Raw genomic sequence first — 114,279 nt, forward strand, 5'->3', positions numbered from 1 at the left:
CCCGTGGAGCTTCACCGCAGCCTGGCGCTGCTCCTCGGGCGCCTATGCGTAGAGTAGGTGGGAGGGGTCGAACCCATCCTTTCGGGGATGGGGGACCCGAAGGTGAAACACCACCCATGGGTGCTCGAGGAGCTTACCTACCCGTAGGGGTGGGGACAGCGTCAGGTGGGCGGTTCGGCTGGGGCGGCACTCCCGCGAAAAGATAACACGGGAGCCCAAAGGTCGGCTCAGGCGGTACAGAACGCCGCCGTGGAGTGCAAGGGCAAAAGCCGGCTTGACGAGACCCTCCAAAGTACGGGGTCTCGACGCGAAAGCGCGGCCTAGCGAACGCTCGTGTCCCCCCACGTGGGGGCCGGGCATGACAGAAAAGTTACCCCGGGGATAACAGGGTCGTCGCGGGCGAGAGCTCCCATCGACCCCGCGGTTTGCTACATCGATGTCGGCTCTTCCCACCCTGGGGGTGCAGCTGCCCCCAAGGGTAGGGCTGCCCGCCCGTTAAAGGGGAACGTGAGCTGGGTTTAGACCGTCGCGAGACAGGTCGGACTCTAAGGGTGGGGAGTGTGGGCTGCCTGAGGGGAAGGTACCCCAAGTACGAGAGGAACAGGGTACCGGGGCCTCTAGTTTACCGGTTGTCCGGTAGGGCAGTGCCGGGCAGCCACGCCCTGTGGGGTAACCGCTGAAAGCATCTAAGCGGGAACCCCTCCCCGAAAAGAGGCAGCCATGCGGGGTAACCCGCGAGAGCCCACCCCTAGAAGAGGGGATTGATGGGGGCGGGGTGTAAGTCCCGAGGGCGAAAGTCCGAGGGATTTAGCCCGCGCCTCCCAATCGGGCAAGCCCTCTTGTCGTTAACGATTCTAGGCGGTCCGGTAAATCCTAAGTCAGCTGAGGGTCGTATTACGTTTGTTTTTATGTAAAGGAATATTTATAATTTTTGTTTTTTAAAAGGTTTTATGCCAGTTTTTCCAATATATGATCTGTACTACATCTGCTAAATTCGTACCGTCATATACTAAACCTATTAACCCAGCGTTTTTACACCCACTTGGAGAATATAATGAGGGAATATTGGTGTGCCAATTAAAGCCTCAGTATAAGAGTTAACTAGACTCAGTCATTTACAATATTTACTTGCCTTTCCCCATCCAATTGGGAACAATTCATAAAGTGCTTGCATCACTTAGTGTTCGAGATTGTTTTAAAGATTCCTCCTTCTATCTGTATTCTTGGAATTAGTGAGGAAAATTGCCTCACCCTTTGTGGTTACTCTATTTTCTTTATCCTGTAAATCATTCCAGACCCAATCCAAGTTATGGCAAAGGTTAGTATTACATAATATCCTATTGTTTCCCAGTAAACGTTGTTTAACGCAGCTATTTGATCCCAGAATAATCCAGTTAGGTTGAACTCAGCTTGTAATAGTCCTAACAACTCTATTGTACCTATTCCAAACGCTATTAAAATTGATATTAGTGTTATCGTTAAGTTGTACCATATTTTTCTGAGTGGTGATAGGAATGCCCAGCCATAGGCGAACCTCATGAATAGACCATCAGTAGTGTCAACTAGTGACATTCCTAGTGAAAATAGGATTGGGTATAGTAAGATTATGTAGATTGGTATGTGTATGTACGTTGATGATAGTATTGCCGATATTGATAGTATTGCCACTTCTGTCGCGGTGTCAAATCCTAGTCCAAAGAGGAATCCTACAATGTACATTTGCCATTGGTTTGTTATTATTTTGAACAACTTGTTAAAGTATTTATTCATGAAACCTCTTTTCTGTAATATTTCCTCTAGTTTTTGTTTGTCATATTTTCCTTCTTTATAAAACGAGTATAATTCGTAGAATACTATTGTGTTTAGTAGGCCTAAAAGATAAAGAAATCCTCCACTTATTAGTGTCTCGATCAAATTTCCGGTGTTCTCGAGGGACGGTAATGAGTTAGTTACCAGCCTTGAAGCCATCATTACTGCAAGGGATAGTAAAATTACTACTGTTGAATGACCAAATGAGAAGAAAGTGCCAACGAAGACTGGATTCTTTCCTTCTTGTAACATTTTCCTAGTTACGTTATCTATTGCTGCCAAGTGATCAGCGTCTACTGCGTGTCTTAAGCCAAAGGTGTATGATAAAACTCCTAGTGTTATGAAGGTTCCTATTAGCTCACCGCTATCTGTGTTTAATGTTAGTGGTTTTTGCGGTAATGTGTATAGGAAGAGAAAAAGTAATGCTGTTAGTAATACGTTGAGTACGTAGAAAAGTGATAAGGTGACTAAATTTTTGTAACTAATTGTTTGTGTTAACGTATTGAGAATGGATCTCATCGCATATATGGATTGTCTATCCATCATATAAATTTTTCTACTATTCTGAAGCAATCCACAAGGCAGTTATTTCATGGTCTTGTGTAAGTTATAGTACAAGTTTTACTGGTTTCAATAACCTAAAATGCTGTAAATTGTAGAATATTTGATTAAAAGCTTATTAACCTAAATTGTTCTTTCATATTATGCTTGTAAGTGTTGAATGGCTTAACAACAACTTAAAGGACGTTAAGGTTGTAGAGATTGGTTATAATCCGCAGATAAATTATTATGAGGGGCATATTCCGGGGGCAGTATTAATAAATTGGAGAGATTTTCTTGACGATAATTCTAGAGATTTCGCTAGTCCGGGGAAGTTGAGTAAGGTTTTAGGAAACGCGGGGATAAACAACGATGATCTCATTGTGTTATATAGCGAAATGAATAATAGGTACGCATTTTACGTTTATTGGATTTTAAAGGCTTATGGACATTCAAATTTGGCTATATTAAATGGGGGAATTTATAAGTGGTTAAAAGAGGGTTATCCTATAGAAAGCGATGGTATAGTAGTTAATAAGAAGAGTGAATACAAGGCTAGGAAGCCTGATTGGTCCTCAAGGATTTTAGTATGGGAGTTATTGTCTAAACTTAAAGAGTTTGTTTTAATCGACTCTAGGAGTAAGGAGGAGTATGATGGTCTGACTACTGCACCTCCAGAGCACAAGTGTGAACAAACCCAAATGAGTGGTCACATTCCGGGTGCTAAGAACATTCCATGGACAATTTTGCTTAATGAAGATGAGACTATGAAATCTAGGGATGAGTTGGAGAGAATATTTTCTTGGTTAAGTAAAGAGGATAAGATAGTGGTGTACTGTAGGACTGGTGCTAGGGCTTCTGTTGCTTGGTATGCTTTAAAAGAGGTTTTGGGATTTAAGTTGGTCAGACTTTATGATGGTTCATGGGTTGAATATGGCAATATGGTTGGTGTCCCAGTAGAGAAATCAGTTAGTGATCGTTTCTGATCTTCATTTTCTCTCAAGGTATTTACAAAATAAAATGTCTAACTCTTTATACAGTTCTTCTGCTAATGCCTTGTCGTAGTATTTGCAATTGGCTATTAGCCCTGCTAAGCGTAATGTTTCAACTTTTGCTTCTTCTGATAGCTGAAACAGCTCGAAAGTTAACGCTGATTCTCGTGACGATAGATTAAGCAATTGCCTTAGTAGTTCTGAGCATTCTTCCTCGTACACTCTATTGTGATCAATTGTAGTTGATATATCTTCTCTAGGTCTCTTCTCGTTTCCTCTATTCTCCTCTTCAGTTCCTCTATTCTCCTTATCTTCTCCTCTATTTTCTCCTTTAGTTCTTTTTCTTTTGAACATGTAATAGTTTCACCCCATTACAACTACTATTATTACTACAATGAGCGTCAAAATAATGTATATAATGTACCATGAGATTGAGCTGTTGATAAGTGTTTTAGCGAAAATCTTCCCAAATCTTCTTATTGAATTTGCTAGTTTGTAGAGGTATTCCCAGAATACATCTAAACCGTATGTAGGTAAGAATTTCTCTTCTTCTGGCCTTAAGATTTTCTTTAGCATTTGTCTTATGTTATTTGCCATTGCAAATGCTGTGTATTCTTCTTTCTCGTTTACCCCATTGTTCCACGTTTCTGCTTTTCTTATTTTAGGCTTTCCAAAGGCGAGATAGCTTACAATAGAGAAGGCTACTAATAGTAAAATTATGTAGAGTGGCGATATTCCTCCGAATGTGGTGTTATAGTATTGTGTTAGAATCACGCTATTGGTTAGCATTCCTAGAATTGTTGTAGAGTTTTTATAAGGGTATATCAAATAAGGTAACGTGAATCCCAGTATGAGTACTATAAGTGCAGATAATAAGATGGGATATTTCTTTATTTTACTTAATTGTTCTCTTGTATTCTGAAATATTGATGTATACGTTATGTATCTAATTAATAAGGCTGTTGCTAGACCTTCTCCCATTGCGATAATTGCTCCAGTCATTATGAAGAGGATAGATATCATGTTATGAAGTACGTATGAGAACATGAATAGGTTTTCAAGTAATAGCCAAGATGCTACTCCCCCTATATTCGGCAATAGTCCAGACATGGAGGAAGCCAATAGGGTTAGTCCTATTTCAATGTTTCTTATCTTTTTTGAATAAGTTATGCTCTGTTTTTCTTGTAAGCCAGAAGAGAGGAATAGTCCAGTTTTGGCTACTGAGTGTGCGAATGAGTATAAAATTACAGTGATTAAGGAAATGTGCTCTATTGAGGTAATGTTTAGTTGCTTTGAGATCATGTATAGACTTAAGGCTACTAGTATTGCCCCGTTATTTTCTATTGTACTAAAGGCTAAAATTCCCTTAGTGTTCTCATTTACGTATCCGTAAAGTGCTCCAAAGAATATGCTAAATGCACCTATGGCCATTATTGTAAGTGAAAATCCAATCGGAATAGTTTGTGTTAAAATTGTAATTTTTAGTATTCCGTAAACCCCCATTAGCGTCATTGTGGCACTTAGTATTGCAGAAAAGTTTGATGGTGCTGTTCCATGTGCTATAGGTAGCCATTCCGATACAAGGAAAGGCATCATTCCCATTTTTATTATGAATCCAAAAGTAGCGACAATCAAGGGAACTGGAGATGGCAAGTAATTGAAGTTTGTAGTGTTTGCTATTATAAATCCCGCTAAAATGAGAACTGTACTCAGCTCTCCAAATGCCATGAAAACGAATGGTGGTCTATTATTCTTTGCTGTTAGACCTATTGCTACATATGCTGGGATTGTCATTATTTCCCATCCTGCGAGGAATAACAGATAACCATCAGAGTTTAAGACAATGGTCATGCCTAAGATTGTTAGTATGTATAAGGGGGAGAGCCATTTCCCGTAATGATCGTACTCTATTGAGAAAATTGAGGCAAGAATCCACACTGAGGTAGAAATTATGGAGAAGAATGAGAGAACTCCATTATATTCGTAAATCGAGGTGATAAGTAGTATTATTGATGATATCATTGTCAAGATATATCCCGCTTTTTTATTAAAGATTGAGAATATAATAGAAATTAGAAATGGGGGTAATGTATAGAGTAGCGTGTTCATTTTCCCTTCACCTTCATCAAGGCTTCGAGTATTGTAAAGGGATTTGGTGGACAACCGGGGATTTCCACTACTGCTTCTAATGGTACTCCTTCGCCTATTATTCCTCCTGAGATAGCGCAAGCACCTAATAATATAACTACTTTGGGTTCTGGCATTGCTTCATAAGCTTTTTTTAACACTTCTTTCATTTTCTCTGTCATTACCCCCATTACTACTAATGCGTCTGCATGTCTTGGAGTATTGGTGAAGAATATGCTAAATCTTGTCATATCGTATTCTGGTGATGAGATCAGCTTCAGTTCCATGTTACATCCTCCGCATGTGCCGGAGTCTATTGGGTAAAGGTAAAATGACCTTTTGAAGAGGGGTTGTGTTTTGTTTATTGTATATATTCTTGGATTGAGATTTGGTCTATAGTTGGGATAGCATCTTCTGCAAAATACGCATCTTTCCTTTATCCACTTTCCATCCTTTATGGCGTTTGTTGGACAGTTTACAGTTCCCTCTCCTTGTATTTCAGTGCTCCATTCCGCTATTTCCTTCGGGTATTTCTCTGTCATTACTCCTTTTCTTAAACCTCTAATAAACCACCAATTCTTCACTTTAACATCACTCCTATTTCACTTACCCAAATTCCAAAACTTTCCCAATTGAATTGAAAATCGGTAAATATTGTGTTTATCACGCTTTTCAAAAATAGGTTGAGATTGACTTGTGAAGGAGTGAGAAGTGATACTGAGTCGATAATCCCGTTATTTAACTTGACGTAATAGGCTAGATCACCAGATGGACTCTCGACTCTGGCTAGTCCCTCTCCCCCTCCTTGTTTGTGATTTTTCCCTCTCTCGTTATTGCTGTTCTTTATTTCATCGTGTAACTCTACTAAAATTTTGGCCGACTCGATTATCTCCATTCCCCTAACTAGGAACCTTCCGAATGAGTCTGCCTCTTGTGTGATAACTGTTCTAAAACCTAAGTCTTCATAAGGTAAGGCTTTAAAGTCCTTTCTCGCATCGTAAGCGAGTCCAGCAGCTCTTGCAGCTGGTCCTATACTGTTTTCATCTATTATTTTTCCGTTTTCTTGGAGTCTATCTATGAAGATTCTACTTTCAAGTAGCCCATCGAAGATTTGTTTAAATTCCTTGGTAATATCTATTATTCTTAATAAATTTCCGAAATCGCAGTTAACCCCGTTAATTGCATTAACGCCAAAGAAATACCTGTGACCACACATTTTGCCTATTAATCTGTTGACTTTTTCAACGAGGTGCAAGAGATGGTATGTAGGTACGTTTAGTGATGTGGTTTCAGTTAATCTCGATATTACGAATAAGTGATTTCTTATTCTTTCCAATTCTATTTCGGCTATTCTCTTTAGTTGGGTTGGATAGTCTTGTTCTAATTCTAACGAATCTTCTACAGCGAGTAAAAAGGATATTGTGTGGGAAGCACTAAATGGAGCGTTTATTCTCTCTACTCTGAGTAAGGCATCGTCCACAGTTAAACCGCTTATTACTATTTCTCTGTTCTTGTATACCTCAGCGTCTATTCCTAGAATTTTTTCACCATTAGTTGTAATAATGAATTTTATTGTTTCGAGTAGTCCTCCAGCTGAGGGTCCGTAAATGAACTTGAATGATCCATACGTTTGTGTTATATTTGGTTTGTTTTCCTCACATTTCTCTTCTGTTATCGTTTTTTCGTAGAGACAATAATCCCCTATTTTGCCTATTTTCCTTCCCTCGCCTTTTTGAGTCCATTTATAGTATTTCATGAAAGGATCACCAGTAAAAGTATACCGAGAACGAGTGGAATTATAGATGATACAAGAGAAATGAACGTGATTAGCTTGGGTTCTTCTGAGACTGTCAGCTCTCTTTGAGTGAATATCATTTTGGTAACGTTATAGTTTATTGAGATGAAAGCTGTTGCCAGAGAAATTACTATTAATATAAACTCTATAATATAACCTTTTTGAATTAATGTTTGTAATATGAAGAATTCTCCTATGAAAGTTGCAAAGGGTGGCGTACCAGTTACAGCTAGAGAGGACAATAATAGCGATACTGAGGTGAGTTTTAGTTTTGTATGTAAACCGCCTATGTTTTCAATTCTCTTTTCTCCAAGGACTTTCAATACAATTCCGCTAGAGTAAAAGGCACCCGCTTTGCCAAATGCGTGTGCAAGAAGGAGGATTATTGCTCCGAGGGGTTGGCCTATTGTAAGTCCAAGCAAGGCTAGGTTCATGTTTTCTATGGTTGAGTATGCAAACATTCTCTTTATATGCCATTGATAGGTTAGGATAATCGATGCGGTTATTATCGATAAAGTTGTGAATATTACAAAGATATTGGTTAATGGATTTACTTGATATACCATGTACACCACGTAAGTTGCGGCTGGAAGTAGTACTCCAGAAAATAATGCGCTTATTGGAGATGGCGCTTCGCTATGAGCATCTGGTAACCACGTGTACATGGGGAAAACTCCTGCTTTTGTTCCAAATCCTATTAAAGCTAGAGCTACCGCAAGTTTAGTTATTATGTTGTTTTCAGGTTTTGTAAGTATTTCCGTTACAGTTAATGTATGGTAATTATAGTAGATGAAAATTATTGAGAATAGGGCTAAGGTTACTCCAGCGGATACTATGATTATATACCTCCACGTGGCTTCCAGTGAGGTTTCAGATGCTTCCGCTATTATTAGAAGAGCTGAGGTCACAGTTGTGAGTTCTACCCCAACCCACATTAGACCGTAATTGTTCATAATAACGGTAAAAAGCATTGATGATGCGAAGGAATTTAGTAGAATGTAGTATAATCTTTCACTTACTATTTTGCTTGGTTTTATATAATTCATGGAGTAAAGGGTAGATAGGAGATAAATTGATGCAATCACCAATAGGAAAAACGTTGTGAACTTAGTGATGAAGAAGAAAGAGTTTTTGATTGGTGCTAAGAAGTAAAGGAAGATGCTGATGATTGATGTTAGTACTGCTGATAGTACGGATAGGGTCTTAATTAGCTTGAGTTTGAAAAAGCCTACGTTACTTATTATAGGAATTAATAGTAAGAGTATGGGTTCAATATTCATTTAGATCACCCTTTTAGTTCATCTAACCTAGAATGTTCTGCTTTTTCTAACGTCAAAATTGAGGAAATTATAACTAGCCCTAATACATCAAGGAATACACTCACTTCTATTAAGAAGGGAATGGGTAGTAATAAAATACCAAAAAGAATTGTGGAGTTTTCTTCTTCTATGAAACCGATGAATTGAAATATTGTACTTTTTCTAGAAATAATAAGGAATAGACCCTGGAAGAGTAAGACAAAGGCGAACAATAGCATTAGCGTGTTGTTGATTTCCGTACTTATGGGTATTTTCTCCAATACGAAATAATATACTACTAGAGATGCTATAATGGAAAATGCGAGATTCAATATTAGTTCAGATGCTACTCCCTTAGAGCTTTCTCTAGCTCCTGGTTTCTCTTTAACTAGACCTCTAAATAAAAATATTGTGATTAGTACAGTCCTCAGTAGTATTACTGTTATTCCTAAAATTATATAGTCGATGGAAAAAAGTGAGATTCCTAGATGGAAGGCTAGAATTGCGATTAAGGTAGATTGAATGGCTTGTGCATATATTGCTGGTTTAAAGTAAGCTTGTCCTTGAATGTAAAAGGCTGAAATTAATATGAACGTTGAGAGTAGTTCTAGGATCTCTGAGTTAATCACTATACCTTCACCCCAACAAGACAGTAAGCGTTAATGAAAGTAGGGAAAGGAGGAACGCCACTGCGAGATAATCCTGAACTTTAAATAGCCTTAATTTAGCTAGGGTGGTGTTTATTATAACGCTAATAAGGATTAGGAGTAACCATTTGCCGAACATCACCGCAATGTCTATTAAAGAGCCTATAATTCCAACTTGCAAAAACCAAGGGAATATAAATACGTTTAGGAGTACTGAGCCTAATAGATATTGTTTGATGTAAGAACCCCACTTTAGTATTGCAAGTAATTTTCCGCTATATTCGTAGAGAACTCCATCGTCTATCATACCCATTTCGCTTAGTCCAGGACTCTCTACGGGTAATTTACCGGTTTCGAATAACCATAACATGAAGAATGAGATCGATACGAAGATGTGGTCTAGTTGAAAGTAATGAGAGAGGCTTTGGGAAACGTAATCTAATGTTACGTAAGGGTTGTTTGTACCAGTTATTAGTGCAACGCCGAAGAAAACCGTTATCAGTGTAGCTTCAGATAAGAAAGTGAAAGAGAGAATTCTACTTACTCCTAATGCTACGAAATTACTTCCACTTTCTAGGGAGGCAATTATTTTTATGAACGCAGCTAAGGAGAAGAGTAATGCTCCCCCTAAGAAATCCACCGTAGGGGTGAGTAAGATGGGCACTGGATAAACTACTGGGATGACGAAGGAAATAAGGAGATAAATCCCAAAAACTATGTAAGGAGCATAAACAAATAGAGATAATGAGTTATTTGAAATAACGGTTTCTTTTCTTAGTAGTTTAATTATATCATAGTAAGGTTGCAGAACACTGGGGCCTTTACGCCCTTCTATTATGGCTTTTCCCCTATCGTAAATTCCTTGATATAATGGGGATAGTAGAATAACTACAATAACTTGAGTTATGGTTAAAACTACTATCTGAGCTTCATTTGGCGCCATACTTCCCACCCTTTTGTGGTGAAGTAGGCGTCATCAGCCCCTATCATTAATCAAGAGGCGGTTCGGGGTTATCCCCAGGGGGACGCCATCCCCTACTTCATTGAGTAAACTCCGCATGTTAATATCGAAGCAAACTATTTTAAAGCTATCGCTACACCATAAGGATGAAGTAAACTCGAACTATATTATTGTAAATGCTACTTAGGCTGGAAATAGAATCGAATACTAATTTATTGTATCAAGTATATTTAATAGCCTAAAATCAAACTATTAAAATTAATAAATATATAACAATAGATCGAATTTATAGAGCCTTTCTTTTATCAAGGAACGAAGTAGATAAACGAAGATAAACATAAAATATTTTTAACACAACTCGTACGTCATGTTCTGGGTTTTTATATCCTCTTCAAAAATAAGAGTTAAGTAAAGAAATCAGAGAGGAAATGTTGTTCCTCCTTCTTCAAACAAACTAGATCTTTCAAAATGTTAAACCTGGAAGTCACATGACCTACCTAAATCTGTCAAGTATCTGATAACTTTATTATCACTATTGTACGAGCTCACATTAGACAAAAATACTACAAAGCTAAAATGTGATCTCAGACTAGCCGTACTTCCTCTCAAACGAGAGATGTAATTCCGAATCAATGAGAAGAACCAACCTAACTCATCTTTTAGATTAATGTAAATAATGGTCGAATTATCGTATTTTTCTCCTTTTAAGCTTTATCCATTTAAGTATTGATTATCATGATAGGCAAGGTAATTGTTGTACTAGCAATCATTCTAGTAGGAGTATTTCTCTTAACTCATACTAACCTATTCTATCATCCACAGACTCCAGTTTCTAAAGGGCAAGAGTACTATACGACTACAAATGTTCAAAACATAACTTATCAATTTGGTATAATATCAAATGTGTCAACAAATTACACTGTTCCCTTGAAGTTAAGTTATGGCAATGTTACAATTAAAGTAATGGGACATAACGCGTTTAACTTAACCGTGGTAAATAACTCCACTGTAATTTACTCTGGTATAGTTGATAGATATTTTAGTAAGACATTTATCATTGGTGGCGATGTTAAGTTAGTGTTTTCATCAAGGCAAGGGTTAGAAGTTAATGTAACGATTTTTGATGTGTTAAGTTAGTTTTTTCTTTTTATCTTCCATTTCTTTTTGTATGTATAAGTACTTTGACGCTCATTGCCATTATTCCTATTTAAAGAAGAAGTATGAAGGTTATCTTATAGCTGCGGTTTCAATGGATTACCAATCCGCTATGGATACTTTCTCCTTAAAGAGTGACAACGTATTAGTAGGAGTTGGTATTCATCCTTGGCGTGTTCATGAGGAGGATCTGACTAGAATTTTATCGTTGATTATTAAAGCTGATTTCGTTGGAGAAGTTGGTTTGGATTACAGATTCGCTAAGGCTCCTAAAGAATTGCAGATTAAATATTTTGAGGAGCAGATAAAAGCGGGAGAAGGTAAGTTGATAAACGTCCACGCTTTAGACGCTTGGAAAGACGCTTTCAACATTTTAGTTAAAAACGACGTGAAGAGTGCTATCTTTCACTGGTATACTGGTCCCATTAATCTGTTGAAGGATATTGAGAGTGCTGGGTATTTTATTTCTATAAATCCTTCCGTTTCTTTCCAGAAGAAGCATCAAGAAGTGTTGAAAAATGTCGACCTAAAAAACGTTCTTACAGAGAGTGATGGTGGGTATGAATATAGGGGTAAGCTATTAGAACCTAGTGATATACCTAACGCTATCTCATTTATGAGCAATTTTTTAGGTATAGAAGAGTATAAGCTAGTGAGAATAATAAGCAATAATTTTTTCAAAGCTTATGGAGTAAACCCAGTTAATAATTGATATTAATACGGATAGTAAGATCGTTTTAAATTTTCTAGATCAGTATACTATTGTATGGAAGTTAGGAAAACCATATGCCCTTTCTGTGGTGTAGGTTGTGGTCTAGATTTTTATGTAGAGAATAACTTTATATTTAGGGTATCTCCATCACAAGAGCACATTGTTAGCAGAGGACACGTTTGCGGTAAGGGCGCTGTTGCTTCAGAAGTAATTTACGCCTGGGACCGTTTAACTTATCCTTTAAAGAGAGTTAAGGACACTTTCGTTAGGACTACTTGGGATGAAGCAATTAGCGATATTGCTAGCAAGTTAAAGGAAATTAGGAGTAAGTATGGCTCAGAGGCTATTGCCTTTTACGGGGGTTGTCAGAATACGTTGGAGGAAGGATATTCGTTCATGAAGTTGGCTAGAGCTTTGGGTACTAATAATGTTGACTCGTGTGCTAGGGTTTGTCATGAGCCCTCTGCAATGGCTTTAAAGGAGTTAGTCGGTATTGGAGCTTCTTCTGTTACCGTTTCTGAAATTTTGAATGCTAGAAATATTGTAATTTCTGGAGAATCTGTGACTGATAGCCATCCCGTTTTGTCTCAATATTTAGTTGAGGCTAAGAGAAAGGGTGTGAAAATTGTAGTTATTGATCCTAGGATGACTGGTACTGCTAGGATTGCTGATTTGTTTTTACAGATTAGTAGTGGTACTGATATTTATCTATATAACGCTGTTGCGAATTATTTGATAAGTAACGGATTATATGATAGTAAGTTCGTTAAGGAACGTGTTGAGAACTTTGATGAGTTTAGGGAGATTGTAAAGTCTTATACTATTGAGGAAGCCGAGAGGATTACTAGTGTTAGTAAGGATAAGATTATTGAGTTCGCTAGGATTATTGCAAATAAGCCTACAATACTCTCATGGGGTTTGGGTTTAACTCAGTCAAGTGGCGTTAATGCCGTAAAGGCTTACATTAACCTAGCATTGCTTACTGGGAATGTTGGTATTAATGGTGGGGGACTATTAGTTTATAGGGGTCAAACAAATGTTCAAGGTTCTGGTGATTTAATAAAGCCAGATGTTTTCCCAAATGGTCCAATGAATGAGGAAAACGCTAAGGAGTTGAGTAAGATTTGGGGTTTTGTTCCTCCAATCAAGAAGGGTTTGAGCATAACTGAGGCTTTTCTAAGGGATAGTAATGTTAAGGCACTTTTTCTAATGAATTACAATCCAGCTTTTAGTTTGCCAAATAGATACAAGGTTATTAAGTTCTTGAAGTCGTTGGAATTGTTAGTAGTAATGGATCCGTTTATGACTGAGACTGCTAAATATGCACATTACGTTTTGCCTACTCCTTTATGGGCTGAAAAGGAGGGTTCAGTTACTAATTTAGATCGTACTGTTAAGTGGAGGTTTAAGGTTGTTGATCCTCCTGGGGAGGTTAGGAGTGAGTTGTGGATAATTAAGAGGATTGCTGAGAAGTTAGGTCTTACTGGTTTTCATGACGATCCTAAATTGGTGTTTAAAGAGATAAAGGAGGTTGCAAAGTTGTACTCTAATTTGACCCTTGATGAATTGATGGATTACTCTGTAGACTCCAGGTATCCTGATCACGAGTCTAGTCTGTACAAGGATAGGTTTATGACTCCTAGCGGTAAGGCTAAGTTTGGATTAGTTAGGTATAACGAAATATCTGGTGATAGTTACATTTTAATTACTGGTAGAGTTGTGACTAGGTATAATTCTGATGAGTTGATCAAGAGAGTCCCAGGATATAGGAATTTCAGTTCTGATTTGTTGATAAACCCAGAGGATGCTACAAAGCTGAATATCAAAGACGGGGATATGGTTAAGGTTGTTTCTAAATGCGGCATGGCTGTGATGAAAGCCAAGCTAACTAACGAGGTTAAGGTTGGTCATACGTTTGCTTATATGCATGATTACTATGTAAACAACGTTGTCTGTGACGATTTAGATGATATTTCTAAGACTCCAAGATATAAGATAACCTTTGTCAAGATTGAAAAATTGGGATAAATTATTTTTAAAAAGGAAGGTGTTTCTCTATATATGTCTGAAGTTGCTATTGTAACCGGAGCATCAAAAGGTATAGGGAGAGCTGTTGTTAAGTTACTTAAGGAGAATAATTATACTGTTGTTTCGATTTCTAGGAGTAAATCGGATATTGGTGATGTAATTTATGATGCTGATGTCAGTGATAGGAGCACTGTATTTAGGATTGTAAATGAGGTACTGGAGAAGTTTGGCAAGATTGACGTCTTGGTTAATAATGCAGGTTTTGGAGTTTATGGATCTTTTTTAGAGACTGATTTAAACGAGGAGGAGTACATGATTAGGACTAATCTTCTAGCCCCACTATACTTCATGAAGGCCGTGCTTCCACATATGGTTTCTAGGAGGAAGGGAAGTGTTGTTAACATCGTTTCGGAAGCTGCTTACGTATCTACACCCAAGCTTTTAGTTTACTCGGCAACTAAGGCTGGTTTAGCCAGTTTAACTAATGGCTTGTGGGCTGAAATGAGGAAATATAATGTTAGGGTAAGTGGTGTTTACCCTGGCCCTGTCAGGACTAATTTTACCTCTCATCCTTCATTTAAAAAGAATAATGGCGATCCTTTTGCTAATTATAGCGTTGAGCCAGAGGCTGTAGCTAAAGCCGTTCTAAAAGCAATAAGGACTGGTAAGAGGGAGATTTATGTACCTTCAAGGTTGAAATTGGACCCCTATTTCCTTAAGCTTGCTAACCTTTTCCAGAGTTTCACTTATACTATAGTAAGTAATTATTTTAGCTAACACATACGGGAGAAAAATTATAAAATGTTAAGGTTATTTTGTTAGAGAAAAATTTATTACCGGAAATATTACTGGCTATACATATGCCGTTAAATAAAGGGTTAACTAGGGTTAAAGCTATCGTGATAATAATTGTTGTTATAATCGCAGTGATAGCTGGGGTTGTAGGATATTATTTAATTAATCATCCTTCTAATTCTGTAACTACTTCATCTTCATCTACTACAACTAGTTCTTCCCTATCTAGTACTAGCATATCTTCATCTACTACTAATATTACTTCATCTCAAGGTATTACAGTCTTCGTAGCGGGTGCTTATCTTGCAATTCTCAACTACCTAGCTGACCAATTTCAGAACGCTACTGAAATTCCAGTTCATGTTGTAGGTAGTGGCTCCTTCGCATTAGCTTCACAAATAGCTTCCCAGACTCCAGTTCCAGCAAACGTTTTCATTCCAGTTGCCTATATTCAAGCTGTTGAGTTAACTGGCAGTAGGAATCCCGGTTGGGCTATAGCTTTTCTATCAGATCAGATGACAATAGTTTACTCTAACTACACTACCAAATCTCCTTATTGGTCCCAACTATACTCCAATTACACCATGGCTATGGAGACCAACAATACTAAGTATTGGTATAATTTCTTCTACTTATTGACCACCAGGTTCAGTCTGGGAATTGCTAATCCTAACACTGACCCAGAGGGATTATATGCGTATTTGATACTTCAAATGGCAAGTTATTTATATGCTAATCATAATATAAGCTACTTTGTGCATCTCGTTAAAGCGAATCCAAATGTCAAAGTAGCCCCTAGTACAGCTAACTATGTAGCGCCCTTAAAGGCGGGTACTTTAGACTTCACATTCTCTTATGTTTCCTATGCTGTATCTCAAGGATTGGAATATCTAAAACTACCTCCTTGGTTAAGTTTTGGTTATTATCCGAACGAGACGACATGGTACAGTCAATTTGCTTATAATATAAGTGTAAATGGCCAAACATTAACAATTCATGGAAATCCAGTTTACTTATACATTACCATTCCATTAAACGCTTCGAATATACAAACTGCATATCAGTTTATTGGCTTCGTACTGGGTCATGAATCTCAACTTACCAGATTTAATGTAATTCCAATACAACCAGCTTTATTGTATAATGAAACTAGTAATATTCCGCAGCCTATATTGAACTTGTTAAAATCTGGTGAGTTGAAGTATGCGGGTAATTTCTCTGAAGTTTAATACCCTACAAGCCATATCCTTTTTTCTATCTCTCCTTTTAGCTTTACCAACTCTCTATTTGCTATTTTACGGCTATGGTCCGTTTTTTGTTAAATCAGTCGCGTTCAGTAGCTCTTTACTTTCCTCAATAGGTTTATCGTTTTTTGCTTCAGCCCTTTCCATTGTAATAACTGTTCTTATCTTTACTCCCTTGGCATATTATTTATCAAGACATAGGAATCCAATTATTGAGACTTTAGTCGATGTGCCAGCATCTATACCGCATCCCCTAGTTGGCATTGCTTTAATTTTCATTGATAGTCCCACTAATCCTCTAGGTGCTTTACTTTACTCTCATGGTATTATTTTTTACTACACTTATACTGGCTTATTGTTGGCTTTGATTATTGTTTCTAGTCCTATCTATATTCGTTCGATGCAGAATTTCTTCGAGTCTCTTCCAAGGTCTTATGAAATATATGCCATGAGTTTAGGTGCTTCCGAGTTCAAAGTATTTACTTCCGTAGTTTTCCCTCTTTCAATTAGGGGGATAATATCTGCTGGGCTAACTTCTATTGCTAGAGCTATAAGTGAATTTGGATCTGTGGTAATAGTTGCACCTTATGTTACTGGCTGGTTGTTTAACAACGCGTATGTGGCTTCAGTATATATTTATAATGAATACGAAACGTATTTTAGCGCTTCAATAAGTGCCTCAGCTACGCTTCTCCTTTTCTCCCTCATACTAATAGTTACAAGTAGGATAGTTAACCATTTCTTGTATAAGACATGAAAATCCTTTTAAATTATTAAGTAATGAAGTATGGTAATATGAAAAAATGGGCGCCATTAATATTATTTCTATTTTCTCTATTATTATTACAAGGAATATCTCTTCATGCCTCTTCACCGTCATTTTCCGTGAATGCAAGTTATTTAGCATCATTGCCTTACGCAAATTCTCATGTCGCAGTAGTATACTATCAAGGTAGCTTATATATCATAGGTGGGGATTCACATTCAAACCAAGTTTGGATATACTCCAATGGCACATGGAATATCGGGCCTAGTTTGCCTTTTAGTTTAGTTTCACCTTCAGCAATCGTCTATAATAACACAATTTATGTTATGGGTGGTTATAATAGCACTGGGATAAATCCTTACGTTCTTAAACTTAATGGTAATTCTTGGGTTGTCGTAAGTGAAATGCCACTCCCAGCATACTCACCTTACATATTTGTTTATAATAATGCGATTTACGTTATTGGTGGAGAGAACACCACTAGCCCAGCTGGCCTTTATTTTCCACCTTCTAATGCAATTAGATTATTCTACCCCAATAACGATAGTTGGAGGATAATAGGTTACATGCCAGTTCCTACATATGGAGGTGGGTATGTATTTAATGGGACTTCCTTGATAATAGTTAGCGGTTACATTGGATATAGTGCCTATACCAATGACATATTGATTTATAGTCCACAAAACAATAATTGGACTATTCTTAATGGCGTTCTTCCCTACTGGATTCACGATAGTGCCTTAGCCTATTATAGGGGTGTTTTGTTTATTGTGGGTGGTTATATTTATACTGCAGGTTCTGGTGGGGTTAATAACGCAATCCTTGCCTACTATAATGGTAATTTGCAAAGAGTTGGATATCTTCCCGTCCCAGTATATTCTGCTGGTTATGTACAAGTAGGAAATATGTTGTATCTTGCTGGAGGCATTGGTAGTTCATTAAGTGATGTCTCTGCTTTACAGCTAATCACGTTTAACTTCCCACCTCTTCCCCCTAAGATAACCTCTTATTCTGCAGGAAATGAATCCGTTACCTTAGGCTGGAATCCAGTTAGACTATCTAGTGGTTATGAGATAATATATTGGAATAACATGGGATTCAACAGCTCAATTAATGTAGGTAACGTTACTAGTTACACTGTAACTGGTTTGAAAGATGGTATAACATACTACTTTGAGGTTTTAGCTTATAATTCAATTGGCTATTCTTCTCCCTCAAGTATAATCGCGTTAACTCCAGCTTCAGTTCCTAACCCTCCACAACTCGTTTCTGTGAAGTACGGTAATGATAATGTTACATTGAATTGGTTGCCTCCAACTTTTTCTGGAGGCTATCTTTTACTAGGTTATTACGTTATTGTTAAGAACGAGAATTCGATGGTTAGCTCACATTTCGTTAATAGTACTAGTTTGACAATAAGTAATCTGACACCAAACGTGACTTATAACGTTTTCATTTACGCTGTAAATAAGCTTGGTAATAGCTCTCCCCTAGTACTTACCGTTGTTCCAATTACCAAGGCTAGTGTTTTTGCATTTATAACTAAACTGGGAAATGGAATTTTAGTCAATTGGACTACTTCTTTCCCAGCTAATATAACTTTGGAACTGTATAATCCTAATGGTAACTTAATTTCTCAGATTGCAGCTATAAAGGGTAATAGTAGCTATTTGTTTAGAGTACCTCAAGGTAATTATACGCTAGTAATAATAGCTTCAAACTCAGCTGGGGTTTCTAAATACGTTTATCAAGTAGTTTACTATTTACCACCAGCCTCTCCGCAAGTCTCGCTTATCGGATTTGGAAATAATCTGTACATTAGTTGGAATAATGAAGCGAATGTAATCACATATCTCGTTTACGTTAATAATAGTCTGGTTTATGAGGGACCAAGTAATAGCATTGTGACTAATATTAGTAATGGTACTTATTTAGTAAAGGTTATCGGTGTGAATCCAGCTGGCTCTTCATCTCCTGGCATTGCTGTAATTCACTATACCGGTGATTACGTCACTGTGGTTAAGATGAAGGTTGTTAATGTTACTATTGTCAGTAAGATCGCTTCGGCAGTATCAGGTAATGGCAATAATTTAAGTTTAGGTCAAAGTATTGTTATCATATTACTGGCTGTAATGATTTTGTTGAGTATTGCTATTATTACGAGAAATAGGAGCAATGGATTTGATTGGTAAATAATAGGGTTAACAAGGTTTGAACCCGGGATCACCAGCGTTATAGAAGAATCTTTATAACATCGTAAATTAGTTGCCATCTTACGGCAATACCTTACAAGTGTAACGCAAAGGCTTTCTTTGAATTTTAGATAAATAAAAGGAAAATAAGCGAAGAGATGCTAAGAATATGTTATGGCGGTAAATAAGCCTCATCACAAGACTTCATCCAAGATGATCAGAACGGAATTCGTGGATAATATCAGTAAAAATTTTGATTGGATTAAAGCAATCTACAAAAGCATTTATCTAAATAAAGCACGCAAAAATCCTCCTCTTTAGATTCCACTCCCTATAGAGATTTTCCTTAATTAAAAGAATTATACCCAAAATTACGATACTATGAAAACCGCAACCAAACAAACCTTATTACCTCTATAATAGATTTTTTAATAACTACAATATGTTAAGTATCTGCTAACTAAAGTAACACGCTAACGTTTAATTCTGTTTGACAGAATATAATTTTATCAAAGCTAGCGTGACTTACTTTTAAATCAAAGTTTGATTTTGAATTTAAAAAACTTAACGAGCTTGGTATCTTAGAAAATTGAATGATTTAACAAATCATTAGATATAGAAAAATTTTAGCTACTTGAAGGTAATGGGAAACCTAACTGGGTAAGAATAAATTATTTCTCTCTAGATGTTTAATTTTGTAGTAAGTATTTAAATTAAGGCGATTATATATACTATAATGTAATAAATATACCAAATTCGCGTATTTTTATTAAAGGAAAAATAAATAATAAAAACTGCACTTTATAAATTATTTAATCTCAATTCGCTCTATTTTTCCTGTTCTTAAATATATTGTCTTATCACATGATTCTTTGAGCAGAAGATCATGAGAAGCAAAAATTATTGTACCGCTATACTCCCTTATCATATCCTTGACCGCTTTAGAATTTTCTATATCTAAATTAGATGTAGGCTCGTCAAGTAGTAGTAATTTGGCCTCGGCAGAGAAGGCTAAAGCTAATTTAAATAACCTTCTCTGACCAGAACTTAGTTGGTAAGATTTCTTATAAAGAGGTAGATCGAATTTATTAATTAGCTCCTCTGTTTTATTTATATTAAAATCCCTTAATGACGTTATGAACTCTAAGTTTTCCTTTAAACTAGCATTTTCTAGAAATATTAAATACTCCTCTAGCATGTACATTTCACTTTTTCTTAGCTCTACAGTTGGATTCTTATTAAATACCCTTACGTATCCAGAATCTGGATTTAACACGCCATAAATTAGATATAGTAAAGTAGTCTTACCAGAACCATTTGGACCTTGAATTAAAACTTTCTCTCCTTCATTTACACTGAAATTTACTTTTAGCTCAAAATTTTTAAATTTCTTAAAAACATCTACTTTAACTATCTCACTCAATACTCCTCACCTTTAGGAATTTGTGCTGATTACTGTAAGCAGAAAACACCGTATAGTACTCAATCAAAATAGAAGATACTAATAATCCAATTAGTCCAGCTATGAATGGATAGACGACCGATAATGGATACCAGTAGACATCGTATAAATAATAATAAGCTATATATACTATTAATGGAATTATACCTATTACCAGAAACGGTAATATTAGCAGCTTAAAACTTCTCTTCTCGTCTACTCCATTAATTATGAATAGTGCCAGAACGTTTGAAAATCTACTTCTAATTCTAAATATAAGGAGTAATGAGATCAGAATGTAAATGGTTTCGACTATTTCTGAGGTAGTCCTTAATGAGTTAAGCTGAAAATACGAAAATGTAAACGAGGAACCAAATCGAGTTATAGAATACCAGTCTGAAAGCGGTAAACCTTCGTATTTTGTATTAGATAAGAAAGCTTTGAATTCATTTAAAGCAGTATAATTATCTTTAAGAATTATAACATTATCTAATGAGTTTATAGTGTAGTTTATATTAGTTAAAGGTAAGATAGCAAATCCTTCTGCGGAAAAGAACGCGTTATATAATATTCCAACAACTCTTAAACTTATGATATTTTTTCCCATATATACACTAACGTTCTCACCTAGCTGAAGATTAAGCTGATTCATTTTACCAGCTACCAAATATACTCCATATTCTGGATATCTACCTATTGCGATCATAGAGGAAATAGGAAATATTTTCTTAGCCAAACTTAAATTATTTATTGCAATAGCCTCAACTGTAGCTCCACCAAGTCTAGCCCCTATATAAATATATCCAAAAGGTGCTAAAGAATTATTACCGAAGAGCCTTTCTAACTGATTTATTACTAAAGTATTGTTATTACCGGCTATACTTACCACAGATAGATTGCTATAACTCGTTGCTCTAACTTGATATATGGTTAGGGAACTAAATAAGGCAAAAAAGAAAAGGTGCAAGATTGGAAGAAATAATAAAAGAATTAATAAAAATATTACTAAATCTCTTATACTATTTCTTGTTAAGAATTGTTTAAAAATAGATTTAAGCATATTTAGCACCTAATATATTTAATCAGATTGAGAAAAAAGATTTAAGTTATGGATAATGTCTGATAGGAATATGAATACCCTGAACCTACTGATACTGAACGAGCCCACCATGGTGTTATATTAAGATTTATTGCTCCTGCTGCTCCATAATCCACTTGTCCTATCAGGTTTGTGTTAGATGGAATGGGTTGCGCTATGTAGTATCCGATAGTTTCAGGTGATGTAATAAACCATATTGAATAATAAGCTGCAGCCCATACTTTAACATTACCCCAGTTAGCAGCTACCACATTAACTGGCGGAATACCACCTATTTCTCCAGTTATTTGGAGTTTAGGCATAACTACCTCCGTTAATACTGTAGTTAGTAACAACAGCGAAGTTTACAGCAGTTGTAGGTACAGGTATCGGGCCTACATTATCTGGGCAAACTTCTATACTTTCCGCACCATATGCCGTAGAGCCTATAGCAACACTTCCACTAGACCATGCGAAATAAGGGTTATTCTCAAAAGCTAATGTGATTATAGAGATTATAGGTACTGTTATAGCTAATAATATTACAGCTTTTAGAACTAACTTTTTCCCCATTTTATATCACTATATTAAACCATAATTTATAACTTTTTTTACTCTCATAATACTTAGTAAGATAGGTTTAAAGTTAGAAATCTATCCTTATAAATCTAGTTTTGGATATATAGATATTATAGGTAATTTTTATTCCTTGATGTTGTCGTTAACCTATTTATTTTTCCTATTACGAGTATTTAGGACATAATCAAGTACTCCATTCCCCTATTCTTGGGAAAAACGCTGTTCCTTGAATTTAAAGGTTAATAACGACACTATGAATCTTTACTGTCTTCTTTCAACTTAACGCGTTTTGACTGCAAAAATTAACGGGTTCCCAATGCTTATAAGCCCGTTTTAGCAACCATAATACGGGGCATAAAACTGACGAAAGATAAGACGCGCTATAAATATGGCGACTATATTTTACGTGAGAGAAAAGGGCGGTATTATGTCTATAAGTTGGAAACGATAAACGGTGAGGTAAAGGAGCGTTACGTTGGTCCTTTAGCTGACGTTGTTGAATCGTATCTGAAGTTGAAAGAAAGTAATGGAATTGGGGGTGGGGGGTACCCCCCACAATGGGGCCGCCGGGATTTGAACCCGGGACCACCAGCGTTCTGGTGGTTAGGGTAGTATCCCCAGGCTGGCATCCTAGTCCAAGCTAGACTACGGCCCCTTTAATAAAGATAGAGGGAGGGTTTAAAAATTAACTCGTTTCTAATACTCACATAATACTTTTACTTTCGGTCTACTCTCTCTCCCTATTTAATACGTTTGTATAACGAGTATCACAGTAGTTTGTGCTATATTAAATGGTGTAAATAGTTGTTAATAGGTGGTCATCAATTCCGATAAAATACGTTTGCAGGAATTGTGGAACAATATTGCATAAGTTTGAAAAGGTTGGACAAGATTTCTATGGTGTGAGGACTCCCTCAGAGATTAAATCAATATTCGGAGGCAGATGCCCTAGATGTGGACATGAGTTAGGTATCCCGACTTTAAACGATATAAAGATAAATCTTAAAAAGAAGACAACAAAAGTTATGGTTTTAGAACAACTGAGATAAGAGCTGGTCAAAAGTTATTTCAGATTTAGAATACTTGACCCCCAAGTCACGCCTATTTAGATAGTTTGAAAGTAGTTTTGTGACATTTCTGGGTTTCTCTTTTATTGTCGCAGAATCGTAATCTATAATATACGTTCTGTTATACGAGACTATTACGTTTTTCCATGGTCTACTCAATTCTTTATGCTCTATGAGTTTCTCTTCAAGAATTCTAGCTCTTTCTAGTAAATCAATTATTGTTTCTCTTCTCTCATTTTTCATTAAATTTCTCCCATGTATATACTCCATTAAAATAAAATTCTTACCGTAATCGTAAACCCTTGGTGCTACTTCCTCTCCGGCTTTGATTTGTAATTTTGCTTCAATTTCTAAGGTTTCTTTAGGAGCATCTGTTCTCCTTATTTTTAGGACTTTGTATGGTTCAACTAATACTACTATTCCAGTTTTTCCTTTCCCTAATACTTTTAAACTCCCTAAGTTCTTTTGACCAAATGAGTACGCGTAATCAAATCCCGCCTTTCTTAGCTCTTCTTCAACTTCTTTAGAATAAGTAGGGTAGATAAAACAGCTTATTTTAACCAAGTTGGAGTTTTCCTCAAGAATTTCATTATTTGTTGATCTTCCGTGTTTTGTAGCCAATAACTCTCGATATTGTACTTCACCTTTAGAACTATATTCTTTTTGGCTATTGTCTCTGCATCGTATTCCTTTCTCTCTTTTATAGAGTATAATCTTCCATCTTCTCCAACCCATATATTATCATTTTTCTGAATAAAATCTTCTATAGTTCCTGAGTAGTATTGTGGTCCAATATTTAGATAATACTGTCCAATGTTCTTACTTTCCAGTTGTACTGCAATAGTGATATTATTGGTATCTCCCCATGCTTGTACATCGATTACTCTAAAACCATATTGTTTTAGTGCTCTCTCTATTTTGTTTACACTTCTCTTTATTTGACCCCATACGATATCCTCTGAACTCTTCTCGTCCAAATTTAACCTTAAAATTAGCACGTCTCCCTTAACTTTTTCCTCTACTTTTTTTGATGGAAAGAAGAACTCTATAGAGGGGTTTTTTAGATAATATTTTGCGGCAATGGAAAATGTCGCTATATTTTTTAATGACACTGCGGCGGTTACATTTCTTTTAGGGTCTACTGGGTCTGGGATAATTAATGGCTCAGAAAAAATTTTCATTGGTTTCGTTAATTCTATTTTTATTGGATGCTTCCATTTTGAGGCCTCTTCTAGAACTTTTCTAAAATTTCCATAATATATAATTAAGAGTTCTGTTGCATATCCAGAGAATCCTTGTACTTTCAATTCAGCCCCGTAAACGCCTATTCCTTTCATGAACCTTTTAAGTAATCTAACCTCATCTTTTCCTCTTTCGTCCAAGTGGGAAGTAACGTATTTCGTATGGAATGGTGTTCTATCAACTGCAGTTATTGCCTTATCTCCGCTTTCCACTCTCAAGGCTGGGACTATATCTACTTCTACGTTATTTATATTGACTATCACATACGGATGTTCAGCGTATGCTAAAGTATAATCGAGATCTTTTATTCTGTTAATAATATCGTTTAGAGCGTTTCTTTCTAGATATTCTTTTCCAACATCTTTAGGATAAAATACGAAGACGTCTATATCTGTATCTTGTCTTAGCCAAGTTCCTTTCCTAAATGATCCCTCGACCTCGAAATCTAATTTATTTAACCTTTCCCTAATGATTTCCAATACTTTTTCTATTCCTTTTTTGTCTTCTTCAGTGGGTTTTATTATCTTCAGTACTTCCTCCTCTATCAATTGAACTCACTTCAAATAGTTTATCATATATTGGACCTTTTGGAGTTAACGTGCTTTTAAAGAGAACAACATTATTAACTTCAAAGGTTCCAATATCCACGTTCATATTCTCGTTAATCGTATTTATGAGGTTGCTAATGGAGTTGTAGCTTTTTACCCTGCCTATTGTTAAATGTGGTGAGAAATCCTTATCGTCTTCTGGTCTAATTTTTCGCTTTAATAGCTCGTTAAGTATATAAGATCTAATCTGTCTAAGCTGTTGTTGGCCCTCAACGATTCCAACCCAAACTACTCTTGGTCTTGTTAAATTTGGAAATGCCCCTAAACCTTTTAGTGTAACTTTAAATTTATTGAATTTTAACCCACTCATTGAATCTTTCACTTCTTCTACTCTATCCTCTCTAACTTCGCCTAGGAATAATAGTGTAATGTGAATGTTATATGGTTCGACCAATTTTATGTCGGCTCCTGCATTTTTTACTATCTCGAATATTTCAAGCAGTTTTGGGGATTGCGGTACTTCTATGCCTATAAAGAGCCTCATAATTTTTAAACCTCTATAATGAGTTATTTGGTGGTCACAATTAAAGTCATTCTAATTACTGGAATGCCAGGATCTGGAAAAAGTGAATTTGCAAAGCTGTTGAAGGAAAGGGGAGCAAAGGTTATAGTGATGAGTGATGTAGTAAGGAAGAGATACTCCATTGAGGCTAAACCTGGAGAGAGGTTAATGGATTTTGCAAAGAGGTTAAGGGAAATTTATGGAGACGGTGTGGTTGCAAGACTTTGTGTTGAGGAATTGGGAACTAGTAACCATGATCTAGTAGTGTTTGATGGCGTGAGGAGTTTGGCAGAAGTTGAGGAGTTTAAAAGGCTTTTAGGTGACAGTGTTTACATTGTGGCAGTTCACTCTCCGCCTAAGATAAGATATAAGAGGATGATTGAGAGGTTAAGGAGTGATGACTCTAAGGAGATTTCTGAGTTGATAAGAAGGGATAGGGAGGAATTGAAATTGGGTATCGGAGAAGTAATAGCTATGGCAGATTATATTATAACTAATGATTCAAACTACGAGGAATTTAAGAGACGCTGTGAAGAAGTGACAGATAGAGTGTTAAAAAATGGTTAAAGTTATGGTAGTCGCAGAGGTTAGACCTTCAGAGGACGTAAATAAGGTTCTTTCAGCAATTTCAAACTTCTTTGATTTTGAAAAAATGAATACGAGAAAGGAAGGAATTATTGATATTTTAGTTTTAGAAGCTAGAACACTTAAAAGCTTACTAAAATTTCATAGAGTGTTAAGGAATGAACGAATTTTGGATTCTGCTAGGAAATACTTGATGAAGGGAATAGAGGGTAACACAATAGCTTTTATGATACATAAACAAGCTGCAGCAGTTGGTGTTTTAAGCTTCGTCGATAGCGATAAGGAATCTCCTCTTGGAGCAATCAAATTTTATATAGAATACCAAAATCCTAAAGAGATAGTCGATTGGTTAGCTCCAAAAACGGCTCATGGAGTACCTCTTTGGGATAACCCCGTTCCTCCAGATGTCTAACTACTTAATAGTTATGTAAGATAGGTCGTCTGGTAAAATGGATTTCGGGAAAATTCTCCTAGCCATTTTTAAATGCTCACTTACGTCCTCATATCTGGGACTTATGTGTGTTAATGCTAACAGTTTAACTGATGCTTCCAAAGCGATTTTTGCAGCATCTGTTACGTTTGAATGTCCGTACGTATAAGCTGAGGGTTCATCTAAGAATGTTGAATCGTGAATTAAGATATCGACACCTTTAACAGAGTCTACTACAGATTGACAAGGCATAGTATCTCCAGTATAGGCTACTTTCGATCCTCTCTTTATCACTAAATAGTCCTCAGGCTTTAATAACTTGCCATTATACTCCACTGTCTTTCCTTCTTTTAATTTTCTTATTACTCTCCAATCTCTTATTTTTTCTTTTTCTAATTTTTCTTCATCTATTTTTACTCTATCCTTTTCCATGATTAAATATCCTTGGGACTCTATGGTATGGCAAGTTTTAAATGTAGAAATTGTAATATTCTCGTCATTATAGTTATCTATGAACTCTATCTTGAATGAAGGATTGAATTTGGAGTATTCGAAGGATGTGTATAGGAAATCCTTAAGTTTTCTTGGGCCTAGTATATATAATGTCTCCTTTCTATCTAGAAGACCCATGCTTGCAATCACTCCTAGTAGTCCAAATACGTGATCTCCATGCATGTGAGATATTCCTATGATTTTTATTGAATTTATTCCTAACTTATAGTTCATTAACGTATATTGTGTTCCTTCTCCACAGTCTAATAAAATGTTTACTCCCTCTCTCCTTACCAAGAATGCTGGTAATTTTCTCTTCTTAGAAGGGGAACCTGCTCCCGTACCTAAAAAGAATATTTGAATCACTTTTTCTGCACCACGTAAATTGCCCTTGTTAAACTCTTATGTGAGTATAAGTAATGTAGACCTTTTATAATAAAACTATTTTCCTTTAATTTATCTATAAAATTGAATCGTGAGTCTGTTGCGAAGACCAGAAATCCACCCTTTGTTAACGTCTCTGATGCTGAGGAAAAGAATTCCTCATAGAGTTGGGTTAATTCTGCACCCTTATTTTTAGTTGATCTTCCATATGGGGGATCCGTTGCTATTGACGTTATTTGGCGAAATGGTAAATTAGTAGCAGAAGAGAATAATAAACTACAATAGTAATTGAAATAATTTAGGTTTATTTTGGTCTTTTGTAACATTGCTTTATCTAAGTCACTTCCTATACACTCATAGTTCAACCATCTTGCTTCTATTAATATTGATCCAGTACCGACGAAAGGATCAAGTACTTCTTTTTTAGGTCTAGAGAGGTTTACCAGTAATCTCGAAGTCTCAGGGTTCATTGTTCCAGACTGAGAGAATGGTTTCTTCTCGTGTTCATGGAGACTTTTAGAGTCAATTTGTCCCTTTATTTTTCCCAATATAATCACTCCGTCAGTTAGTATTATGTCAATTTTCTCGCATTCCTTCGACACTTTTACTCCTCTTTTTATCTCGTAATTTATTGCATTCAACTTATCCTTTTGAGAGCCCATTATTACGTCTTCCTTTATCCAGAAACATCCCCCTCTTAGCATCTCATTAATTTTTTTCGGATCATCTGAGATATACACAAGTTCGCCACTTCTTTTTATTCTAGCCGATCTGTTAGCTATGTCTCCTTTATTTCCTTCGAATATTGCTACCCCAGTGAAATAGTTAATCTCAGCGTTATCATCGTTAAGCAGAGCTCTCAATTCGGCCAATGACAAAAAATAGTTGTTCCCTTTTAATACGGCATAGGATGTAGTTTTCATAAGCTTAGTGCTATTGATTGTGAAACGTCTATAGTTATTATATCTTTATCATTTACATTGATGGTATTTGTTCCTATTAACGTTTTTACTCCCACCTCTCTTAATCTCTCTTTTGCACCTCCTACTAGCAATAGGTGAATTGCTGCTGCTGTAACGCTTTTAGCACCTAATGAATAGGCTAAGCGTGTAGCTTGTACTATGGTGCCCCCTGTGCTAATTATATCGTCTATTATAACTACATCTTTACCTTTTAGGTTAATATTTGGCGCCTCTTTTATTCTGACTTCACCCGTTGTTCTATCCCTTTCCTTTTCGATATAAGAGTACGGAGCATTAATTTCCTCAGCGATTTTTCTAGCTCTATCTAATGCTCCTCTATCCGGTGCCAATATGAATGGGTCTTCGATAATTTCTTTTATTTTTCTCGCAATTTGATGATAAGGATGGACTATCTTAAGTTCCCCTTTAAAGTACGATAACTCTTCTGGCTTATGTGGTTCTACTACTACTAAAGTGTTAACTCCTACTTCGCTCAGTATATGTAAGATTGTTTTTATGCTAATTGCTTCTCCATCTTTGAATCTTCTGTCTTGTCTACTATATGCTAAGTATGGTACTATAGCAGTCAGTTTTTTAGCTCCTAGATCCCTTATTGTTTCTGCAATTAGAAATAGTTCTATTAGATGTTTATCTTGTGGGTAATCTGTTGTCTGTACTAATAATACTTCTTCATCTCTTATTGAAGAGGGTACTCTTATGTAAGATTCCCCATCGGGAAATATTTTGTTTTCCACTTTTACTAAAGGTATGGATAATATTTTTGATAAGCTTTCGTCTATTCCATTAGTGGCTGATCCACCTATTATTATCATTATTATCATCTTTAAGGGGAAGTTTTTAAGATTAAAAGCTGAGTGAAAAGAGATATGTACTATGTTTTTATACTTGGAACTGCGGGATCAGGAAAGACAACCTTGACAAAAAATTTACAAGATTATTTACTTGATCAAGAGATGGATACGGCAGTAATAAACTTGGATCCAGCGGTTGAACACTTACCTTATACCCCCGATTTTGATGTTAGAGATTATGTTGACGCATATGAGGTGATGCAAAACTATCATTTAGGGCCTAATTCTAGTTTAATAGCATCTATTGATTTAATTTTGACTAAGGCGTCTGAGATCAAATCGGAAATCGATCAAATTGAAGCTAATTATGTACTAGTTGATACACCTGGACAAATAGAGCTATTTGCGTATAGGGATACTGGTAGGCTAATTTCCCAGTTAATTAGAGGAAATAATAAGGCATTGGGACTATTTCTTCTAGACTCTTTTTTAGCTAAGGAAGCTAGAAGTTTTATATCCTTATTACTTCTTTCAAGTTCCATAAAATTTAGGTTGGACTTACCGATTATCAATATACTTAATAAGATAGATCTTCTGACAGAAAAGGAGTTAGAGCAGATATTGGCGTGGGGAGATAATGCTGAGAATTTGATTGACGAGTTGGGTAGGTTAGATGAGTATTCCCTTGAGCTAGTTAATTTATTAATAGAAAGCTTGTCTTATAACCTAATTCCCATGTCATCAGAAGAGGGCAAGGGATTTAACGAACTCTACGCTGAAATTCAAAGAGTAATAGCTGGTGGTGAGGATTATTTAACTGAAGAGTCTAATCCTAAGTTATAAGCTTTATTAGTCCTATAGACTAAATTAAATAGATGATGAAAGCTAAGGTAATTGACGCTGTCTCATTCTCTTATATATTAAGAACTGTGGGTGACTTCTTGAGTGAAGCCAACTTTATTGTTACTAAGGAGGGTATAAGAGTTAGCGGAATTGATCCTTCAAGAGTAGTTTTTCTAGATATATTTCTCCCATCGAGTTACTTTGAGGGATTTGAAGTTAGTCAAGAGAAGGAAATAATAGGGTTTAAGTTAGAGGATGTAAATGATATACTAAAACGTGTTTTAAAGGACGATACGTTAATACTATCCTCGAACGAATCTAAATTAACACTTACTTTTGATGGAGAATTCACTAGATCTTTCGAGCTTCCATTAATTCAAGTTGAATCTACACAGCCGCCTTCAGTCAATTTAGAGTTTCCATTTAAGGCTCAACTACTCACTATAACTTTTGCGGATATAATTGACGAGTTATCTGATTTAGGTGAAGTTTTGAATATACACTCCAAGGAGAATAAACTTTATTTTGAAGTTATTGGAGACCTCTCCACTGCAAAAGTAGAGTTGTCAACGGATAACGGTACGTTATTAGAAGCTTCTGGCGCAGATGTCAGTAGCAGTTATGGGATGGAATACGTTGCGAATACAACTAAAATGAGAAGAGCTTCCGATTCAATGGAATTGTATTTTGGTTCTCAAATTCCTTTGAAGCTTCGATTTAAATTACCGCAGGAAGGCTATGGGGACTTTTACATTGCACCAAGGGCAGACTAATCTAATAAAGAGTTTTTTTAGGAACTACTATTTAAATGCGGAATTGGAATTGCCAAAGGATATGGAATTAAGGGAGTTTGCTCTCCAACCATTTGGCTCAGACACCTACGTAAGGCATCTTTCCTTCTCTTCTAGCGAAGAATTAAGGGACTACTTAGTTAACAGAAATTTACCACTTCATTTATTTTACTCTTCAGCTAGGTATCAGTTACCGAGCGCTAGAAATATGGAGGAGAAAGCTTGGATGGGGTCCGATTTGTTATTTGATATAGATGCTGATCACCTATGCAAATTAAGGTCAATTAGGTTTTGTCCAGTTTGTGGTAATGCCGTAGTTTCTGAGAAATGTGAGAGAGATAACGTAGAGACTTTAGAGTATGTTGAGATGACTAGCGAGTGTATAAAAAGGGGTTTAGAACAGACTAGAAACTTGGTTGAAATTCTTGAGGATGACTTCGGATTAAAACCTAAGGTTTACTTTTCTGGAAATAGAGGTTTTCACGTACAAGTCGATTGTTATGGTAATTGTGCATTATTAGATTCTGATGAAAGGAAAGAAATTGCCGAGTACGTCATGGGTATTGGTGTTCCAGGCTACCCTGGTGGTAGTGAAAATGCTCCGGGATGGGTTGGAAGGAAAAATCGCGGTATAAATGGGGTTACTATTGATGAGCAAGTCACTATTGATGTTAAGAGGCTAATTAGGATTCCAAATTCTCTACATGGGAAATCTGGATTAATTGTTAAGAGAGTACCTAATTTGGATGATTTTGAATTTAATGAGACTTTATCTCCATTTACGGGATATACGATATTTTTGCCGTATATTACTATAGAGACTGAGGTTTTAGGTAGTATCATTAAGTTAAATAGGGGTATACCAATTAAGATTAAATCTAGTATTGGGATTTATCTTCATTTGAGAAACTTGGGTGAGGTAAAGGCTTATGTTAGATGAATTGGTTAAAAAGGAATTATCAGAGGAAGAAATTACTGAAATTAAGCTAGAGGAAATAATCAAGTACATCACTCTCATTAAGAAATCTAAAACTTTTGTTAGTTCTGAAATCAGAAAGGAGGAATTGAAATTTCTTTCAGAGCTGGCTGAATCGTTATTTGAGCTAAGATTGTCAAAAGTTCTAGAGGGAAAGGTCGGCAAAGGGTTTGACGAATTTATCTTCGATATTTTTAAGATATTAAAACAATTTTACGTTGATTTATTAACTGGCAGATACATAATTTATAATGATAAAATCTATTGCATAGTACAGAAACCATTAATATATAATGATCACAGGGTTAATGAGGGAGATGTTTTGGTTTTACCTATGAGAGAAGCCTTGCCATTAATAATAGCAAGTTATTTAACTCCCTATAAGATAGATATTGAAGAACAATTATGAAAGTCCCTAAGGTCATCAGCACATATTGTCCAAAGTGTAAGACTCATACAGATCACTCTGTATCACTATACAAGAGCGGTAAGAGAAGAAATCTCGCTGAAGGACAGAGAAGATATGAGAGAAAGAATATTGGATATGGAAGTAAAAGAAAACCAGAACAGAAGAGATTTGCAAAAGTTACAAAGAAGCAAACGTTAGTTTTGAAGTGTTCTAAGTGTGGTTACACTATAGTAAAAGAGGGAATTAGAGTAAAGAAGTTAGAATTAGTAGAGGTGGCTAAGTGATGAGAAAACTAAGGGTCCTAATTCCAGAGCCAAAGAGTAGATTCCTTAGAGTAAAGTGTCCAAATTGTGGTAATGAACAAACAATATTTAGTCATGCTACATTTCCAGTTAGATGTCTAAGTTGTGGGACTGAGTTAGTATACTCTATGGGCGGTAAAGCAAAAATAGTTGGAGAAGTAGTTAGAATAATGGGTTAAAGATGATTTACAGTAGAAGCAAACTACCCTCAGAAGGAGAAATTTTAATTGCAACTGTAAAACAAGTTTTTGATTATGGTAGTTATGTTTCTTTAGACGAGTATGGGGGTTTACAGGCCTTTTTGCCTTGGAGTGAAGTAAGTAGCAAATGGGTTAAGAATATAAGGGATGTTCTCAAGGAAAATAGGAAAGTTATAGTAAAAGTAATTAGGGTTGATAGGAGAAAAGGTACTGTAGATGTGTCATTAAAGAAAGTTACCGATGACGAGAGAAGAAAGAAGAATTTACAATGGAAGAAAATCCAACGATTAGATAAGATTTTGGAACTAGTATCGCAAAAACTTAAATTAAGTGAAAAAGATGCGTGGGAACAAGTTGCGTGGAAATTAGAAGCCAAGTATGGTGACCCTATTACAGCAATAGAAAAAGCTGTTAAAGAAGGAGAGAAAATACTAATTGATGCAGGAGTCCCAGAAATTTGGGTTAAGCCATTACTAGAAGAGGCTTCAAAGCACGCTGAGGAAAGGAAAGTGAAAATGTCTGGTCTTATAACAGTTAGGACAAATGAGCCATTAGGAGTTGAAAAGATTAAAGAAGTGATCTCTAAGGCTTTAGAAAACATAGAACAAGACTATGAGAGCCTATTAAATATTAAAATATATACTATTGGTGCCCCTAGATATAGGGTTGATGTAGTAGGTACTAATCCAAAGGAGGCCTCAGAGGCACTAAATCAGATTATATCTAATTTAATTAAGATAGGAAAAGAAGAAAACGTAGATATAAGTGTGGTTAAGAAATGAAGTGGAAAATGAGGAAATGTCCTAAAGACAACATCTATACTTTTAAAGATACTTGCCAAATATGTGGCTCTAAAACTGTGATCCCTCATCCATCCAGATTTTCTCCGGAAGACAAATACGTAAAATATAGAATCGAATTAAAAAAAGGAATAACGCTTAACTGTTAACCATTACTGTAGGTTTTAATACTGTACCAGGCTGGGTAAACTGGTATACCATTACCATTATATAAACAGTGTAGTACAATCCTCCCGCACCTCCATTTCCTACTGGGAATAATGCTATATATGCAGGTTGGAAGTACATTAGTTGAACACGTGGTAATGGAGATCCCGTTATCGTATATCCAGAACTGGTAGGGACTATTTGCGTTGTAAATGGAGCAATAGGTTGTCCATATCCTATCTGATATAGACTCTCAATGAACATTTGGACTATAAGTGAGTTATAGGCCTTAGGAGTCCACGCAAATGGTTCAGCTTGTGAAACTTGTGAAGCTAAGGTCTGAGCAATAGTTGGATTAGTAGTGGCATAAGTATTAATTATTTGTGTTATCGTATTATTTATTTCAGTTAGATTTACGTATTCATCTAAAGGATATCCAGCTATCGTTGTCATCGCCCCCATAGCTTTTCCAATATCTCCTAAACTTGTTGTGTATCCAAAGAATGCTCCAGGAAAACTAGGCGGATATCCAACATACCATTGAGCTTGGCTACCAGCATACACAAACGTGACAGCATCGTAGGCCACTATATAAACTGGTATGGTATAGTTTGGACTACCGTAAGGATATAGATGGAAATCGTTTTCTAGTACATTAGCAGCGAAAGTTTCATTGTTCAAAAACATTTCAGCCATTAATCTAATTTGTGTCCCGTTAAGTGTATTATTTTCATCTATGACACTCCTATTTGTTAAAACTTCTAGCCAATATCCGTAATCCCACCAAGATAATACAAATGCGTTTTGTGGAGAATGTGTTCTTATCCAATTTGCTGCAGATACCCAAGAATAATTAGTTGTCAGGAAGCTGGTAGCTGCATTGGTTATTGCTGGAGGTTCGTTGCTTGCTAGCGTTGCTAATCCAGCATCTGCTACTAAGGATATCCCTACTAGCGCTAAAATGAAACCTACCAATATTTTGTTACCATTCCCATTTTTAACTCCCTTTAGTAGGTTATCTGAAATATAGTATACTCCTAAACCTCCTAATGTAGCTACCATATAGGCTGTATAGTTAAATAGATATGGTTGTTCTGATGTGCCAAATATACTCGCAACTCCTAACACTAATAGCCATAAACCCACTAGGTTTCCTCTTCTTATCAAGTAGTACATTCCTATGACTGATAAGAATAGTGCTATTCCGAAATCTTGGATCATTGCGGTTATTGGTTGAGGAATATATTCTGCTACTGTCTTATCTATAGGTACTGTAACCTGATAAAACGGATTTATTATAGCGTAATACCTTGAGGGTATTGGGGCTGATGTAGGTCTTAGTATTGATAACCCAGACAATCCTAAAGTAAGTATAAAAATTAGTACCGCAATTACTATTAAATTTCTTGAATCTACGATTTCTTTAGGAAGTGTTCTGGATAGATATAAGTCTAGATAAAGAACTGCGGAGATCAAAAGTAAGGAAAAGCCATGTGCTAGTCCCGACATGAAACCTATATTATTTGGGGCCAAGGAAGTTAGAAACGAAGTTACAACTACCATTATTGTGTAAAGGTTTGCAGTAATCTCGTCATTTCTATTTAAGAGAATTAGTAAGAACGCTGCTACAAGCAAACTTAAGTCAATATAGGTGTAACCTCCCCAAGAAATCTCGGCTAAAAATAGCACTATACCTGCCGGTATGCCATACCAGATGTTCTTCTTCTTTAAACCTTGATTTAGGAGGAAAATTGCAAATAGTATAAATACCGCACCCCACGATGTCTTAGGAAGTCCACCTAACAAGTTCTTATATGTTAATGCAGGAGAAACTGCTATTATTGCTGCAGCCATATAACCGGCTAATCTACTATTAGTAATTGATTCTATCGAAAGATATGATGCTATAACGCCTAGTCCAGCTAATAAAATGTCAGAAAATATCGCTACCGTATATACTGCATTTGCTCCGTAAGTTCCATAAAAGGGTAAAGAGGCTAATGCAACCAAGAATGGCAAGCCTATAGTATTCCCGAGTTCAATAAAGTACCCCCACGGGAACCAGCCCAGTACGTCTGGAGGTACTGCATACCAATTTCCATGAACTTGCGCTATCAGCAATGCGTTGTAGAAGAGATACCAAGGATCGAATTCGTTAACTGCTAAAGGCCAATTAGCGCTTAGGCTTCTAATTAATATTGACACTAATGAAAGACCCACTATTAGAGGTAAGTCTATGAATGACATTTTTCGTAAATCTCTTCTCAGTCCCTTAACTGATTGCATGGCTATAGTGTATTAGGTATTATACATTTATTAAACTTATTCCAAGTATTGCCTGGTTGATCCATTGAATATTTTCCATAAACTACTATTATCTTCATTTTAATTAGTATTTGTATGTCAATTTAGATTTGTAACATCCTTCAAATGCAGCAAAAATTCATAACTCCATAAAAGCATCTAAGCATACTTACAGTTTTAGTTCACAGAGGATCATTTTTAATTAAAGCTCTTAATTGACATGATAAAGAACAGCGCTTTCATTGCTTTAGGAATTATACTCATTGACATTCTTGTTATCTACTTCTTTCTCTATATGCCGTTTTCATTATCAACATTCTACCCCTCCTTCTTGCTTGGGCCAATCTACAATTTTAACCCTATAGAATACGCCAAAAGTTTCCCAGTAAGTATTAACTACTCTTCATTAACTTCCAATGATTCAAGGGCACTCTTCATTTACAATACATCTGGAAAGCCAATTTTACAGCAGATTATCGGTATTTTAAAACTTAATGCAAGTCGAGTAAGTCCAGAAGCTTATTGGAGTGTTGCGGATTTAGCGGGTTTCTTTTCCAATTATACTGTAACTAAAAATTATTCTGTATACTTTCTAAATCCCTACTATTACGATAATATAGCAGAACAACCTAATGTCACAGAAATATATTTAAATATTTCAGATATTTATGCTTCTCCCTTTTATACCTCCTATCCTCCAAGTGATAAGATAAACGCAACCTTCTCCTTTATTATTACGAACTCATTTTCGATCCAGAGTTACGCTAGTTGGAACTTCACTGATATTGAATGGCATTTTGGAGGAAATATATCCCAGAACGAATCCTACTATTACTATACTGCTACATTGAATTTGAATAAATATATGGTTGTCAACAATTCACACTACTATTATGAAGGGTCTTTGAGTTTTCGAATAGCAGTTAAACCTTGGGGTGTATCCCCAAGTACTATTTCAACTTACGTAGTTTATAATCAAAGCTTAAGTATTCCCTTAACGCTTTATCTATCTACGCATTCAGTAGAGCATCAGATAGGCAACAATTCTTGTGTGCTTACTCCCTCTTATCCACCTAAGGTAAACCAAGAATCTTTCGGGTATAATTTCTATAACTATTCAGCTTATCTCTCTCTAAATGTAGACGTTTATAATGGATCATCCCCTGCGACTTTAATCTTACTCAACGGCAGCAAGATATATACAACACAAGAAAGGCATTTTAATTTTACGTTAGATTTAGAGGAATTTAGCTTTTCTCCCAAAGTTTTCAACATCAGTTTACTGACTTATGATAATGTTAAAGTGGGAAATTATTATATTGATAGGTATTGGTCCCCAGGATATATAGTGATTTATCCGCAGAAACATATTATATATAATGGAAACCTTAGACTCATTGTACTGAATTTTTTTATTCAATATCATATTATCCAGACTCCACCGGACTGGGTTTTTAATCACAAGCCATATACTGAGATATATAAGAACAATTATGCTAACATTTATTTACAGCAAGTAGGTTACTACTATGGTCTTAATAGGTTACTTACCGAAATCGTGAAAAACTTTACTACAGATGAAAAATATAGTGTGTATTTAAGTTGGGAATTGCTATTACTTTCGTCTGAAATTTCTATGCAGATTAATTACTCTAGTCCAGCTCAAAATTACACAATGGCATTGTTAAGTAAAGAGGGTAGTGAATATCAAGCTTTCATGCAAATGGTTTTTATAGTATCTTGGAATCTGTGGTATACTACGTTTAACGGCTCATATTATTTTCTAGGTAAATGGATTCCTTGGACCTACGGTCTTTTCACCGGTTTTTCTATCCCAAATTTTTATAATAAAACATCCGTTCTACCTTATATAATACTAAATGGCTCTAATAGCTCCTATTTGCTTTTTAATATTGAATCGTTTAGGGTAACCTCTTGGTGGTATGAAAATGTGAATCTGGATAACGGCTCAATTCATGTAAACTATTTTAACGTTTATTCATACATTCCTAAGAAGGGAGATGTTTTAGTCCTACATAAATACTATAATTTTAGTGATCTTATATACGTAAATACCTTAGTGGCAAAATTTGTAGTAACGGAAAACATGAGTAATGGGCCCGACGGGATTTGAACCCGTGACCTCCCGGTTTCTGAGCACCCTATCAGCCGGGCGCTCCACCAAGCTAAGCTACGGGCCCTCTTAATCTATATCTTAAATTTCATAATATAAAGCTTACTTAGCATTAGTTGCTTCCTCTTAGTCTGAAGACAAGATACTAAGTTATTCTTGAATATAGACAAGACTATCTGATTTTCAAATATTGAAAAATCTAAATAATATGTAACATTTCTATTCAAGTAATATGAAAATAGTTTAGAAAGAAGCTTTAAGAGTTTGCCATATACACGAATATATTTTAAAAATATAGCCATATTAATGAAAAGTTATTATGTAGATCCATAGCAATCCTTAATAATTATTTTTTATCTGATTACCTAGATAGAGATGAAATCGTGGAAATTCAAGGCACTGTTAATTGGCCAAGTAATATTGGTAATGCTTTTATTTTCAAATATTTTAGCACATTCTCAAACTACAACAAATTCATCTGCACTTCAACAACTAAATCAATCAGTGCAATCAATTCTTAACAGAACGTCTAGCTATCCAGCTGCAGCAGTACCATCTTGGCTTGATACTGGAAGTAATGCGTGGATGTTAACTGCAGCGACTTTTGTAGGATTGCAAAGCGTTCCTGGTGTTGCGTTATATTATGCTGGATTGTCTAAAAAGAAATATGCAGTGAACTCTGCATTAATGATATTTTATGCATTTGCGGCAGTGTTAGTTATATGGATAATAGCCGGATACAGTTTTGGTTTCGGTTATCCCGCACTGGTTTCCATTCACGGTTATGGAATATTCGGATATCCTATTCCCGCATGGGGAGGGCTTTTTGAAGCTTCACAAACCACCTATGGTCCTAGTGGTGCTCACGCTAATATACCAACCGCTACCTTTATATTCTTCCAATTCGTCTTTGCTGCAATAACGCCAATATTATTAGCCGGAGGAGTATTAGAAAGAATGAACTTTAAAGCTTGGATGGTTTTTGTACCTTTCTGGTCTCTCCTAGTGTATAGTCCAGTTGCATACTGGTTATTTGCAGGAGGATGGTTAAATCAATTAGGTGCTGTAGACTTCTCTGGAGGTTATGTAATACATGTAGATGCAGGAGTAGGAGCTCTAGCTGCAGCGTTGGCTATAGGTCCTAGATTAGCTTCTGAAAGAAAATTAGAGGCGCATAGCTTACCTTTAGTTTTAGTTGGAGCTGGCTTAATTTGGTTGGGGTGGGATGGGTTCAATGGCGGTGATCCATTAGGAGCTACAGTGGATGCTGCAATCGCAGTGCTGAATACGAATATTGCTACCGCAGTTAGTGCTGTAGTATGGATGTTGATGGATATGAAATTCTTTGGAAAACCAACATTAATTGGAGCTACTAGTGGCGCTATAACTGGCCTAGTTGCAATTACTCCAGCTGCAGGTTATGTAAACGGATGGGAAGCCGCATTAATTGGAATATTTTCTGGAAGTATACCATGGATGGCATTATATTGGTTAGAGCCAAAGCTTAGAGTTGATGATACTTTAGGTGTGTTCTCTACTCACGGTATAGCTGGAATAGTAGGTGGTTTATTAACTGGAGTTTTTGCAAATCCCGCAGTCACACAGTTTGTGGCTCCGGGATTAACAGGAGCTCTCTATGGGAATTGGTATCAACTAGGAATTCAAGCACTTGCAGCAGTAATAGTATTCGTATATGACTTCGCAATAACTTTTGGCCTTCTAAAGTTTATAGGATTATTTATACCATTACAAGCGCCACCTCAAGAACTAGCAATAGGAGATTACGCTATGCACGGAGAGGTAGCATATTCAGAATTATTAGCTACAATTCCAGAAAGCGCTAAATCTAAGGAACAGTCAGTCGTTTTACCTAAGAAAGAAAAGGAGGAGAATAGTGAAGAATAAATAGAAATATATTTTTTGTTAAGTAATTTATTCTCTGCTTTTCCACGTATTGTATGAACGCTTAATAACTTGTATATTTAATTTTTTAATTAGTGGGCCGGTAGCTCAGCCTGGAAGAGTGCTCGGTTCGCACCCGAGAGGTCCCGGGTTCAAATCCCGGCCGGTCCATTATTATGATGACCGATGGGCGGCTTGAATTATGATGATCCATTGTAGCACTGATAAAAACACTGGAATAAATATGAATAAAGAGGAAGATATCACAAACTAAGGACTACGTCAGTCTAGTTATCATCGATATTATAGTTTAGTACCGATATAGAAACATTGAATGCTCAATCTTGAGTAATTTGATGGAAGTGTTTACCCGTGGCGTAACTTCTGCTTACTTTTAACCACTTCTAATTCCGCCACGGGCACCCCTCTTGAGGGCTCATACACACTCACCCTCAACTCATTGGGGCTAGTCGAGGGAAACACCACTACCCTCCCATCCGTATTTGTCGCCCCCAATACCTCGTGAGCATAGCCCGTCATCAGTATGGAGTTCATCAATTTATAATGTAGAGGAAATAATATATAAACATAATCATAATAAAGATCATATTGTGAAATGATTAAAAGTATTTAAAAGTTATGCAAATGTGTTACAGTCTTTAGAAACCTTGCAGCCTCATATTCTATAGTCACGTTTTAGAAGGAAGTTGGGATTGTGAAGAAAGGAGTGATTCCTCATAGCGATTTTAGGCTAGAAAGAGAATAAGGGAAACAAAAAAGAAATTTGAGTTAGCAGTTTCGAACGGGCTGTAAAGTTTTTATAGAAGTTCATTAGAGAAGAAAACTTAGATGAATCACCCAATGTTCATATATCACGAATAGGTAATGCCAGAAATAAGATGTATAAGGTTTTCCAAATAGTGAATGGGTGTAGTTATCCGGTAAGGGGTATAGGAGGGTGAACAAGTTTGTCCGTGACTTTGGTGTAGCTGAAGGGCAAAGGACTAATATTATATCATGAAATCTTATGAACCTAAAACTCCATGGGAAAAGTTAGTTATGGTTTTATTATATTTATCTCTTTGCATTTTGCGATACATTCTGAGATATCTACAAATTTCCATTGACTATTTAATGAGAAGCACTCACGTATGCAAGGATCTTCTACTTTTGGCATATAATCACCATTGTTAATTTGATAAATGAGATAGAAAAAAATTTTTCTGTTAGGATGTAAAGGAAAATTGATATGAAAGAAAAGGTAGGAAATATAGAGCTTGAAGTTGAGGCGATAGTTGAGATTAACGGAAAGGACTATAAGGTTGTAAATGTACCTAATGCTGATGAATATAAGGGATTTCCTCCCTCATGGGAGTTCGTGAAATCACATATGCTAACATGGAGACCTTATTTTAAGGCCAAGATGATTGAAATTAATAATCAACTTATTCCCGCAGTAGAAGATTTTTTACTTAATCTAGACGAGGATATGTATGATCTACTATTGGATATTTATTATACATTTAAAGTGAATAAACCCTCCATAGAGACTAACATTAGCACAGTGCTTACTAGGCAAATAGACAAGCTTGAGGAAAAATTTGGAAGGAGATTTAATGAAGAAGAGAAAACGAAATTATACATTAAGTATGGAATAGAGGTAGCAATATTAAGAGATATTGGTGTGATAAATTGACAGTGATAACGTTTACTGCAGAAGGTAGATTAGATGGAGATAAAGTCATTGTGGATCTGAACGGGACTGAGATAAAGGTAGGCTTATTAGGCTCTGATAACCCTACCCCAGAGGAATTCTGCCTAGCTTCTGCAATATCTTGTCTTATCTTGACTGTTTACTATATTGCGAGAGAAAAAGGTGTTACTATCAATTCTATTGAAGGTTACATTGAAGGAAAAATGGATACTAAAGGGTTTCAAGGAGTAGAAGAGGTTCCTCCAGGTTTATTGGAGGTTAGTTATGAGTTAATAGTTTATTCGAAAGATAGTAGAATTAGCGATATATTAAAAGAAGCTGAAGAACGATGTCCAATGAGGGATACGTTAACTAGAAGTGTTAAAGTAAATATTAACTGGAAAATTAAAAGTTGACTTTTTTAGTTATTAATTTATTTTTATGTGGGGATACTAATGACAGTCGAAGAGAGCATATTGGGAACTGGAGAGAGGGAGAGAAGAGAAATCGTAGGCTATATTCAGATGCTTCTAGATTCTATTAACGATTTAATGGTAAAATATAAGCAAGAATTAAAGAATATGGGTGTGATTAATAGACTAGGAATTCTAACCGAGATAATAACCATGCATAAGTATAATCCAGAAGTATACATGGGAAATTACTGGGAGGAATTATTAAGTTTAATCAATATTATTAAACAAGACCAGAAACTTGCCAATGAGGTAAAGGACATAGAGGAATTGATTGAGAAAATAAATAGTCTGAAGGAACTGGTTAAATTTTAATTAGAAATTCAGGTAAGACCTCCTTTGCCTTTTTTAAGTGTTTTTCTATTTCGCCTTTAGCTAGTTGTTTAAAGGGTCCCTTATACCACTCTTTCATTTTTATCCTACTTCCAGTACCTTCTGACATTATATAAAAGTCAAATCCGAATGAAACAACAAATAATGGGATTTTTTGTGACGCATAATATCTAGCTATGTACCTATTATCATCGAGTTTTACACTATATACAGTTAAAGGAGTATCCCAACTTATGACCCACTTAATTCTTAATAGGTATATTCTTTCTCTAATGCTAGAAACTGCTTTAATTTGCGGTATAAATAATGTCAAAATTGCTGGATTCAGAATTTTTTCATTAACACTCTTGGGCGGTAAAGGTACAAGAAAATCGGTAGCATCACTTACAGACCCTTTTACTTCAGTACTTTTCTTTATTTTTACAGAATATACTCCATCTTTTTCGTATTCTTCACACTCGTACTCCAATTCATGACATAGATCTTCTATCATATTTTTCCCATCTTTATCCACTTTGAATACAATCTCAGTATCATCAGATTGTAGATTCTGCACAACAATAAACTTCCTAACATTGGCATCTTTTTCTTCTGTCAAATCAATCTCTTTCATACATGTATTATGTTTCTTTTATAAGTAAAAAAGCTTTTCTTTTCTTTTACACTACTATATATCTATTAAATATTACTATTTGACTTTAAGTAATGTGGAATATTAAGAAAATAAAGTAAAAATTTAAATAACCTCTTGTATTTCAGGTTTACTCATAATTTCCATTATTGCGCTTATTAGATCATTTTCATTGAAACCAAATATTACTGGTTTCTTCTCGTTAAATGTATCAAGAATCGTTTTTCTTATCGCTTCCATATTAGCTGATACTCCCTTTAGTTTATCTTCCAAATATTCTATGAACCCATTTGGTGACATAATGAAGAAGTCACCAGAAATTGATATTTCATCAATTTTCTTATTTGCTATTTTAAGGGTAATTCTTAGCAACTTCCTAGCCTTATAGTCAAGGTGGCAAAGAGCTGCCGCAGACGAAATTTTAACGCATCTCTCCGTGTGAATATCACGATGCCTATTATCTTTGTAAAATATCCATTCCTCTTTAGCTTTTTCGCTTGCCAATTTCTCCCATAATTCTATTTCTTCTGGCGTTAACGTCGAATCCTCAAATTTTATACCTAATTCCTTTTCAAAAGCCTCCTTAAGTTTCTTGTTAATCTCCTCCTTAGGCGGAATATATCCTAATTCTCTCTCTAATGATGTTAACCACTCTGACATATCCTTAGCCATTTTATCCCTAAACTTTTCTGTTGGAACCCTTATACATTTACTAATTAGGTCAATATCTAGACTCAACAAAATGTTGCCGGCTATTACGATTGAATTACCGTGTGTCATCGCGCCATTTCCACTTATTTTCTTTCCATTTACTACTATATCTTGATCTCTTAAATCGGCTTTTAACCCATATGAACGTAAAACGTTTACTATGGGTGTGAGGAATTTCTTATATAATTCACTTGGATTTCTTGGTGCGTCCTCTTGTCTAACAACAATAAAATAATCATGCTCACCTGGTGTTATTACTACTGTGCCTCCTCCTAAATCACGCCTAACGACTGGGATTTTCATCTTTTTAGTAAATTCTAAATCAACTTCTAGCCATACTTCTTGGTGGATTCCCACATTTACAAAAGGCTCTTTAACTGAAAAAACCAATAATGTATTTTTTCCTCCTCTATTTACATAATCCGCTACCGATACAAATGAAGTTACCATGTGATAGCCATCTTGAGGAGGGAGAGAGACAAATCTCCAACTCATTTTATAGCCTCTTGCATGTTAATTTTTCAGAGGCTATTAATTCCTTCAATTTCTGTATAGCTGCTTGGCCACTAAATAGTTGTTTTAACTCCTCTGGATTACTCATCTTCATCTTTACTAACCATCCTTTTCCATATGGATCTTGATTTATAATGATTGGACTTTTCTCAGCCTCTGCATTAACCTCAACAACTTCTCCAGTTACTGGTGCCGGAACTGGTCCAGCCCACTTCCCACTTTCCATAGTGGCTACTGGTCTTCCCTTCTCTACCTTGGTGCCTTTTTTCTTTATCCTTACTTTAACTATCTTTCCTGCCATCGTTTGTGCAAGATCAGTTATTCCTACAACGATTGTATCTGGGCTCTCTAATTTAGCCCAAACTGTGTTTTTACCTTCTATAAAGTAATAAAGATTTTCTGGTATTTCACAGTTCGATTCAACTACCATGTTTGGTCAGTAATATAATAAGTCTAATTAACTAAAAAAGTTTGCTTTAGAAAGCAGTTATCAGAAAAATGAGAATAATGAAATCTTATTTTTCAGATAGCCAGACTTATGATTATGAACACTAAGGAAAGATCGCTGCTTGGAAGCTGGATAATATGGAGTGTTGCATACTATATGTACTATCCGTTTATATCCATCTATCTTTCTCGTTTCGTGGAAGAATCTAAATTAAGCCTATTTTTCGTAGTATTTCAAGCAGTATCCTTGCCTCTTCCGCTAATAGGGGCTAGACTAAGTAAGCGTAACAGAATTCTTCCAATAATTATTGGAATGTTAGTAGGAGGGATAGGTATGATAATGCTTCCTTTTTCTAGAAACATTTTGGAAGCTACAATATTTATGTCACTCAATTACTTCATATCCTTATCGCTTCCCTCTTACTATTCTTTGATGTCAGAAGTTGGTGAAGGTACTATAACTAGAATATGGTCACTATCGATTTTACCTTCTATAATAATGCCTTCATTGGGTGGACTTCTAGCCCAATATTTTGGTCTAAGATTACTTTTTATGATAGGTGGGATAGTCCTTGCTACATCTTTCCTACCTATGGTAAATTCTTCATATAATTCGTCGAGTCAAAGCTTATTGAACTTTAATATTACTATAAGGTCTTTCCTTCCAGCAATTTTAATATTACCTATAGCAATGGAGTTTCCCTATATCTACTTAGTAGTTTATAACTACTTTCATTTAACAAAGGAGTACGTTGGGATAATAGCTACTTCAGCTGAGATTCTTGGTATGTTGTTAACCTATCTAGCATCGAAGCTCATATTTAGAAAGAAATACCTTCTCTCACTATCTCTTTTTCTCTTCTCTTTAACGTCTTTGTACTTTTTATCACCAACTATTGCAATCTTTTTTGGTTGTTGGGAGGTTATAGTACCGCTAACCCTAGAGTATTTTTCATCTAGGAAAACAGTATATGATTTTGCCTTAATTACTACGATGCAAGGTTTAGGCTGGGTTTTAGGATACTTAATAGACTATTTCATCCCAAATATAAGCCTTTTATTATTAAGTAGTAGTCTTATAGCTTTTTTATTAGCCTTGATGATAGTATTTACCAAGGATTGATGTCAATGAACGTTAAAGAGCTAGCAATTCTAACTTTGTTGTCAGAAGGTGAATTAAGCGTTAAAGAAATACAAGAATACGTAAATATATCTAGAAGAAATCTAGTTAAAACCATAAGAAAATTAGAGAGGAAAGGTTATATTCAAGAAAAGGCATATGTAGGTGATGATGTTATAGTTGAAATTACTGAGTATGGGATGGAAATACTATATAAAAATTTTGTATATTTAAGAGGTTTAATAAACGAAATGGAAGATATTTTATGTAGTAAGTTCGACTGTTAATTATGCGAATATATTATAGAAGTCCAATACCCGTTTAAGCTTATAGAAGACTGGATGAGGCTTGTTTCTGGGGTAATATTTTAAATCTCTTAGCAAAGAATCATCAGTAACGTAAACTTTGAGTAAGTTAACCCCGTATATTCCGTACATATAATATGGTGAGACTCTTTCCGCAATTGATATAAAGTCTTCCACAAAATCGCTTATTTCAACTATATAACTGTTTTTATCAGAAACTTCGGAAATCATAGGAATTCCTTCATCCTTAGAGTAACTTTGCAAATCATATTGAGTAACGTAAGATGCATGTATTTCAAAAGCCTTATTATCTCCTTCATATTCTACTAGGAGCGCAATTGGTTTCAGACCTATTAATTTTCTTAATTCAAGTTTTAATTCTTTCTTATCAGTTATCTCTCTTTCATATATAAATACCTTACTTGGTTTCTCATATAGTTTTAGACTAGCTTTCGTTATTACTCCAAATAAACCTTGTGAACCGATTACAGCTCTCCATCTGATTTTGCCAAAAGTATTTATGAAATCTACCCACTCTGTGAAATTCCATGGCGTGCCATATGCCGTAGATATACTTGACATTTCGTTAAGTGCTAGTAGACCACCTATACTTCCATCATAAATTGATGGGAATAAAAGCCCCTTTTGTAACGCTTCTTCTCTTATTTTCTTGACATCAGCCCCACTGTCAGCTATTACCTTGTTTTCACTTATTTCGAAATTGTTAAGTTTTTCAGTTGTAATTATCATTATATCTGGTTTGATTTCCCTCTTTGTATGTGAGCCAAATCCTCTTATCCCTACTTTCTTATTGTCTTTTTTAGATTCACTAATTATCTGAAAGACCTCATTCTCATCAGCTGGGTTTACTTCTAACACAAATATTATCTTAATCAAAAAGATATTTAACCATAAAACCCACCTACCTAGTGTGCCAAAAGTAGCTGTAATTATGGGAAGTAAAAATGACTGGGAATATATGAGAGAAGCTGTAGAGATTTTGAAACAATTCGGGATAGACTATGAGGCTAGAGTGGTTTCAGCTCATAGAACACCAGAATTTATGATGCAATACGCTAAAGAAGCAGAAAAAAGAGGAATAGAAGTAATTATTGCTGGGGCTGGTGGAGCAGCTCATTTGCCAGGCATGGTTGCTTCACTTACAAGTCTTCCAGTTATTGGTGTTCCTATTCCCTCAAAGAATCTAAATGGTCTTGACTCGCTTCTTTCAATAGTGCAAATGCCCTATGGAGTCCCAGTAGCTACTGTGGCAATAGGTGGTGCCAAAAACGCTGCGCTACTGGCAATTAGGATTTTAGGAATAAAATATAAGGAATTAGCAGATAAAATTAAAAAATTCTCAGAGGATATGAGGAACGATGTTCTCAGTACTAGACTGGAAGCCTAAAATTGGAATATTAGGAGGAGGACAGCTCGGCTGGATGATAGTATTAGAGGGTAGAAAATACCCATTTACTTTTTACGTATTAGAGAACGATAAGAATGCTCCAGCTTGCAGAATTGCAGATAGGTGTTTCTCTCCTCAAGATTATAAGGAATTCGTTGATTCCTCAGACGTTATAACATTTGAGTTCGAACACGTGTATGAAAAGGCATTAGAGTATGCTGAGTATAGTGGCAAGCTATTACCTAGACTTAACTCTGTAGAGTTGAAGAGAGAGCGTTATAAGGAGAAGCTGTTCTATAGACAACATAATTTACCAACTCCTAGATTCTATGTAGCAGAGGATGGTGAGGAAGCATTAAAGATATTAAGAGAGGAATTCAATAATGTCGGAGTTATTAAGGAATCTAAAGGAGGATATGATGGTAAGGGGCAATATTTCATCTTTAATGACGTTGAGAAATATCAATTTCTAAGGGAAAAGAAAGAGAAGATGGTCGTTGAGGAGTATGTAAAATTTGATTTTGAGGCCTCCATTATTATAGCAAGGGATAAGAGAGGTGTTTTTATTAGTTACCCTCCAACTTATAATTATAATGAAAAAGGTATTTTAGTTTATAATTATGGGCCGTATAATAATCAGAATATAGTAGAGATTGCAAGAAGGTTAAGTGAGGAGTTGGATTACGTAGGAATTATGGGCGTTGAGGTATTCGTAGTTAACGGTAAAGTTTTAATTAATGAGTTTGCCCCAAGAGTTCACAATACTGGGCACTATACTCTTGACGGCGCTCTAATCTCTCAATTTGAACAACACCTAAGGGCAATAATCGGTATGGAGTTAGGTCCATCTACCATCTTATCTCCTAGCGGGATGGTTAATATTCTTGGTACAGATAAAATACCAGTTGAGGTATTAAAATACGGTAAAGTTTACTGGTACTCTAAGAGTGAAGTTAGGAAGAGGAGAAAAATGGGTCATGTAAATGTAGTAGGGAACAATCTTGAAGAAGTTAAGCAAAAAATTGATAAAATTATGCAACTAATCTATACTAATGGGTTAGATTTATGAGGTTCAGATTTAAAATTTGGATTGAAGCAGAGGACGGAAAGCCACTTATAGGTAAAGGAGGGGTAAAATTACTAAGAGCGATTGAGGAAACCGGCTCTCTTTCCAGTGCTTCCAAATCACTTGGTGTATCATATAAGTTTGCCTGGGAATATGTCAAAAGAATTAATGAAATATTAAGCGATTCTGTAGAAATGAGAAAAGGAGGAAAGAACGCAGGAGGTTCTAAGGTTAATGAAAAATTAGATAAGCTGTTAAATATTTATGAGGAGGCACAAAAGGAGATTTCAGAAATCCTTGAAAAATATAATAAAAAGATAAATGAAGTATTAAATCAAGAAGGGGAAAAAGCTTAGTAGTAATATTACTTTATACTCTTAAGTGCCTTAATTAAAGTGGACGCAAAAGCAGGTAGATCACTAGGGACTCTAGATGATATTAGATTTTCATCTACTACTACATCGTTATCAACGTAAATTCCTCCCGCTGCTATTACATCATCTTTTATTGAGTTAACTGACGTTAGTTTTCTTCCTTTTACTAGATTAGCTGAGATTAAAATTTGAGGACCGTGGCATATTGCAGCTACTGGCTTCTTTAATTCAAAGAACTTTCTCGTAATATTCTTTACTTCTTCTAATGTTCTTATATGCTCTGGGCCTCTTCCGCCTGGAATAACTAATGCTATATAATCTTCCGGCCTTACGTCCTTAAATGCTATGTCAGAAATTACAGTATATCCATGCTTTCCGATAACCTTACTATTAGCCTCTTTCCACGCTATTACAGGTTTGAAACCCTCTTCCATAACTCTATAGAAGGGATATAATAACTCTATATCTTCAAACTCTTCTCCAACTAAGAATAATACCTTTTTAGAGTCCATAATAGCATATAACTTATATTTTAATAAAAAAGCTTTCTAAAACTAAACTTTATTATACTCTAAAAACTCATTCTTGTTTTATCGTTCCTTAATCATATTTTTCCATTTCTTCAGTTCTAGATTCGGTATAAATAGCTGCGTAATAACACGTATTTCGATTTCGCTTGCAATAATTATATCCCATAAGTATGGTAAAGGCGCTAAAGAACATAATAGTCTAGCACTACCAAAGAAACTAATGATACAAATTATGAGTAGCGGTTTAGGAAAAATTCCCTTACTTACCTTATATCTTATAATAGGTAGGGTAAATTTTCTATGGCAGATATTGCGTATAATGTTAAAAGTGATTCTCAGAAAACTTATTTTTTAAGGAAAGAGAAGATTGTATAATGTAAATTAAACGTAAATTTCAAGGAAGTCGTATATGAGTGTCAAACCTACTAGCCAATGAATAACTTCTCCACACCCTATAGGATAAGATTTATTATATCTCCTCTGACTGTTATGGATAAGAGTATTTAATCTGGTTTTTGAAGAGTTAAATTTCTATTCATTTAGAATCTTCATTGGGCTTATTTTTATAACTCAAAGAAGGGTAAATTCCTACATTATATTTTACTTTGAGCTCTTTTTAAGTTTAAAACTAAATAGTCTGTTGTACTTGGTACATGAAAATTTATAAAGTATATAAGTGTATATACTTCTATGGGTGAAAGAGAAGCCAAAGGAGCAAGAGATTTAGGTATTTCTTCAGATAAACAATTAAGGAGAAGCTTAGGAAAATTTGAGCTATTATACCTCTCATTAGGAGGAATTATAGGATCTGGATGGTTATTTGCATCTTTAAGTACAGCAGCTTATGCTGGCGGTGCAGCTATATTGAGCTGGATAATTGCTGGAATTTTAGTAATGTTTGTGGGTTTAGCTTATGCTGAAATAGGTGCAGCAATTCCAAAAAGTGGTGGAATAACAAGATATCCGCATTATACTCACGGAGGGCTAGTAGGGTATATAATTACTTGGGCTTATTTCCTTTCCGCTGCATCAGTGCCAGCTATTGAGGCAGCAGCAGCAATAGAATATATAGGATCTTATTACCCTCAGCTAATAACTTCTGGAACTTTTGATGGAACTACCGTAACAATTTTGACACCATTAGGCATAGGATTAGCTGGTCTATTGTTAATTTTCTTCTTCTTTTTAAATTACTTCGGAGTTAACATTTTAGGAAAAGTGACTCATGGTGCAGGTTGGTGGAAATTATTGGTGCCAACAATAACTTTTTTAGCATTATTAGCGTTGGACCTGCACTCAGCTAACTTTACATTAGGTGGAGGTTTCTTCCCATCTGCACAATATGTAAAAGGAGGTTCCTCTGGAATTTATGGTTTTAGTGCAGTTCTCTTTGCTATTCCTTCTACCGGAGTAATTTTCGCTTATCTAGGATTTAGACAAGCAGTAGAATATGGGGGTGAAGGTAAAAATCCCAGTAAAGATATACCATTTGCGGTGTTAGGTTCATTACTTATAGCTATTGCGTTATATACGTTACTTCAAGTTAGCTTTATAGGAGGAATAGATTGGAGCAAATTATATCTTGTTAATAAGACTACTGGTATATTAATCCCCGTTGTACCAGGGAATTGGTCAGCATTAAGTACAGCAGTCACAGCATCTAACGTCTCAATATCTTCTGGCCCATTCTTAGTTCTAACTCAGATTGCCCCAGTCTCTGGTCTAGCTGCAGCGTTTTTCACGGCTTTAGCGGTTTTATTAACTATTGATGCTGTAGTTTCACCATCCGGAACTGGATGGATTTATACTGGAACTTCAACTAGAACACTATACGCATTTGCTAGTAATGGTTATTTACCAGAAATTTTCTTAAAGATTGGAAAGACTAAAATACCAACTTATTCACTAATTGCAGCATTAATAGTAGGTTTCATATTCTTACTACCATTTCCATCGTGGTATGCTTTAGTAGGTTTCATATCTTCAGCGACAGTATTAACTTACATTATGGGCGGAATTGGATTAGCAGTCTTAAGAAAACACGCTAAGGAATTAAATAGACCATTTAGAGTACCCGCATCAGTAATAATTGCACCAATAGCAACACTAGCAGCTGGTTTAATAGTTTACTGGTCAAGTTTTGCTATTCTCTTTTACGTATTTACTGGAATATTCTTAGGTCTTCCATTATTCTTTATATTCTATTCCAATAGAATATTAGGGATAAATAAGGCATATTCAATAGTTGTTGGCGTTATTAACTTAGTAATAGATCTAGTAATGGCATTCTTGTTATTTGATGAGACTAGCGGACTTGGTGCTGCTAACAATCTCTTCTTCGGAATTTATATAGTAGTTATTGCAGCTATGCTAATTGGCGATATGTTATTCTTGCTGAAAACTGTACCTCCAGATGTTAAGAGAGAAATTAATGCCGGATGGTGGTTAATTTACTTTATCTTAGCAATTTACATAATATCATATTTTGGAGGATTTGGGCTATATACTATAATACCATTTCCATATGATACTATAGTTGCTGCTATTGTAATACTCATTGGATACTTCTGGGCTATAAGAAGTGGTTTCAGAACTCAAGCAATTCAAGATATAATTCAGGCAACTAGAGAATAAAGTAGTTAGATAATCAAGCAGTATAAAATATTTTTTAAGTTATAATTCTTTATTTATTTTTAAATTATAGGGGCGTTCAGTAATAAATCTTTCGGTCGAATTTTGAGCATAGTGTAAGTTACAATTGCCACGCAAATTGAAAGAGATCCGCGTGGCGATTAGGGTGTCACTTTACCTCATAAGGTTTATTATTGTACCAAACACTCCACACTATCCTAGCCAACTTCCTAGCTAAGGCAGTGTACAACTTCTTACCCTTCAGTTTGTCCTTGTGGGTTTCGTAGAACTTAAGGAGAGTTGGGTTACGCGAATATTGAGTCTCGGCAAGGAAATAAAACAAGCTACGCAAATACTTGTTACCCCTCTTGGAGATACCCTTTCTAACCTCAATCCTACCACTCCTCTCAACCACCGGGTCTAAACCGCAATAAGCAACGAAGGATTCAGGTCTTGGGAAGCGCCTAATATCACCCACAATCCCAATTATAATCCCAGCTGCCAGTTTCCCTATTCCGGGAATCGTGAGTAACACGTGGTCTTGAGGCACATTACTCTCTATCATTTTCCCCACCTCCTTCAACTCTTCTCGTGTTTGAAGTAGTATCCTAGCTAGGACTTGAATCTCACGTAGTACTGTACCAGTGTATTCCAGTTGATACAGTTTTACGTCAGAGAAGTCTCCCTTAGAGAACTTCTCCAATCTCTCCTCGCTCAACTTCTCCTCGTCGTTCACGAGGAAGAGAGCTCTCCTTAACCTGTTCTCTTGTTTTGTTTGGGCATCCTTCATGAAGAGGTAGAGTGATACGAGCTCTCTCAAGGGGTTGTAGGTGTCTTTAGTCTTATTTACCATGTTTTCAAGTTTTTCTGCGTCGTAAAAATCTTTTTCCCCTTACATCCTTTTCTTTCCATAGCAAGACTGACTAATAGGACTTTCACTCCTTGAAGTATTGGCAAGGTCTTGTTGAGTATACTCCAGGGGGTTCTATCACAGTGATGTCTGGCTTCATGGTTAGTATTTCTTCGTAGCTCTTCTCGTTGTTCGTGAATTTCCTCACCCTCCCCTTACTTGTTACCAAGTGTTCCTTGGATACGTCTATTCCAATTACCCCTACTCTTGTGTCACACCTATATTAGTGAACGATGTTCAGTCCGACGGTAGCTTCCGGTATAAAAATCTTTCCGTTAGTATTTTGGAAAAGTTCTTAGACTATGATCTAGTGGTATATCCTTTGCCTAAAGCTATAAACTTTCTGAAAGCACTAGTGAAAATCAAGCATAGTCCTCACTACTTATGCAAGGATAACTCTACTTATCACTCGTTAGCGTTGAATGATTTGTTATAGTACAGTACGGCCCAAGTAATAACAGCTAGCACAAGCAACAATCAACTTCTTACCCTTCAACTTCCCCTTGTGCCCCTCATAAAAACGCCTAATTACGGGGTTAACTCTAATAGCACTTAGAGTTAGAAGATAGAAAGCCCTCCTCAAAACAGCATCTCCTAGAAATACCCCTTGAAACAACACTCTTACTGCTAGACTTAACAACTGGATCAAGATCACAATAGGGGTTTGGGCTTCATAGGATTTCATGATATTTAATATCAACCCTCAGCCCTTGGGCTTCACCGAAGTCGCGGACGTTCATCCCTCTCCGCCCCATTAGCGGGATAACCCCAACCCACACCCGCGCTATTTCACGGATGTGAGGAAAACCGCACATCTTGAGATAAATATTCAGTGACGCGTTCAGTTGCCTATCCAACTTGAACCCACACCTCTCACACTCAAAGGTCTTACCAACCTTTCGGGATACAAACCCACATCTGGGGCAAGACCTCGAGGTGAGGTGTGGGTTCACTTCCTTAACGAAAGAACCGTAAAGCGGAGCCTTGTACTTCAACACTCTATGTATACTCCTCCAAACAGTCCTAGAAATCTTCCTCGAAAGAGAGCCATTAGCATCCTTAAACATACTCTCTTTGTTAAGCTTTTCCACAGCGAAAAACGTCATGGGGTACAAGTCCAACAAAGTGTTTACAAACTTGTGAACGAAGTCCAGAACGCGATTCCTCTCCCTATGCGAATACTTCCTTAACAACTCTCTCCCCCTCTTCGTGTGCTTTGATGCAAATGATTGCACCTTAGCCCTCTTCACCTCCATAGAGTACTTAAGGGAGTACAACTGCTTCAGAGAGATTGTAACGAATTTCTCACCATCATAAGCATCTAGAGTATAAAGGTTGGAGTCAATAGCTAGAAAGTTCACTGGTGTTACCCACGGTAACTTGTAACGAAATGGCAAATACACTTTCTCCTCCTTAATTATAGGTTCGCCAAGTTCCAACTCCCTAACCCTTCTTGAGAACCATGACTTACTCCACGGGAAGGTGATGTACTCGTGAGGTCTTACAGTTATTCTAACGCTTTCCCCCACAACCTTCCTCAGAGTCGTCTTTATCCTAACGTAAGCCTTCTTCACCCTTGGTTTTTCAATCGAAGCTCTCCCCTTTATGGCCCTTTTCCTCCACGACTTCAAGATCGAGAATGCGTCATTAATTGCCTTATCGACGTAGTGTGACGCGAGGTGGTTGATCTTCTCCAACTCTTCCCTAAGTGGTTTGTACACTTCCTTCTTCTTCGGTAGTGTTATCTTGTAATTACCGTTCTTTTTTCTTACTTGTATTTTCGTTAAATTCCACAGGTAGTCAATTGCTTTCTGTAGTAGTGTTCTGTATTCTTTAATTAACTCTTTGCTCTTCTCCCTCTCACTATTCTTGATAGAGTACGTGAAGTGCACGTATTCCTCTTCCGGTTCAAATTTTCTAATTCTTAAGTTCTTCAGCACATTTCTTCACCTTTTCGTATTTATGACTCCTCATACCATACAGTTTCCCACTGAATGAGACTAGTGTTGAGACTAAGTCTTCAACCAATTCTTCTGGTGTCTTGTCCTCTTGGTTTATTACTACTATTTCACAGCCATGTGCTTTATAAGTCTCCTCTAGGATTTCGAAGCCGAATCTAACAAGTTTGTCTGGGTAAGCAACAACTACGCGTGATACTTCGTTATTTAATATCATTCTCAACAACTTCAAGAACCCCTTTCTCTTCATGTTTAACTTGGAACCTATGTCAGTGATTACTTGGTCGTACTCCTTGACCTGTTCCTCTAGGTACTTAACTTGGTTTACTAGATCGTCTTTTTGTGTGTTTGATGATACTCTAGCGTAAAGTATTACTTTTCTTTTTCTAATAATTCCCATTAGCCTCTCTATGTCTTCTTCTCTGAATCTTTGTTTTCCGCTCTGTAGTATAACTGGTTTTATGTATCCTTTCTTAACGTATTCTCTAAGTGTTGCATAGGATATTCCTAGTCTTTGGCATGCTTCCTTAGGTCTTAGCGTTGTATAAGAGTTTGTGGCAAAATAATATAAACTTTACGGTTTATCTGAAACTGTTGGCAACGGCAACAAACCCCTTCTTATCACTAAATCGCCCAACATCACCAATCCTAGCCAAAATAATAGAACCCAAGGTTTTACCAATACTGGGAATAGTGAAAATCAAACTATCCTTGGGAACAAGATCCTCAAGCCTCTCCTCAATCTCCCTCTTCCTACCCTCAAGCCTCTCCAACTCGTCCAAAAGAAACCTCAGCTAGAACCACACTATCCTCACTCTTCTCACTTAAATTCCTCCTAGACAAACTATCACTATAACCCAAGAGAATTAAATCCCTCCTCAACCTATTCTTAACCCTAGTAATACTCTTCACTACAAACTCCCATTGGCTAGTCAACTCTCTAGCATCACTCGTTATAAACTGACTACCCATATTAACAGCTAATTCCGCAAGTTTTTATCACTCTTATCATTCTTCTTCCCCCTGAAACCCTTGATTACTAAGGGATTAATAACCCTAACATCATAACACAAGTACTTAGCTTAAGTTAATATGGTAAATTCCAGTACTCTCAATACCCACTTTACAACCCTTAGGCAAGACTTGCTTTACTCCCTCAAAACCTTGCTTATTATTTTGAAATTCGTAGTATTTACCTTGGAAGTACACTACTAATTTATCTTTTGATATATCTATTCCAGCAACTGGGGCCTCCATGTATACTCACCCTTATTCGGGCTTCAAACCCAACTTCCGGTCCGAATTGGAGGAGGCTAAGTTCCCCGTCGAGCTCTAAGCTCAAGGACGCCGACGGCCTCAACCCTAGCCAGATCTATATTGCATAGATCTGACTAATATGTTTTATATAAGGGTTTGTCACGCCCCAATCCGAAGATTTGGCTTCATTTATCCCGTCGACCATGTTTTCCCAGCTGAGGAGAATATTACTCTCCCCAGCTAATGTTAAAGTGCTGGCAAGGTGGGGTATGAAGCAGGAAGCCTTGTCCGTTAAGGCAAGGTAGTTTACATAACTATCCTAATAACTCAAAATTCCTCTTTATTAGCTAGCACATTAAAAATTCAAAGGAGAACCGTATATCTGCCGTTTTTAGAATGTTGAGTTACTTTGTCGACTTATTGGATTTTTCATATAAACAACTATTGTCTCTATTCAATTAATCTTTTAATGTGTAATTTACGTTTATGACAACTCTTAGTTCACAAAGTAATGTTAAGTTTATTAATTACTATCTTTATCATGTGTTATTTTTAAAATATTGTTGATATTATGGTATATGATCTATCATTTTTATGCCTTAAGGAAAGTAAAGCTAAAGTTTTAATAACTTATTTGGAGTATGCTAAATCTGGCAAAGGGTGACGTAGATTGGCAATAAAAATAGTGTTCTTTCATGATGTTTTATGTCCATTCTGCTTTGTAACTTCAAGACGATTAAGAAAAGTGGTAAATAAGTTTAAAGAAGAGGTGGTTGTTAAGCACAAGGCATTCATGATAATATCGTCGTTAGAAGACTTAAAAGCTGCTGCACCTACTGAAGAAGAAGCAAAGGAGATTTTCAAACAAGAATTTTCTATCATAAAGAGATACTATCCAGATTATGATCCAGAAAAAGTGATAGGTAAAGGTAAAATAATATGGGTTTGGTCTCTCCCCCCTTTAATAGCATGTAAGGCAGCTGAATATCAAAGAGGTGATAATGGATACTGGGATTACTTTGATAAGGCTCAAGAGAAGTTCTTCTTGGAAGGTGAAAATGTTAATGACGATAATATTTTGATTCAGATTGCAGAGGAGTTAGGCCTAGATGTGGAGAAATTTAAAGAGGATTTTAAGTCTAAAAAGGCTAGGATGTCAGTTTTCGAAGACGAAGCTGAGGCGCACGCAATGGGAATTAGGGGAGTACCAGCGCTACTGGTTAATGATTATTGGCTTATTAGGGGAGTTCAAGAGGAGACTTATCTTGAATCGGTTATAGAGGATCTGCTATCTAATGGCGGAGAACCTAAAAAGGTGAAACTAAAAGCTTATTGGGAAGCTACTTAAAATCTTTATACATGCTTAAACGGGTTAAAGATTTCATGTCAACACCAGTTTTTCAAGTTGAAGCAAATACTTCACTTCAAGAAGTATGTAAGTTAATGCTAGAGAGAGGAGTAGGATCAGTAGTAGTAACTGAGCAAGGTATTCCTAAGGGAATATTTACTGATAGGGACGCAGTTAAGGCAATTGCTACAAGTTTAAGTTCCAGTGACGAGGTTAGATTAGCAGCTACTATGGGTAACCTAATAATTGTTGATGAGGACATAGATGTCTTCGAGGCTTTAAAAATAATGGCTGCTAATAAGATTAGACATTTACCAGTTAAGAATAAGGATGGAAATATTATAGGAATGTTCTCGATAACTGATGTGTATAAGGTTTATGGCTAGCTAAAAATATTAATTAGTATTCATATATGCTTAAAATGTGAAAGTAGGTTATCTGATAGGCAGTAATGGCTACATTACTAACCTTAATAATGCAATTAAGCTAGAGGTAATAGATGGATCTAAGGAGATTATAAGCTTAGCTTACGGAAAGATATCAGATATACCTAAACTTGATGTTCTTATTGGAAGAGATTTTTTGCAAGGTGAAGTTTTATTTCTGAAAAATTACGCCAATTTTCTTATTGATAAAAATAGATTAACCAATATAATTCCGATTCAATTACCTTTACATAATCAAGACGCAATTTGTGTTGGAACTTCTAACTGTTCTGGTATATCTTTTAAGGATGTTATTTTCACATATCCATTTCCTTTTAGAGATTCATCGTTTAATTCTGCAATAATTTTTGAGGTTCTTGATCTAGATATAATTAGAGAGGTATATAGGGTAGTTAAAAGCGGCTCTAAGGTTTACATGATCTTACGTGATAAGTTATTTGGCGGAGTTGATCCATTAGAAGGTTTAAGAAAGCTGTCCAGTAAATTTAAAGTGGCCATGGTAAAGGAGAAGGAAGGATTTTGGATAATAGAAGGTGTTAAAAAGAGGTAACCTACCCTTGGGACGTTTATCTTTTCTCATTTAGCTGTGAACCCTGGTTTAACTAGTTTGCTTAAGTCTAATATTTTATTTATCTCATTATCGCTATATCCTAATTCCCTTAATGCTTCACGTATGGACATTCCCTTATTTAACTTCTTTCCTATTTCTGTTGCTTTATCATAGCCTATTACTGGAGATACTATGGTTATAAGTGAAGGAGAGGATTCAGCATATCTCTTCATCTTCTCTACATTTGCTACCATTCCATCAATCACTAATCTTGACATCTTCTCTAAAGCCTCTGAGATGAAATTAACTTGGGTTACGATATTATAACCAACTAATGGAATTCCCATTGATAACTCAAATTCGCCTAACATTGATGCGAATTGGTTTGCATGATCTAATCCCACAACTTGTGCTGAGATTAGTAAAGTAGCCTCAACCGTAACTGGATTAGTTTTACCAGGCATTATTGAGCTACCAGCTATCTCCTCTTGTGTAGGTAAATCAATTTCATTTAACCCAGTTAAGGGACCGGAAAACATTAACCTTATATCTTGCCCTAATCTATATAGGTCTACTGCAATATTCCTCAGTGCTCCGCTTAATAATAAGAGATCGGTGAGCAATCTCATTGCTCTAAACCTATTAGCTGGCTTAAATCCTAAACCGGTAATTCTGTTTATTTCGTTTATAACTCTTTCTTGGAATTCTGGGTGGCTATTTAGCCCAGTACCAGTCGCAGTACCTCCAATTGGCAATTCCTTCACATATTCCAAAATATTCATAACTTGTTCATGTTCATGCTGGAAAGCGTCTGCGTAGGCTGAAAGTTCTTGACCTAAAGTTACTGGTAATGCGTCTCTTAAATGGGTTCTACCAGCCTTTATAACATCCTTGTACTCCTCAGCCTTCTTATTTAAAGAGGATATTATTTGCTGTAATGCAGGCAGTAGCCTATTTGTTACCTCAGCTACTGCTGCAATTCTTATAGCTGTTGGCACAGTATCGTTTGAGGACTGACCAAAATTTACATGATCATTTGGATGTACTTTAAGATTAGAATAGCTAGAAGCTACTTCTGCTATAACCTCATTTACGTTCATATTAAGTCCGGTCCCTGAACCCGTTTGAAATACATCAAGCACTATCTTATCATCTAATTTTCCATCAATTAAATCGTCAGATGCCTTAATAATTGAATCCGCAATTTTTTTATCTAATAATCCAAGATCTGCGTTGACTTTAGCACAGGACTTCTTTAAAACTCCCATAGACCAGATAATTCTTCTAGGAAATTTGGTTCCAGTATTCATAAAAAGCTTGGGCGCAGTATCGGTATATTTCATAATTAATTGAACGTAATCCATTATATTAAATCTTTACAAGGAATTATCTTTGAAAAAATCTTTAACCCACTTTACGTAATACCCAATATATGTCCGTAATAAGACTTGAAAATGTTACCAAGATCTATGAGGGGAATGTTAAGACTATTGCACTTAGAGATATAAACCTAAGTATTGATGAAGGGGAGTTTATTTCAATATTAGGACCTTCTGGCAGTGGAAAATCTACTCTCTTATCAATCTTAGGAATTTTGGATAGACCATCACAAGGAAAGGTATACATTTACGAAGTTGACGTAACTAAACTAAGTGATAACGAGATCTCTAAAATTAGAAACGAATACATAGGCTTTGTGTTTCAGAATTTCAATCTAATTCAAAGACTTAGTGTTCTACAAAACGTTGAGTTACCATTAGTAGCTAGAGGAATACCAAAAAAGAAAAGAGAGGAAATTGCGATAAATTCTCTAAAACTAGTGGGATTAGATGGATTAATAAATAAAAAACCATCTGAACTTTCTGGAGGACAGCAGCAAAGAGTTGCCATAGCTCGTGCATTAGCACAAAATCCAAAGATCATATTAGCTGATGAACCTACCGGAAATTTGGATAGTAGTAATGCAAAAATTGTAATGAACATATTCAAAAAGATTAACGAGGAGTTTAAAACTACGATAGCAGTAGTAACACATGATAGAGAAGTTGCGAGTTATACAAAGAGAAAGATATACATTAGAGATGGAAAGATAGTTGGTGAAGAAAGATGAGGAATAGGTTGATAATTATCTTATTGTTACTTTCATTAACTCTCCCAATAATTCCAGTAAACTCACAGAGTACTGTTGTCATATCCAGTTGGGGGTGGGGAACACCACAAAATCCAATAAGGGTACATCCGGGTTATAATGATACGCCATTTTATGTTATAGCCTCACAGCCATTGGGATACCAGATTATTTACGCATATTTGGTTCTATCAGGAACGCCAATAACATCTGAAGGAGGAAATACCATAGCTTATGGTTCAGTGACCTCATCGTCCTTAACAACTTCTCAAATAATGTTCTTCCTCGATGTAAGTAATAACGCTAAACCGGGGACATATAATGTACCACTAGTAGTAGTATATCAGAACGCAGTCACTGGTTTGGAAAACCAAATAGTTCAAGAGATAACTATACCCATTTATAATGTAACCTTTCCAATTTTAGATCAAGTATTTTGGGGAACTACAGAACAATTAATATTTGCTCAAGTAGGAGAAGGCTTAATACCTCTTACCTTTAGCGTTTTTAATCCCACGACGGAACCCATGTTAAACGTAACCTTAAACGTAGTCTTACCCAAGGGAATATTTACCCAAAGTGGTAGTAGAGATTTAACAGTTACAATTCCAGCCTTACCTGCTGGAGAACCAATATTCGTATCTTCAATAGTAAATGTAAGTAACCTTGTTAAACCGGGAGTGTATAGTCTTAATTATTCCTTTTCATTTACGAACTTTCTAGAATATTTCTACAAGCAAGAATCAAATAAAAGTATAAATATAACAATATATCCTCAAGCCAAGATTAACATTTTTTCCGATCCCATCCAGTCAACTCCAGATAATATAACTACACTCGTAATAGGAATTTCAACTAACGTTAGTAGCTTTATAATTAGTGTAAAGCCAGAATTGCCCTCAAGCTTCCTACCAATATCCTCAAACTTTACGTCTACTTCTCTATCACCGGGAGAAAAAGTAATATATGCTTTCAAGATTTACATACCTCAAGGGGTAATACCCTCAATATACCCTATACCAATAGAGGTTAATTACAGTGCATTGGACCAAAAGCTAGCAGTAGTTTATCTAACATATGCAAATATCTACTATAATGAAACTCCTAGGGTAGTTGAGGCAATTTGGAATACTACGATAACTCCATTTCCAGGGATAGGGACAATCCCCTTAACATTGGTTATCTATAATCCATTACCAATACCAATAACTGGTGTTAATATTACATACAAATTTCCTAATGGTGTATTTCCTTTACAGCCATTCATTTTTTTACCTGGAATTCCTCAGTATTCTTCTGTACCAATAACTATCCCAGTGGAAATAACGCCAAATGCCTCAGTAGGCGTACTCAATTTCACTTATAAGATTTCTTACAATCAAGATAAAACTGTTGATGGCGTAAATAATATTTATGTTTTGCCCCCTGCTCCAGTGATAATTGAGGCTAATCAAACAGTGATAGGCAATGGAGAGTATGCGGTAGTTCCAATTAATGTTGTGAACCTTGGAGTGGAATATGTTTATAACGTAAATCTAATAACCCTCACACAAGGCTTAGAGATAATTACATCTGTAAATAATACGGTTCCCTTTATAAAGCCCAACTCATCAGCAACATTTTATTATACATTATACGCTCCACAAGATTTACCACCAGCTATGTATCCGCTAGTAATTAAATTGACATATACCTATTTTACCAATGAAATAGTGAGGACGTTTACAATTCCAGTTCTAGTAACTTCGTCACAATCACCAATACTTATATCATTCCTTAAAACCACGCTTTATTATAACACAAACAACACCGAGATCTTAGCAATTCAAAACCTAGCTAACTTTACGATATATAACATAAGGCTTGACTTAAATTACCCCTCACAAGAAATTTACCTCTCACAAAACCAGCTTTACATTCCATATCTTCCTTCTCACTTAATTTATACTGTCCCATTATATGTTATACCACAAATTCCACAAACAACGTCAATACCTATCGTAGTTACCCTCAACTACGTATTAGGCCAAGGTTCTCCACAGACCTATCAATATCAATTAAACTTACTCAGCACGGGATTCGTTAAAATGGAGATAACGCAAGTTTCCGCACAGATTGTAAATGATACAGTGGTAATTAGCGGGTTATTAATAAATACTGGATCACAAAATGCACAATATGTAACAATATCCGCTAATAACTATTCCTCAATTTATATTGGAAACGTACCCCCAAATAGTCCAACACCGTTCTCTTTTACTTTAACGTTGCCTCCGGGTTTATACAAGTTCAATATTAGTGTAAACTACGAAAATGAGTTATATCAACCTAATATGACATTTTATACATTTTCTTACGTTGTATCTTATCCAACGTCAACCAGTTCTCAAGGTAAAATATCAGCAACAACAATATTATTGATAGCGATGATAGTAATTCTCATAACTATTATAATATATTTGAGTCTTAGAGGGTTACGCAAATGAAGATACTGGATTTTATATCTTATGCTTTAAACTCACTAAAAGAAAGAAAGGTTAGGGCAATACTTACTATCCTTGGGATAGTTGTCGGACCTGCTACAATAATTTCTATAAACTCCATGGTATTGGGCTACTCACACACAATAATTTCGCAAATATCCAACTTTCTCTCACCCTATGATATTATCGTGACCCCCACTGGAAGGGGTCTGCCATTATCCCAATACCTCATACTCCAACTGGAGACTATCCTTGGAGTAAAAATGGTTATTCCATTCTATTCATTTCCGGCGTTAATTAGAACACCTAATGGCTATGAAGGGGCAACAGTATTTGCGGTTAATATAAACCAGCTTAAGATAGCAGCTCCAGCTATAAGCTTATCATCAGGTTACTTTCCAGCTGCGGAGGTTAGCTATGAAGCTTCAATAGGCTATCAGTTGGGAAATCCGCAAGGTGGATATAGTCCAATAAGACCAAATCAAGTGATACAAACAATTATATTCTATAACGGGAATAATTTCACTAAGACATTTCTAGTAACTGGAGTTTTGAACGAATATGGAAGTTTTCTCGGAGTTGATATAGATAAGTCAATAATAGTACCTTTATCTTTTGGTCAGTCAATCTCAAGTTCTTATAGTGGAGCCATAATAATAGTGAGCTCTCTAGGAGAAGTGAATGAAGTTGTAAATGAAATAAAACAAAAGTTTGGAAATTCTTTAGATATTGTAGTGGCGGAGGAATTTATACAATTAATAGATAATACTTTACAATCTCTTAACGGATTGCTAGTATCTGCAGGAGCTACGTCATTCATAGTTTCGTTTATGGGAGTAACTACAACAATGTTCACAACAGTGGTGGAAAGAACTAAGGAGATAGGGATATTAAGAGCATTAGGATTTACTAGGTTTGATGTACTCACAATGTTTTTAGTTGAAGCTAGTGTGATGGGGTTCATAGGTAGTATAACAGGGCTCGCATTAGGTTCAGTAGTTGCATTAATATTAACACAAGAACATTTCGGATTGGGATTTAGTTTTCTAAAGGGTCTTTCAGTATCACCGGTCTATTCTCCTACCTTTATGTTGTTAGTGCTAATATTTTCTACAATTCTAAGCGTCATTGCAGCACTAGGACCTGCTTACAATGCATCCAAACTAGATCCAAATAAAGCTTTAAGATACGAGTAGTTAGGAAAAAAGCTTACTAAAGAGTCTCTCCAGTTCTCTTATTTCATCTTCTGACAATTTGCTTAGAAAAGAAGATAAGACATTTAAGAAGATCTTCCTACTTTCCATTAATCGTTCTCTTCCTTTTTCTGTGAGTTCAACATAAATTACCCTTCTATCACTTTCACTTCTTACCCTTCTAACAAGTTCTTTCTCTTCAAGTCTATCAATGATGCTAGTTAATCCCGCCTTTGTCAGCATATATTTTTCAGCTATTCTGCTCATTGGAACTTTTCCTTCTTCCTCTAGCGCACACATTACTTTGAACTCAAAGTATGATAGGCCTATTTGCTCAAGAGCCTTATCTGTATCCTTATTTATCTTTCTTGTCAGTCCAGTTATTAGATCCCAAACTTCTGAGTACTTTGTAGCTAATATCATAGTTAGATATCTAACTTTATAAACAATAAAGTTTTTCATCATCACAAAAACTCACAAAATCCTATCTAAAAGGAAATATTTATATTACGTCTTCATTCTCTCTTCTCGTAAACGAGAATTATATCCTAATTTTGAGTGGAGGAGGTATTTATATATATCTTTTTTGTAGAGATTATAAATATGGAAAGTAAACTTTTGAGTCTGGAAGAAGCAGTGGAAGTAGTGAAGAAAGGAGATTCTGTTACAATAAGTGGTATAAGCATACATAGAAATCCTATGGCATTTATATATGCTTTGGTGAAGAAGGGAGTTAGAGATCTGTATTTCATAGATAGAGAGCCTGGCTTTGGTCTTGAGGTCCTATTAAAATATGGATTGATAAGGAAATTGAGAATAGCCATGTCTACTTTAGAATGGTTCTCGAGTATTCCAAAGCATTTTAGGAAAATGACCGAAGAAAGAGAGGTTGAAATATTGGAAGATACTTGTGGTGCTTTTATTGCTGGGATAAGAGCAGGGAGCTTCGGTATACCGTTTATGCCGGTTAGGGGAATAATAGGGTCTGATCTAGTTAAAATTCATGAAAGAGAAGGTACATGGAAAGTTGTCGAGGATCCATTTAGTGGAGAGAAAGTTGTACTCGTAAAGGCTATCAACCCAGATGTTGCAATAATACATGTAAATAAGGCTGATGAAGAGGGAAATGCGGAAATCCTAGGTCCACTATATGAAGATGAGTACAAGGCTAAAGCAGCCAAAAAGGTGATAATAACTGCCGAAGAGATAGTTCCTAGATCTTACTTCTATGGTAGGAGACCGACTATTAATGGAGAATACGTTACTGCTGTGGTTCACGCACCAAAGGGTGCAGAGCCGACTAGTATGTTCCCACTTTATGATGCAGATTACGAGAAAATTATAGAGTTTCTAGAGCACTTCTAAGGTTATAAGGATCCATATAATTAATGAATCTCAAATCTTCATCAGTTAGATCTATTAACCTTTCGCTATCTTTTCTCTTTACCTCAAAGTCAGTATTCTCCACTACTTTCTCATATGAGCTAAATGGATAGATTGCCTCTAAGTACCATTTCCTTTCCTCTCTATTATATGCTAAAACTCCCAAATTAGTCACCACAAATACTTTATTATTTGAAAACTTTGCTGTTCCAGTTATGAAGTCCACCCTTCTGACAAGAGATCTTTTAGAGTGTTTTAGGTTCCATAAGATTGCCTTTCTAGAAAGAGGTAGGATAAATGCTGTAGCTGCTCCACCTGGTAATTTAACTTTAGGATTATGGTATTCATTTCCAATCATAGTTAAATTTACATTAGTTTCCTCGTCTATTTGTGCTGGACCTAAGAACATGACATCTAGTTTACCTTTCTGTGCGAGGTCGAATGCGTCAGCAGTAATCATAACTGGAGAGGCTTCCACAAAGAATGGGTTCCCTGTAGATGGCGATAATACTACTCTTGATGGATTTGAGGCTTCTGCTACTCCTATTATTCTTATCTTTTTTCTGTAAAGGTCTCTGGCCATGAAAGACGCAATTAGTGAAGGTATTGAGTTCAGGCCAATATAGACTAATTCTCCATCTTCTAATAATGTCGAAATAGCCTTTATGACATAATCTACATTGTAACTTTTCATGAATAATTTTAAGTTTTTACGCGTTATTAAAGATATTGATGGTAAAGGTTTACAAGATAGGTGATTATTACATAGCTGGTGTAGAGCACGTAATTCAAGGATATTTACAAGATGTTGTTTTCGTTTATAAGAACAATAATAATTGGGTTAGTGTTAGCGCGGAAAGATTTAGGAGCAATGACCCTTCTATTAACAAGGTGAAAGAAGCGGTAAAGTATGCTACTCATGAGGAAGATCTAAAAAAGGCGATAGAGGAGTTACGAAGCAGTGGTATTAAGATAGAAGAAGTTAAGGAAATCCCGTTCCCCAGAAAGTTTATTGAAGGGAGGAAGAAGATTCAAGAAGAGTTTGATTGATATAAAAATCTAGGGCATCTATACATTTAGGGGAGATGAACCCTAAATTTACTTTTCTTTAGTGCTAATTTCAATAATCTATCATCAATTTTTAACCAATTTTTCAAATCAAGTATTGTGTTATAATCAAATTTATCTAACGTATTTAATTCCTTAATTAACCTGCTCACTTTGTCTGCATTTGATTGTGTCGATATAATAGCCTCTTCTAGGTTATATCCCACGATTACCTTTAATAGTATTTCAATTATTGAATTTATCCTATCTGGGACTCCAACTGTAGAGTTTCTTAACGAAATCTTGACTTGTGGTAACTCATCATATCCATATCTTCTTGATAGTTCGTAGGTAGCATTCTTAAGCCTTCTTCCCTTATCTACTATCCCCCCAATTATGAAAAACTTCGTATTCCTTATTATCTCCTCATTTGCGATAGTGTCACCATAGGGGTTTAACACAATAGCATTGTCTTTAGGAATGTAATTAAGAATTTCTATTTTATTTCTACCTTCTAATTTGAAAGAATCTGGAGTATGAGCTAACTTCAAGTTATAGTCAAACAAATACTCCCTAATGGTTTTTATTGAAACCAGTATTTGTTGTTCTAGACTTATTTTCTCCTCATCTTGTAATAAATCCATATTCCCTAAATCTATTATGAATTGCGGATTTTCCGGTATTATATAGCTGGGTATCTTTATCTCCCCATTTTTCAAAAAAATATAATCCGTAATTTCCTCTCCTTTCCCTTTTAGAATCTTTATCCTTTCCTCAACTGATGCAAGCTTACCATAATCATGTTTTTTAGATATTCCATAATCGTAAAGAAGCATGTTTATTGCAATTGATTGCAGATATCCTGTTTTGAAAAATTTTTTTAGAGTGGTAATTTTTAATGTCTCTACACCGAGAGTGTTTGTGAGATATCTTGCGAAAGCCTTACCTAAGATCATTGTCGCATTTTTCTCGTTATTTCTGATAAATCACTCTTACTGTCATTACTCAACTTTTTAGTCTCCTCAATTAACTCTGGTTTTCTAGTTTCATCAGCAACTCTCTTTAACTCATTGAGAACTTTAGTCGTATCTTTTCCAGCCTCTAAAGCTTCTGAGTACTCTCTTAGTAATCTATAATATCTAATCTCTAATATAACATCTCTATCCAGATGACTTTCCACAACTTCCGGATTACCCCTTTGTAAAATAACGCTTTTTGTTACAGTCTTCCTTTGATTATCTATAGGGTCAATATAGTCTGCAGTGAACGTAATTGTATATGGATCCTTTCCAGCGGGTATAACAAAACTTCCGTAAACTGCAATTAGTTTTTCTACTATAGGTATTCTTATGGGGAGATCGTAGTTAAAAGGCATAAAGCCTTGAGGAACTATTAAATTCAAATTATGGGCGTATGTCGATGTGGTTCTTTGGCTTTCAAAAACATCGGGTAATTCAGAGATATCTTTCAAATGGTAGAACTTTCCTGATGATTTGTCTGCTAATTTCTTTAGAATTCTCTCATTATAATCACTACCTATACCTATTGTAATTATTTGAGTGTTTGGTGGGATATCGAATTTTTCATAATCCTTAACGTTCCTCTTATCAGTTGGTTTTCCATCAGTTAGCATGATGATCTTGTTAGGTACTTGTGATTGTTTTGCTAAGTTAAGGGCAAAATTAACGGCTTCATGAAGTCTAGTGGTATATCCTTTACCTACATCGAAAGTTATTATTCCTTTGGCTGGCCCTTGATACTTTATTTCCGGGTGGTTAGAGAATAGAATTAGCGTTACATAGTCTCCCTCATTTAGACTATATAAAAGCTTTTGGGCTGATTGTACTGCAGTATTTAGCTTTTCACCACGCATTGATGGACTATTATCAATCATTATGATATAGTGTATGCTACTTGTTATTGCACCTTGCTGAGGAACTATATAAACTATAAAGCCTACTTCGGTTGGTCTATCACTATAAACGTAAGTATGTGATTGTTTCAGGCTAATAGCAATAGCCATATCTAAGATATTATAGTAGAAATTTTTAAGTACTATGACGCCTTTTATACAAACATGACATGGAGATGTCCAGTCTGTGGTTATGAAAATGCGGACGATTCCCTCTTTTGCATCAAATGTGGTACTAAAAAACCAGAGCAACAAGTAGAGCAACCTCCAGCACCTCCCGTTGAACAACAAGCAAGCGGACAACAGTCTGTAGAGCAGCAGCCTGCAGATCAGAATCAACTCTCTCAACAATCTGCAACATCAGAACAACAGCCAGTGACTGAACAACAAGCACCTCAGCAAGTGGTAGTTGAACAACCCAGTGAAACTGCAAAAACTGAACAACCTCAATCAGCCACAACTACTGTAAGTAAGTACTATCTTCTTTTCATTAATACTCCTAATCCAGCATTCAATAAGACTAAACTACCTTTAGATTTCGATATATTTCCCTCAATATCGATAGGTAGAAGTCCCGAAAACGTAATAGTGATTCCAGATCCTGAAGTGTCTAGAAAACATGCAATTATTAGTTTTGAAAATAACGAGTTGTATCTAGAGGATCTGAATAGTACTAATGGTACTTATGTTTATGATGGTAAAGTATTCCAGCCAGTAAAGGGGAAGATCAAGGTTCAGCATAATTCAATTATAAAATTAGGTAATAACACTGTAGTGAGAATTGTGGGAGAATGATGAATTTAGACGAAGTTAAGAGCGTCGTAAGTAATGCTATAGAGATTTATAAATCCAAGTATGATTCACCATTTGTGGGGAATTTTGAAGTTGACGGTAATGTAGTTTTTGTAGGAGATACCCACGGCGCGATTGACGTTACCAGTAAGGTTTTTTCTGATTTCGCTGAGAATGCAGATTTAGTAGTGTTTTTAGGGGATTATGTTGACAGAGGGGAGGATCAATTAGGTAACTTATTATTAATCTTACGTAAAATGATAGAGAAGCCAGATAAATATATAGTATTAAGAGGGAACCACGAGAGTCCAATAACCAATGAGTACTACGGATTTAAGGAGGAGGTTAAGGAAAAGTTAGGGGAAGAAAACTATGAAATGTTTGTGGATCTCTTCTCCTATATGCCCTATGCAGTAGTGGTCAATGGGTATTTTTGTATTCATGGAGGTTTACCAATGGGTTTAGAGAAGGTTGAGGAGATTAAGAAATTGCCCAGACCAGATGTAAATCCAGATAACCCGATAGCCTTTCAATTATTGTGGAATGATCCGAGAGAAGGAATTGACGATTTAGACTTCTTACCTAGCATAAGGGGGGAGGGGATATATTTCTTTGGAAAACGTGTCGTTGATAATTTTTTGGAGAATAATTCTCTAAAAGGTATAATAAGAGGACATGAAGCTGCAGATGGTTTTAGAACTGACATGGGTGGTAAAGTGATTACAGTTTTTTCTAGTAGATATCATCATATGAGAGCTGGAATTTTAGTTTTAAAAAAGGATGGTGAATTCGATTACGCGTATGTTTAGGTGATGTGATATGACCCTTTCGTTAAGAGTAGATACAAGCCATAAGTACTCATTTAATGCAGATGTTAGGTATATCTTTAAGGTATTATTAGTTCCAGAGAAATTAGGCTCTGCAACTGGTTTCCACTACATAGTAGCCCTTGATACAAGCGGGTCTATGACGGGATATAAAATAGAGTTAGCTAAACAAGGTGCCATAGAATTATTCAAAAGAATACCTAATGGCAATAAGGTTTCCTTCATCACTTTTTCATCAAATGTGAACGTGATTAAGGAATTCGTTGATCCTTTAGACTTAACGAATGAGATATTGCAGATAACAGCAGGAGGTCAAACGGCACTATATACAGCGATCTTAACTGCAAATAGTTTAGCTAAGAAGTATCAAATGCCAACCTATCTATTACTGTTAACTGACGGAAATCCCACAGATGAGACGAATATTGGGAATTATCTAAAGTTACCCTATTATGAAAAAATACAGGTCTATTCATTTGGAATTGGTGACGACTATAATGAACAACTACTTCAAAGTGTTAGTGATAAGACGGGAGGGGTAATGTATCATATTTCAGATGCTAACGAAATACCGCAAAAGCTTCCTCAAAAGGCTGTAACGCAAATAGCTGCAAAGAATGTTACGGTTGATATAACTGCTGAGGGTAACGTAAAACTTTTGAATTATGTAACAACACCAGTAAAAGTAAATGGGATAGAGAACGTTATTAAAATTTTTGGAGAAACCATTTTACCAGCCAATTATGAGGGTAACTTCTTAACTGTGAAAGTCAATTATGAAGATCCGGTAACTAATAAGCCAGAATCACTTTTGCAAGTTATTCAAGTTAGGAAAGCACAAGATCAAAATACATTTGTATCTGGCATAAACAATGACGTGATAAATGAATATAGATACTATGAACTATTGGATAAATACGCGAAACAAGTTCAAGCCGAACAATTGGTTGAAGCTACGAAAACTCTTAACCAACTAAATGAAATAGCCCAACAGACCAGAAGAATAGACTTCATGGAGACTACTAGAAGGTTGTCTGAAGGTTTAGAGACCACTAAAAGGATAGGTACAGTTGAACAGACTAAGAGGTTATCAAAAGAGGTTACTAGTGAGGTTACTAGAAAGCTTAGGGAATGATGGTAGCGTAATCCACATCTAAAATTCTTACATCATTTCTTTCCCTATATTCTATACCATCTACTATTATAGGTATATTAGAAACTGTAATATTGTAATTTTCTTTTAAATAACCTATTAATTTGTCGATCAATTCCCTTTTATCTGATGCTATAATTGGTACGTCATTTAAAATTAACATTCGATAGGGCTTTCCGTTCTTTAAACCAAGGAAATATAGTTTCGTCATTAATACGTTCATTTCTCCTATAACCTTTTTGTAGGCTTTCAGAGCTATCAGTACTCTATCACTGCCTTTAAGTGAGTATAATGTTTCAGCACTCTTTTTCACCTTTATTTTATACTTGTAGTTAGGATAGAAGTTAAAACCAACTTTTGGAGGATCAAATATTATAAGCTTTCGTAGAGCGTTATTGGTTAGATCATATGACACGTACGCTGGAAATTCCTCTGCAAAGGAATCTATGAACTCATACCTGGTTATTATGTATCCGGTTTCAGCAGCAATTATAGACGAGATATCAATTCCATTTAGTTTCATATGTATATTCTCTCCTCGGCAATATTTAATTATTTCTTATTTATCGTTGATCAGAATAAACAAAAACCTAATTTATCATTATATATTTCCCTAGAAAGTTGAATAGTTTTTAATCGATTACGGTGTTTAATTTATAGAAGAAAGCGATTTAGGTGTCTTTTGCGAATTGTAATTTGTAAATAATACGTTGTAAAAATGTTAATATTGGTAGTCATGTATCTCTCCTAGTTAATCGTCTTCATTCAATTAAATTCGTAGTAATCTTTGAAATAAAGTGAATTCGCAATGGATATCTGAATCCCCATAGAAGATCTTAATCTATAATTTTATCAACTCAACTTATTTTGTTGAATTCGATTTATTAGATAATTTACAACTTCCTTAGCTTTATTTACTAGCGAAGAGGGCATGTAAATACTCTTTTTATTTAGTTCATCTTCATCTAATAATGCTATTTCTGAATCTCTAATTGCAATATCTATTTCTAGATCCAAATACCTTATTTTTCCTCTAAGTAATTCCGGTGGTGTTGATATATTAATGTAGACTCCCTTTAGTGAGTTATCTATACCACTATAATACTTATGTATCTGATACCACTTATCAGAATTATATTCTACAATATCGTAATCACCCTCCTCTATCTTCTTACCTATACCATCTAGAATCCCGTTACCTTCAAACTCACGCCTAAGGACTATTCTATATCCGTTATCGTTAACTTCCTTTTCAATTACCTTTCCACCTCTCAAATAAATTACCTTTCCATCAGCCTTAATGTGTTCAATTTTCAAGAAATCTGAGATTAGCCCTTCCAATAATTTACCGAGAGAACCTTTCTTATCCTTTTCCAAAGAATCAACTTCCCTATTATAGCTTAACTTTAACATATGATGATACTTAACAGTATCAACTACATTCTTTCTAACCTCATCTAAATACAGTTTATCCGGTAATGAAAGAGTTATTAAATAAAAATCCTCTCCTTGATCTCTGAACTCCCTATTTTCATACCTTAATATTAACCTTTCTAGATCCTCTTTCAATTCATTTAATGCGACATACTTTGCATTACTTCTCCACTTTACATTATATCCTTTTCTATTAAGAGGTAAACTCAAGGTTAATAGCCTCATTTTTTCTTCCTCATCAACGATGTGCTCTGAAAAAGTAGTTATTCCCTTCCCTCTCCATACAATAGCGTATTTACTTACGGCCTTAGTTTCACTTAGTATTATTTTTCCGTCATAAGGTGGTTTTATAACGATTCCCTCTCTCAAGCAAGGTTCTACTTTAAAGTTAGCGTAAGTGCAACTTTCGTCTATTTCTATTACCGAGTATAGTTTAACTGGGCTTCTCCAATGGAATGAGTATTTAAAAACGTTACGTAAGTCATCTTCTATAATTCCATTTCCCATTACGATGATCTTGCCTCTATCATCCTCAAAATCCTTTATTGTGATATCAGCTGATAAGTTATTAATTTCTTGCATAAATCGTTCTGATATTTCCACAGATTGTTGTACAATTTCGTATGAAAGAGAGGAAAAAATTGACGTTAATGCTGTAGCGTAGATTCCCCTTATTCTAACTCTTCCTTTCATTTTCTAAGAATTTCTCGAGCACATAATTTAATATTCCTCCTTTCTTAACATACATTAGTTCAACGTTATTATCTATTCTTGCAACTCCCTTAGTAGTTATTTTCTCGCCATTAGATTTTACGAACTCTATGGTTAATTCCTTTTTGGGTTTGAGATCCTTAATACCCTTTATGTTAACAGTCTCATCTCCCTTTATTCCCAAGTCTCTCCAGTCTGGAATTTGTATAGGTATTACACCCATAGCTACTAAGTTACTCCTATGTATCCTCTCAAAACTTTCTGCTAAGACAGCTTTGACTCCTAACAATTTAGTCACTTTTGCCGCCCAATCTCTTGAACTTCCACTTCCATACTGTTTACCAGCTACTATTACTAGAGGTACACCTTCCTTTTTATACTGCATTGCCACTTCATACACACTAGCTATCTTTCTATCTGGGAAGTGGACAGTATACCCTCCTTCTTTTTCCACTAATAGGTTCTTCATCTTAGGATTGAAGAATCCTCCTCTTAACATTACTTCATGGTTGCCTCTTCTAGCACCATAGGTATTTAGATCGCTCACACCAAATTGCTTTAAGTATAATCCTGCGGGTGAATCTGGAGTAATTGGTCCAGCTGGCGAAATATGATCAGTAGTTATCTTGTCTCCCAGTAGTAAAAGTATTCTAGCGTTAGTTATATCATCTAACTCCTCTTGTTTTTCTTCACTGTACCATGGGGGCAGCCTTATGTAGGTAGACTTCTCATCCCAACTATATATGTCTCCTTGTGGTGTCTTTAATGAGTTCCATAATTCGTTTCCTTCAAAGATGTTGGAATTCCTTTTATATAATTCTGGTTTTAAGGCCATGTTCACGTAAGCTTTTATCTCCTTTAAAGAAGGCCAGATGTCTCTTAAATATACTGGTTTCCCATTAGGATCAAATCCTATAGGCTCATTGTAGAAATCTATATCAATTCTCCCTGCTAATGCATAAGCAACTACTAATATCGGAGAGGCTAGAAAAGTACCCTTTAGTAGCGGGTTTATTCTACCTTCAAAATTCCTATTTCCACTAATTACCGCATAGGTCTCGATACCGTTTTCCTTAATGTCTTCCTCCACATATTTTGGTAAAGGTCCTGCATTGCCTATACACGTAGTACATCCGAAGCCAACTAAGTGAAAACCTAAGGCCTCTAAATATGGTAGTAACCCTGTTTCCTTTAAGTACTCAGCTACAACCGGTGATCCAGGTGCAGTACTCGTTTTGATGTAGGGAGGTACTCTTAATCCCATCTCAACAGCCTTTTTAGCCAAGATACCTGCACCCAACATTACAGTAGGGTTAGAAGTATTTGTACAGCTGGTAATTGCAGCCAAAACTACAGCGTTATCCTCAACATATTTGCCCTTTTTCTTCTTCTCTTTGCTCAGTTTTCCTTTAACTTCTCTTAAGCTGATTCTCTCATCAGGGTTTCTAGGTCCCGCAATTGCCGGTTCAATCTTACTTAAATCCACTTCTACTATATCACTATATCTTATCTTCCTAGAATCGTCATAAAATAGTTCTTGTAACTGGGCGTATTTCTTAACGAATTCTCCATCTCTGTTTGTGAGTTCAAGATAGCTTACCGTTACATCATCAATCGGGAAGTACGCTGCTGTTGCACCATACTCTGGTGCCATATTAGCTATGGTCGCCCTATCCGGTACTGAAAGTAATGATAAGGATGGTCCGAAGAATTCAACAAATTTACTTACGACGTTCTTTTTCCTTAATAACTCTGTAATGTAAAGAACCACATCAGTAGGAGTTACCCCTTCTTGAATTTCTCCAGTTAATCTCACACCTATTACCTCTGGTACATTAAGGTAGTATGGTTCTCCTAAAAGTACAGCCTCTGCTTCTAATCCGCCAACACCCCATCCTAGGATTCCCAGACCTTCAATCATAGTAGTGTGAGAATCTGTCCCAATTATTACCTCTGGAAACGCTGTTAATAAACCTTTGACTTCAGCCTTTGCGACTACAGTACTTAGGTACTCTAAGTTTACTTGATGAATTATACCCTTACCTGGAGGAACTATTCTTAAGTTCCTAAAAGCACCTTGAGCCCATTTTAAAAACTGATATCTTTCTAAATTTCTTTCAAATTCTTTTTTCATATTAAACTCTAGCGAGTAAACTGTGCCATAATAGTCAACTTGTACTGAGTGATCTATAACTAGGTCAGCAGGGACCACTGGGTTAATCATTTTGGGATCCCTTTTCAGTTGAATCATCTTCTCCCTCATCGCAGCTAAATCCACTAGTAAGGGAACTCCAGTGTAATCTTGCATTACAACTCTAGTTGGCATAAAAGCTAATTCCTCTCCTATTTTCCATTTTGTTATATTCTCAAGATCTTCCTCTGTAATTTTACTCCCATCTAGATTTCTGTATACATTTTCGATAAGTATTCTTATCGAATAGGGTAGATCACTTATTTTGTAACCTTTCTCTTCCAATTCTTTTAAGGGATAATAATATATCTCTGAGCCTTTGTATGAAAATTTATTTGGCATATATAAACAGACTCATTCAAAGCAAAAAAATTAGTTTATAAAACGATTGTCAGTGTTAAAGATATTTACGCTACATAATAGTATTATATGTGAGCGAGATTTTAGAGATCTGCAAGAAAGTTAAACTACTTGCGTATTTTGGATCGTACACAAGGCAAGAGGATTTCGTAGAGGGTATCTCAGATATAAACGTTTTCCTCATATCTGAGGATAAATACTTAATACTAGAGCTTGCGAGTTTAGGCTATTCTCCAATTGAACTTTCTGAAAAGAGTTTCATAGATCTATGTGAGAAAGGTGATCCAATCTGTTATTATTTGCTTTACGATTCTAACGTAGTCTGTGGTCAATTTCCTAAGAGCGTTAAATTCAATTTAAATGACTTTACATGTGAAAGGATTAGAAGATCAATTTTTCCCCTCTTATCATTATCAGTTTCAAGTTTTTTAAGGCAAGATGAGATTTCCGCTGTTTCAAACTCCTTTAGGGCTTTGAGAAGTATTATACAATGGAGATCGTGTACTGATCTAAAGACTATTCCATTAAGGAATGATGACTTGAGGGATAGATGTAGAGAACTAAATCTTTCAATATGTAACGAATTTTCAGATATAGTGTTAATTAGACGTAGGAAAGCCCCACTATCGTTATGGAGTTTGGACAAGATAGTTGAGGCTATCTGTAGCGAGTTAAAAATCAGCTGTACTAAGCCATCTAAAATTTTACAAGTAGTTAAGAATCCTATACAAGTTACATACAAAGAAGATGGTAGGGTTACGGTAAAGGATAGCTTAAATAGGGAAACGAAGATAGCATAAAATTTTTTACTGTAAAATGATATTATAGTAATTGATGAGCGAAGAGATTAACCGTGATATGGAAAGAGCAGAAGAATATGAACAAACAACAACTAGGGTTTCTGTGTTAGGTCAAAATAGATTTGAATTAAGTACTGGGCTCATTATTGCTGCTAGATACGCAGATAAGTTAAGAAGAGTAGCATTAGTAGCATTTAGTAAGATAGCTCCTAAGGAAGTTATTATTAGGGATGTGAGTGAGCTGAATAAGCAGTTATATACTAAAATTGTTGAGGAGATGAAGCTAGGTAAATTAGATGTTATTAGAATATCAGTAGATGCTGAATATGATGATCGAAATAAAAAATTAATTTTTAGTAATTTACGAATCTTGAGATATATTACTGAAGAACAGTGTGGGGAGAAGTATAAGGATATCATAAGTGAGAATGAAAGATTAAAAGGAGAAATTTTAGAATTAAAGAAAAAATTAGAGGATATATTATCCCTTTTAAAGTAAAAAACAATTACCCTTTTATTATCCCTATTATGAATCCTATAATGAATGTTATGGAAGTATATGGAATTACAGATTTCAAGTTCTCTGCGCTCGAAATTACTGAAGGTAATTTTGCCGATAATGTATGTAAGAAGTTTATTACATCTTGAGGCGTTATGTAACCGACTGCGATTAGTATTATAACGATGGCAAGTAGTATGAGGCCTATTTGTATAATCTTTTTTACTAAAAAACCTATTAGTAACCCCAACAAAAATGCTATAATAATTGAAACTATTCCGCTAGTAGTCAATATTGGTAACATACTAAGTATATTTTATAATCAAACTTATAACTCTGTATGGAGTAGCATGAGATATGAAAGTTGTAAAGTACAATTTGAAGGCTAAGATTGAAAGAGCTGGGAGAGATCCTATAACCATAGAGAGGAAATTCAGAAAATTAGTTAATGCAAGAAAGTTTATAGATGAAGTAGTAGGAGAAGATCAAGTAAAGTGTACTCCATTAAGTAAGTCTGAGACTTTAATTACTAAGCAGTGTGAAGGTGATCAAGTAAAGTACTTCTTCGAAATTACTATAGAGAGGATCAAGAAACCAAAGAAGGAGGAAAAGCCGGAGAAAGAGGAAAAGAAACAAGAACAAGGAACTACTCCTTAATCACCGTAATGTACTCTAGTTTCTCTTAACCATTTCCTAAAGCAAGATTTAGAACAAAATAAATAAGCCTTATTTTTATGTACTAAAATAAACTCAGCGTACTCTACCTCTTTCCCACACTGAGTACAAGTACCAAAATTAGGAATAGATAAAATTTGTCTTATAGACTTGAATTCAGCCATATGATATAGTTTTGCTGAAAAAGGTTTAAATGACTATTTCTAATGCGGTGTGCTTCTGTAATGCCTCTTTAACAGTTCCTGCAAGTTTTTCTAGATCTGCCTCCAATTTCCTATATAATCTCTCTTTTTCTACCCAGTATATGTAGTTTGGTCTTCCTTTTCTTTCCTCTTTTTCAGCTGGAGCCTTTTCCCTCTGTATTAAGCCCTTGTCAAGTAAGTTATTTAGTGCCTTGCTTATAGACGCTTTAGTTACATTTAATTTCTGGGAGAGATCATCAGTAGTCATCTTTCCATTTTGTAGTAGTATGTGTAATACTTCTACATCGCTTTTAGATAGACCGTACATGAATGCTATGAAATCGTGTATATCTACTTCCCTTCCATCAGGGAACCTTACTTTTTCAGCCATTTGTTTTTCACCATATATCTATTTAGCTTACTTACTTAAAAAAGTCGTGTATATCTAAATATACATTTGTGTATAAAAGTATACAAATATATTTCAAATATACTCTATGAAAGCTTATTATTACGATAAACTCCATTAATGGTCAAATATAAATATTCATAATAAATACTGTTAAATATTTTCGTGAAGAGATATAATATATATGCGTTACTCCACATATTGTGAAGATGGATATATTAATATCGTTCCGGCTCTTAAGGTTGCGTTAATAATTAGTTTGCTAAGTAAGGGCCAACCACTTCGAGAGGCTTGCAGATGTGTTAACATGTCGATTACTGCGTATGAGAGACATAAGAAGGATAGTGTGGAAAAGATCCAGAAAATCAGAGAAGACAAAGAAATTAGTCAAATGATCGATTCTTTGTCCTCGAGAATAATTAATAAGGAGAAAATAGATCCAATGCTGTTCTGTCTAGTTTGTAGTAAGTCACGAAGGTTATTTAACTTACCAGTATGTTTTTAAAACTGTGAAAGCGAAGAGAGTAATTTTTCTCTCAGCATCCTCATTTTTTCTCTCCTATTTTTCCAGAGTGACTTGGAGTATTGTAGCGCCTCTTTCTACGTTAAAAACTACTACTACTGAAGATAGTATAATATTTGCACTTTTCTTCTTGGGCTATATTCTAGTCCAAATTCCTTCTGGGATGTTAGCAGATCGTATTTCTGCAAATCACCTACTTTTCCTCTCTTTATTAGGTGTGGCAATTACGTCGTTTATCTCATCGACTTTTCCTCTCATTATGCTTGAATATGTCGCCAGTTTTCTAATGGGTTTTTCAGCTGGATGGATTTATCCTATTACAGTAAAACTCTTGAGTGCATCCTTTGATAGCAGAGACTTACCGATTGCCATGAGTATTTACAGTATATCTTGGCCTTTATCCATCGTAGCTTCGGGAGTTATAATACCCTTTTTAGCTTTAACATTTGGTTGGGAGTTCTCGTTCTATTTTATAACTGCACTTTCTATAATTTTAGGTATTTTAGCTCTCCTCTATCTTCCTTCCTTGAAGTTATCTAAAAGTATAATTAAATTTAAGGATGTGGTTAAGGATAAAAACTCCATATATATCTCAGTTGGAGGTTTTTTATTCTATTTAACATATTGGATCCTTGTTCTATATCTTTACAAGTATTTACTTAGTGTAGTCGGAAACGAATACACGGCGGGTATCATTTACTCATTCACTGCATTAACTGGAATTTTCTCTACTATTCTAGCTGGTTATATAATAAAATCTTTAGGTGTTAAAAGGACTTTTCTATCGTTTATTACTCTCTATAGTTTTTCGTTACTCCTTTTTTCGTTTTCAAAAAATGTGATAGTTATTGGTATTGACGCATTAGCCTTAGGTTTCTTTAGGTTCGTTATAACGCCAACAAGCTCTACAGCAGTTGCTGTAATCGGAGGAAAAGAAAGGAGTGGTAGTGTAACTGGCCTTGCTAACTTCTTTTGGCAATTTAGCGGTATAGTTGGGTCCATAATTGCTCCTCTTCTAATAAACTTATTTACTTATACATATTTGTGGACTTTTGTTAGCGTGTTTTCTTTTCTTTCTTTAATTTTTTACTATAAACTTAAATTTATGAGAGATTATCTTTAAGATCTAAGCTCATTCGTTCCACTTCTGCGGAGGAAAGCGTATCAAGTATCTTTCTCATATAAGCTTTCACAAAATAGTATATCTTATATTTTCGAAATATCTCATCTTCTTTTTCCACTACTTGACTTAAATAATCTTCAGGGTGATATTTAACTACCTTAAATTTCTTTCCCTCAACCTCGATTTCATTAGGAACGTTTAATGTAGTAACCAGAAGTATCTCACTACTATTTATTCCGGCAAGGTAAACGTAAAACTTATCAACCTTATCTAATGCGCTTAACAGTATTTCTTTATCATCTAACAACTCTTTTTGCCTCCTCCTCAAATTGTTTGTATACCTCTTGAATTGGTTTGAAAGTTCTTTTTATAATATCCATATCCTCTACCCTTATCTTAACTATCCAACTATCATAGGGTCTTTCATTAATTATTGAAGGGTTTTTTACTACTTCTTCATTTACGTCAAAGACTTCACCCTCTATTGGCAACCTAAACTTACCTATCCACTTTGCACTTTCAATAGAGAAGAGCACGCTTCTTCCATTTACTTTCTCACCTTTCTGCTTTGCCGTAACTTGGAATATTTTACCAGCCATATATTGTCCTAGATCAGTGACACCTATACTAACTACACTATTATCCTCTATTCTTACCCACACATGTTTTTCAGGTTCATAAAGTAAATCGTCAGGGAATGTAAAACCTAGGATCTTCATAAATATTTGACATATTTTTAAGCTTATAAACTTTATTTAGTAAACCATAATTATGGTTAATTTCGCAGTTTGGTTAGATGGTGTAATTCTAAAAATAGACCTAACTGATTCACTTTACAAGATCTATAAGGGAGATCAAATTAGCTTACCCATTACGTATGAGGTTAATGATGACTGGATTAAAGTCTACGATAGAATTAGAGAAGCGAATTTAGCCATACTCTCTCCCTATGACGAAATCACTACAAAGGCTATTTTGGAAAGAATTAACTTGAAACCCACTTACGTTATAGCTAATAGAGGAAAAACTAAACCATCAAGAGAGCCGTATAGGATTTTAATCGAGGTCACTGGATGGGATCCTTTACAAGTAGTAACTTTAGCTTCTTCTCCCCTAGATTTGTTATCTGCGAGGTTTTTTGATTCTAGAATTAAAGTTATTTGTGTGAAGAGATATCAAGATTGCTCTAAGTACTCTCCCTTCTTATATTCTGAAAATTTGGATGACGCTATATCCTCACTTAAGAGACTTAAAATTATAAGGTAAGAAAAAGAGTTTTAAATGAATTTATAATTTCTGAATAAAATATAAGAATATGTCAATTGAGAATGAGGCTAAGAAGTTAGCTGCCACTTATGCGAGATGGTTGAGGAATCCACAAGATGCTCTCTTTGGGAAAGATGGAGAGGGAGTTGTTCTTAAAATTTATAAGAAAATAAAGCAAGCTAAAGATAAAAATGAAATAATAGAGATATTAAGGTTAGATCAGTACACAATGGAAAAGACTACGTTTAACGATATGACCAGATTTGTAAACGATTTACTAAATAAGATTCAGCAAATGGATGATCAACTCGCTTTGAGATTTACTGTGGAGGTATTTAGATATTTTCAAATAGCATTGGCTACTAAAATGGAGGATATGAATAAGGGTTTATGGACGTAGAATTTCCAAAAAATCACGTTAACTTTTTTTGCTAAAATAAGGAAAGATTTATATATACGTTTTTTCTGATATATTCATATGCAAGTAGAGAATATAAGAGTTAGGCTCCCATCTGGAAAAGAAGTTGGATTAGTAGACGCACTAAATTTCTGCTATGATATTTCAGATACGGACTTCCAGGTGTTAAAGACATTACTAAATAGTGGACCAAAGACTGAAGACGAACTAGCTGAAATGCTTCATTTAAGTAAGGCTTCAATAAATAGATCGGTAAATAAGTTAGTTTCCTTGGGTTTTGTAGATAGGGTAAAGGACTCATCATCGAAGGGAGGTAGGCCAAGATATATATACAAACCTATAGATGCGGATAGAATTACCACGAAGATTTCAAATGATTTCAAATATTGTGCTGACTTATTCTCTAGCGTGATACCACAAGAATTGAAAGAAAAGTAAGTAAATTTATTTTAATCTTCGTTTTTCTTACATTTAAACGTAAATCTATCTGGTTCTCTTAAAAAAGCTAACATACATATTTCGGTGTCGAAATAATACTTAATGTTACTATGATCAGTAGTATAGGGTGTGCATTCAGCTTCAAATAGCCTATTGCATACTGGGCATACGACCTTCATGCTGTCAAAATAAAATTTTTTATCTTTATAACGTTAATTCTTTGACTATGATTGAAGAAATGGATTTAACTCCGCTTGAGTGCCCGGAGCCCTTTATGAAGGTAGTTGCTAAACTAATGAAGATAGAAAATGGAGAACTTAAGATCAGGTATAAGGATCCTAAGTGCAGAGAAATGTTACTAGAGGCTATGAAGTTAATGAATTGTAAGGTTCTTGAGGATTCGCAAAATAATGGAGTATTTTTCATGCATATTAAAAAAGAAAGTGGTAGTTCTGAAAAACCTAAAAAAATTGAACTAACTGGAGGTTGCTGACAATATTTTAGAAGCGCAGTTAGTCAAGTCTTGTTTTATTTTAGTTTCAGCATTATGTATTACCGCATATAGATATTTAGGTCTTCCTATTCTCTTACCTTCTTCTCCATCTTTATTCCTGACTATTAACCCTATTTCTATTAATTTCTTCAGACTATTTTCAACGGTAGTTTTGCTGAGTTTCATTATCGAAGCTAACTCTTCCGCGGAAATCGGTCTGTTAAGCTCAACTAATTTAAATAGACACTCGACATCAGTATCTGATATTTTATAACAACATCTTATTACCTCTTTACTTTCTGAAAGTTTTAAACTCATAAACTTATTTTATCTTTTCTAGTATTAAAACTTTAACTATTTTTTAAGGATGATACTGGGGGAGGATTATTTACATTAAATATTTTTTTCATATATTCCTTGTACATACACCTATCTTGGATAACTACAAGTCCAGCTTTTCTGGCCTTTTCCGCAGCCTCATCATTTCTAATACCTTCCTGCATCCATATTACCTTCACATCGCCAACCTTTTTCACTCTCTCCAAAACTTGATCAACAATTTTAGGTACTTCATTTGATGGTCTAAATATCTCAACAATTTCTACCTTATCTGGTACGTCGAGAATTGAGGGATAAGACTTTTTACCTAATATTTCACTCGCGGATGGATTTACTGGGATGACATTATAACCATGATCCATTAAAAACTTAGGCACTTGAAAAGCTGCCTTGGATGGGTCTTTGGAGAAACCAACAGTTGCAATATTTTTATATTTAAGTAAAACTTCCTTTATGACTTCCTCTTCGTTCTCCATAAAATTTACTAGTATTTTTTGGCTTTTAAATTTTTCTATATCAATTTAATGTTTTTCGAGGATTTGAGAGAAATATTTTTATATTAAGTTAACTAAAGCATTTAGGAATGAGAGAATTAAGGTTCTTAATTGAACGAAATAGTCAAGCTCATATACTAGCAGGTGAAGAAGCTCTTCTTTTATCAGTCGCTAATGGTTCCCAACCAATTTTACGATTTGTAATATTTGATCCTCCAGCAGTTCTTGTAGGCTATCATCAAGCGGTTGAGCAAGAAGTAAATATAGAAGAGGTGAAAAAAAGAGGCTGGGAAATAGGTAGAAGGCCTACTGGGGGAGGTACAATTATAATGGGCCCATGGCAATTGGGTTGGGAAATCTACGCAAACAATGATCTATTAGGGTATACTCCAGAAAATGCAATAAAAATTGGTGCTGAAGGCGTTATTAGGGCACTAGACAAGTTGGGTATAAAAGCATCTTTTAGGCCAAAGAATGATGTAGAGGTAAACGGGAGGAAGATTTCTGGAATCGGAGCATTTTCTGAGGGTAATTACATTGCAGTTACCGGAACAATTCTACTAGATTTTGATGTGGACGCGATGATTTCAGTTCTTAGGTTATCTTCTGAAAAACTTAAGGACAAACTAGCCAGAGATTTTAAGGACCGATTAACGTGGGTTAATAAGGAATTAAAACGCTCACTTGATATGGAAGAATTAATAAAAATCTCTAGAGATTCCTTTGCTGAAGTGCTAGGGATAAAGCTTTCGGATGACTACTACAATGAATTTGAAAAGAAGACCATACAAGAATTAGCGTTAAAGTATTCATCGCCCGAATGGATATTTAACTTAAGGCGACCATTAATTGGGGACGATATAAGATACGTAGAAAGGAAACTTCCAGGTGGACTGGTTAAGGTGCAAGTTAAAATGGTCAGTAAAAATCTAATAGAATCTGTACTAGTAACTGGTGATTTCTTCATAGAACCGAGAACTGCCATATATGATTTGGAAGCTAGATTGAAATGGAGTAGAGTTGAAGATTTAGAAAACGAAATCAGAACGTGGTTTAACAGTGTGAAGGCAATTGGAATAACTGCTGATGATCTCATAAAAATAATAGAAGAGGTGGTAAGGTGAGGCCATTATTCCTTTATGCTCCCAATTTAAAGAGGTATGAGAGTGAGTTTTTAGATTCTAGAAAAGGTTGGAAATCAATATCTGTTACGGGTACTTATTGTGCATTTAACTGTAAACATTGTGGTAGGCGAGTATTAGAATCAATGATTGACGGTTCTACTCAAGGTAAAATTGAGAAAGAAATTATGGAAGCAATTAGTAGAGGAGATGAGGGAATTATACTATCTGGTGGTTCTACATCGAGAGGAGATGTTCCGATATGGAGGTATTCTAATTTATTGAAGAGATATTCCGATAGACTTACAATAATAGCTCACACTGGTGTAGTTAAAAACGAAGAAATAGCTAGGAAATTTAAGGAAAGTGGTGTGAAAATCGCATTGTTAGATATGGTATCCGATAATGATGCAATTAAAGATATTTTAGGGCAACCATTTACCGTAGATGACTATCTTAATTCATTTAAATATCTAAAAAAGGTTAATATAAAAATAGTTCCTCATGTGATATTAGGATTGAGCAAAAAGGGCTTAGAAGGTGACTTAGAGTCAATAAGACTGCTTCAGGAAGTTAATCCTGATGCGCTAATAATCGTTGGACTAATGCCATTAGTTGGAACACAGATGAATGCATCTAGACCTCCGACTCCAGAGGAGATTATAGTCGCCTTAAGAACTGCGAGAGATACTTTCCCTAATATTCCGATAAACTTAGGTTGCGCAAGGCCTAGGGGTAAGTCGTATCTTGAAGTCGAGAAGTTCGCTGTGGATTACGATATTGACGCAATAGCTTTTCCCGAAGACGAAACGTACGAATACGCAAAAAGTAAGAGGGAAATATTTTTAAGTAATGCGTGTTGTGGTAATATAGTTTTTGATATATTTAAGGTGATAACCTCATGACATTACGTCTAATTTCAAGTCCAGATTGGGTAAGACTAAGTTTTGGCGCAGATATGGTCTTAGGTTTTTCTTCTGGAGTGTTTTTAAAGGGAGCTCTGAATACCACGATAAATCTGTTGCAATATTACCCAGATGGATGCAAAGCAAATTGCTCATATTGTGGCCAAGCTAGAGAGGTCGCCAATGGTCCAGAATGTAAAACGTTAATAAGGGTAGAATGGCCACTTAGACCTCTAAATGAGGTATTAAAGAGAATTTATGAGAGACAAGGCAATCCAGAATACGGTCTTCAAAGGATATGTATAGGACAATTGGCCCATCCTAGGGCATCTCCAGATGCCATAGAGATAACGAGAAGGATAAGAAATGCGGGGATTGAGCTACAAATTTCAGAATTAGTTACAGCAACTTATACTTTCAAACATCACATGATTGAAATGAGGAAAGCTGGAGCTGATATGATTGATGTTGCAATAGACGCGGCAAATGAGAAGGTGTTTGAAGAGCTAAGGGGTAAGAAAGCTAGAAGCATGCACTCATGGAAGAGATATTTAGAGGCAATAGATGAAGCTGTGGAAGTATTTGGTAAAAAGAACGCTGGTATTCACTTAATAATAGGTTTAGGGGAGAGTGAGAAAGACGCAGTCAACCTTATGTGGTACGCTCATAGTAGGGGAGCTAAAATTTCACTCTTTGCGTTTTATCCAGAGGCTGGTACTCCAATGGAAAAACGAAAACCAGTCCCAGTTCACGTCTATAGAAGGATGCAAATAGCTAGATGGCTGATTGAAAATGATATTGTCGATATTAATGCGTTCAAGTTTGACGACAAGGGAGAACTAATAGATGTAGAAATACCGTCCGATATAACCTTAAATGAATTAGCCCCAGCATTTATGACTAGTGGATGTCCAGGTTGTAACAGACCATATTCCAATGAGAGGCCAGGTAGAGTATTAAAGAACGTTCCTTGGTATCTAGACAGAGAAATGACTTTACGTTCAATTAAAGCTTCCAGATTAGATTCCTTAATAAAGAAAGTAGTAAGGTAAAAATGTTCATAAAGGATGGCTCTTTAATAAGCTATTTTTCAAGTGGTTTTCCTTCACATGTTAGAGTTAAGGCAATAGATATCTCATCTCCAGACTATGAAGTATTTTACTCCCCGGTTAAAGGTGAGGTCGTAGACATAGTGCGATTTGAAATAGGACGGCCAAATAGGTTCTCTACTATAAATTACGACTATATGATCTTAATTAATAGTGAAAATCAAAGAATTATTAAAGTCCTTCACGTTTTACCGTGGGTGGAGAAGGGAGAATACGTTAAAGAAGGGCGAGTAATAGGGGAGTTCCTTCAAACGCCTTATACTGGAGGTGATTTTCCTCACGCCCATATTGAAGGTATTACAATAAGATTTCCTAAGATTTCAAATTATAGAGATTCTAAAATCGGTATAGTGCATAAGAAGGACAAGGAGTTTTTCGATGTCATAATAAAAGATTTTGCGGAAGCTGGGAAGCTTAGAGGATTAGGTTGCTGTGGAGGGCTATTAAATGCGAGTTTACCATATGCATGCTATGGTGGAATTATTGGCGGATTCACCGGTCAACTATCACTTTATGACCTAAATTTAGGATACTTAGCGGTTAGACGTAAAACTTACCTCTTGTTTGAAGGTAGGAAGAACTTATTGAGAAATTGGGAAGAAGATGCGTCATTCAAGGTTCTCGTAAATAAACCTATATGTGGTTTTGCGTTTATGGAGATTGTCTTATCTCATAATGGTTATCCTATGATTAGATTCTTTTTAAACAATGTTAATTTGAGTGAAGGTGATGAGATTGACATATCAGAATTCGTTAGGGATCGTTTGGGATCAAAGATTTACTGAAATCTCTTTCTCTCACCCCATGATTAGGGATATATCTAAGGCTAGAGTAAGAGATTTCATCAAATTAGCTAAGGAAAAAGTCTCTTTTGTAGAAATAAGGCCAGAATACGCTACTAAAGAGGATTTGATGGTTGTTCACACAAGGGATTACATTGGTTTACTCGAAGAGAGCAGTAAGATTCCCTATATAGGATTTTTAGATCAAGGTGATACTGTTCATTATCCAGGGATGTTTGAAGATATACTACTAGTATTAGGTTCCTCATTTACTGCCATAAAATATTCTAAATTCTTGGATTACGTCTATATTCCTCTAGGCGGATTTCATCACGCAATGCCTAATAGAGCAGTAGGGTTTTGTCCGATAAATGATGTTGCAATAACAGCTCTCAAACTATTAGAGAAGGGTGAAAGGGTTGCTATTGTGGATGTGGACGCTCATCATGGCAACGGTTTACAATTCATACTATATGATAAACCAATTTTAAAGATAAATATTTACGCATATGATGGTAACTTTTTCCCTGGAACTGGGAAGATTGATGAAATAGGCGAGGGGAAGGGTAGGGGGTATAACATAAATATTCCTTTACCTTTAGGATCAACGGATGATATTTTTGAGAAAAGTCTAGAAATATTAGACTTATTAGAACTTTATAATCCTTCTTATGTTCTAGTCGTAGCTGGAGTAGATGGTCATAAAAATGATCAGCTAAAATCCTTAGACCTAACAACTAATTCCTATAACCTATTAGGTCTTAGGATAAGAAGAATAAAGAAGACCATAAATTCTAGTATCATTGCTTACGGTGGAGGGGGATATGGTCCAATGTCGTCCTTAAGTATGGTTTCGTTCTTAGAAGGATTGTTAGGCAGAAGAACTTCTTATGAACCGCTTACATCTTCTGAGGATATAGGAAAAATAAGAAGAATAGAAAAAATTATTTCAAGATTTAAAACTCTTTCCAACTTCTTTAGCTAGTTCAAGCATTAATCCTAAAGCATAACTGACATCTTTATCGCTTGTAGCTCTCAATAAGCCCATAGTTCCGACTGGTCTTGCGTTTGGTATGTCATTAACCCAAGCTTTAAAGGCCTTAGAAAACTTATCCATGACTGTAACCAGTCCGTTAACGAATTGTGGATCAGAAATTATTTCCAATAACTGCATTAGTCTATCCAAACTACCAGACTTCTGCATTTCGACTAGTTTGTTTGTAAGCATAAGTAACGAGTTAACGTCTATTTGAGATATTATCTTAACAGTTTTTTCGTCAGTTAGTTTCTTTAATAGTGGCATTGCTGCCTCTAAGGCGCCAAGTGTAGAAGCAATATCGAATTGTTGAATGATCTTTATTGCCTTATCGCTTGTTAGCTGTTTCATTATTGGCGTTAGTGCTTCTAACGCGTTGAACATTGAGTCCAGATCTAAACTTTGTATTAAGTTAAGGGTTCTTTCGCTTGTTAGTTTTTCTAGTATTGGCCATATTGCTTGTATTTTTGGTAGTTGATCCATTCCGAATGAGATGAGTGTGTTTATTAGGTCTGCCTTCTGTACAGCATCAAGTAGCGATATTCCTTGCTCCATTAAGTTAACTAACATGTCGACTTGGCCTTTGCTAGACATCTGATCCATTAATGACGCAAATTTGTTTAGCGTAGGAGCCATCTTTGACGCTAAGTTAAGTAACATATCAATATCTAGGGCTTCAATAGTCTTAACAGTCCTCTCATTTGCAAGTTTAGATAAAATAGGTACTAACTTCGAAGTACTATCTATTAAAGAATCATAGTCTATCTGATCAATTACTTTCAACACTTTTTCGTCAGTTAGCTTCTTAATTATTGGCGATAATTTCTCTAACGCGGTAAGAGTAGAGTCTATATCAATCTGCGATAGTAATTGCAAAGCCCTTTCGCTTGTTAGTTTTTCTAGTATTGGCCATATTGCTTGTATTTTTGGTAGTTGATCCATTCCGAATGAGATGAGTGTGTTTATTAGGTCTGCCTTCTGTACAGCATCAAGTATGGAAACTGTTTGATCAAATAATGAGAGTAAGAAGTCCACTTGACCTTTTTTATCCATTTCTGTTATTTTATCAGTTACTTTCTCTATTGTAGGTAATGCGTCAACTATCTTGGATAACCTACTTAAGTTTTCCGGTTTTAATATTTCCTCAAGTGGATCTACTGTTGATACACTCATACTACTATACCCTAAATTAATTAATCTAGCATGTTTATATATATTTAATATGTTTGCAGTTATCTCGCCAAGCGCTTTCGGAAAATTAAAAGAAATACTGGGTTCAAATAAGAATTACAAATTTGTTATTACAACATTAGGAGTTTCTTTTGCGATAAAGAGCGGTATAGATATTGATAGCGCACTAGATCGTGGAGTAATAGTTAGAGCCTTTTCTCACAAACCTCCCAAGGTAGGAAATCTACCACAATATGAGTCTGAAGCAATAATGGTTGCCTTTGAGTTAAATGCATTACTTATAGCAGAAGACAAGGATGTTATAAACAAAGCAAAAGAGCTTGGGGTTAACGCAATTCCGATTGAAGAGCTTTTAGCATCATCTTAAGTATCACAGTTGAAGGGAATCCCCCTGGGATTTCCACCTTATCGTTAAATATGATTTTAGGCACACTTAAAACCCTATACTTGTCTCTTTCCTCTTCATACTCTGTTGCGTCATATATCTCCAGTTTAACATTTTCATTTATCTGAGAAACTTGATATAAGAACTCCGCGGTAATTGGACATTTAGTACAATCTGGAGTTACAAACAATTTAACGCTTCCTCTTACTTGCTTTGCTAATTCCACCTCCCTTTCATCTAGGTTAACAACGTTATTAGAGATTCTTACCAATGAGTTAAGAAACGGCCATAATTCATTTGCTATCGGAATACCATAATAAGTATAGTAAACCCTATCTCCCCTCTTAACTTTAACAAGAGGTTTTTTACAATTATTTAGAGTTTCAACGTTAACGTAATTTTTAAACTCGTGAAATAAACTATCTCCATTACATTGCTGTATTGTTATATCTCCCTTTTTAATCGCGTTAAGATATTCCTTGATAACGTAATCATAGCTCATATGAAATACCTCAAACTTTCTATACCTTCTAGTGACTTAATAATTGAGTTTTCTAAATCTTCTCTATTTTGAAACCTTTTAATAATATAAATGGTTGTACCATTCAATTCATATTCTAGTGGTGCTCCTAATCCTTGAGAGATTCTAGATGCTCTAGCATATCTTGTTCCCATTCCTATAAGATCATCCAAACTCTCCTTACCAGTGGGCAATGGAATTGGTAACAATATAGTTAAGTTCTCAATAAAAAACTCATAATCATCCATTACCACTCTTTCCCTTTTTCCCTCATTAACTAGGGAAAATCCCTTCTTCTTTAAATAATCCTCAAGTTTTCCCATCTTTACTCTTATATTTATCCACATCTAAATCAAAAAAGCCCTTCGCTGCATTAACTATGGCCTCAGAGAATGAAGGGTGAACAAAAGACATTAGCGCTAAACTCTCGATTCTTATTCTATTATTTACTACTAACGTTAAAATATTGATTAATTCCTCAGCCTTATCGCCAATTACTTCTCCAAAAACTATCTCATTTCTCTCATTTATTCCTAGTTTAACGTACCCATCCTTAAATCCATTGATAATTGCTCTGGTAGTTGCAGCAAACGGAAAAACAGAAAACTCCTTAGCCTCTTTATCGTTACCTACGATACCAACTTGAGGATCAGTATATAACACTTGGGGTATCTTAAGATTATCTATTAGGGGAAGAAATGTTGCGTCCTTAAGGATATGTAGTGATGCAATTACTGCATCTAAAATTGCTGAATGTGCAGTTTTTCTCTCTTTGTCTATTACATCACCTATTGCGTATACATTGTTCTTTACTCTTCTATACTTATCAACTACTATCCCACATTCATTAATACTCAATCCAAGTATTTCAATACCCTTAGGCAATTGCGGTCTTCTCCCTGTGGCATACACTATTACGTTTCCTTCTACCTCACCCTTTTCCGTAATCACTTTTCCATCATGAATCTTCACTATTCTAATGTTTTCCTCTATATTTACTCCATCGAATTCCAAGGAATCCTTTATAATACTTCTAGCATCCTCTGGAAATGTTGGTAAAATTTTACTTCTGGACAATAAGGTAACTTGTGACCCTAATCTGGAATACATTTGAGCTATCTCAACTCCTGCATAGCCTCCGCCAATAATAACCATTGAAGAAGGTACTGAATTCAAATTAACCGCATCATCTTCACTTAAAGTATTTTCAATGCCATTAATACTTGGTACCATCGGTTTAGAACCAGTAGCTATGATTAAATTATCGAACTCCACAATTCTCCCATTTACCTTTACCGTACTAGGAGAAATTATTTCAACTTCACCTAACTCAGTTTCACCGCCCGAATCTTCAATTAGCTTTCTTCCGGCGTTTGATAAGTAGTCTATAATTTCGTTTCTTTTACTGAAAAGGAGATCTTTATATTCAATTTCACCATCTAAGCCTATATAATACACAATTTCTTTAAATCTATTTAATAAAAAGGTTGCATCAAAAAGAAAAATACTTGGTACACAGCCGAAGTTTACACAAACTCCACCAAATTTCTCTTTTTCGGCAACTAGTACCTTCTTGCCCTTTCTCGCTAATATGCTTCCAGCAACATAACCGGCAGTACCACCGCCAATTATTACGATATCATATTTCATGCTAGGTCATTTAGAAGAATAATGTCCTATCAGCTTCCAATGTCAGATCTATTAATGTAGATCCTCCGACTAGTTCTATGCCTTCCACTACATCATCCTCTTTCATATGGCACATATCCTTTAGGCTTTGTACACAAACATACATTTTAACTCCATTTTCTTTTGCCATATCGAAGAAGTGTATAAATGGATTTCCGCCTTTTTTCCTCTCTTCCTCTTGCCATTTCTTATCTAATAATTTTGGCCCCTTTATCATAAAGAACACTGAAGTCTCATATTCCATTGAGGCAGATATTGAAGCCATAAATAATGGGGCATATGTCCTATCTAAATCCTCAGGACCATGGGTTACTACGATTAATATCTTCTTCTTTTGCTCTTCCTCTTGACCCTGAGTTTGAGCTTGAGCCATATTTTATTCCCAATTATAACTTCTTAAAGAACTTACTTAAATTTTTTATTAAACCATTATTCTCTTCCAATAGGTTGCAGAAAATAGGAAATAATTAAAATAAATGAAAAGGATAAAGCTTAAATAACTTAAATGCAAAAATAAATATGGTGAAAATATGGCTGAAGAAAAGAAGAAGAAATTATCCATAATAGTCTTCTCTGGTACGATAGATAAGTTAATGCCAGTTGGAATTTTAACATCAGGTGCTGCAGCATCTGGATACGAAGTTAACTTGTTCTTCACATTTTGGGGATTACAAGCAATCACGAAAAGGAGCCTAAATAGCCAACAACCACCTCAAATTGATAAGAACTACGAACAGATGGGTCCAATAATGATGCAAAAAATGCAAGAAATGAAATACCCAATGTGGCATCAACTAGTACAGCAGGCTAAGGAAATTGGAGAAGTTAAAGTGTTTGCGTGCTCAACCACTATGGAATTCTTCGGAATAAAGAGAGAAGACTTAGCGGAATTTGTAGATGATGTAGTTGGTGTTGCAACGTTTTTAGACAGAGCAGAAGGAGGAACAACTCTATTCATTTGAGGTGAGAGAAAGTGTCTCAAGAGGTTAGGATTGCGAAAACGTTAGATGCTAGGGGTATGTATTGCCCTGGTCCAGTTTTGGAGACAGCTAAGGCAATTAAACAAATAAATGTTGGTGAGGTTTTAGAAATATTGGCTACTGATCCAGCAGCTAAGCCAGATATTGAGGCTTGGGCTAGAAGGACTGGAAATCAAATAGTAGATATACAACAACAAGGAGGAGTAACGAGAATATTAATTAAAAGAGTGAAATAAGTTAAGCCAGAATTCTTTTTTAACAAAGTTTATAAGTATCTAATTCTTCTATTTAATTGTGAAATGGAATGGCTACTAAAACTATATTACCTCCTCTTCCTGATGATCCAAGATTTCTAGACATGTCATATGATGTTCAAGCCCCACTACCAGAGGAAGAGAGGAACTTGCTAAGTAATTTAAAACCGGAAGAAAGAGAAGTTGCAGTAAAGTTTTGGGAAGCTGTTAAAAGCGATTTCAGATATAATGAGTATTTAAGAGGATGTTTGAACTGTGGTGTTTGTACCTCGGGATGTCCTGCTGCAAAATTCTACGATTTCGGTCCTAGGGAAATGATACAGTACATGATGAGGGATGAAGTAGACAAGATATGGGAGTTTGTAAATAAGAAAGTTTGGGCCTGTGTACAATGCTACACTTGCTCAATGAGATGTCCATTTAATAATGAGATCGCTGGTTTGATAATGGTATTAAGAGAATATGCTGTAAAGTTTGGTTTACAATCAGCTAAGGAAGTATTAGCTCCTTATAGAAGAGTCTTATTAACAGTAATTACAACGGGCAACCAGGTTACACCAGATATGATCCAACCCGATGCGTTCCCGGACTGGGGACCACAAGCTGTAGAGGAGTCTAAGAATATGGATGTGTATAGGAAGGCAGTTCCAGTGGATCTTTTACAAAGGACTGATATAGGCTGGCACGCTTCATTACAGACTGCTGTTGAAATGATGACTATATTTGTAGAAGCAGGAGTTCTTGATTCCTTAAAGAACGTCGATAAGGACTTATATGATATGATCATGGATATATATGAGGAAAGGAAGCAACAATTAGAGGAGATCAAGGAGAAGTGGGAGAAAGGAGAGTTAAAGGAAGAGGATTTACCTGATAGTTGGTTAGAGTTATAGTATACTTTTTCCTAATGAAAGTATTTTTTCTGTAAAATTCGTTACTATATAAACTGTATCATAATACTAAGAGTGAGTTGGTTGTATCTGTAACTAACGTTTTTACCTCAAGTTGCGATAAAAATTATATTTACTCTTTCTTCTTGTTAGAAAGAAGTTTTAAAATAAAGTTTATAAATGTGAAATAACTAATATTAATAAGGTGGAATGTTGAGTCAAGATGAGAAACAAATACAAAGGGAAGTTCGAGAAGCCTTCCCAATGTCAGATGATGTTGACTGGAATGAGGTTTATCAGAGAATAATTTATAGGTATAGCACACCTCATGGACTAGAACATGTTAAAGAGGAAATGTATAAATTAGAAGATAAGGGCGAAATTATAATACACCATATTAAGCCCTACAATAACCCAGTAGAAGCCCAAACACTAAACGGATCTCCAAAGAAAATACCCACAACAAAATTATGGCATCATAAGAGTTGTGGACAGTGTGGCCACATACCCGGTTATCCAACCTCTGTTTTCTGGGTAATGAATAAGTTAGAAATAGATTACCTAGATGAACCGCATCAAACATCGTGTACTGGATGGAATTATCACGCGTCTGGTGCCTCCAACCCCGTAGCCTTGGCAGGAGTATATGTAAGGAACATGTGGAGAGCTTATGAAACGGGTTACTTCCCATTAATACATTGCGGAACATCATTTGGTCATTATAAAGAAGTTAGAAACATGATAATATTACACAAAGAGATAAGAGACAAACTTAGACCAATCATGAGAAAACTGGATATGGACATTGTAATACCAGAAGAGGTAGTTCATTATTCTGAATGGTTATATGTAATGAGCAAGAAAGCTGCACAGCAGAAGAAATACAATCTAGATAATATTAAGGCAGCTGTACATACTCCTTGTCATGTTTATAAGTTAGTTCCAGAGGATACTGTTTACGATCCCGAAGTATTCCAAGGTAGAAGACCAGCAGCCCCATCTGGAACTGTACAGAATTTCGGCGCTAAACTAGTGGATTACTCAACCTGGTGGGATTGCTGTGGATTCGGATTTAGACATATCCTAACAGAGAGGGAATTCAGTAGAAGTTTCGCACTATTTAAGAAGGTTATACCAGCAGTTGAGGAAGGGAATGCTGATATCTTTGTAACCTCAGATACTGGGTGTGTTACTACTTTAGATAAGAGTCAGTGGGCTGGAAAGGCTCATGGTTTCAATTATAACTTACCAGTATTAGCTGATGCGCAATTTGCAGCTTTAGCAATGGGCGCTGATCCATATATAATTGCTCAAATTCACTGGCACGCGACAGATGTAGAAGGTTTCTTAAGAAAGATAGGTGTTCCGGTTGATGATTATAAAGAGAAGTTCGTACAATATCTACAAGATCTAAGAGAAGGTAAGACGGAACCACAATACTTATATCCAAAGCATAGAAAGATTGACTTCTACTTATCACTTCCAGATAGAGTAAAATGGTACAAGAAGGAGGTTCCAAAGTAAATACAGTAAAAGCAAAGTTTTTTAAATTAAATTTACTTAATAAAAGGTGGTGATTAAGTGGCAAGTAAATCAGTCTTGGTTATAGGTGCTGGGCCAGCGGGTCTCTCAGCTACTAAGGAACTAGCGAATATGGGAGTTAATGTTGTAGTTGTTGAGAGAGAACCGTTCTTAGGTGGTACGCCCAAGAGGTTAAAGTATAGTTTATTATTCCCCGAGCTAAGACCAGCTTCTGAGGTTATCGATCCATTAGTAAAAACTGTCCAAGAGAACGGTAATGTTAAGATTTACACGGAAAGCATAGTTGATGCTGCTAAAAACACCTCTGACGGCTTTGAAATAAGTATTAAAGATAAGAATGGCAAAGTAAAGGTGGAGAAAGCTAATGCAATAATTGCAGCTTCTGGTTTTGAGCACTTCGATTCTAGAAGGAAGTATGAATACGGTTATGGTATAATTCCCAACATATACCAAATATCTGACATAGAGGGTATGCTTCACGAGAATAAGCTAGTTACCACAAAGGGAACTCCGCCTAAGAGGGTTGCAATATTATTATGTGTAGGTTCTAGAGACGCTACTGTAGGAAATACTTATTGCTCAAGAGTATGTTGTGCTGTGTCAATAAAGCAAGCTATGGAGATCAAACAGAGGATTCCAGATGCGGTAGTTCACATCTACTACATGGATATAAGAACTTATGGTCTAATGGAGGACAAATTATACTGGAAATCGCAACTAGATTACAGGGTTGGTTATATTAGAGGTAGAATTTCAGAGTTCATGAGAGGTCCTAACGACACTGTCATAATAAAGGGAGAAGATACGATGAACTTGAATAGGGCGCTGACTGTGCCTTATGACATGGTAATATTGGCTAATGGAATGGAGCTTGGATTGGGTTCAAAACAAGTGGCTAAGATATTGGGATTGGAGTTTGAAGAGCATGGTTTCGTTAAGCCGTTAGATCCAGATAGATTACCAGTCCAATCAACTAAGAAAGGAATATTCTTAGCTGGTGCAATAACTGGGCCTAAGACTATTTCAGATTCCATAACTGAGGGATATGCAGCAGCAATGAAAGCTTATGAATATATCACGCATGGAATATGGGAAGAGTCGGATTTCGCAAAGAAAACTGCGGAGATGAAGGTGGTACATCATTAACATTTTTTTAAACATTGATTACGTAAGGGATATTTTTAACGCGATATTAGCTAAAGATGCAAATAATACTGCTAAGAGCAATCCTAAGGAATCATTATCAATAATAATTAAAGCAATGCAGATGAAGACTGATTTCCTTAATTCTTTAGAGATTAATACTGAGGAAGACGTAAAGAAGTTATTTGACGTAATATTTTATGCTAAGAAACATTATAGTGAAATTATAGGTAATAATGGGATTGATAAGGTTAAGCTAGCTTTCAAAACCCTTAAAAACAAGGATTTACCTTATGATGAGAGAGTTAAAGCTTTTACTTCACTTAAGGCTAGTGAACCAGAAGATATTGAGGACATGGCTAAGGAAATAATTCACTTCCTAGAACCTGAAAAATATCCGTTATGGACTAGATGGGTCTGGAACCCCAGTAAGAACTCTGGTTCAATCACTTATGTGTTAAAGGATGGAGTAGTGTTGAAGAATGAAAAGGAGTATTTTGACGCGGTTTCTGAGCTGAGGGAAGTTCTTTCAATCTTTGGATTAGACTCACCTAATTATTATTATACTTCAATTTTTTTAGTATACTCTTACGTTAGATATGTAGATTATGCTACTCTGCTGGCTGTAGATAGGAAGGGAGGTGGGCTTTATCCATCTCACCTTTCTACTACAGCCATGGTTTTAGGTCTAAAGTCTTTCCTTAGGGTGATCCAACTTGCCAATTCCTGAATTAGAAAAACCCATAATTAAAGGTCTAATTCAAAAAGACAAGGTAATAGTTGATGGTGTAGAACTAGACGGAACATGGAACGCATTCATGATTGAAAGAACACAGACTGGCTACGATCCTACAGTATGGGACGAGATAGCCAATACTCTAGAAGGCGTTACAATAAGCGCGTGCTGGCAATGCGGAACTTGTACCTCTGGTTGTACGATGAGAGAATACGATCCAGACTATAGTCCAAGAAGATTTATAGACTTAGCCAGAAAGGGCGACAAACAAGCACTTATTGAACTACAAAACTCACTCTGGAGATGTGTATCATGTCAGAAATGTACTCACAGATGTCCTAAGGGAGTGCTGGTAGAAGAAGTGGTACATTCAATTCATCATTATCTATTAAAGCATGGGTTAGTTAAGAAAGATCCAGGTACAGTTTTCGATGAGTTATTCTTAGAGACTGTAATTAAAAACGGTGGAAGGATTTCAGAACTAACACTAGGTGCCGCTGCAGCTAAAGCTGGAATGGTTACACTGAGTTTGAAAGACCTTATTAATATAGGTGCAGCAATATTGAAAGGAGGGCTTATAAAAGATGTATTAAGGCCAAATAGAGTTAAGAACTGGGATAAAATACAAAAGGTACTGGAGGAAGCAATGAAGGAGGAGGTGGTACCAGAATGACATTACCTACACCTTATGGTAAAGTAGCATTTTATCCAGGCTGTGCTTTAGATGGATTAGGTAAATCTTATGACGTCTCATTAAAACTAGTTGCACAAGATCTAGGTATCCCGTTGGAGAAAATCGAGGACTATAACTGTTGTGGCGCATTAGAAGTAAAGAACGTAAATACTATGGCAGGAGTGTTATTACCAGCAAGGAACTTGGCATTAGCTAGGGAAATGGGGGCCGATGCGGTAGTTTCAGCTTGTCCTGGTTGTCACTATTCCTTATCTAGAACTCAATATTATCTGACTAAATACCCCAAATTAAGAGAAAAGACTAATATGTATTTAGAAAAAATGGGTACTAAGAATTATGATCTAAAGTTAATGCTAGTTCACGCTGTTGAATATATTTACAATACTGTAGGGATTGAGGCTATTAAAACTAAGGTAAGAAGACCGCTCACTGGGTTAAAAGTAGCACCATATTATGGATGCCTATACGTTAGGCCTAAATCATATACACTAGCTGGATATATGAAAATGAGGGATGACCCAGAGAGGCCATTCTTTATGGACGAGATACTGAAGGCCTTAGGTGCAGAAGTGGTACCATTTGAGGCTAAGACGATGTGTTGTGGTGGTCCTCATGTATACTCTGATGTAGAAGTAGCCTTACACTTAGAGGCTAGAATATTAAAGGAGGCTAAAAGAAATGGTGCGGAGATATTAGTCACAGATTGTCCTCTAGGTCACGTGGCTATTGAAACTAACATGGAGAAAATAGCTCAAAAGTATGGCGAAGATCTAAGGACGCCATTAGCTTACTTCTCGCAACTGGTGGCCTTCGCCTTTGGCCATAGCCCAGAAGAGACTTTGCTTACGGCAAATATTACTAATCCAATGTCAATACTCAAAAGATATTTGTAAACCTTTTTCCATTTATTATATATGTCTTTTTTATTCATAGATTTTAACACGCATTACGGTATAAGACTTTATAATTACACGGAAGAGCCTAAGCTTACAGAAGATGAAATAGAGATAAAGCGAATTTTACTAAATCCGATTTATAAGTACTCATGCGACTGCTGTGTAGATGGTTTTTATCAGCAATATCTTTGGGGAAGGAAAGATTATACACTAAAGCTTGGTATATATAATCCGAGATGCAGAGTTCCTCCTCAGGTGGAGCTCATTAGACAAGTGGATAGGGGTATAATTGGTGTAGTTCTAAGCCCTAAACATCACAACTTTTCATTACTTCATTCATCGCTTAACTTCGTGTATGAACTAATAGATAAGAGGGGATTAATTCTGGTACTATATGATCCTTCTTTAGACGAACTAAGATGGTTATTGGATAAATATACTTTTCCCGTTGTACTCATTAATAGTGAACACGTTGTTGACAACGAGAGAGTCTATTATGTAGTGAATCATTCTTCGAAAATTATCGATCCAAGAAGAAGTATTTATGGTAGTGATGCTCCGTATAATTCTCTTAATTTAATTCAAAGTGCAAAACTCTTTATAAAAAACCACGGCTATAATGAGGATGTTGCATATAAAAACGCAATAGAACTATTGAACCATGTTAATGCTAATTTTTAATAAGACCAACATTAAAGGTTTTTATGATAATTCTCCTAACTTATTATTGAAATGTGCGAGTTTAAAGTAGTTACTATTGAAAGACCCATAAGAGAAGATAATAATACTGTCTTAATTGACTATTATGATTTTGTTAAAATAAGTGATACTAAAATAATGAACGTCCTTGTCAAAGATTCAAGGGAAAATTACAGTAAAAGCTATTATTATTACATAAGAGATTATCTCAATAAGTTAAGAATACTTAAGGAGAACATGATTAACGTCAAGCTAGTATTTCCTTTTGAAAAGGCTAATGGTTCGTTAAACCTTAAGAAAGGGATAATTTACGTAACTAACGACAAGCAATTAGTTTACATGAACCTACATTCAAATGTATACGCTAATTGTGAAAATTGCATTGCGAAACCCTTCTGTACTTACTATTTAGCCAAAATCATTGGGGAAAATAGGTTAAAGATTGGTGTAAATAAGGGCAATCCTGGAGAAAGTTGGGATAAGGCTCTATCCTCTTTACAATCTAAGTATGTAAAGACTAAAGTAATTGAACTCCCTCCTTCTGATTAGGGCAGAAAGTTTAATAGACGTTAATTGATATCTCAGTAATAGTGATGAGCCCAGCTCACTAGATTGGATGAAGAAGGGTACGAACGCTGAGAAAAGTTTAAGTCGTTTGTTTCCATAGTCCACATATGAATCCGATAATTCTAGCACTTTTTGATGTGTCAATTTTCATCTTGTTAGCAGAAATTTTAAGCTCCCTTGTACAGAAATACGGTTTACCTAAGCTTATAGGTGAATTATTAGCTGGAATGATAATAGGCCCTTACGCCTTAGGTTCTTTATTAAATCAGTTGCTGGGCTTCCCCCTAATAGGCATAAATAGTTATATCGAATTTTTAGCTGAGTTTTCCGTAATTCTATTGATATTCGCCTCTGGTTTAGAACATGGAATTGCACCAATAAAGTCTTCTGGCATTCTAGGATTCCTAGGAGCAACGTTTGGTGCATTATTACCCTTTTTCGCAGCATATTACTTCTATATCTCAAGTTTTGGTTTAGATTCTGCTTTGATACTCGGTACCGCGATGGGGGCTACTAGTCTTGCAGCTGTAGCGTCTATAATTGAAGAAGGGAAATTGAAAGGTAAGGGTATAAACTTTATGGTCTCCTCTGCTGCAGCAGACGATGTAGTGGATTTACTTTTATTATCGGTTGTTATAGCTATTTTACAAGGTGAGTCTACAAGCGTTACCTCTATCAGTTTGAAAATAATCGCACTTGTAGTCATATGGGTAGTCATTTTAGTAGTTTCAATTATCTTAATTCCGAAAATAACTGATAGGATAAGCGATAAGTACATAGAAGAGTTCCCATTAGCAGTACTATTTGGTTTGACGCTATTAATGGTGTCACTGGGTTACTCCCCAATAATTTCGGCGTTCGTTGCGGGCGTTGCATTTGCAAATAGTGTAAAGAACAGCAAAATAAAGGAAATAAGTAGTACGTTACTTAGTGTTTTCGGCCCATTATTTTTCGTGTACATAGGTGCCGAAGTCAACTTTCTAACGCTTAATCTTAATACTGTAATATTATCCTTAGAACTAACTGCAATTGCCACAATTTTCAAATGGTTAGGGATATTCCCGTTTGCTCTAGCTTATTTAAGGAATGCAAAAGCAGCGAATACGGTAGCGTTAGGAATGGTACCTAGAGGTGAAACTGGATTAGTTATTGCTTCCTTAGGCCTTTCATATAACGCACTAAACCAAGAGGAATTTGAGGGTATAGTTTTCATGTCAATATTTACCACATTGATAGGTAGTGCGTTGTTTAAAATCTACGCTAAGAAGCATTTGGTCTCATGATCAAGTTTAAGATTAGTGCAAAGGAGATTAACGAAGTTATAGCGGCGAATAGATACGCATATGTATAGCTTATTTGATATAAGAACCCCATTATTACATTACCAAGAAATATCCCAATACTTCTACCTGCTGATAAGTAGCCCATACTTGTACTAAATGCTTCTTCTTTAGTTATCTTCGATATTATGGTAGGTTCAAAAGTCTCAGTTGAGGCGACACTAGTTCCCATTAAGAAAGAGAGAGGATAAAGGGAAAACACTCCAAAACTCGATAAATACGCAAACCCCAGAGATCCTAGTGCTCCAATTAAATATCCTAGAAATGCTAAACTTTCAAATTCTTTCATTCTTATTCTACCAAATAGGTACCCAAATAAAGAGGAAGCGCCAAGAAATATGCCATAAGATAATACTCCCAAATACTCCTTTCCAGTAATCTCTGTTGTAGTTAGAATAGGAAATCCAAAGCTGTACTGACTAAATCCGAAGAACATTGTAGATAATATAAGAGTCCAGAAGACCCTTTTTTGGGTTATTTTACTTTCTGCTTCTTTTCTCTTCGCTTTCTCACTTTTCTTCCCAGCATTTACCATGGTTAAAACAATTGTTGACATAAGCAAAGGTATTGAGGTGAATAAAAGAACAAAAAAGATGGAAACGCGAAGGTAAAGTAATACAGTTAGATAAATTATTGCTATTAACGCACCAGCGATGTCTAAAGAATGCAAAATTCCAAATGCCTCAGATCTCTCTTCCGGTGATGTGACTTCAGCCATCATCGCCCTTCTTGGTGGTGATCTAAAGTTCCTAAACCACCACCCTATCATGAAGAATATGAGGGCTTGAATGTAATCCCTAGATAGTCCTATTAGGGAAGTAAATAGAATAAGAACATTTCCAAGAATAGCAATCCTTTTTCTCCCAAACCTATCCCCAGCTAAACCTCCAGCATAAGCCATAACAGTACCAATCCCGTAATTTAATGCCTCAGCAAAACCATAAAGGGGAATTGGAGCTTTAAAGATCAATACGAAAATTATTGGAAAAGAGGCTACTACAGCCTGGTATCCAAGATCAGCGAAAAAGGCTGAAAAGGAGATTTTCAAGACTTCGTTTCTGTTTTTAAGCATACTAAAAATAAGGAGGAAAAATAGTAATAAAAATAATGATTATATCTTACCTTCTCCTTCTTACTAGAGCCAATATTGCCAGAACTATTGCTATAATACCGATCGCTAAAGATATACTCTGATATTCTAATGATGCAGTCCTTAAAGAAGATATAGAAGATGATAAACTATTACTTACATTAGTTAATTGGTTAGATATTACATTCACCTTAGTATTTAGATTAGTTAGACCGTTTTCAAAATACAGATAACTACTATTACTACTACTTAAACCATCACTTTGAATTGCTGTTACTGTTAAATTATACCCACCATCTGGATAATTTTGAGTATTTATAGTTACTATATGGGTCCCATTTGTTGTAAATGAATTTATCAAGTTACCATTCAAGTATACGTTAATCCTACTTACATCTTCACCAATTACATTGACGGTAACATTAACTGTTCCAGTTACGTTCTTAGAAGGTAAGTTTATCGAAATACTTGGTAATTCAGGGTATAAACCTTGGATATGAATGTTTATTGGAACTACTTTAGAGTTAACTACGTTTAATCCATTTATACTTCCACCTATGGCGTACAGAGTTGAATTGTATAATGTAATGTTATTCGCATTACTCTGCATTATCAACACAGTGGAATTTCTAATTACTATATTAGATATGTTCCCATTCAATATTTTTACATTGCTGTTAACGATAATAACGTTAGTAAGGAAGTCATTTAATAGATTGCCACTTACATTCAATATCTTCACGTTAACTAAACTTGCATATGATGGTAACGTCTTATCTAAGGTTTGATTTGTAAATAAGGTATATGGCAATACGTTGATTGTATAAGCATTACCAGAATTGGTAGTGGTTGGATTACCTAAGGCTGAAATTCCGGTTATTAAGACCTTGAATGGCACTCCGAAATATCCTTGTCCAGCTAAATAAGTTAGATTTCCTGCACTAATTGCTGAAGGCAGTGTGAAATTCCCTTCCCATTCTCCTATCTTAGGATTATACCACAGCGGTATCTCTATTATTGAACTTATCGTAGTATAATTAAATGAGAGGCTCGAGGGGTACACGGTAGCACTAAACATTCCGAACTTAATTTCATTAGTACCATTTGTTATATTAGCGTAAATGAAAACAGTTTGTCCCTCAAATGCATAGTTAACTGACTTCACTGAGATCGTGGCTTGATTAGAAACGTATATTTGACCGTAGTAGAATCCTCGAATTGTAGTGTTCAAAGTATAAGAGTAATAGGTTGCAAATAGTAGAACATTATAAAGCCCAGAGGGAGTATTTTTAGGTATGTACAAATATCCGAAGTAGATTCCATTTGGTGATAATGGTATATTAGCCTCATTTATTACGACACCATTACTACTTACCAATTTAGCAGTAATGTTAGTACCTTGTAATGCATCTTGGAATGTAGTACTGGGTAAGTTAACTGGCGGTATAATTGATCCCTCTATTGTAATGTGTTGCCCAGGGGAAACACTGCCCGGTTCAACTACCACTTGTGGCAATATGAATAAGGTTTGCATGTATACTCCATTGGTAAATGCGTCAAATCCATAGGCATTACCTTCAGCTATAATCAATAGATCTCCTATGCTTAAGTCTGGTGGCAAATCGATAACTCCTACTCCATTCTTAATAGGTACACTTAACGTCGTTACAAACGTGTATGCGTTTGTTGTTATGTTATAGGAGTAAATATTAAGGGTAATATTCATTACTCCAATTGGCGCCTGGAAATATGAGTTAGATAAGGTAATTCCCAGTTCAGCATTACCCAACTCTACATAAACTGGTGTAAAAGTCGTCGTATAATTGAATGTTATGTAGTATCCAGAGAAGGTCTCATAGTACCCAATTCCTCTTAATCCATCACTACTTCCATAAACGTAGACAAATAAGATACCACTAGCTTTATTGGATAAAACACCACTACCAGTCCATAATTTAGTAAGTGAATTATATGTCAGATTAAACGTAGTTAAGTTCCCAAGATAGTTCTCTATTAATGCCTTGAATTCGCCAGTTTGTACTGGACTTCCGTTAGGATATGTTATATTAGCAGTGACTAGAATACGTTGTCCAGGATAGAATTGTTGAGGAGATACTGTGGGTATTGATGTATTGTAAACGCTAACTATCACATTTAGCTCTTTTGATAAATTAAGTGTGGGTAGTATTTTTTCAAAATATCCTGCGTTAATTGTACCGTAGCCTGTTACCAAGTTATAGCCATAAGTTGCAACCCACGGTATGTTATAACCAAACGTTATTGGCTCTATTACCTTACCGTAGTAATTCTCAGCCATGTAAGTTAGTATAGGATTAAGTAAACCTATTCTATGATGAGTATAGCTTTCAATTGTGGCTAGCACTCCAGCAGTTAAAGGAGAAGCCTCACTTGTGCCACCTGTTATCCCGGTTGTGTTACTTGGTAAAACGATGTATATTCCAGGATATACATTGGCGTTAGCGGAGATCTCTGGTATTAACTTACCGTTTGGATAAGTAGATGGTGTAGGTAGTCCCCATTGATACCACGGTTTAGGCTCTATTATACTTACACCACCAGTTGAACCACCATAATTTACATTATTTGGAACGAAACCATAGTTGGACCAAGCAGTCTGATAATACGAACCGTTAGGGAATTGCACATATACAGTCGTACCTCCCACTGAAGTTACGAAAGGTGACGTTGAGGGATACCCTACAGTGCCTATTGGTCCATTACTATACCCAGAGCCTCCAGCATCTCCAGAACTTGCTAGGAAAGTTATTCCCTCAGCTGAACCTAGTGCATAGTACTCATCACTTAATATTATACATGAATAGAATAATGGCCCGTTGAAAAGTGAGGAAAAGAGACTTTCTGGTATGCTAAAGCTTTGGGATAACGTATCAACTTTATTTTGACTTGTAATATATGCGATAATAGCGGGTAAAGGAATATTTGGATTAGCGATATATAGCGTTATGTTAGCCTTTGGAGCTATTGCGTGTGCTACTTCAACATCCAGGCTAATCTCTCCAGCCCAACCAGTTACAATACCTAAGTTAGGATTATAGGGTCCAATTGGTACTACACTAAAGTTGGGAGGATTTGGTAATCCAGTTATTTTATCAAAATACGCTAATTGCTGTACAATGTAAGGATCGCCATAAAAGTCTAGTATTCCTATTGTAGTATTCTCTCCCTCTGTAGTAACATTGTACACTTTTTGTAACACAGTTGGCCAATAGCCTTCAAGTGGAAATGTTTGATTTATCTCTTGCTGAAAACTCTTTATTGTACTCTCTGTAATTAATGTAGATGGATGGGCGAAGAATATTGCAGAAATGTTACTGGAGTATACATAGGCGTTTATCTTGGGATATCCGTAATTAGTGTAATAGGTTACGGAACCATTAGAGTAAACCGCATACTTAGTACCTAAATACTTCTCAACTTGCCCCACTGTACCTTTTATTACTATTACTGAGTTCGATGCAGTAAATATCACTTGAAATCCGCTACTTTTGACGTAGTTTAGAATTTGGTTATACTCTTCAGTAGGTAAGAATAACTGCTGAACCTCGTGAGGACTTAAGAATTTATGATATAATGGTGAAGCTGGATTTGAAGCTCCACTGGCGTAATAGTATAATAGATCTAGATTTTTAAGTGGTACGAAGATTGTAACTATTACCTCTTCATTGGCATTTAGTGTTCCTATTTCTCTAAATTCTTTCAAAGTTATTGGATTCTGGTACATATTGGGATTTGATGCAAAAACTAATGGTATAATGGAAATTAATAGCATCGACATTAAAAATATATATCGATACATATTTGTTTATACTGTTACTAATTTTTAAACTTTTCTACCAATAAGTGTACTGATCAGTGTACTAGTATCCTCTAATTCTTCTTAAATAGAGCTATATCTATTGTTCTATCTCAATTTGGTATTATCAATTAACGTAATACTTGACAATTAGTTGGTTATAAGATAAAAAATCATTGAACCTTTCTGCTCTGCTTAGTAAATAAAAGTGGCAATAAGGTAAGAACTCCTATTAGGCTACAAGACAAAGTATATATTTCAGAGGTTCTAAGACTTATCGTGTAAAGCAATGCAAATATAATACTACCTAACACACCGCCTAAAGCCTTACCAGTATATAATATACCACTATTCACTGTGGAAAACTTAAAGCCGAATATCTCCGTGGAAACGTTAAAATAGAGTGTAATTAGTGAGCCTCCTGCAAAGCCTACTAAAATCGTTGAAAGTGCTATTTCCCCTAAAAGTAAAGAAATACTACCTAACGTTAATACAATGGTAAGAAGGAACGTTGTTCTCAATATACCTAATCTATCAGCAATATAGCCGAAAATTGGCCTTAATCCTCCACTTAATAAGGGTAAGATTGAGATCAAAGTTACTAATTCTTGTTGAGGTAAACCTTTTCCTAGTATTGGTAATTCTGAAGAAAGTACTGTTAGCGGAACTATGGAAGTTGCGAAAGAAAGGTAGATTAGCCAGAATTTGACACTTAAAACGGCTTGCCTTGGAGTCTGACCAGATAGTTTAGGAGGATAATCTGAGATGTACAAGAGAATTGGTAATAGTACTATCTCAACTAATCCTATTGCGAGTGTTACTATTCTGTAATTACCAGCCATGGATATAAAGGGATTAGCTATGGCCGAACCTATTCCAAATCCCATTGACACAATCCCAGTTGCAAATCCCATTCTTTCCCTAAACCACTTCATTGCTAGGTTTGCAGCTATTCCGTAAAGTATGCCCTCTCCTATACTACCTATTGACCAGCTTACAAAAAAGACGTAAATATTAGGGGAAAGATAAGTACCCAGAAAACCAATTGCTGATAAAATTGCTGAGATAACCCCTATCCTTTTTGGACCTTGTTTATCAGCAAAGTGACCCCCAATTGGTTGAAAAACAGAGGAGAATACGCTGAACAACGTAAAGCCTAAGGCTATCTCAACTACACTAACATTAAATCCCTCTCTTAAGAGAGGCTCTAAAGCGTTCCAAGAATATTGGTAAAGTGAATTAAAGCACATTATTACGAAGCCAATAATTATGTACTTGTTCCTTTTCATGAGAGGATATGTTCACAATTAGTTAAAAAGCTTACTAAAGGACTAGAAAGAAGGCATGTATATTTTTTAAACCATTACGTAAGTCACCTTTGAGCGCTTGAAAGCACTATAGGACATTAAGCTCTGAATTCAAGGAGGAATTCAGAAACTATTGCCTTCTTATAACATATCTACTTAAAATGACGAAAATGAAACCGAAAATTATTATCCCTAAACTCCATAGTAAAGATAAAGGATTACCAATGAAAGCGTAGTAAAGGGCTTGAGAGACGTAAGTAGTAGGTTCAATATAAGTCAAATAGCGAAATGGTAATGGTATAAAGGCTACTGGGAAGTAAACTGGGGCGAAGAAGGAAAGTACGAAGCTTATAATTGTTGAGTATTGATTTACGGCGTATATGTTCCTAATTCCTAAGCCTAATGCCATACCTAACATTGAAGCCATAAATAGAGACGATACCAGTGCGATAAGTAGAAAAGGAATTGATTTTATTTCTACATGAAGTAAATAACTACCTAGGACTAGGATTATTGGTATCATAATTAGTGTGGCAATACCATTACTAAGAGCTATACTTATTGCATAGAACTCTCTCGGTATACCAGTTGCTATCATCAAGGAGAATCTGCCAGCATTTCTCTCAAATGCAAGAGATTGAGCAACAGAAGTTAAAACACCAATTGAAACGTAAAACGTTATTGTTCCAGCTACTATGAATGGCGTCAATGATCTAATTGAGATATATCCAAATACTAGCATAAATCCTATTGGGAAAAGTATTGAGAAGAAGAGAAACACCGGTAAGTACGCCCTTATCATCTTTAGTTGCATTACAATTAAGTTAAGAAATTCACTCAACATCCTTCATCACTTGAAGATATATTTCCTCTAAACTAGGCATTCTAACTTCAAATTTGCCGTTAATTGTCATTATGATTTTCTTGAGCTCCTCCTCACCCTTCACCTTATAGACCTTACCGTTAGTATAATCAATTACCTCGTACCAATCAGCGAATTTCTCCTTTATTTGTGTAGGTGTTCCCTCAACTATAATCTTCCTGCTTAGAAAATATATCTTATCGGCTAGTCTCTCTGCCTCATCCAAATAGTGAGTAGTAAGTAACATGCTCTGACCCTCCTTTCTCATGTTAAGCAATATTTCCCACACCTCCCTTCTAGCTTCAGGATCTAAACCAGTCGTGGGTTCATCAAGTATTAGGAGTTTAGGATTATTTATCAAAGCCATTGCGATTAGAGTTCTCCTCTTTAAACCTCCAGATAGATCCCTAGCCAGAGTGTTCCTTTTACTTCTCAAATCCAATCTTTCCAATAATTCCTCTCCTCTCTTCTTAATTTCATCCTTAGAAGCTCCCTTTAATCTCCCCATGTAATATATATTATCCCATACTGTTAGATCACCATAGGGCTCACATTCTTGCGGGATTACTCCTAAGAATTTCTTAACGTGTCTATCAGTTGGTTTCTTACCTAGAACCCTTATTTCACCCTTAGTTGGGGTTAACTCACCGTAAATTTGCTTAACGAGGGTCGTCTTACCAGCGCCATTGGGTCCCAATAACGCTACTATTTCTCCCTCTTTAACTCTCATCGTAATGTCCTCATTTGCAATAATCTTACCATAAGCCTTCCATACGTTATTTACCTCAATGACATACATTACAATCCTTTTTTCTGATTGAGTCCTTTTAAATTTTTCGTTAATAGTTAAAAAATAGGAGAAAAAAGTATAAACTTCTCTAACGTAGTAATGGCTATGAGAATAAGAATAGATTTACCTCAAGATGAAATACCCGCACAATGGTATAATATCCTACCAGACTTACCGGAGGAACTACCCCCGCCACAAGATCCCACTGGCAAATCCTTAGAACTATTGAAGGAAGTTTTACCGAGCAAGGTGCTGGAGTTAGAGTTCGCTAAGGAAAGATACGTAAAAATTCCAGATGAGGTTCTGGAGAGATATTTACAAGTTGGAAGACCGACTCCAATAATTAGGGCAAAAAGGTTAGAGGAGTACTTAGGAAATAATATCAAAATCTATCTGAAGATGGAGAGCTACACTTACACTGGTTCTCACAAAATCAACAGTGCCTTAGCACATGTATATTACGCTAAATTGGATAACGCGAAATTCGTTACGACAGAAACTGGAGCTGGTCAGTGGGGATCATCAGTTGCACTAGCCTCAGCCCTATTTAGGATGAAAGCACACATATTTATGGTTAGGACTAGCTATTATGCAAAGCCTTACAGAAAATATATGATGCAGATGTATGGAGCGGAAGTTCATCCTTCTCCTTCAGATTTAACAGAATTCGGTAGACAATTATTGGCCAAAGACTCCAATCATCCTGGATCTTTAGGCATCGCAATAAGTGATGCAGTAGAATATGCTCATAAAAACGGTGGAAAATACGTTGTAGGTAGTGTGGTAAATTCAGATATAATGTTTAAAACGATTGCCGGAATGGAGGCTAAGAAGCAAATGGAACTGATTGGTGAAGATCCAGATTACATTATAGGAGTAGTAGGAGGGGGATCAAATTACGCAGCATTAGCTTATCCATTCTTAGGAGATGAGCTGAGGAGTGGAAAGGTTAGGAGGAAGTATATTGCCTCTGGATCCTCAGAAGTTCCAAAAATGACTAAGGGTGTTTATAAATACGATTATCCAGACACTGCGAAATTGTTGCCAATGCTAAAAATGTACACAATAGGGTCGGACTTCGTACCACCTCCAGTTTATGCAGGTGGGCTAAGATATCATGGAGTAGCCCCAACTCTCAGTCTATTAATTAGCAAGGGAATTGTACAAGCAAGAGATTACTCTCAAGAGGAGTCGTTCAAATGGGCTAAATTATTCTCAGAACTGGAGGGATATATACCAGCTCCAGAGACTTCTCACGCATTGCCAATATTGGCTGAAATAGCTGAAGAGGCTAAGAAGAGCGGAGAAAGGAAGACAGTACTGGTTAGCTTCTCTGGGCATGGACTACTAGATTTGGGCAACTACGCCTCAGTGTTATTTAAGGAGTAGAAAATGAGGACTTTAGTAGGAAGTATACTCTTAACAATTTCCCAATGGTACGCCTTCTTTTTATTTTCCCAGCTCTCTTTCATAGAATTTAACGTTATAATTGGCTCAATAATTTTCGTTCTGGGTTTTATAGCAAGAATGTTAGGAAGCATAATATTTGGTTATATAGGGGATTAGGGTAAATAGGAGAGTTGCCTTAATCTTAGCTGACATTACGTTAGCAGTTTCATCCCTAATAGTGTTGATACCTAATGTCTATCCTTTAATTATTTCAAGACTTTTGCAAGGTCTTAGTTTAGGCGGGGAATGGGGTGGAGCTAGTACTATCGTCATAGAAGCGTATTCTGAACATAAATTTAGAGGGTTTATTACAAGTTTATTGCAATTATCAGTCCCAATTGGCATTATATTATCTTCACTCACTATCCTAGTAATCTATAATTACTCTGTTTACTGGCCTTACTCATTTCTCTCAATAACCTTCCTATCGCTTCTCTCATTATTGTTAGTCAAGGATATAACTACGCAAAAGGTGACTAGAAGTGAAACACAACCACTATTAGAAGCAAAGAGACATGATTGGAAGAATATTTTAAAATCAATAGGGATTAAAGTGAGTGAAAGTGCAAACTTCTATATTTTTACCTCATATATTTTCACAAACTCATCCTCAATTTCCTTCCTCTCGTTAATAGTACTAATCTCTATTTCCTTTCAGCTCTTCCTAAATCCCATTCTTTGGCTACCTAAGTGATCTATTTGGAAGGAGGAAGGTCGTAATTATTGGGTTAATACTAATGATCCTAGCCGGTATTGTGCTATCAAGAAGAAATTTCCTTCCAGGGGAAATACTGATGTCAATTTCGGATTCAGCTTTATATGCCCCACAATCCTCAATATTTACTGAAATATTTGATAAAAAATACAGATTCACGGTCTCAAATTTTTCCTATCAAGCAGCAAGTATACTAGGTGGTTCACTAGCACCAGTAATACTAAGAGCTAATCAATCTTCACTAGTGCTAGTCACATTATCATACGTTCTGGTGACGTTTATAAGTGTATTGCTGATTGCAGAAACTAAGGGGAAGAAAATCTAATCAATCCCTCCTTATCACAGCTGTCATACAATGAATCCCACCGGCACCACCAGTCAAATTTGAAACTTCAACCTCTATTACATCATACTCTTTTTCAAGCTTCCTATTTGCGGAAATTTTAGGAGAGACAATCTTACCGTCGTCTATGGTCAAAAAATTAGTTACATACTTTTTTGCCTCATCCACACTCACTTCAATTAAATTAAATCCCTTTTCTTTAACCACGTAATCGTATAACGTAGTCTCCCTTATGATCTTCCTATCGTAATAGACAGCAACCCTACTCTCTTCCATGAAACTCCTAACACTAACTACTGAACTAGAAGATCCAACATTGAAGAAAGTATCCAAATGAATGAACTCTTCCCTATTCCAATGAATTATACCTATCTCTCCTCCATTCAAAATATTAAATAACTCACTTACACCCTCTAAATCAGTTCTAACTCCAACACCTACCAGATTGAAATCACCCATTGGAAAGAAATCTCCACCTTCAAATTTACCTCTACCTATTTCCTTATATTTTATATTTAACGCTTCCCAAAACAACTTCATAACTTCAACTTCTTTTTCTCTCTGATGTGTAGCCATCCTTCCCATTATTATTCCTTTTTCCGTAGTAATCTGTTGATCCCTCATGAAATAGAGATTGGAAAGAGGGTCAGTCAGTTTAACCTCTAAGTGTGTACCTTTATCCCTCTTCTCGTAACCAAGAATAGGTCTTAAGATCAACAACTCGACAAGGAATTCGGGATCATCATTATTAACTCCAACTTTTTCTATCACCTTCTCCCTAAATCTATCGTCTCTTCTAATCTTGTTCACAATTGTTTGTCTTAGCCTATATATTTTAACTCCTTCCTCTTTTAACACTCTTCTAAGATTATCATGTTCTCTCCTAGCTTTACTCCAATTGAATTGCCTTTCATAAAGGAAAGATGAGGGATCTAAAAGACCCAGCATTACCTCTAAGCCAGGCTTATGCATTCCTACAGCTCTAAGCTTTCCCCACTCAGCAATCATTAGAATAAAATCGGCGTGAATCTAAATAAAATTAAGGAGATAAACTAAGGGTAGCATTTAATATCATTTCCAGTGCGTGCTCAGTACCTTCCATGAAGTGATCTCTATTCCAACCCTCTGTTAGTTTTAAAAGACCAGTCATAGTAACCTTCCATTCAGAAGAGATTTTCCCTTTAGAGATTTTCACCTTATTATATCCCCTTATTGGTCCGTCTAGATATTCAAAGGTTAAGGTTCTCTCATCGTCATTTATGATTATCCTAACTTTACCCGAAGAGGGAAACGCAAACCTGATTCTTCCCTCGTAAACATTCTTATCCACTTCCTTAACGTTTAATTCCCTAACACCCTTCCAGTAGTTTGGAATTGAATT

118 protein-coding genes, 3 tRNA genes, 1 rRNA gene, 8 pseudogenes and 1 riboswitch (2 of these 131 only partly in view) are annotated in these 114,279 nt (G+C 35.8%); of the genes and pseudogenes, 71 read left to right on the forward strand and 59 right to left on the reverse strand.

Features of this window, described 5'->3' with window-relative positions; genetic code table 11:
* A 23S ribosomal RNA gene (locus SSOP1_RS05170) occupies positions 1-845 on the forward strand; it begins 2,206 nt to the left of the window's first position.
* A 415-nt stretch (positions 846-1,260) separates the two neighbouring features.
* Here SSOP1_RS05170 and SSOP1_RS05175 read toward each other — a convergent pair.
* On the reverse strand, positions 1,261-2,355 hold the full coding sequence (locus SSOP1_RS05175) for a HoxN/HupN/NixA family nickel/cobalt transporter (RefSeq protein ID WP_009989225.1): 1,095 nt from the start codon (positions 2,353-2,355) through the stop codon (positions 1,261-1,263).
* A 158-nt stretch (positions 2,356-2,513) separates the two neighbouring features.
* On the opposite strand from SSOP1_RS05175, the gene SSOP1_RS05180 reads away from it, so the two are divergent.
* On the forward strand, positions 2,514-3,335 hold the full coding sequence (locus SSOP1_RS05180; RefSeq protein WP_009989223.1) for a sulfurtransferase: 822 nt from the start codon (positions 2,514-2,516) through the stop codon (positions 3,333-3,335).
* 3 nt (positions 3,336-3,338) lie between these two features.
* On the opposite strand, the gene SSOP1_RS05185 is transcribed toward SSOP1_RS05180, so the two are convergent.
* The 7 genes from SSOP1_RS05185 to SSOP1_RS05215 are packed head-to-tail and all read right to left on the reverse strand — an operon-like array spanning position 3,339 to position 10,151.
* Positions 3,339-3,695 carry a hypothetical protein gene (locus SSOP1_RS05185; protein WP_009989222.1) on the reverse strand — a complete coding sequence of 119 codons (357 nt, stop codon included), beginning with the start codon at positions 3,693-3,695 and terminating at the stop codon, positions 3,339-3,341.
* 9 nt (positions 3,696-3,704) lie between these two features.
* Positions 3,705-5,450: a proton-conducting transporter transmembrane domain-containing protein gene (locus SSOP1_RS05190; RefSeq protein ID WP_009989220.1), complete on the reverse strand. Its 1,746-nt coding sequence runs from the start codon at positions 5,448-5,450 to the stop codon at positions 3,705-3,707.
* Complete coding sequence (locus tag SSOP1_RS05195) at positions 5,447-6,052, reverse strand: NADH-quinone oxidoreductase subunit B family protein (RefSeq protein WP_009989219.1); 606 nt, start codon at positions 6,050-6,052, stop codon at positions 5,447-5,449. The genes SSOP1_RS05190 and SSOP1_RS05195 overlap by 4 nt, the downstream gene beginning before the upstream one ends.
* Positions 6,049-7,224, reverse strand: a complete 1,176-nt coding sequence (locus SSOP1_RS05200; protein ID WP_009989217.1) for a hydrogenase large subunit — start codon at positions 7,222-7,224, stop codon at positions 6,049-6,051. The genes SSOP1_RS05195 and SSOP1_RS05200 overlap by 4 nt, the downstream gene beginning before the upstream one ends.
* Positions 7,221-8,543 carry a hydrogenase 4 subunit F gene (locus SSOP1_RS05205; RefSeq protein ID WP_010923169.1) on the reverse strand — a complete coding sequence of 441 codons (1,323 nt, stop codon included), beginning with the start codon at positions 8,541-8,543 and terminating at the stop codon, positions 7,221-7,223. The genes SSOP1_RS05200 and SSOP1_RS05205 overlap by 4 nt, the downstream gene beginning before the upstream one ends.
* 5 nt (positions 8,544-8,548) lie before the next feature.
* Positions 8,549-9,190: a hydrogenase gene (locus SSOP1_RS05210; protein ID WP_009989215.1), complete on the reverse strand. Its 642-nt coding sequence runs from the start codon at positions 9,188-9,190 to the stop codon at positions 8,549-8,551.
* A 7-nt stretch (positions 9,191-9,197) separates the two neighbouring features.
* Positions 9,198-10,151, reverse strand: a complete 954-nt coding sequence (locus SSOP1_RS05215) for a respiratory chain complex I subunit 1 family protein (protein WP_009989213.1) — start codon at positions 10,149-10,151, stop codon at positions 9,198-9,200.
* A 17-nt stretch (positions 10,152-10,168) separates the two neighbouring features.
* Positions 10,169-10,253: riboswitch (Fluoride riboswitch) on the reverse strand.
* A gap of 651 nt (positions 10,254-10,904) precedes the next feature.
* Between SSOP1_RS05215 and SSOP1_RS05220 the strand changes: the two genes are divergently transcribed.
* The 7 genes from SSOP1_RS05220 to SSOP1_RS05250 are packed head-to-tail and all read left to right on the forward strand — an operon-like array spanning position 10,905 to position 19,061.
* Positions 10,905-11,306: a hypothetical protein gene (locus SSOP1_RS05220; protein WP_009989212.1), complete on the forward strand. Its 402-nt coding sequence runs from the start codon at positions 10,905-10,907 to the stop codon at positions 11,304-11,306.
* Between the two features lie 31 nt (positions 11,307-11,337).
* Entirely contained in the window at positions 11,338-12,036 is a 699-nt protein-coding gene (locus SSOP1_RS05225; protein WP_009989211.1) for a TatD family hydrolase, read from the forward strand.
* Between the two features lie 54 nt (positions 12,037-12,090).
* Positions 12,091-14,064, forward strand: a complete 1,974-nt coding sequence (gene fdhF / locus SSOP1_RS05230) for a formate dehydrogenase subunit alpha (RefSeq protein ID WP_009989210.1) — start codon at positions 12,091-12,093, stop codon at positions 14,062-14,064.
* A gap of 33 nt (positions 14,065-14,097) precedes the next feature.
* On the forward strand, positions 14,098-14,841 hold the full coding sequence (locus SSOP1_RS05235) for an SDR family NAD(P)-dependent oxidoreductase (protein WP_009989207.1): 744 nt from the start codon (positions 14,098-14,100) through the stop codon (positions 14,839-14,841).
* 38 nt (positions 14,842-14,879) lie between these two features.
* Complete coding sequence (locus tag SSOP1_RS05240; protein ID WP_009989206.1) at positions 14,880-16,088, forward strand: extracellular solute-binding protein; 1,209 nt, start codon at positions 14,880-14,882, stop codon at positions 16,086-16,088.
* Complete coding sequence (locus SSOP1_RS05245; protein WP_009989205.1) at positions 16,063-16,860, forward strand: ABC transporter permease; 798 nt, start codon at positions 16,063-16,065, stop codon at positions 16,858-16,860. Before SSOP1_RS05240 ends, SSOP1_RS05245 begins: the two co-directional genes overlap by 26 nt.
* Positions 16,861-16,883: 23 nt before the next feature.
* The gene (locus SSOP1_RS05250) at positions 16,884-19,061 is read left to right on the forward strand and encodes a fibronectin type III domain-containing protein (RefSeq protein WP_009989202.1); all 2,178 of its coding nucleotides are present in this window, start codon (positions 16,884-16,886) and stop codon (positions 19,059-19,061) included.
* Between the two features lie 808 nt (positions 19,062-19,869).
* On the opposite strand, the gene SSOP1_RS05255 is transcribed toward SSOP1_RS05250, so the two are convergent.
* Genes SSOP1_RS05255 through SSOP1_RS18035 form a run of 4 tightly spaced genes read right to left on the reverse strand, consistent with a single transcriptional unit; the run spans position 19,870 to position 22,153 of the window.
* Positions 19,870-20,484, reverse strand: a complete 615-nt coding sequence (locus SSOP1_RS05255) for an ATP-binding cassette domain-containing protein (protein WP_009989200.1) — start codon at positions 20,482-20,484, stop codon at positions 19,870-19,872.
* A complete protein-coding gene (locus SSOP1_RS05260) occupies positions 20,477-21,562 on the reverse strand; it encodes a hypothetical protein (RefSeq protein ID WP_009989199.1) in 1,086 nt (361 codons plus the stop codon). The genes SSOP1_RS05255 and SSOP1_RS05260 overlap by 8 nt, the downstream gene beginning before the upstream one ends.
* A 41-nt stretch (positions 21,563-21,603) precedes the next feature.
* Positions 21,604-21,903: a hypothetical protein gene (locus SSOP1_RS18030; RefSeq protein WP_012717535.1), complete on the reverse strand. Its 300-nt coding sequence runs from the start codon at positions 21,901-21,903 to the stop codon at positions 21,604-21,606.
* On the reverse strand, positions 21,896-22,153 hold the full coding sequence (locus SSOP1_RS18035; RefSeq protein WP_231918209.1) for a hypothetical protein: 258 nt from the start codon (positions 22,151-22,153) through the stop codon (positions 21,896-21,898). The genes SSOP1_RS18030 and SSOP1_RS18035 overlap by 8 nt, the downstream gene beginning before the upstream one ends.
* 444 nt (positions 22,154-22,597) lie before the next feature.
* Here SSOP1_RS18035 and SSOP1_RS17580 point away from each other — a divergent pair.
* Positions 22,598-22,684, forward strand: a pseudogene (locus SSOP1_RS17580) (putative integrase); the annotation flags it as partial.
* A 33-nt stretch (positions 22,685-22,717) separates the two neighbouring features.
* Here the strand turns inward: SSOP1_RS17580 and SSOP1_RS05270 are convergent.
* Positions 22,718-22,814: transfer RNA gene (locus SSOP1_RS05270), tRNA-Pro, on the reverse strand.
* A 208-nt stretch (positions 22,815-23,022) separates the two neighbouring features.
* On the opposite strand from SSOP1_RS05270, the gene SSOP1_RS05275 reads away from it, so the two are divergent.
* A complete protein-coding gene (locus tag SSOP1_RS05275; protein WP_009989197.1) occupies positions 23,023-23,208 on the forward strand; it encodes a hypothetical protein in 186 nt (61 codons plus the stop codon).
* On the opposite strand, the gene SSOP1_RS05280 is transcribed toward SSOP1_RS05275, so the two are convergent.
* The 3 genes from SSOP1_RS05280 to thpR are packed head-to-tail and all read right to left on the reverse strand — an operon-like array spanning position 23,191 to position 25,560.
* A complete protein-coding gene (locus SSOP1_RS05280; RefSeq protein WP_009989195.1) occupies positions 23,191-23,790 on the reverse strand; it encodes a serine/threonine protein kinase in 600 nt (199 codons plus the stop codon). The two genes, SSOP1_RS05275 and SSOP1_RS05280, sit on opposite strands and share 18 nt — an antisense overlap.
* Entirely contained in the window at positions 23,778-25,016 is a 1,239-nt protein-coding gene (gene cca / locus SSOP1_RS05285; RefSeq protein WP_009989193.1) for a CCA tRNA nucleotidyltransferase, read from the reverse strand. Before cca ends, SSOP1_RS05280 begins: the two co-directional genes overlap by 13 nt.
* Positions 24,976-25,560: an RNA 2',3'-cyclic phosphodiesterase gene (gene thpR, locus SSOP1_RS05290; RefSeq protein WP_009989192.1), complete on the reverse strand. Its 585-nt coding sequence runs from the start codon at positions 25,558-25,560 to the stop codon at positions 24,976-24,978. Before thpR ends, cca begins: the two co-directional genes overlap by 41 nt.
* 18 nt (positions 25,561-25,578) lie before the next feature.
* On the opposite strand from thpR, the gene SSOP1_RS05295 reads away from it, so the two are divergent.
* Both SSOP1_RS05295 and SSOP1_RS05300 read left to right on the forward strand, forming a co-directional pair.
* Positions 25,579-26,145, forward strand: coding sequence for an AAA family ATPase (locus tag SSOP1_RS05295; protein ID WP_009989191.1), 567 nt, complete (start codon positions 25,579-25,581; stop codon positions 26,143-26,145).
* Entirely contained in the window at positions 26,138-26,575 is a 438-nt protein-coding gene (locus SSOP1_RS05300; protein WP_009989187.1) for an RNA-binding domain-containing protein, read from the forward strand. The genes SSOP1_RS05295 and SSOP1_RS05300 overlap by 8 nt, the downstream gene beginning before the upstream one ends.
* Here the strand turns inward: SSOP1_RS05300 and rnz are convergent, their stop codons facing one another.
* The 3 genes from rnz to prs are packed head-to-tail and all read right to left on the reverse strand — an operon-like array spanning position 26,576 to position 29,264.
* Positions 26,576-27,451: a ribonuclease Z gene (rnz, locus tag SSOP1_RS05305; protein ID WP_009989186.1), complete on the reverse strand. Its 876-nt coding sequence runs from the start codon at positions 27,449-27,451 to the stop codon at positions 26,576-26,578. It lies immediately after the preceding gene.
* The gene (locus tag SSOP1_RS05310) at positions 27,448-28,392 is read right to left on the reverse strand and encodes a TRM11 family SAM-dependent methyltransferase (protein ID WP_010923175.1); all 945 of its coding nucleotides are present in this window, start codon (positions 28,390-28,392) and stop codon (positions 27,448-27,450) included. Before SSOP1_RS05310 ends, rnz begins: the two co-directional genes overlap by 4 nt.
* Positions 28,389-29,264, reverse strand: a complete 876-nt coding sequence (gene prs, locus SSOP1_RS05315) for a ribose-phosphate diphosphokinase (protein WP_009989183.1) — start codon at positions 29,262-29,264, stop codon at positions 28,389-28,391. Before prs ends, SSOP1_RS05310 begins: the two co-directional genes overlap by 4 nt.
* A 54-nt stretch (positions 29,265-29,318) precedes the next feature.
* Between prs and SSOP1_RS05320 the strand changes: the two genes are divergently transcribed.
* From SSOP1_RS05320 to SSOP1_RS16245, 8 genes are read left to right on the forward strand one after another with little or no spacing between them, the layout of a single operon-like run.
* Positions 29,319-30,086, forward strand: a complete 768-nt coding sequence (locus tag SSOP1_RS05320) for an ATP/GTP-binding protein (RefSeq protein WP_009989182.1) — start codon at positions 29,319-29,321, stop codon at positions 30,084-30,086.
* A gap of 35 nt (positions 30,087-30,121) precedes the next feature.
* Positions 30,122-30,859: a DNA polymerase sliding clamp Pcn2 gene (pcn2, locus tag SSOP1_RS05325; protein ID WP_009989181.1), complete on the forward strand. Its 738-nt coding sequence runs from the start codon at positions 30,122-30,124 to the stop codon at positions 30,857-30,859.
* Entirely contained in the window at positions 30,825-31,817 is a 993-nt protein-coding gene (gene priS / locus SSOP1_RS05330; RefSeq protein ID WP_009989180.1) for a DNA primase small subunit PriS, read from the forward strand. Before pcn2 ends, priS begins: the two co-directional genes overlap by 35 nt.
* Positions 31,807-32,262, forward strand: a complete 456-nt coding sequence (gene gins15, locus SSOP1_RS05335; RefSeq protein ID WP_009989179.1) for a DNA replication protein Gins15 — start codon at positions 31,807-31,809, stop codon at positions 32,260-32,262. Before priS ends, gins15 begins: the two co-directional genes overlap by 11 nt.
* Positions 32,259-32,546, forward strand: a complete 288-nt coding sequence (locus SSOP1_RS05340; RefSeq protein ID WP_009989178.1) for a 50S ribosomal protein L44e — start codon at positions 32,259-32,261, stop codon at positions 32,544-32,546. The genes gins15 and SSOP1_RS05340 overlap by 4 nt, the downstream gene beginning before the upstream one ends.
* Positions 32,546-32,743 (forward strand): 30S ribosomal protein S27e, encoded by a 198-nt coding sequence (locus SSOP1_RS05345; protein WP_009989174.1) that lies wholly within the window; start codon positions 32,546-32,548, stop codon positions 32,741-32,743. The genes SSOP1_RS05340 and SSOP1_RS05345 overlap by 1 nt, the downstream gene beginning before the upstream one ends.
* Positions 32,744-32,745: 2 nt before the next feature.
* Complete coding sequence (locus tag SSOP1_RS05350; RefSeq protein ID WP_009989173.1) at positions 32,746-33,546, forward strand: translation initiation factor IF-2 subunit alpha; 801 nt, start codon at positions 32,746-32,748, stop codon at positions 33,544-33,546.
* A complete protein-coding gene (locus SSOP1_RS16245; RefSeq protein WP_009989170.1) occupies positions 33,543-33,713 on the forward strand; it encodes an RNA-protein complex protein Nop10 in 171 nt (56 codons plus the stop codon). Before SSOP1_RS05350 ends, SSOP1_RS16245 begins: the two co-directional genes overlap by 4 nt.
* On the opposite strand, the gene SSOP1_RS05355 is transcribed toward SSOP1_RS16245, so the two are convergent.
* Positions 33,703-35,997 carry an STT3 domain-containing protein gene (locus tag SSOP1_RS05355; RefSeq protein ID WP_010923180.1) on the reverse strand — a complete coding sequence of 765 codons (2,295 nt, stop codon included), beginning with the start codon at positions 35,995-35,997 and terminating at the stop codon, positions 33,703-33,705. The genes SSOP1_RS16245 and SSOP1_RS05355 overlap by 11 nt on opposite strands.
* Before the next feature lie 2,133 nt (positions 35,998-38,130).
* A tRNA-Ile gene (locus tag SSOP1_RS05360) sits at positions 38,131-38,216 on the reverse strand.
* Positions 38,217-38,524: 308 nt separating this feature from the next.
* On the opposite strand from SSOP1_RS05360, the gene SSOP1_RS05365 reads away from it, so the two are divergent.
* Together SSOP1_RS05365 and SSOP1_RS05370 are read left to right on the forward strand one after the other, a co-directional pair.
* Positions 38,525-40,054, forward strand: coding sequence for an ammonium transporter (locus SSOP1_RS05365; RefSeq protein ID WP_009989165.1), 1,530 nt, complete (start codon positions 38,525-38,527; stop codon positions 40,052-40,054).
* A 94-nt stretch (positions 40,055-40,148) separates the two neighbouring features.
* Positions 40,149-40,222 (forward strand) — tRNA-Ala (locus SSOP1_RS05370).
* Between the two features lie 195 nt (positions 40,223-40,417).
* Here the strand turns inward: SSOP1_RS05370 and SSOP1_RS17885 are convergent.
* Positions 40,418-40,612: pseudogene (locus tag SSOP1_RS17885) on the reverse strand (hypothetical protein); the annotation flags it as partial.
* Positions 40,613-41,300: 688 nt separating this feature from the next.
* Between SSOP1_RS17885 and SSOP1_RS05380 the strand changes: the two are divergent.
* Genes SSOP1_RS05380 through SSOP1_RS05390 form a run of 3 tightly spaced genes read left to right on the forward strand, consistent with a single transcriptional unit; the run spans position 41,301 to position 42,532 of the window.
* Positions 41,301-41,747 (forward strand): hypothetical protein, encoded by a 447-nt coding sequence (locus tag SSOP1_RS05380; RefSeq protein WP_009989897.1) that lies wholly within the window; start codon positions 41,301-41,303, stop codon positions 41,745-41,747.
* Positions 41,744-42,160 (forward strand): OsmC family protein, encoded by a 417-nt coding sequence (locus SSOP1_RS05385; protein ID WP_009989896.1) that lies wholly within the window; start codon positions 41,744-41,746, stop codon positions 42,158-42,160. The genes SSOP1_RS05380 and SSOP1_RS05385 overlap by 4 nt, the downstream gene beginning before the upstream one ends.
* 39 nt (positions 42,161-42,199) lie before the next feature.
* Positions 42,200-42,532 carry a hypothetical protein gene (locus tag SSOP1_RS05390; RefSeq protein WP_009989895.1) on the forward strand — a complete coding sequence of 111 codons (333 nt, stop codon included), beginning with the start codon at positions 42,200-42,202 and terminating at the stop codon, positions 42,530-42,532.
* Here SSOP1_RS05390 and SSOP1_RS05395 read toward each other — a convergent pair.
* The 3 genes from SSOP1_RS05395 to SSOP1_RS05405 form a co-directional block, all read right to left on the reverse strand.
* The gene (locus tag SSOP1_RS05395) at positions 42,522-43,163 is read right to left on the reverse strand and encodes a hypothetical protein (protein ID WP_009989894.1); all 642 of its coding nucleotides are present in this window, start codon (positions 43,161-43,163) and stop codon (positions 42,522-42,524) included. The two genes, SSOP1_RS05390 and SSOP1_RS05395, sit on opposite strands and share 11 nt — an antisense overlap.
* A gap of 123 nt (positions 43,164-43,286) precedes the next feature.
* Positions 43,287-44,387 carry a lipoate--protein ligase gene (locus SSOP1_RS05400; protein WP_009989892.1) on the reverse strand — a complete coding sequence of 367 codons (1,101 nt, stop codon included), beginning with the start codon at positions 44,385-44,387 and terminating at the stop codon, positions 43,287-43,289.
* Between the two features lies 1 nt (position 44,388).
* Positions 44,389-44,835, reverse strand: a complete 447-nt coding sequence (locus SSOP1_RS05405; protein WP_009989890.1) for a glycine cleavage system protein H — start codon at positions 44,833-44,835, stop codon at positions 44,389-44,391.
* 114 nt (positions 44,836-44,949) lie between these two features.
* Between SSOP1_RS05405 and SSOP1_RS05410 the strand changes: the two genes are divergently transcribed.
* Together SSOP1_RS05410 and SSOP1_RS05415 are read left to right on the forward strand one after the other, a co-directional pair.
* On the forward strand, positions 44,950-45,975 hold the full coding sequence (locus SSOP1_RS05410) for an MFS transporter (protein ID WP_009989889.1): 1,026 nt from the start codon (positions 44,950-44,952) through the stop codon (positions 45,973-45,975).
* Positions 45,975-46,259, forward strand: a complete 285-nt coding sequence (locus SSOP1_RS05415) for a MarR family winged helix-turn-helix transcriptional regulator (protein ID WP_014511614.1) — start codon at positions 45,975-45,977, stop codon at positions 46,257-46,259. The genes SSOP1_RS05410 and SSOP1_RS05415 overlap by 1 nt, the downstream gene beginning before the upstream one ends.
* Here SSOP1_RS05415 and SSOP1_RS05420 read toward each other — a convergent pair whose 3' ends face one another.
* Positions 46,260-47,174 carry an FAD-binding oxidoreductase gene (locus tag SSOP1_RS05420; RefSeq protein ID WP_009989887.1) on the reverse strand — a complete coding sequence of 305 codons (915 nt, stop codon included), beginning with the start codon at positions 47,172-47,174 and terminating at the stop codon, positions 46,260-46,262.
* Positions 47,175-47,208: 34 nt separating this feature from the next.
* Here SSOP1_RS05420 and purE point away from each other — a divergent pair, with 34 nt between their 5' ends.
* Genes purE through SSOP1_RS05435 form a run of 3 tightly spaced genes read left to right on the forward strand, consistent with a single transcriptional unit; the run spans position 47,209 to position 49,107 of the window.
* Entirely contained in the window at positions 47,209-47,685 is a 477-nt protein-coding gene (purE, locus tag SSOP1_RS05425; protein ID WP_009989885.1) for a 5-(carboxyamino)imidazole ribonucleotide mutase, read from the forward strand.
* Positions 47,657-48,754 (forward strand): 5-(carboxyamino)imidazole ribonucleotide synthase, encoded by a 1,098-nt coding sequence (gene purK / locus SSOP1_RS05430; RefSeq protein ID WP_009989884.1) that lies wholly within the window; start codon positions 47,657-47,659, stop codon positions 48,752-48,754. Before purE ends, purK begins: the two co-directional genes overlap by 29 nt.
* On the forward strand, positions 48,751-49,107 hold the full coding sequence (locus tag SSOP1_RS05435) for a winged helix-turn-helix domain-containing protein (protein WP_009989883.1): 357 nt from the start codon (positions 48,751-48,753) through the stop codon (positions 49,105-49,107). The genes purK and SSOP1_RS05435 overlap by 4 nt, the downstream gene beginning before the upstream one ends.
* Positions 49,108-49,115: 8 nt before the next feature.
* On the opposite strand, the gene SSOP1_RS05440 is transcribed toward SSOP1_RS05435, so the two are convergent.
* On the reverse strand, positions 49,116-49,637 hold the full coding sequence (locus SSOP1_RS05440; RefSeq protein ID WP_009989880.1) for a type 1 glutamine amidotransferase domain-containing protein: 522 nt from the start codon (positions 49,635-49,637) through the stop codon (positions 49,116-49,118).
* 708 nt (positions 49,638-50,345) lie between these two features.
* On the opposite strand from SSOP1_RS05440, the gene SSOP1_RS05445 reads away from it, so the two are divergent.
* The gene (locus SSOP1_RS05445) at positions 50,346-52,289 is read left to right on the forward strand and encodes an APC family permease (protein WP_010923185.1); all 1,944 of its coding nucleotides are present in this window, start codon (positions 50,346-50,348) and stop codon (positions 52,287-52,289) included.
* Positions 52,290-52,455: 166 nt separating this feature from the next.
* On the opposite strand, the pseudogene SSOP1_RS05450 reads toward SSOP1_RS05445, so the two are convergent.
* From SSOP1_RS05450 to SSOP1_RS05470, 5 genes and pseudogenes are all read right to left on the reverse strand, one after another.
* Positions 52,456-53,419, reverse strand: a pseudogene (locus SSOP1_RS05450) (IS110 family RNA-guided transposase); the annotation flags it as partial.
* A gap of 182 nt (positions 53,420-53,601) precedes the next feature.
* Positions 53,602-53,855, reverse strand: a pseudogene (locus SSOP1_RS05455) (transposase); the annotation flags it as partial.
* A gap of 12 nt (positions 53,856-53,867) precedes the next feature.
* Complete coding sequence (locus SSOP1_RS05460) at positions 53,868-55,136, reverse strand: RNA-guided endonuclease InsQ/TnpB family protein (RefSeq protein ID WP_010923187.1); 1,269 nt, start codon at positions 55,134-55,136, stop codon at positions 53,868-53,870.
* Positions 55,114-55,692: pseudogene (locus SSOP1_RS05465) on the reverse strand (IS607 family transposase); the annotation flags it as partial. The pseudogene SSOP1_RS05465 and the gene SSOP1_RS05460, both read right to left, overlap by 23 nt.
* Positions 55,693-55,756: 64 nt before the next feature.
* Positions 55,757-56,411 (reverse strand): annotated as a pseudogene (locus SSOP1_RS05470) (IS110 family transposase); the annotation flags it as partial.
* Between the two features lie 670 nt (positions 56,412-57,081).
* Here SSOP1_RS05470 and SSOP1_RS05475 point away from each other — a divergent pair.
* Genes SSOP1_RS05475 through SSOP1_RS05485 form a run of 3 tightly spaced genes read left to right on the forward strand, consistent with a single transcriptional unit; the run spans position 57,082 to position 58,755 of the window.
* Positions 57,082-57,759 carry a DsbA family oxidoreductase gene (locus SSOP1_RS05475; RefSeq protein WP_010923189.1) on the forward strand — a complete coding sequence of 226 codons (678 nt, stop codon included), beginning with the start codon at positions 57,082-57,084 and terminating at the stop codon, positions 57,757-57,759.
* An 11-nt stretch (positions 57,760-57,770) separates the two neighbouring features.
* Positions 57,771-58,145 carry a CBS domain-containing protein gene (locus SSOP1_RS05480; RefSeq protein ID WP_009989576.1) on the forward strand — a complete coding sequence of 125 codons (375 nt, stop codon included), beginning with the start codon at positions 57,771-57,773 and terminating at the stop codon, positions 58,143-58,145.
* 52 nt (positions 58,146-58,197) lie between these two features.
* Positions 58,198-58,755, forward strand: a complete 558-nt coding sequence (locus SSOP1_RS05485; RefSeq protein ID WP_029552519.1) for a hypothetical protein — start codon at positions 58,198-58,200, stop codon at positions 58,753-58,755.
* Positions 58,756-58,781: 26 nt separating this feature from the next.
* Here the strand turns inward: SSOP1_RS05485 and SSOP1_RS05490 are convergent, their stop codons facing one another.
* Entirely contained in the window at positions 58,782-60,119 is a 1,338-nt protein-coding gene (locus tag SSOP1_RS05490; RefSeq protein ID WP_009989579.1) for a class II fumarate hydratase, read from the reverse strand.
* Between the two features lie 68 nt (positions 60,120-60,187).
* On the opposite strand from SSOP1_RS05490, the gene SSOP1_RS05495 reads away from it, so the two are divergent.
* The 3 genes from SSOP1_RS05495 to SSOP1_RS05505 are packed head-to-tail and all read left to right on the forward strand — an operon-like array spanning position 60,188 to position 64,562.
* Entirely contained in the window at positions 60,188-60,865 is a 678-nt protein-coding gene (locus SSOP1_RS05495; protein WP_010923191.1) for an ABC transporter ATP-binding protein, read from the forward strand.
* Positions 60,862-63,369 (forward strand): COG1361 S-layer family protein, encoded by a 2,508-nt coding sequence (locus SSOP1_RS05500; RefSeq protein WP_009989715.1) that lies wholly within the window; start codon positions 60,862-60,864, stop codon positions 63,367-63,369. The genes SSOP1_RS05495 and SSOP1_RS05500 overlap by 4 nt, the downstream gene beginning before the upstream one ends.
* A complete protein-coding gene (locus SSOP1_RS05505) occupies positions 63,366-64,562 on the forward strand; it encodes an ABC transporter permease (protein ID WP_009989716.1) in 1,197 nt (398 codons plus the stop codon). Before SSOP1_RS05500 ends, SSOP1_RS05505 begins: the two co-directional genes overlap by 4 nt.
* On the opposite strand, the gene SSOP1_RS05510 is transcribed toward SSOP1_RS05505, so the two are convergent.
* Entirely contained in the window at positions 64,563-65,024 is a 462-nt protein-coding gene (locus SSOP1_RS05510) for a MarR family winged helix-turn-helix transcriptional regulator (RefSeq protein WP_014511618.1), read from the reverse strand. It abuts the gene before it with no gap.
* A gap of 138 nt (positions 65,025-65,162) precedes the next feature.
* On the opposite strand from SSOP1_RS05510, the gene SSOP1_RS05515 reads away from it, so the two are divergent.
* The gene (locus SSOP1_RS05515) at positions 65,163-65,924 is read left to right on the forward strand and encodes a CoA transferase subunit A (protein ID WP_029552521.1); all 762 of its coding nucleotides are present in this window, start codon (positions 65,163-65,165) and stop codon (positions 65,922-65,924) included.
* Here SSOP1_RS05515 and SSOP1_RS05520 read toward each other — a convergent pair.
* The gene (locus SSOP1_RS05520) at positions 65,899-66,636 is read right to left on the reverse strand and encodes a CoA-transferase subunit beta (RefSeq protein ID WP_009989719.1); all 738 of its coding nucleotides are present in this window, start codon (positions 66,634-66,636) and stop codon (positions 65,899-65,901) included. The genes SSOP1_RS05515 and SSOP1_RS05520 overlap by 26 nt on opposite strands.
* Before the next feature lie 38 nt (positions 66,637-66,674).
* On the opposite strand from SSOP1_RS05520, the gene SSOP1_RS05525 reads away from it, so the two are divergent.
* Entirely contained in the window at positions 66,675-66,992 is a 318-nt protein-coding gene (locus tag SSOP1_RS05525; RefSeq protein ID WP_009989720.1) for a hypothetical protein, read from the forward strand.
* A 26-nt stretch (positions 66,993-67,018) separates the two neighbouring features.
* On the opposite strand, the gene trm10 is transcribed toward SSOP1_RS05525, so the two are convergent.
* Entirely contained in the window at positions 67,019-67,945 is a 927-nt protein-coding gene (gene trm10 / locus SSOP1_RS05530; RefSeq protein ID WP_009989721.1) for a tRNA (adenine(9)-N1)-methyltransferase Trm10, read from the reverse strand.
* On the reverse strand, positions 67,942-69,012 hold the full coding sequence (locus SSOP1_RS05535) for a VWA domain-containing protein (protein ID WP_009989722.1): 1,071 nt from the start codon (positions 69,010-69,012) through the stop codon (positions 67,942-67,944). Before SSOP1_RS05535 ends, trm10 begins: the two co-directional genes overlap by 4 nt.
* Before the next feature lie 54 nt (positions 69,013-69,066).
* On the opposite strand from SSOP1_RS05535, the gene SSOP1_RS05540 reads away from it, so the two are divergent.
* The 3 genes from SSOP1_RS05540 to SSOP1_RS05550 are packed head-to-tail and all read left to right on the forward strand — an operon-like array spanning position 69,067 to position 71,655.
* Positions 69,067-69,696, forward strand: a complete 630-nt coding sequence (locus SSOP1_RS05540) for an FHA domain-containing protein (protein WP_009989723.1) — start codon at positions 69,067-69,069, stop codon at positions 69,694-69,696.
* Complete coding sequence (locus tag SSOP1_RS05545; RefSeq protein WP_010923195.1) at positions 69,693-70,502, forward strand: metallophosphoesterase; 810 nt, start codon at positions 69,693-69,695, stop codon at positions 70,500-70,502. Before SSOP1_RS05540 ends, SSOP1_RS05545 begins: the two co-directional genes overlap by 4 nt.
* Positions 70,503-70,512: 10 nt before the next feature.
* Entirely contained in the window at positions 70,513-71,655 is a 1,143-nt protein-coding gene (locus SSOP1_RS05550) for a vWA domain-containing protein (protein WP_009989725.1), read from the forward strand.
* Here SSOP1_RS05550 and SSOP1_RS05555 read toward each other — a convergent pair.
* From SSOP1_RS05555 to acnA, 3 genes are all read right to left on the reverse strand, one after another.
* Positions 71,645-72,196, reverse strand: a complete 552-nt coding sequence (locus SSOP1_RS05555) for a hypothetical protein (RefSeq protein ID WP_009989726.1) — start codon at positions 72,194-72,196, stop codon at positions 71,645-71,647. The two genes, SSOP1_RS05550 and SSOP1_RS05555, sit on opposite strands and share 11 nt — an antisense overlap.
* A gap of 329 nt (positions 72,197-72,525) precedes the next feature.
* The gene (locus SSOP1_RS05560) at positions 72,526-73,800 is read right to left on the reverse strand and encodes a ribonuclease FAU-1 family protein (protein WP_009989727.1); all 1,275 of its coding nucleotides are present in this window, start codon (positions 73,798-73,800) and stop codon (positions 72,526-72,528) included.
* Positions 73,784-76,351, reverse strand: coding sequence for an aconitate hydratase AcnA (gene acnA, locus SSOP1_RS05565; RefSeq protein WP_009989728.1), 2,568 nt, complete (start codon positions 76,349-76,351; stop codon positions 73,784-73,786). The genes SSOP1_RS05560 and acnA overlap by 17 nt, the downstream gene beginning before the upstream one ends.
* Before the next feature lie 89 nt (positions 76,352-76,440).
* Here acnA and SSOP1_RS05570 point away from each other — a divergent pair, with 89 nt between their 5' ends.
* The gene (locus SSOP1_RS05570; protein WP_009989729.1) at positions 76,441-77,169 is read left to right on the forward strand and encodes a hypothetical protein; all 729 of its coding nucleotides are present in this window, start codon (positions 76,441-76,443) and stop codon (positions 77,167-77,169) included.
* A gap of 34 nt (positions 77,170-77,203) precedes the next feature.
* Positions 77,204-77,668 carry a DUF2258 domain-containing protein gene (locus tag SSOP1_RS05575; protein ID WP_014511619.1) on the forward strand — a complete coding sequence of 155 codons (465 nt, stop codon included), beginning with the start codon at positions 77,204-77,206 and terminating at the stop codon, positions 77,666-77,668.
* Between the two features lie 7 nt (positions 77,669-77,675).
* Here SSOP1_RS05575 and SSOP1_RS05580 read toward each other — a convergent pair whose 3' ends face one another.
* Positions 77,676-77,972 (reverse strand): hypothetical protein, encoded by a 297-nt coding sequence (locus SSOP1_RS05580; RefSeq protein ID WP_009989731.1) that lies wholly within the window; start codon positions 77,970-77,972, stop codon positions 77,676-77,678.
* 53 nt (positions 77,973-78,025) lie between these two features.
* Between SSOP1_RS05580 and SSOP1_RS05585 the strand changes: the two genes are divergently transcribed.
* Complete coding sequence (locus SSOP1_RS05585; protein WP_009989732.1) at positions 78,026-78,325, forward strand: hypothetical protein; 300 nt, start codon at positions 78,026-78,028, stop codon at positions 78,323-78,325.
* A gap of 207 nt (positions 78,326-78,532) precedes the next feature.
* Here SSOP1_RS05585 and lrs14 (SSOP1_RS05595) read toward each other — a convergent pair whose 3' ends face one another.
* Complete coding sequence (lrs14, locus tag SSOP1_RS05595) at positions 78,533-78,916, reverse strand: Lrs14 family HTH-type transcriptional regulator (protein ID WP_009989734.1); 384 nt, start codon at positions 78,914-78,916, stop codon at positions 78,533-78,535.
* A gap of 202 nt (positions 78,917-79,118) precedes the next feature.
* Here lrs14 (SSOP1_RS05595) and SSOP1_RS17890 point away from each other — a divergent pair, with 202 nt between their 5' ends.
* Both SSOP1_RS17890 and SSOP1_RS05605 read left to right on the forward strand, forming a co-directional pair.
* Positions 79,119-79,439 (forward strand): hypothetical protein, encoded by a 321-nt coding sequence (locus SSOP1_RS17890; RefSeq protein ID WP_009989735.1) that lies wholly within the window; start codon positions 79,119-79,121, stop codon positions 79,437-79,439.
* Positions 79,440-79,443: 4 nt separating this feature from the next.
* Positions 79,444-80,580 (forward strand): MFS transporter, encoded by a 1,137-nt coding sequence (locus SSOP1_RS05605; protein WP_009989736.1) that lies wholly within the window; start codon positions 79,444-79,446, stop codon positions 80,578-80,580.
* Here the strand turns inward: SSOP1_RS05605 and SSOP1_RS05610 are convergent.
* The gene (locus tag SSOP1_RS05610; RefSeq protein WP_009989737.1) at positions 80,561-80,887 is read right to left on the reverse strand and encodes a hypothetical protein; all 327 of its coding nucleotides are present in this window, start codon (positions 80,885-80,887) and stop codon (positions 80,561-80,563) included. The genes SSOP1_RS05605 and SSOP1_RS05610 overlap by 20 nt on opposite strands.
* Entirely contained in the window at positions 80,877-81,299 is a 423-nt protein-coding gene (locus SSOP1_RS05615) for a glycine cleavage system protein H (protein WP_009989738.1), read from the reverse strand. Before SSOP1_RS05615 ends, SSOP1_RS05610 begins: the two co-directional genes overlap by 11 nt.
* 52 nt (positions 81,300-81,351) lie before the next feature.
* Here SSOP1_RS05615 and SSOP1_RS05620 point away from each other — a divergent pair, with 52 nt between their 5' ends.
* From SSOP1_RS05620 to lrs14 (SSOP1_RS05630), 3 genes are all read left to right on the forward strand, one after another.
* The gene (locus SSOP1_RS05620; RefSeq protein ID WP_009989739.1) at positions 81,352-81,846 is read left to right on the forward strand and encodes a hypothetical protein; all 495 of its coding nucleotides are present in this window, start codon (positions 81,352-81,354) and stop codon (positions 81,844-81,846) included.
* A gap of 34 nt (positions 81,847-81,880) precedes the next feature.
* On the forward strand, positions 81,881-82,246 hold the full coding sequence (locus tag SSOP1_RS05625; protein WP_029552522.1) for a hypothetical protein: 366 nt from the start codon (positions 81,881-81,883) through the stop codon (positions 82,244-82,246).
* A gap of 78 nt (positions 82,247-82,324) precedes the next feature.
* Positions 82,325-82,702, forward strand: a complete 378-nt coding sequence (lrs14, locus tag SSOP1_RS05630; RefSeq protein WP_010923198.1) for an Lrs14 family HTH-type transcriptional regulator — start codon at positions 82,325-82,327, stop codon at positions 82,700-82,702.
* An 11-nt stretch (positions 82,703-82,713) separates the two neighbouring features.
* On the opposite strand, the gene SSOP1_RS17375 is transcribed toward lrs14 (SSOP1_RS05630), so the two are convergent.
* Positions 82,714-82,881 carry a hypothetical protein gene (locus SSOP1_RS17375; RefSeq protein ID WP_014511620.1) on the reverse strand — a complete coding sequence of 56 codons (168 nt, stop codon included), beginning with the start codon at positions 82,879-82,881 and terminating at the stop codon, positions 82,714-82,716.
* 47 nt (positions 82,882-82,928) lie between these two features.
* Here SSOP1_RS17375 and SSOP1_RS05635 point away from each other — a divergent pair, with 47 nt between their 5' ends.
* Positions 82,929-83,195 (forward strand): sulfurtransferase TusA family protein, encoded by a 267-nt coding sequence (locus SSOP1_RS05635; protein WP_009989742.1) that lies wholly within the window; start codon positions 82,929-82,931, stop codon positions 83,193-83,195.
* On the opposite strand, the gene lrs14 (SSOP1_RS05640) is transcribed toward SSOP1_RS05635, so the two are convergent.
* The gene (gene lrs14 / locus SSOP1_RS05640) at positions 83,178-83,513 is read right to left on the reverse strand and encodes an Lrs14 family HTH-type transcriptional regulator (protein WP_009989743.1); all 336 of its coding nucleotides are present in this window, start codon (positions 83,511-83,513) and stop codon (positions 83,178-83,180) included. The genes SSOP1_RS05635 and lrs14 (SSOP1_RS05640) overlap by 18 nt on opposite strands.
* 32 nt (positions 83,514-83,545) lie before the next feature.
* Positions 83,546-84,010 (reverse strand): CoA-binding protein, encoded by a 465-nt coding sequence (locus SSOP1_RS05645; RefSeq protein ID WP_009989744.1) that lies wholly within the window; start codon positions 84,008-84,010, stop codon positions 83,546-83,548.
* Positions 84,011-84,117: 107 nt separating this feature from the next.
* On the opposite strand from SSOP1_RS05645, the gene SSOP1_RS05650 reads away from it, so the two are divergent.
* The 5 genes from SSOP1_RS05650 to SSOP1_RS05670 are packed head-to-tail and all read left to right on the forward strand — an operon-like array spanning position 84,118 to position 88,930.
* Entirely contained in the window at positions 84,118-85,152 is a 1,035-nt protein-coding gene (locus tag SSOP1_RS05650; protein WP_009989745.1) for a lipoate--protein ligase family protein, read from the forward strand.
* Positions 85,149-86,054, forward strand: a complete 906-nt coding sequence (locus SSOP1_RS05655; protein ID WP_009989746.1) for a radical SAM protein — start codon at positions 85,149-85,151, stop codon at positions 86,052-86,054. The genes SSOP1_RS05650 and SSOP1_RS05655 overlap by 4 nt, the downstream gene beginning before the upstream one ends.
* The gene (locus SSOP1_RS05660; RefSeq protein WP_009989747.1) at positions 86,051-87,106 is read left to right on the forward strand and encodes a radical SAM protein; all 1,056 of its coding nucleotides are present in this window, start codon (positions 86,051-86,053) and stop codon (positions 87,104-87,106) included. Before SSOP1_RS05655 ends, SSOP1_RS05660 begins: the two co-directional genes overlap by 4 nt.
* A 2-nt stretch (positions 87,107-87,108) precedes the next feature.
* Complete coding sequence (locus tag SSOP1_RS05665; protein WP_009989748.1) at positions 87,109-87,948, forward strand: DUF8155 domain-containing protein; 840 nt, start codon at positions 87,109-87,111, stop codon at positions 87,946-87,948.
* Positions 87,893-88,930 carry a histone deacetylase family protein gene (locus tag SSOP1_RS05670; protein ID WP_009989749.1) on the forward strand — a complete coding sequence of 346 codons (1,038 nt, stop codon included), beginning with the start codon at positions 87,893-87,895 and terminating at the stop codon, positions 88,928-88,930. Before SSOP1_RS05665 ends, SSOP1_RS05670 begins: the two co-directional genes overlap by 56 nt.
* On the opposite strand, the gene SSOP1_RS05675 is transcribed toward SSOP1_RS05670, so the two are convergent.
* Positions 88,895-90,154 carry a DUF1641 domain-containing protein gene (locus SSOP1_RS05675; protein ID WP_009989750.1) on the reverse strand — a complete coding sequence of 420 codons (1,260 nt, stop codon included), beginning with the start codon at positions 90,152-90,154 and terminating at the stop codon, positions 88,895-88,897. The genes SSOP1_RS05670 and SSOP1_RS05675 overlap by 36 nt on opposite strands.
* Before the next feature lie 49 nt (positions 90,155-90,203).
* Between SSOP1_RS05675 and SSOP1_RS05680 the strand changes: the two genes are divergently transcribed.
* Positions 90,204-90,539, forward strand: a complete 336-nt coding sequence (locus tag SSOP1_RS05680) for a PIN domain-containing protein (RefSeq protein WP_009989751.1) — start codon at positions 90,204-90,206, stop codon at positions 90,537-90,539.
* Here SSOP1_RS05680 and SSOP1_RS05685 read toward each other — a convergent pair.
* The 4 genes from SSOP1_RS05685 to SSOP1_RS05700 are packed head-to-tail and all read right to left on the reverse strand — an operon-like array spanning position 90,499 to position 93,139.
* Positions 90,499-91,059 (reverse strand): thioredoxin family protein, encoded by a 561-nt coding sequence (locus SSOP1_RS05685; RefSeq protein ID WP_009989752.1) that lies wholly within the window; start codon positions 91,057-91,059, stop codon positions 90,499-90,501. The two genes, SSOP1_RS05680 and SSOP1_RS05685, sit on opposite strands and share 41 nt — an antisense overlap.
* Complete coding sequence (locus tag SSOP1_RS05690) at positions 91,056-91,424, reverse strand: hypothetical protein (RefSeq protein ID WP_009989753.1); 369 nt, start codon at positions 91,422-91,424, stop codon at positions 91,056-91,058. Before SSOP1_RS05690 ends, SSOP1_RS05685 begins: the two co-directional genes overlap by 4 nt.
* Positions 91,387-92,727 carry a dihydrolipoyl dehydrogenase family protein gene (locus tag SSOP1_RS05695; RefSeq protein ID WP_009989754.1) on the reverse strand — a complete coding sequence of 447 codons (1,341 nt, stop codon included), beginning with the start codon at positions 92,725-92,727 and terminating at the stop codon, positions 91,387-91,389. The genes SSOP1_RS05690 and SSOP1_RS05695 overlap by 38 nt, the downstream gene beginning before the upstream one ends.
* A 10-nt stretch (positions 92,728-92,737) precedes the next feature.
* Positions 92,738-93,139: a DsrE family protein gene (locus tag SSOP1_RS05700; RefSeq protein ID WP_009989755.1), complete on the reverse strand. Its 402-nt coding sequence runs from the start codon at positions 93,137-93,139 to the stop codon at positions 92,738-92,740.
* Positions 93,140-93,296: 157 nt separating this feature from the next.
* Here SSOP1_RS05700 and SSOP1_RS05705 point away from each other — a divergent pair, with 157 nt between their 5' ends.
* From SSOP1_RS05705 to SSOP1_RS05755, 11 genes and pseudogenes are all read left to right on the forward strand, one after another.
* A complete protein-coding gene (locus SSOP1_RS05705) occupies positions 93,297-93,728 on the forward strand; it encodes a DsrE/DsrF/DrsH-like family protein (RefSeq protein ID WP_009989756.1) in 432 nt (143 codons plus the stop codon).
* Positions 93,729-93,739: 11 nt separating this feature from the next.
* Complete coding sequence (locus tag SSOP1_RS05710; protein WP_009989065.1) at positions 93,740-93,982, forward strand: sulfurtransferase TusA family protein; 243 nt, start codon at positions 93,740-93,742, stop codon at positions 93,980-93,982.
* Positions 93,983-94,050: 68 nt separating this feature from the next.
* Positions 94,051-94,893 (forward strand): 4Fe-4S dicluster domain-containing protein, encoded by an 843-nt coding sequence (locus SSOP1_RS05715; protein WP_009989757.1) that lies wholly within the window; start codon positions 94,051-94,053, stop codon positions 94,891-94,893.
* 207 nt (positions 94,894-95,100) lie between these two features.
* Entirely contained in the window at positions 95,101-96,414 is a 1,314-nt protein-coding gene (locus SSOP1_RS05720) for a CoB--CoM heterodisulfide reductase iron-sulfur subunit B family protein (RefSeq protein ID WP_009989758.1), read from the forward strand.
* Positions 96,415-96,471: 57 nt separating this feature from the next.
* Positions 96,472-97,578 carry a CoB--CoM heterodisulfide reductase iron-sulfur subunit A family protein gene (locus SSOP1_RS05725; protein WP_009989759.1) on the forward strand — a complete coding sequence of 369 codons (1,107 nt, stop codon included), beginning with the start codon at positions 96,472-96,474 and terminating at the stop codon, positions 97,576-97,578.
* A 43-nt stretch (positions 97,579-97,621) separates the two neighbouring features.
* Positions 97,622-98,305 (forward strand): hypothetical protein, encoded by a 684-nt coding sequence (locus tag SSOP1_RS05730; RefSeq protein ID WP_029552524.1) that lies wholly within the window; start codon positions 97,622-97,624, stop codon positions 98,303-98,305.
* Positions 98,292-98,984, forward strand: coding sequence for a 4Fe-4S dicluster domain-containing protein (locus SSOP1_RS05735; protein WP_009989761.1), 693 nt, complete (start codon positions 98,292-98,294; stop codon positions 98,982-98,984). Before SSOP1_RS05730 ends, SSOP1_RS05735 begins: the two co-directional genes overlap by 14 nt.
* Entirely contained in the window at positions 98,981-99,898 is a 918-nt protein-coding gene (locus SSOP1_RS05740) for a CoB--CoM heterodisulfide reductase iron-sulfur subunit B family protein (protein WP_009989762.1), read from the forward strand. Before SSOP1_RS05735 ends, SSOP1_RS05740 begins: the two co-directional genes overlap by 4 nt.
* A 21-nt stretch (positions 99,899-99,919) precedes the next feature.
* Positions 99,920-100,582 carry a hypothetical protein gene (locus SSOP1_RS05745; RefSeq protein WP_009989763.1) on the forward strand — a complete coding sequence of 221 codons (663 nt, stop codon included), beginning with the start codon at positions 99,920-99,922 and terminating at the stop codon, positions 100,580-100,582.
* Positions 100,569-101,149, forward strand: a pseudogene (locus SSOP1_RS05750) (hypothetical protein). Before SSOP1_RS05745 ends, SSOP1_RS05750 begins: the two are co-directional and overlap by 14 nt.
* Before the next feature lie 125 nt (positions 101,150-101,274).
* Positions 101,275-102,450, forward strand: coding sequence for a cation:proton antiporter (locus SSOP1_RS05755; RefSeq protein WP_009989706.1), 1,176 nt, complete (start codon positions 101,275-101,277; stop codon positions 102,448-102,450).
* On the opposite strand, the gene SSOP1_RS05760 is transcribed toward SSOP1_RS05755, so the two are convergent.
* The 5 genes from SSOP1_RS05760 to SSOP1_RS05780 all read right to left on the reverse strand — a co-directional run bounded on the left by SSOP1_RS05760 (position 102,428) and on the right by SSOP1_RS05780 (position 110,400).
* Positions 102,428-103,579, reverse strand: a complete 1,152-nt coding sequence (locus SSOP1_RS05760; RefSeq protein ID WP_009989705.1) for an MFS transporter — start codon at positions 103,577-103,579, stop codon at positions 102,428-102,430. The genes SSOP1_RS05755 and SSOP1_RS05760 overlap by 23 nt on opposite strands.
* 46 nt (positions 103,580-103,625) lie before the next feature.
* Positions 103,626-107,435 (reverse strand): S53 family peptidase, encoded by a 3,810-nt coding sequence (locus SSOP1_RS05765; RefSeq protein ID WP_010923205.1) that lies wholly within the window; start codon positions 107,433-107,435, stop codon positions 103,626-103,628.
* 170 nt (positions 107,436-107,605) lie between these two features.
* Positions 107,606-108,721: an OFA family MFS transporter gene (locus SSOP1_RS05770; RefSeq protein ID WP_010923206.1), complete on the reverse strand. Its 1,116-nt coding sequence runs from the start codon at positions 108,719-108,721 to the stop codon at positions 107,606-107,608.
* Positions 108,722-108,869: 148 nt separating this feature from the next.
* Positions 108,870-109,583, reverse strand: a complete 714-nt coding sequence (locus tag SSOP1_RS05775; RefSeq protein WP_010923207.1) for an ABC transporter permease — start codon at positions 109,581-109,583, stop codon at positions 108,870-108,872.
* Positions 109,573-110,400, reverse strand: a complete 828-nt coding sequence (locus tag SSOP1_RS05780) for an ABC transporter ATP-binding protein (RefSeq protein WP_010923208.1) — start codon at positions 110,398-110,400, stop codon at positions 109,573-109,575. The genes SSOP1_RS05775 and SSOP1_RS05780 overlap by 11 nt, the downstream gene beginning before the upstream one ends.
* Before the next feature lie 90 nt (positions 110,401-110,490).
* Between SSOP1_RS05780 and SSOP1_RS05785 the strand changes: the two genes are divergently transcribed.
* Positions 110,491-111,780 carry a TrpB-like pyridoxal phosphate-dependent enzyme gene (locus SSOP1_RS05785; protein ID WP_010923209.1) on the forward strand — a complete coding sequence of 430 codons (1,290 nt, stop codon included), beginning with the start codon at positions 110,491-110,493 and terminating at the stop codon, positions 111,778-111,780.
* A 3-nt stretch (positions 111,781-111,783) separates the two neighbouring features.
* A pseudogene (locus SSOP1_RS05790) lies at positions 111,784-112,880 on the forward strand (MFS transporter).
* Here SSOP1_RS05790 and SSOP1_RS05795 read toward each other — a convergent pair.
* The gene (locus SSOP1_RS05795) at positions 112,881-113,906 is read right to left on the reverse strand and encodes an arginine deiminase family protein (RefSeq protein ID WP_010923212.1); all 1,026 of its coding nucleotides are present in this window, start codon (positions 113,904-113,906) and stop codon (positions 112,881-112,883) included.
* A 31-nt stretch (positions 113,907-113,937) separates the two neighbouring features.
* Positions 113,938-114,279, reverse strand: the 3' portion of a protein-coding gene (locus tag SSOP1_RS05800) for a hypothetical protein (RefSeq protein ID WP_010923213.1). 105 nt of this gene lie beyond the right edge of the window; 342 of the gene's 447 nt are visible here — the last part of the coding sequence; the start codon falls outside the window, past its right edge — the gene reads right to left on this strand; its stop codon occupies positions 113,938-113,940.

The sequence above is a fragment of the Saccharolobus solfataricus genome (assembly GCF_900079115.1).
GTDB classification, from domain to species: Archaea; Thermoproteota; Thermoprotei_A; order Sulfolobales; family Sulfolobaceae; genus Saccharolobus; species Saccharolobus solfataricus.

What these genes read in the sequence shown, in the direction of transcription:
- SSOP1_RS05295 (WP_009989191.1), top strand. Translation starts at nt 25,579, where the DNA reads ATGAGTTATTTGGTGGTCACAATTAAAGTCATTCTAATTACTGGAATG.
- SSOP1_RS05615 (WP_009989738.1), bottom strand. Translation starts at nt 81,299, where the DNA reads ATGAAGATCCTAGGTTTTACATTCCCTGACGATTTACTTTATGAACCT.
- SSOP1_RS05645 (WP_009989744.1), bottom strand. Translation starts at nt 84,010, where the DNA reads ATGGAGAACGAAGAGGAAGTCATAAAGGAAGTTTTACTTAAATATAAA.
- SSOP1_RS05445 (WP_010923185.1), top strand. Translation starts at nt 50,346, where the DNA reads ATGGGTGAAAGAGAAGCCAAAGGAGCAAGAGATTTAGGTATTTCTTCA.
- SSOP1_RS05585 (WP_009989732.1), top strand. Translation starts at nt 78,026, where the DNA reads ATGAAAGTTGTAAAGTACAATTTGAAGGCTAAGATTGAAAGAGCTGGG.
- SSOP1_RS17375 (WP_014511620.1), bottom strand. Translation starts at nt 82,881, where the DNA reads ATGAAGGTCGTATGCCCAGTATGCAATAGGCTATTTGAAGCTGAATGC.
- SSOP1_RS05760 (WP_009989705.1), bottom strand. Translation starts at nt 103,579, where the DNA reads ATGCTTAAAAACAGAAACGAAGTCTTGAAAATCTCCTTTTCAGCCTTT.
- SSOP1_RS05695 (WP_009989754.1), bottom strand. Translation starts at nt 92,727, where the DNA reads ATGAAATATGATATCGTAATAATTGGCGGTGGTACTGCCGGTTATGTT.
- SSOP1_RS05350 (WP_009989173.1), top strand. Translation starts at nt 32,746, where the DNA reads ATGATTTACAGTAGAAGCAAACTACCCTCAGAAGGAGAAATTTTAATT.
- SSOP1_RS05205 (WP_010923169.1), bottom strand. Translation starts at nt 8,543, where the DNA reads ATGAATATTGAACCCATACTCTTACTATTAATTCCTATAATAAGTAAC.
- SSOP1_RS05560 (WP_009989727.1), bottom strand. Translation starts at nt 73,800, where the DNA reads ATGAAAGGAAGAGTTAGAATAAGGGGAATCTACGCTACAGCATTAACG.
- SSOP1_RS05670 (WP_009989749.1), top strand. Translation starts at nt 87,893, where the DNA reads ATGAGATTGACATATCAGAATTCGTTAGGGATCGTTTGGGATCAAAGA.
- SSOP1_RS05680 (WP_009989751.1), top strand. Translation starts at nt 90,204, where the DNA reads ATGTTTGCAGTTATCTCGCCAAGCGCTTTCGGAAAATTAAAAGAAATA.
- SSOP1_RS05345 (WP_009989174.1), top strand. Translation starts at nt 32,546, where the DNA reads ATGAGAAAACTAAGGGTCCTAATTCCAGAGCCAAAGAGTAGATTCCTT.
- SSOP1_RS05320 (WP_009989182.1), top strand. Translation starts at nt 29,319, where the DNA reads ATGTACTATGTTTTTATACTTGGAACTGCGGGATCAGGAAAGACAACC.
- SSOP1_RS05215 (WP_009989213.1), bottom strand. Translation starts at nt 10,151, where the DNA reads ATGGCGCCAAATGAAGCTCAGATAGTAGTTTTAACCATAACTCAAGTT.
- SSOP1_RS05250 (WP_009989202.1), top strand. Translation starts at nt 16,884, where the DNA reads ATGAAGTATGGTAATATGAAAAAATGGGCGCCATTAATATTATTTCTA.
- gins15 (WP_009989179.1), top strand. Translation starts at nt 31,807, where the DNA reads ATGTTAGATGAATTGGTTAAAAAGGAATTATCAGAGGAAGAAATTACT.
- SSOP1_RS05235 (WP_009989207.1), top strand. Translation starts at nt 14,098, where the DNA reads ATGTCTGAAGTTGCTATTGTAACCGGAGCATCAAAAGGTATAGGGAGA.
- SSOP1_RS05365 (WP_009989165.1), top strand. Translation starts at nt 38,525, where the DNA reads ATGAAATCGTGGAAATTCAAGGCACTGTTAATTGGCCAAGTAATATTG.
- SSOP1_RS05715 (WP_009989757.1), top strand. Translation starts at nt 94,051, where the DNA reads ATGGCTACTAAAACTATATTACCTCCTCTTCCTGATGATCCAAGATTT.
- SSOP1_RS05535 (WP_009989722.1), bottom strand. Translation starts at nt 69,012, where the DNA reads ATGGCTATTGCTATTAGCCTGAAACAATCACATACTTACGTTTATAGT.
- SSOP1_RS05390 (WP_009989895.1), top strand. Translation starts at nt 42,200, where the DNA reads ATGACAGTCGAAGAGAGCATATTGGGAACTGGAGAGAGGGAGAGAAGA.
- SSOP1_RS05340 (WP_009989178.1), top strand. Translation starts at nt 32,259, where the DNA reads ATGAAAGTCCCTAAGGTCATCAGCACATATTGTCCAAAGTGTAAGACT.
- priS (WP_009989180.1), top strand. Translation starts at nt 30,825, where the DNA reads ATGGGGACTTTTACATTGCACCAAGGGCAGACTAATCTAATAAAGAGT.
- SSOP1_RS05550 (WP_009989725.1), top strand. Translation starts at nt 70,513, where the DNA reads ATGACCCTTTCGTTAAGAGTAGATACAAGCCATAAGTACTCATTTAAT.
- trm10 (WP_009989721.1), bottom strand. Translation starts at nt 67,945, where the DNA reads ATGATCTTAGGTAAGGCTTTCGCAAGATATCTCACAAACACTCTCGGT.
- SSOP1_RS18030 (WP_012717535.1), bottom strand. Translation starts at nt 21,903, where the DNA reads ATGCCTAAACTCCAAATAACTGGAGAAATAGGTGGTATTCCGCCAGTT.
- SSOP1_RS05650 (WP_009989745.1), top strand. Translation starts at nt 84,118, where the DNA reads ATGAGAGAATTAAGGTTCTTAATTGAACGAAATAGTCAAGCTCATATA.
- SSOP1_RS05720 (WP_009989758.1), top strand. Translation starts at nt 95,101, where the DNA reads ATGTTGAGTCAAGATGAGAAACAAATACAAAGGGAAGTTCGAGAAGCC.
- SSOP1_RS05200 (WP_009989217.1), bottom strand. Translation starts at nt 7,224, where the DNA reads ATGAAATACTATAAATGGACTCAAAAAGGCGAGGGAAGGAAAATAGGC.
- SSOP1_RS05540 (WP_009989723.1), top strand. Translation starts at nt 69,067, where the DNA reads ATGACATGGAGATGTCCAGTCTGTGGTTATGAAAATGCGGACGATTCC.
- SSOP1_RS05515 (WP_029552521.1), top strand. Translation starts at nt 65,163, where the DNA reads ATGGAAAGTAAACTTTTGAGTCTGGAAGAAGCAGTGGAAGTAGTGAAG.
- lrs14 (WP_009989734.1), bottom strand. Translation starts at nt 78,916, where the DNA reads ATGGCTGAAAAAGTAAGGTTCCCTGATGGAAGGGAAGTAGATATACAC.
- SSOP1_RS05785 (WP_010923209.1), top strand. Translation starts at nt 110,491, where the DNA reads ATGGCTATGAGAATAAGAATAGATTTACCTCAAGATGAAATACCCGCA.
- SSOP1_RS05690 (WP_009989753.1), bottom strand. Translation starts at nt 91,424, where the DNA reads ATGTGGATAAATATAAGAGTAAAGATGGGAAAACTTGAGGATTATTTA.
- SSOP1_RS05440 (WP_009989880.1), bottom strand. Translation starts at nt 49,637, where the DNA reads ATGGACTCTAAAAAGGTATTATTCTTAGTTGGAGAAGAGTTTGAAGAT.
- SSOP1_RS05220 (WP_009989212.1), top strand. Translation starts at nt 10,905, where the DNA reads ATGATAGGCAAGGTAATTGTTGTACTAGCAATCATTCTAGTAGGAGTA.
- SSOP1_RS05780 (WP_010923208.1), bottom strand. Translation starts at nt 110,400, where the DNA reads ATGTATGTCATTGAGGTAAATAACGTATGGAAGGCTTATGGTAAGATT.
- SSOP1_RS05665 (WP_009989748.1), top strand. Translation starts at nt 87,109, where the DNA reads ATGTTCATAAAGGATGGCTCTTTAATAAGCTATTTTTCAAGTGGTTTT.
- SSOP1_RS16245 (WP_009989170.1), top strand. Translation starts at nt 33,543, where the DNA reads ATGAAGTGGAAAATGAGGAAATGTCCTAAAGACAACATCTATACTTTT.
- SSOP1_RS05175 (WP_009989225.1), bottom strand. Translation starts at nt 2,355, where the DNA reads ATGATGGATAGACAATCCATATATGCGATGAGATCCATTCTCAATACG.
- SSOP1_RS05620 (WP_009989739.1), top strand. Translation starts at nt 81,352, where the DNA reads ATGGTTAATTTCGCAGTTTGGTTAGATGGTGTAATTCTAAAAATAGAC.
- SSOP1_RS05260 (WP_009989199.1), bottom strand. Translation starts at nt 21,562, where the DNA reads ATGCTTAAATCTATTTTTAAACAATTCTTAACAAGAAATAGTATAAGA.
- lrs14 (WP_009989743.1), bottom strand. Translation starts at nt 83,513, where the DNA reads ATGAGTTTAAAACTTTCAGAAAGTAAAGAGGTAATAAGATGTTGTTAT.
- SSOP1_RS05380 (WP_009989897.1), top strand. Translation starts at nt 41,301, where the DNA reads ATGAAAGAAAAGGTAGGAAATATAGAGCTTGAAGTTGAGGCGATAGTT.
- SSOP1_RS05635 (WP_009989742.1), top strand. Translation starts at nt 82,929, where the DNA reads ATGATTGAAGAAATGGATTTAACTCCGCTTGAGTGCCCGGAGCCCTTT.
- SSOP1_RS05555 (WP_009989726.1), bottom strand. Translation starts at nt 72,196, where the DNA reads ATGAAACTAAATGGAATTGATATCTCGTCTATAATTGCTGCTGAAACC.
- SSOP1_RS05480 (WP_009989576.1), top strand. Translation starts at nt 57,771, where the DNA reads ATGCTTAAACGGGTTAAAGATTTCATGTCAACACCAGTTTTTCAAGTT.
- SSOP1_RS05415 (WP_014511614.1), top strand. Translation starts at nt 45,975, where the DNA reads ATGTCAATGAACGTTAAAGAGCTAGCAATTCTAACTTTGTTGTCAGAA.
- acnA (WP_009989728.1), bottom strand. Translation starts at nt 76,351, where the DNA reads ATGCCAAATAAATTTTCATACAAAGGCTCAGAGATATATTATTATCCC.
- SSOP1_RS05180 (WP_009989223.1), top strand. Translation starts at nt 2,514, where the DNA reads ATGCTTGTAAGTGTTGAATGGCTTAACAACAACTTAAAGGACGTTAAG.
- SSOP1_RS05505 (WP_009989716.1), top strand. Translation starts at nt 63,366, where the DNA reads ATGAAGATACTGGATTTTATATCTTATGCTTTAAACTCACTAAAAGAA.
- SSOP1_RS05185 (WP_009989222.1), bottom strand. Translation starts at nt 3,695, where the DNA reads ATGTTCAAAAGAAAAAGAACTAAAGGAGAAAATAGAGGAGAAGATAAG.
- SSOP1_RS05495 (WP_010923191.1), top strand. Translation starts at nt 60,188, where the DNA reads ATGTCCGTAATAAGACTTGAAAATGTTACCAAGATCTATGAGGGGAAT.
- SSOP1_RS05490 (WP_009989579.1), bottom strand. Translation starts at nt 60,119, where the DNA reads ATGGATTACGTTCAATTAATTATGAAATATACCGATACTGCGCCCAAG.
- SSOP1_RS05700 (WP_009989755.1), bottom strand. Translation starts at nt 93,139, where the DNA reads ATGGCTCAAGCTCAAACTCAGGGTCAAGAGGAAGAGCAAAAGAAGAAG.
- SSOP1_RS05520 (WP_009989719.1), bottom strand. Translation starts at nt 66,636, where the DNA reads ATGAAAAGTTACAATGTAGATTATGTCATAAAGGCTATTTCGACATTA.
- SSOP1_RS05740 (WP_009989762.1), top strand. Translation starts at nt 98,981, where the DNA reads ATGACATTACCTACACCTTATGGTAAAGTAGCATTTTATCCAGGCTGT.
- SSOP1_RS05765 (WP_010923205.1), bottom strand. Translation starts at nt 107,435, where the DNA reads ATGTATCGATATATATTTTTAATGTCGATGCTATTAATTTCCATTATA.
- SSOP1_RS05675 (WP_009989750.1), bottom strand. Translation starts at nt 90,154, where the DNA reads ATGAGTGTATCAACAGTAGATCCACTTGAGGAAATATTAAAACCGGAA.
- SSOP1_RS05580 (WP_009989731.1), bottom strand. Translation starts at nt 77,972, where the DNA reads ATGTTACCAATATTGACTACTAGCGGAATAGTTTCAATTATTATAGCA.
- SSOP1_RS05310 (WP_010923175.1), bottom strand. Translation starts at nt 28,392, where the DNA reads ATGAAAACTACATCCTATGCCGTATTAAAAGGGAACAACTATTTTTTG.
- SSOP1_RS05745 (WP_009989763.1), top strand. Translation starts at nt 99,920, where the DNA reads ATGTCTTTTTTATTCATAGATTTTAACACGCATTACGGTATAAGACTT.
- SSOP1_RS05795 (WP_010923212.1), bottom strand. Translation starts at nt 113,906, where the DNA reads ATGATTGCTGAGTGGGGAAAGCTTAGAGCTGTAGGAATGCATAAGCCT.
- SSOP1_RS05510 (WP_014511618.1), bottom strand. Translation starts at nt 65,024, where the DNA reads ATGATGAAAAACTTTATTGTTTATAAAGTTAGATATCTAACTATGATA.
- fdhF (WP_009989210.1), top strand. Translation starts at nt 12,091, where the DNA reads ATGGAAGTTAGGAAAACCATATGCCCTTTCTGTGGTGTAGGTTGTGGT.
- SSOP1_RS05685 (WP_009989752.1), bottom strand. Translation starts at nt 91,059, where the DNA reads ATGAGCTATGATTACGTTATCAAGGAATATCTTAACGCGATTAAAAAG.
- SSOP1_RS05395 (WP_009989894.1), bottom strand. Translation starts at nt 43,163, where the DNA reads ATGAAAGAGATTGATTTGACAGAAGAAAAAGATGCCAATGTTAGGAAG.
- SSOP1_RS05410 (WP_009989889.1), top strand. Translation starts at nt 44,950, where the DNA reads ATGAACACTAAGGAAAGATCGCTGCTTGGAAGCTGGATAATATGGAGT.
- SSOP1_RS18035 (WP_231918209.1), bottom strand. Translation starts at nt 22,153, where the DNA reads ATGGGGAAAAAGTTAGTTCTAAAAGCTGTAATATTATTAGCTATAACA.
- SSOP1_RS05405 (WP_009989890.1), bottom strand. Translation starts at nt 44,835, where the DNA reads ATGGTAGTTGAATCGAACTGTGAAATACCAGAAAATCTTTATTACTTT.
- SSOP1_RS05705 (WP_009989756.1), top strand. Translation starts at nt 93,297, where the DNA reads ATGGCTGAAGAAAAGAAGAAGAAATTATCCATAATAGTCTTCTCTGGT.
- lrs14 (WP_010923198.1), top strand. Translation starts at nt 82,325, where the DNA reads ATGCAAGTAGAGAATATAAGAGTTAGGCTCCCATCTGGAAAAGAAGTT.
- prs (WP_009989183.1), bottom strand. Translation starts at nt 29,264, where the DNA reads ATGATAATAATAGGTGGATCAGCCACTAATGGAATAGACGAAAGCTTA.
- SSOP1_RS05435 (WP_009989883.1), top strand. Translation starts at nt 48,751, where the DNA reads ATGAGGTTCAGATTTAAAATTTGGATTGAAGCAGAGGACGGAAAGCCA.
- SSOP1_RS05660 (WP_009989747.1), top strand. Translation starts at nt 86,051, where the DNA reads ATGACATTACGTCTAATTTCAAGTCCAGATTGGGTAAGACTAAGTTTT.
- SSOP1_RS05400 (WP_009989892.1), bottom strand. Translation starts at nt 44,387, where the DNA reads ATGAGTTGGAGATTTGTCTCTCTCCCTCCTCAAGATGGCTATCACATG.
- pcn2 (WP_009989181.1), top strand. Translation starts at nt 30,122, where the DNA reads ATGAAAGCTAAGGTAATTGACGCTGTCTCATTCTCTTATATATTAAGA.
- SSOP1_RS17890 (WP_009989735.1), top strand. Translation starts at nt 79,119, where the DNA reads ATGCGTTACTCCACATATTGTGAAGATGGATATATTAATATCGTTCCG.
- SSOP1_RS05355 (WP_010923180.1), bottom strand. Translation starts at nt 35,997, where the DNA reads ATGCAATCAGTTAAGGGACTGAGAAGAGATTTACGAAAAATGTCATTC.
- SSOP1_RS05225 (WP_009989211.1), top strand. Translation starts at nt 11,338, where the DNA reads ATGTATAAGTACTTTGACGCTCATTGCCATTATTCCTATTTAAAGAAG.
- SSOP1_RS05755 (WP_009989706.1), top strand. Translation starts at nt 101,275, where the DNA reads ATGAATCCGATAATTCTAGCACTTTTTGATGTGTCAATTTTCATCTTG.
- SSOP1_RS05190 (WP_009989220.1), bottom strand. Translation starts at nt 5,450, where the DNA reads ATGAACACGCTACTCTATACATTACCCCCATTTCTAATTTCTATTATA.
- SSOP1_RS05545 (WP_010923195.1), top strand. Translation starts at nt 69,693, where the DNA reads ATGATGAATTTAGACGAAGTTAAGAGCGTCGTAAGTAATGCTATAGAG.
- SSOP1_RS05500 (WP_009989715.1), top strand. Translation starts at nt 60,862, where the DNA reads ATGAGGAATAGGTTGATAATTATCTTATTGTTACTTTCATTAACTCTC.
- purK (WP_009989884.1), top strand. Translation starts at nt 47,657, where the DNA reads ATGTTCTCAGTACTAGACTGGAAGCCTAAAATTGGAATATTAGGAGGA.
- SSOP1_RS05775 (WP_010923207.1), bottom strand. Translation starts at nt 109,583, where the DNA reads ATGTTGAGTGAATTTCTTAACTTAATTGTAATGCAACTAAAGATGATA.
- thpR (WP_009989192.1), bottom strand. Translation starts at nt 25,560, where the DNA reads ATGAGGCTCTTTATAGGCATAGAAGTACCGCAATCCCCAAAACTGCTT.
- SSOP1_RS05770 (WP_010923206.1), bottom strand. Translation starts at nt 108,721, where the DNA reads ATGAAAAGGAACAAGTACATAATTATTGGCTTCGTAATAATGTGCTTT.
- SSOP1_RS05245 (WP_009989205.1), top strand. Translation starts at nt 16,063, where the DNA reads ATGCGGGTAATTTCTCTGAAGTTTAATACCCTACAAGCCATATCCTTT.
- SSOP1_RS05300 (WP_009989187.1), top strand. Translation starts at nt 26,138, where the DNA reads ATGGTTAAAGTTATGGTAGTCGCAGAGGTTAGACCTTCAGAGGACGTA.
- SSOP1_RS05525 (WP_009989720.1), top strand. Translation starts at nt 66,675, where the DNA reads ATGGTAAAGGTTTACAAGATAGGTGATTATTACATAGCTGGTGTAGAG.
- SSOP1_RS05575 (WP_014511619.1), top strand. Translation starts at nt 77,204, where the DNA reads ATGAGCGAAGAGATTAACCGTGATATGGAAAGAGCAGAAGAATATGAA.